General features: G+C 67.3%; 91 protein-coding genes, 1 tRNA gene and 3 pseudogenes (2 of these 95 running past the window's edge). 38 read left to right on the top strand and 57 right to left on the bottom strand.

What is annotated here, in order from left to right; all coding sequences use genetic code 11:
- On the bottom strand, positions 1–779 hold the 5' portion of the coding sequence (locus ABNQ38_RS32745) for a LysR family transcriptional regulator (protein WP_377810450.1). 112 nt of this gene lie to the left of the window's left edge; 779 of the gene's 891 nt are visible here — the first part of the coding sequence; its start codon is at positions 777–779; its stop codon lies off the left edge, out of view.
- Between the two features lie 313 nt (positions 780–1,092).
- Here ABNQ38_RS32745 and ABNQ38_RS32740 point away from each other — a divergent pair, with 313 nt between their 5' ends.
- Genes ABNQ38_RS32740 through ABNQ38_RS32720 form a run of 5 tightly spaced genes read left to right on the top strand, consistent with a single transcriptional unit; the run spans position 1,093 to position 6,613 of the window.
- Positions 1,093–3,591, top strand: a complete 2,499-nt coding sequence (locus ABNQ38_RS32740) for a TonB-dependent siderophore receptor (protein WP_377810449.1) — start codon at positions 1,093–1,095, stop codon at positions 3,589–3,591.
- Positions 3,592–3,620: 29 nt separating this feature from the next.
- Positions 3,621–4,349 (top strand): cobalt ABC transporter substrate-binding protein, encoded by a 729-nt coding sequence (locus ABNQ38_RS32735; protein ID WP_377810448.1) that lies wholly within the window; start codon positions 3,621–3,623, stop codon positions 4,347–4,349.
- Complete coding sequence (locus ABNQ38_RS32730; RefSeq protein ID WP_377810447.1) at positions 4,346–4,627, top strand: DUF3649 domain-containing protein; 282 nt, start codon at positions 4,346–4,348, stop codon at positions 4,625–4,627. Before ABNQ38_RS32735 ends, ABNQ38_RS32730 begins: the two co-directional genes overlap by 4 nt.
- A 13-nt stretch (positions 4,628–4,640) precedes the next feature.
- A complete protein-coding gene (locus tag ABNQ38_RS32725; RefSeq protein ID WP_377810446.1) occupies positions 4,641–6,296 on the top strand; it encodes a PepSY-associated TM helix domain-containing protein in 1,656 nt (551 codons plus the stop codon).
- A complete protein-coding gene (locus ABNQ38_RS32720) occupies positions 6,293–6,613 on the top strand; it encodes a DUF3325 family protein (RefSeq protein ID WP_377810445.1) in 321 nt (106 codons plus the stop codon). The genes ABNQ38_RS32725 and ABNQ38_RS32720 overlap by 4 nt, the downstream gene beginning before the upstream one ends.
- Here ABNQ38_RS32720 and ABNQ38_RS32715 read toward each other — a convergent pair.
- Entirely contained in the window at positions 6,585–7,820 is a 1,236-nt protein-coding gene (locus ABNQ38_RS32715; RefSeq protein WP_377810444.1) for an amidohydrolase family protein, read from the bottom strand. The two genes, ABNQ38_RS32720 and ABNQ38_RS32715, sit on opposite strands and share 29 nt — an antisense overlap.
- An 80-nt stretch (positions 7,821–7,900) precedes the next feature.
- Between ABNQ38_RS32715 and ABNQ38_RS32710 the strand changes: the two genes are divergently transcribed.
- A complete protein-coding gene (locus ABNQ38_RS32710; RefSeq protein WP_377810443.1) occupies positions 7,901–8,299 on the top strand; it encodes a nuclear transport factor 2 family protein in 399 nt (132 codons plus the stop codon).
- 22 nt (positions 8,300–8,321) lie between these two features.
- On the opposite strand, the gene ABNQ38_RS32705 is transcribed toward ABNQ38_RS32710, so the two are convergent.
- A complete protein-coding gene (locus ABNQ38_RS32705) occupies positions 8,322–9,038 on the bottom strand; it encodes a GntR family transcriptional regulator (RefSeq protein WP_377810442.1) in 717 nt (238 codons plus the stop codon).
- A gap of 233 nt (positions 9,039–9,271) precedes the next feature.
- Here ABNQ38_RS32705 and ABNQ38_RS32700 point away from each other — a divergent pair, with 233 nt between their 5' ends.
- The 8 genes and pseudogenes from ABNQ38_RS32700 (at position 9,272) to ABNQ38_RS32665 (ending at position 17,497) form a co-directional block, all read left to right on the top strand.
- Positions 9,272–10,138 (top strand): ABC transporter ATP-binding protein, encoded by an 867-nt coding sequence (locus tag ABNQ38_RS32700; protein WP_377810441.1) that lies wholly within the window; start codon positions 9,272–9,274, stop codon positions 10,136–10,138.
- A 3-nt stretch (positions 10,139–10,141) separates the two neighbouring features.
- Entirely contained in the window at positions 10,142–10,915 is a 774-nt protein-coding gene (locus ABNQ38_RS32695) for an ABC transporter permease (RefSeq protein WP_377810440.1), read from the top strand.
- A 28-nt stretch (positions 10,916–10,943) separates the two neighbouring features.
- Positions 10,944–11,966 carry an ABC transporter substrate-binding protein gene (locus ABNQ38_RS32690; protein ID WP_377810439.1) on the top strand — a complete coding sequence of 341 codons (1,023 nt, stop codon included), beginning with the start codon at positions 10,944–10,946 and terminating at the stop codon, positions 11,964–11,966.
- Between the two features lie 57 nt (positions 11,967–12,023).
- Positions 12,024–13,595 carry a gamma-glutamyltransferase family protein gene (locus ABNQ38_RS32685; RefSeq protein WP_377810438.1) on the top strand — a complete coding sequence of 524 codons (1,572 nt, stop codon included), beginning with the start codon at positions 12,024–12,026 and terminating at the stop codon, positions 13,593–13,595.
- A gap of 187 nt (positions 13,596–13,782) precedes the next feature.
- On the top strand, positions 13,783–15,705 hold the full coding sequence (locus ABNQ38_RS32680) for a tetratricopeptide repeat protein (protein WP_377810437.1): 1,923 nt from the start codon (positions 13,783–13,785) through the stop codon (positions 15,703–15,705).
- Between the two features lie 99 nt (positions 15,706–15,804).
- A pseudogene (locus tag ABNQ38_RS32675) lies at positions 15,805–16,572 on the top strand (IS6 family transposase).
- Between the two features lie 150 nt (positions 16,573–16,722).
- A complete protein-coding gene (locus ABNQ38_RS32670) occupies positions 16,723–16,866 on the top strand; it encodes a hypothetical protein (protein ID WP_377810436.1) in 144 nt (47 codons plus the stop codon).
- A 178-nt stretch (positions 16,867–17,044) separates the two neighbouring features.
- The gene (locus ABNQ38_RS32665; protein WP_377810435.1) at positions 17,045–17,497 is read left to right on the top strand and encodes a RidA family protein; all 453 of its coding nucleotides are present in this window, start codon (positions 17,045–17,047) and stop codon (positions 17,495–17,497) included.
- Between the two features lie 28 nt (positions 17,498–17,525).
- Here the strand turns inward: ABNQ38_RS32665 and ABNQ38_RS32660 are convergent, their stop codons facing one another.
- The 9 genes from ABNQ38_RS32660 to ABNQ38_RS32620 all read right to left on the bottom strand — a co-directional run bounded on the left by ABNQ38_RS32660 (position 17,526) and on the right by ABNQ38_RS32620 (position 26,843).
- On the bottom strand, positions 17,526–18,833 hold the full coding sequence (locus ABNQ38_RS32660) for an amidase (protein ID WP_377810434.1): 1,308 nt from the start codon (positions 18,831–18,833) through the stop codon (positions 17,526–17,528).
- 110 nt (positions 18,834–18,943) lie between these two features.
- The gene (locus ABNQ38_RS32655; protein WP_377810433.1) at positions 18,944–19,642 is read right to left on the bottom strand and encodes an RraA family protein; all 699 of its coding nucleotides are present in this window, start codon (positions 19,640–19,642) and stop codon (positions 18,944–18,946) included.
- Between the two features lie 20 nt (positions 19,643–19,662).
- The gene (locus ABNQ38_RS32650) at positions 19,663–20,463 is read right to left on the bottom strand and encodes an SDR family oxidoreductase (protein WP_377810432.1); all 801 of its coding nucleotides are present in this window, start codon (positions 20,461–20,463) and stop codon (positions 19,663–19,665) included.
- A gap of 44 nt (positions 20,464–20,507) precedes the next feature.
- Entirely contained in the window at positions 20,508–21,365 is an 858-nt protein-coding gene (locus tag ABNQ38_RS32645) for an aspartate dehydrogenase (protein WP_377810431.1), read from the bottom strand.
- Between the two features lie 65 nt (positions 21,366–21,430).
- Complete coding sequence (locus ABNQ38_RS32640; protein WP_377810430.1) at positions 21,431–22,324, bottom strand: polysaccharide deacetylase family protein; 894 nt, start codon at positions 22,322–22,324, stop codon at positions 21,431–21,433.
- Positions 22,325–22,352: 28 nt separating this feature from the next.
- Positions 22,353–23,315, bottom strand: coding sequence for a substrate-binding domain-containing protein (locus tag ABNQ38_RS32635; protein ID WP_377810429.1), 963 nt, complete (start codon positions 23,313–23,315; stop codon positions 22,353–22,355).
- Entirely contained in the window at positions 23,312–24,319 is a 1,008-nt protein-coding gene (locus tag ABNQ38_RS32630) for an ABC transporter permease (RefSeq protein WP_377810428.1), read from the bottom strand. The genes ABNQ38_RS32635 and ABNQ38_RS32630 overlap by 4 nt, the downstream gene beginning before the upstream one ends.
- Positions 24,316–25,320, bottom strand: coding sequence for an ABC transporter permease (locus ABNQ38_RS32625; protein WP_377810427.1), 1,005 nt, complete (start codon positions 25,318–25,320; stop codon positions 24,316–24,318). The genes ABNQ38_RS32630 and ABNQ38_RS32625 overlap by 4 nt, the downstream gene beginning before the upstream one ends.
- The gene (locus ABNQ38_RS32620; protein ID WP_377810426.1) at positions 25,317–26,843 is read right to left on the bottom strand and encodes a sugar ABC transporter ATP-binding protein; all 1,527 of its coding nucleotides are present in this window, start codon (positions 26,841–26,843) and stop codon (positions 25,317–25,319) included. The genes ABNQ38_RS32625 and ABNQ38_RS32620 overlap by 4 nt, the downstream gene beginning before the upstream one ends.
- 154 nt (positions 26,844–26,997) lie before the next feature.
- On the opposite strand from ABNQ38_RS32620, the gene ABNQ38_RS32615 reads away from it, so the two are divergent.
- Entirely contained in the window at positions 26,998–28,011 is a 1,014-nt protein-coding gene (locus tag ABNQ38_RS32615; protein ID WP_377810425.1) for a LysR substrate-binding domain-containing protein, read from the top strand.
- A gap of 604 nt (positions 28,012–28,615) precedes the next feature.
- Here ABNQ38_RS32615 and ABNQ38_RS32610 read toward each other — a convergent pair.
- From ABNQ38_RS32610 to treS, 6 genes are all read right to left on the bottom strand, one after another.
- Positions 28,616–28,689, bottom strand: a tRNA-Gln gene (locus ABNQ38_RS32610).
- Between the two features lie 156 nt (positions 28,690–28,845).
- Positions 28,846–31,035, bottom strand: coding sequence for a 4-alpha-glucanotransferase (gene malQ / locus ABNQ38_RS32605; protein ID WP_377810424.1), 2,190 nt, complete (start codon positions 31,033–31,035; stop codon positions 28,846–28,848).
- A 121-nt stretch (positions 31,036–31,156) separates the two neighbouring features.
- The gene (locus ABNQ38_RS32600; RefSeq protein ID WP_377810423.1) at positions 31,157–32,242 is read right to left on the bottom strand and encodes a two-component system response regulator; all 1,086 of its coding nucleotides are present in this window, start codon (positions 32,240–32,242) and stop codon (positions 31,157–31,159) included.
- Positions 32,243–32,424: 182 nt separating this feature from the next.
- Positions 32,425–34,563 (bottom strand): glycogen debranching protein GlgX, encoded by a 2,139-nt coding sequence (gene glgX, locus ABNQ38_RS32595; protein WP_377810422.1) that lies wholly within the window; start codon positions 34,561–34,563, stop codon positions 32,425–32,427.
- A gap of 637 nt (positions 34,564–35,200) precedes the next feature.
- On the bottom strand, positions 35,201–37,489 hold the full coding sequence (gene glgB, locus ABNQ38_RS32590; RefSeq protein ID WP_377810421.1) for a 1,4-alpha-glucan branching protein GlgB: 2,289 nt from the start codon (positions 37,487–37,489) through the stop codon (positions 35,201–35,203).
- A 182-nt stretch (positions 37,490–37,671) separates the two neighbouring features.
- Entirely contained in the window at positions 37,672–41,007 is a 3,336-nt protein-coding gene (gene treS / locus ABNQ38_RS32585; RefSeq protein ID WP_377810420.1) for a maltose alpha-D-glucosyltransferase, read from the bottom strand.
- A 283-nt stretch (positions 41,008–41,290) separates the two neighbouring features.
- Here treS and ABNQ38_RS32580 point away from each other — a divergent pair, with 283 nt between their 5' ends.
- A complete protein-coding gene (locus ABNQ38_RS32580) occupies positions 41,291–41,431 on the top strand; it encodes a hypothetical protein (RefSeq protein ID WP_377810419.1) in 141 nt (46 codons plus the stop codon).
- Between the two features lie 140 nt (positions 41,432–41,571).
- On the opposite strand, the gene ABNQ38_RS32575 is transcribed toward ABNQ38_RS32580, so the two are convergent.
- Complete coding sequence (locus tag ABNQ38_RS32575; protein WP_377810418.1) at positions 41,572–41,787, bottom strand: hypothetical protein; 216 nt, start codon at positions 41,785–41,787, stop codon at positions 41,572–41,574.
- 75 nt (positions 41,788–41,862) lie between these two features.
- Between ABNQ38_RS32575 and ABNQ38_RS32570 the strand changes: the two genes are divergently transcribed.
- A complete protein-coding gene (locus ABNQ38_RS32570; protein ID WP_377810417.1) occupies positions 41,863–42,216 on the top strand; it encodes a hypothetical protein in 354 nt (117 codons plus the stop codon).
- On the opposite strand, the gene ABNQ38_RS32565 is transcribed toward ABNQ38_RS32570, so the two are convergent.
- On the bottom strand, positions 42,213–43,706 hold the full coding sequence (locus ABNQ38_RS32565) for a PLP-dependent aminotransferase family protein (RefSeq protein ID WP_377810416.1): 1,494 nt from the start codon (positions 43,704–43,706) through the stop codon (positions 42,213–42,215). The genes ABNQ38_RS32570 and ABNQ38_RS32565 overlap by 4 nt on opposite strands.
- Positions 43,707–43,839: 133 nt before the next feature.
- On the opposite strand from ABNQ38_RS32565, the gene ABNQ38_RS32560 reads away from it, so the two are divergent.
- On the top strand, positions 43,840–44,529 hold the full coding sequence (locus ABNQ38_RS32560; protein WP_377810415.1) for a pyridoxamine 5'-phosphate oxidase family protein: 690 nt from the start codon (positions 43,840–43,842) through the stop codon (positions 44,527–44,529).
- A 135-nt stretch (positions 44,530–44,664) separates the two neighbouring features.
- On the opposite strand, the gene ABNQ38_RS32555 is transcribed toward ABNQ38_RS32560, so the two are convergent.
- From ABNQ38_RS32555 to ABNQ38_RS32520, 8 genes are all read right to left on the bottom strand, one after another.
- Positions 44,665–45,276: an OmpA family protein gene (locus ABNQ38_RS32555; protein WP_109048901.1), complete on the bottom strand. Its 612-nt coding sequence runs from the start codon at positions 45,274–45,276 to the stop codon at positions 44,665–44,667.
- A gap of 170 nt (positions 45,277–45,446) precedes the next feature.
- Positions 45,447–45,983 carry a gamma carbonic anhydrase family protein gene (locus ABNQ38_RS32550; RefSeq protein ID WP_377810414.1) on the bottom strand — a complete coding sequence of 179 codons (537 nt, stop codon included), beginning with the start codon at positions 45,981–45,983 and terminating at the stop codon, positions 45,447–45,449.
- Between the two features lie 177 nt (positions 45,984–46,160).
- Positions 46,161–47,237: an N-acetyl-gamma-glutamyl-phosphate reductase gene (gene argC, locus ABNQ38_RS32545; RefSeq protein ID WP_377810413.1), complete on the bottom strand. Its 1,077-nt coding sequence runs from the start codon at positions 47,235–47,237 to the stop codon at positions 46,161–46,163.
- 150 nt (positions 47,238–47,387) lie between these two features.
- The gene (rpsI, locus tag ABNQ38_RS32540) at positions 47,388–47,876 is read right to left on the bottom strand and encodes a 30S ribosomal protein S9 (protein WP_098737139.1); all 489 of its coding nucleotides are present in this window, start codon (positions 47,874–47,876) and stop codon (positions 47,388–47,390) included.
- 2 nt (positions 47,877–47,878) lie between these two features.
- Positions 47,879–48,343 carry a 50S ribosomal protein L13 gene (rplM, locus tag ABNQ38_RS32535; RefSeq protein ID WP_098737140.1) on the bottom strand — a complete coding sequence of 155 codons (465 nt, stop codon included), beginning with the start codon at positions 48,341–48,343 and terminating at the stop codon, positions 47,879–47,881.
- 182 nt (positions 48,344–48,525) lie between these two features.
- A complete protein-coding gene (locus ABNQ38_RS32530) occupies positions 48,526–49,023 on the bottom strand; it encodes a PaaI family thioesterase (protein WP_377810412.1) in 498 nt (165 codons plus the stop codon).
- A 72-nt stretch (positions 49,024–49,095) separates the two neighbouring features.
- Positions 49,096–49,911, bottom strand: coding sequence for a hypothetical protein (locus tag ABNQ38_RS32525; RefSeq protein ID WP_377810411.1), 816 nt, complete (start codon positions 49,909–49,911; stop codon positions 49,096–49,098).
- Between the two features lie 174 nt (positions 49,912–50,085).
- Positions 50,086–50,607, bottom strand: coding sequence for a ferritin-like domain-containing protein (locus tag ABNQ38_RS32520; RefSeq protein ID WP_377810410.1), 522 nt, complete (start codon positions 50,605–50,607; stop codon positions 50,086–50,088).
- 212 nt (positions 50,608–50,819) lie between these two features.
- Between ABNQ38_RS32520 and ABNQ38_RS32515 the strand changes: the two genes are divergently transcribed.
- Positions 50,820–51,815 (top strand): formylglycine-generating enzyme family protein, encoded by a 996-nt coding sequence (locus ABNQ38_RS32515; protein WP_377810409.1) that lies wholly within the window; start codon positions 50,820–50,822, stop codon positions 51,813–51,815.
- A gap of 27 nt (positions 51,816–51,842) precedes the next feature.
- Here ABNQ38_RS32515 and ABNQ38_RS32510 read toward each other — a convergent pair whose 3' ends face one another.
- On the bottom strand, positions 51,843–52,742 hold the full coding sequence (locus tag ABNQ38_RS32510) for a LysR family transcriptional regulator (protein WP_377810408.1): 900 nt from the start codon (positions 52,740–52,742) through the stop codon (positions 51,843–51,845).
- A gap of 109 nt (positions 52,743–52,851) precedes the next feature.
- Between ABNQ38_RS32510 and ABNQ38_RS32505 the strand changes: the two genes are divergently transcribed.
- Positions 52,852–53,484: a glutathione S-transferase family protein gene (locus ABNQ38_RS32505; RefSeq protein WP_377810407.1), complete on the top strand. Its 633-nt coding sequence runs from the start codon at positions 52,852–52,854 to the stop codon at positions 53,482–53,484.
- A gap of 165 nt (positions 53,485–53,649) precedes the next feature.
- Entirely contained in the window at positions 53,650–54,543 is an 894-nt protein-coding gene (locus ABNQ38_RS32500; protein WP_377810406.1) for a 5'-nucleotidase, lipoprotein e(P4) family, read from the top strand.
- Positions 54,544–54,599: 56 nt separating this feature from the next.
- Here the strand turns inward: ABNQ38_RS32500 and ABNQ38_RS32495 are convergent, their stop codons facing one another.
- The 7 genes from ABNQ38_RS32495 to urtA form a co-directional block, all read right to left on the bottom strand.
- Entirely contained in the window at positions 54,600–54,752 is a 153-nt protein-coding gene (locus ABNQ38_RS32495) for a hypothetical protein (RefSeq protein WP_167421718.1), read from the bottom strand.
- Positions 54,753–54,939: 187 nt separating this feature from the next.
- The gene (locus ABNQ38_RS32490; protein WP_109048893.1) at positions 54,940–55,335 is read right to left on the bottom strand and encodes a hypothetical protein; all 396 of its coding nucleotides are present in this window, start codon (positions 55,333–55,335) and stop codon (positions 54,940–54,942) included.
- A 112-nt stretch (positions 55,336–55,447) separates the two neighbouring features.
- Positions 55,448–56,143 carry an urea ABC transporter ATP-binding subunit UrtE gene (gene urtE / locus ABNQ38_RS32485; protein WP_377810405.1) on the bottom strand — a complete coding sequence of 232 codons (696 nt, stop codon included), beginning with the start codon at positions 56,141–56,143 and terminating at the stop codon, positions 55,448–55,450.
- A gap of 14 nt (positions 56,144–56,157) precedes the next feature.
- Complete coding sequence (gene urtD / locus ABNQ38_RS32480; protein WP_377810404.1) at positions 56,158–56,904, bottom strand: urea ABC transporter ATP-binding protein UrtD; 747 nt, start codon at positions 56,902–56,904, stop codon at positions 56,158–56,160.
- A 3-nt stretch (positions 56,905–56,907) separates the two neighbouring features.
- Positions 56,908–58,056 (bottom strand): urea ABC transporter permease subunit UrtC, encoded by a 1,149-nt coding sequence (gene urtC / locus ABNQ38_RS32475; RefSeq protein ID WP_377810403.1) that lies wholly within the window; start codon positions 58,054–58,056, stop codon positions 56,908–56,910.
- A 4-nt stretch (positions 58,057–58,060) separates the two neighbouring features.
- Positions 58,061–59,683: an urea ABC transporter permease subunit UrtB gene (urtB, locus tag ABNQ38_RS32470; protein WP_377810402.1), complete on the bottom strand. Its 1,623-nt coding sequence runs from the start codon at positions 59,681–59,683 to the stop codon at positions 58,061–58,063.
- 162 nt (positions 59,684–59,845) lie between these two features.
- Positions 59,846–61,156 carry an urea ABC transporter substrate-binding protein gene (urtA, locus tag ABNQ38_RS32465; protein ID WP_377810401.1) on the bottom strand — a complete coding sequence of 437 codons (1,311 nt, stop codon included), beginning with the start codon at positions 61,154–61,156 and terminating at the stop codon, positions 59,846–59,848.
- Positions 61,157–61,523: 367 nt separating this feature from the next.
- Here urtA and ABNQ38_RS32460 point away from each other — a divergent pair, with 367 nt between their 5' ends.
- From ABNQ38_RS32460 to ABNQ38_RS32445, 4 genes are all read left to right on the top strand, one after another.
- Positions 61,524–63,029 (top strand): L,D-transpeptidase family protein, encoded by a 1,506-nt coding sequence (locus tag ABNQ38_RS32460; RefSeq protein ID WP_377810400.1) that lies wholly within the window; start codon positions 61,524–61,526, stop codon positions 63,027–63,029.
- A gap of 40 nt (positions 63,030–63,069) precedes the next feature.
- Complete coding sequence (locus tag ABNQ38_RS32455) at positions 63,070–63,831, top strand: class I SAM-dependent methyltransferase (protein WP_377810399.1); 762 nt, start codon at positions 63,070–63,072, stop codon at positions 63,829–63,831.
- 26 nt (positions 63,832–63,857) lie between these two features.
- Positions 63,858–64,754 (top strand): AraC family transcriptional regulator, encoded by an 897-nt coding sequence (locus tag ABNQ38_RS32450; protein ID WP_377810398.1) that lies wholly within the window; start codon positions 63,858–63,860, stop codon positions 64,752–64,754.
- A 123-nt stretch (positions 64,755–64,877) separates the two neighbouring features.
- Positions 64,878–65,627 carry an SDR family oxidoreductase gene (locus ABNQ38_RS32445; protein ID WP_377810397.1) on the top strand — a complete coding sequence of 250 codons (750 nt, stop codon included), beginning with the start codon at positions 64,878–64,880 and terminating at the stop codon, positions 65,625–65,627.
- A gap of 5 nt (positions 65,628–65,632) precedes the next feature.
- On the opposite strand, the gene ABNQ38_RS32440 is transcribed toward ABNQ38_RS32445, so the two are convergent.
- The 10 genes from ABNQ38_RS32440 to ABNQ38_RS32395 all read right to left on the bottom strand — a co-directional run bounded on the left by ABNQ38_RS32440 (position 65,633) and on the right by ABNQ38_RS32395 (position 81,615).
- Positions 65,633–65,860: a formate dehydrogenase subunit delta gene (locus ABNQ38_RS32440; protein ID WP_109446480.1), complete on the bottom strand. Its 228-nt coding sequence runs from the start codon at positions 65,858–65,860 to the stop codon at positions 65,633–65,635.
- Between the two features lie 24 nt (positions 65,861–65,884).
- Positions 65,885–66,727 carry a formate dehydrogenase accessory sulfurtransferase FdhD gene (gene fdhD / locus ABNQ38_RS32435; RefSeq protein WP_377810396.1) on the bottom strand — a complete coding sequence of 281 codons (843 nt, stop codon included), beginning with the start codon at positions 66,725–66,727 and terminating at the stop codon, positions 65,885–65,887.
- Positions 66,728–66,747: 20 nt separating this feature from the next.
- On the bottom strand, positions 66,748–69,603 hold the full coding sequence (fdhF, locus tag ABNQ38_RS32430; protein WP_377810395.1) for a formate dehydrogenase subunit alpha: 2,856 nt from the start codon (positions 69,601–69,603) through the stop codon (positions 66,748–66,750).
- Between the two features lie 24 nt (positions 69,604–69,627).
- A complete protein-coding gene (locus ABNQ38_RS32425) occupies positions 69,628–71,208 on the bottom strand; it encodes a formate dehydrogenase beta subunit (protein WP_377810394.1) in 1,581 nt (526 codons plus the stop codon).
- Positions 71,205–71,753 carry a formate dehydrogenase subunit gamma gene (locus ABNQ38_RS32420; RefSeq protein ID WP_377810393.1) on the bottom strand — a complete coding sequence of 183 codons (549 nt, stop codon included), beginning with the start codon at positions 71,751–71,753 and terminating at the stop codon, positions 71,205–71,207. Before ABNQ38_RS32420 ends, ABNQ38_RS32425 begins: the two co-directional genes overlap by 4 nt.
- A gap of 188 nt (positions 71,754–71,941) precedes the next feature.
- Positions 71,942–72,892, bottom strand: coding sequence for a LysR family transcriptional regulator (locus tag ABNQ38_RS32415; protein ID WP_377810392.1), 951 nt, complete (start codon positions 72,890–72,892; stop codon positions 71,942–71,944).
- Positions 72,893–72,909: 17 nt separating this feature from the next.
- The gene (locus tag ABNQ38_RS32410) at positions 72,910–73,827 is read right to left on the bottom strand and encodes an SMP-30/gluconolactonase/LRE family protein (protein WP_377810391.1); all 918 of its coding nucleotides are present in this window, start codon (positions 73,825–73,827) and stop codon (positions 72,910–72,912) included.
- 172 nt (positions 73,828–73,999) lie between these two features.
- A complete protein-coding gene (locus ABNQ38_RS32405; RefSeq protein WP_377810390.1) occupies positions 74,000–74,734 on the bottom strand; it encodes a hypothetical protein in 735 nt (244 codons plus the stop codon).
- A gap of 214 nt (positions 74,735–74,948) precedes the next feature.
- The gene (locus ABNQ38_RS32400) at positions 74,949–78,239 is read right to left on the bottom strand and encodes a hypothetical protein (RefSeq protein WP_377810389.1); all 3,291 of its coding nucleotides are present in this window, start codon (positions 78,237–78,239) and stop codon (positions 74,949–74,951) included.
- A 205-nt stretch (positions 78,240–78,444) separates the two neighbouring features.
- Positions 78,445–81,615, bottom strand: a complete 3,171-nt coding sequence (locus tag ABNQ38_RS32395; protein WP_377810388.1) for a response regulator — start codon at positions 81,613–81,615, stop codon at positions 78,445–78,447.
- Positions 81,616–81,873: 258 nt separating this feature from the next.
- On the opposite strand from ABNQ38_RS32395, the gene ABNQ38_RS32390 reads away from it, so the two are divergent.
- Both ABNQ38_RS32390 and ABNQ38_RS32385 read left to right on the top strand, forming a co-directional pair.
- Positions 81,874–83,880, top strand: coding sequence for an ATP-binding protein (locus tag ABNQ38_RS32390; RefSeq protein ID WP_377810387.1), 2,007 nt, complete (start codon positions 81,874–81,876; stop codon positions 83,878–83,880).
- Between the two features lie 142 nt (positions 83,881–84,022).
- Positions 84,023–84,799, top strand: a complete 777-nt coding sequence (locus tag ABNQ38_RS32385; protein WP_377810386.1) for a hypothetical protein — start codon at positions 84,023–84,025, stop codon at positions 84,797–84,799.
- A gap of 115 nt (positions 84,800–84,914) precedes the next feature.
- On the opposite strand, the gene ABNQ38_RS32380 is transcribed toward ABNQ38_RS32385, so the two are convergent.
- From ABNQ38_RS32380 to ABNQ38_RS32365, 4 genes are all read right to left on the bottom strand, one after another.
- The gene (locus ABNQ38_RS32380) at positions 84,915–86,438 is read right to left on the bottom strand and encodes an ABC transporter substrate-binding protein (RefSeq protein WP_377810385.1); all 1,524 of its coding nucleotides are present in this window, start codon (positions 86,436–86,438) and stop codon (positions 84,915–84,917) included.
- A 262-nt stretch (positions 86,439–86,700) separates the two neighbouring features.
- Positions 86,701–87,555, bottom strand: a complete 855-nt coding sequence (locus ABNQ38_RS32375; protein WP_377810384.1) for a ParB/RepB/Spo0J family partition protein — start codon at positions 87,553–87,555, stop codon at positions 86,701–86,703.
- On the bottom strand, positions 87,545–88,567 hold the full coding sequence (locus ABNQ38_RS32370) for an AAA family ATPase (protein ID WP_377810383.1): 1,023 nt from the start codon (positions 88,565–88,567) through the stop codon (positions 87,545–87,547). The genes ABNQ38_RS32375 and ABNQ38_RS32370 overlap by 11 nt, the downstream gene beginning before the upstream one ends.
- Before the next feature lie 253 nt (positions 88,568–88,820).
- Positions 88,821–89,768, bottom strand: coding sequence for a replication initiator protein A (locus ABNQ38_RS32365; protein WP_200196726.1), 948 nt, complete (start codon positions 89,766–89,768; stop codon positions 88,821–88,823).
- A gap of 1,118 nt (positions 89,769–90,886) precedes the next feature.
- Here ABNQ38_RS32365 and ABNQ38_RS32360 point away from each other — a divergent pair.
- Positions 90,887–91,723, top strand: coding sequence for a MarR family transcriptional regulator (locus tag ABNQ38_RS32360; protein WP_377810382.1), 837 nt, complete (start codon positions 90,887–90,889; stop codon positions 91,721–91,723).
- Here the strand turns inward: ABNQ38_RS32360 and ABNQ38_RS32355 are convergent.
- Complete coding sequence (locus ABNQ38_RS32355) at positions 91,623–92,246, bottom strand: hypothetical protein (protein WP_377810381.1); 624 nt, start codon at positions 92,244–92,246, stop codon at positions 91,623–91,625. The two genes, ABNQ38_RS32360 and ABNQ38_RS32355, sit on opposite strands and share 101 nt — an antisense overlap.
- A gap of 34 nt (positions 92,247–92,280) precedes the next feature.
- Between ABNQ38_RS32355 and ABNQ38_RS32350 the strand changes: the two genes are divergently transcribed.
- From ABNQ38_RS32350 to ABNQ38_RS32340, 3 genes are read left to right on the top strand one after another with little or no spacing between them, the layout of a single operon-like run.
- Complete coding sequence (locus tag ABNQ38_RS32350; protein ID WP_377810380.1) at positions 92,281–94,959, top strand: tetratricopeptide repeat protein; 2,679 nt, start codon at positions 92,281–92,283, stop codon at positions 94,957–94,959.
- A complete protein-coding gene (locus tag ABNQ38_RS32345) occupies positions 94,959–96,116 on the top strand; it encodes a glycosyltransferase family 9 protein (protein WP_377810379.1) in 1,158 nt (385 codons plus the stop codon). The genes ABNQ38_RS32350 and ABNQ38_RS32345 overlap by 1 nt, the downstream gene beginning before the upstream one ends.
- Positions 96,113–97,138: a hypothetical protein gene (locus ABNQ38_RS32340; protein ID WP_377810378.1), complete on the top strand. Its 1,026-nt coding sequence runs from the start codon at positions 96,113–96,115 to the stop codon at positions 97,136–97,138. Before ABNQ38_RS32345 ends, ABNQ38_RS32340 begins: the two co-directional genes overlap by 4 nt.
- A gap of 368 nt (positions 97,139–97,506) precedes the next feature.
- Here ABNQ38_RS32340 and ABNQ38_RS32335 read toward each other — a convergent pair whose 3' ends face one another.
- Together ABNQ38_RS32335 and ABNQ38_RS32330 are read right to left on the bottom strand one after the other, a co-directional pair.
- On the bottom strand, positions 97,507–102,345 hold the full coding sequence (locus tag ABNQ38_RS32335) for an NAD-glutamate dehydrogenase (RefSeq protein ID WP_377810377.1): 4,839 nt from the start codon (positions 102,343–102,345) through the stop codon (positions 97,507–97,509).
- A gap of 416 nt (positions 102,346–102,761) precedes the next feature.
- A complete protein-coding gene (locus tag ABNQ38_RS32330) occupies positions 102,762–103,661 on the bottom strand; it encodes a LysR family transcriptional regulator (RefSeq protein ID WP_377810376.1) in 900 nt (299 codons plus the stop codon).
- 419 nt (positions 103,662–104,080) lie between these two features.
- On the opposite strand from ABNQ38_RS32330, the gene cas5c reads away from it, so the two are divergent.
- Both cas5c and cas8c read left to right on the top strand, forming a co-directional pair.
- Positions 104,081–104,815, top strand: a complete 735-nt coding sequence (cas5c, locus tag ABNQ38_RS32325; protein ID WP_377810375.1) for a type I-C CRISPR-associated protein Cas5c — start codon at positions 104,081–104,083, stop codon at positions 104,813–104,815.
- Positions 104,812–106,652 (top strand): annotated as a pseudogene (gene cas8c / locus ABNQ38_RS32320) (type I-C CRISPR-associated protein Cas8c/Csd1). Before cas5c ends, cas8c begins: the two are co-directional and overlap by 4 nt.
- A gap of 11 nt (positions 106,653–106,663) precedes the next feature.
- On the opposite strand, the gene ABNQ38_RS32315 reads toward cas8c, so the two are convergent.
- Positions 106,664–107,730, bottom strand: a protein-coding gene (locus ABNQ38_RS32315; RefSeq protein WP_377806224.1) for an IS630 family transposase whose coding sequence is annotated in 2 segments (ribosomal slippage) — positions 106,664–107,242 and positions 107,245–107,730 — 1,065 coding nt in all. Because the reading frame shifts where the segments join, the coding sequence is not laid out codon by codon here.
- A gap of 123 nt (positions 107,731–107,853) precedes the next feature.
- Between ABNQ38_RS32315 and ABNQ38_RS32310 the strand changes: the two genes are divergently transcribed.
- Positions 107,854–108,018 (top strand): hypothetical protein, encoded by a 165-nt coding sequence (locus ABNQ38_RS32310; protein WP_377810374.1) that lies wholly within the window; start codon positions 107,854–107,856, stop codon positions 108,016–108,018.
- Positions 108,019–108,054: 36 nt separating this feature from the next.
- Here ABNQ38_RS32310 and ABNQ38_RS32305 read toward each other — a convergent pair whose 3' ends face one another.
- Complete coding sequence (locus ABNQ38_RS32305) at positions 108,055–108,330, bottom strand: transposase (RefSeq protein WP_377810373.1); 276 nt, start codon at positions 108,328–108,330, stop codon at positions 108,055–108,057.
- Positions 108,331–108,428: 98 nt separating this feature from the next.
- Between ABNQ38_RS32305 and ABNQ38_RS32300 the strand changes: the two are divergent.
- A pseudogene (locus ABNQ38_RS32300) lies at positions 108,429–108,845 on the top strand (transposase); the annotation flags it as partial.
- Positions 108,846–109,027: 182 nt separating this feature from the next.
- Here ABNQ38_RS32300 and ABNQ38_RS32295 read toward each other — a convergent pair.
- Both ABNQ38_RS32295 and ABNQ38_RS32290 read right to left on the bottom strand, forming a co-directional pair.
- Positions 109,028–110,017, bottom strand: coding sequence for a helix-turn-helix domain-containing protein (locus ABNQ38_RS32295; protein ID WP_377810372.1), 990 nt, complete (start codon positions 110,015–110,017; stop codon positions 109,028–109,030).
- 228 nt (positions 110,018–110,245) lie between these two features.
- Positions 110,246–111,640, bottom strand: coding sequence for an amidase family protein (locus tag ABNQ38_RS32290; protein WP_377810371.1), 1,395 nt, complete (start codon positions 111,638–111,640; stop codon positions 110,246–110,248).
- 411 nt (positions 111,641–112,051) lie between these two features.
- On the opposite strand from ABNQ38_RS32290, the gene ABNQ38_RS32285 reads away from it, so the two are divergent.
- The 3 genes from ABNQ38_RS32285 to ABNQ38_RS32275 form a co-directional block, all read left to right on the top strand.
- Positions 112,052–112,966 carry an alpha/beta fold hydrolase gene (locus ABNQ38_RS32285; protein WP_377810370.1) on the top strand — a complete coding sequence of 305 codons (915 nt, stop codon included), beginning with the start codon at positions 112,052–112,054 and terminating at the stop codon, positions 112,964–112,966.
- A gap of 190 nt (positions 112,967–113,156) precedes the next feature.
- Positions 113,157–114,257 (top strand): TMAO reductase system periplasmic protein TorT, encoded by a 1,101-nt coding sequence (gene torT, locus ABNQ38_RS32280; protein ID WP_377810369.1) that lies wholly within the window; start codon positions 113,157–113,159, stop codon positions 114,255–114,257.
- Positions 114,258–114,355: 98 nt separating this feature from the next.
- Positions 114,356–115,343, top strand: the 5' portion of a protein-coding gene (locus ABNQ38_RS32275) for a sugar ABC transporter ATP-binding protein (RefSeq protein ID WP_377810368.1). It continues 488 nt past the right edge of the window; 988 of the gene's 1,476 nt are visible here — the first part of the coding sequence; the start codon lies at positions 114,356–114,358; its stop codon lies beyond the right edge, outside the window.

The raw sequence follows: 115,343 nt of genomic DNA, 5'->3' as shown, positions 1-115,343 counted from the left end.
TCCAGCGGGCGGTAGACGACACCCGGCCGCGCGAACTGCTGAAGATCGGAGGCGATGAGGCCGATGCCGAAATCGGCGGCGGCCAGCGCGATGATCGATTGGGCCGGGGAGGCTTCGAGGATCAGCTCCGGACTGAACCCCGCCTGCTGGCACAGGCTGATGATCTCGTCGTACAGGCGTGGACCGATCACGCGCGGGAAGATGATGAAGCGCTGCCTGGACAGCTCCTCAAGCCGCAGGCGGGGCCGCTCCGCCAGCGGGTTGCGGTCCGACAGCACGACATTGAAGCGGATGCGCGCGATGAGGTGCGACGACAGCGACTGGTCGTCGAGCGGGGGATGGAAGATGCCGACATCGATGGCCCCCGCCCTTAGGGCCTCCTCCTGCTCGGACGTCGTCATGACATGCACGTTCACGCCGAAATTGGGCAAGGCCGTGCGGAACCGGTGCATGATCTCGGGAAAGACGATGTAGAGCGCCGGTGCGGTCATGCCGACCGACAATTGCCCGATCTCGCCGCGGTCGGTCTGGCGCGCGAGCTGCGCCGCCCGATCCATCTGGTTCAGGATCTTCCGGGCCTCGCCCAGGAAGGACTCGCCGGCCCTGGTCAGGGAAACCCGCCGCTTGTTGCGGTGGACCAGTTGGACCTGAAGCTCGTCCTCCAGCTGCCGCAACTGCTGGCTGAGGGCAGGCTGCGTGATGTGGCACCGCGCGGCGGCACGGTGGAAATGCAGCTCCTCGCAGAGCGCGACAAAGAACTGGAGCCTGCGACGATCCATGCTGCGGAGATAAGAACATTGGGCCGGCGCTGTAAAGCCGCGATGGGCGGTGCGGGGCGCCTGTGCCTGCCACCTGTGGCGGCAGGATGGTGCGCGCATTGCGATAGCCCGTTCCGGTATCCCCTAAAAATCCAATGAAGCCAAACACCTGTTGCACCGGCCAAGATTCGATGATTATAGTGCGAACGATTCGCATTATCGATGCGAGTGATACGCATTCTCTTATATGAGTCACACGTTCGACTGGCTTGGGGGGACCGTGCCGGTCGCCGAGCTCGTGCTGCAACCATCGTCAGTCAGGGGAACCGTTACTATGAAACTAGTTCGCGGCACGGCGGACGCCCGTCGCACGACCATTGCGTGTGGCGAGCGCTCGGCCGCGCCTGACATCCGCAGGTCCAGCCTGCGTCCGGCGGCCGTCGCGGCCGGGCTCGCCGCCGCGGTTCTGGCGGGTGGTGCTTTCCCGGCCCCTGCGGCCCAAGCCCAGACGGCGGCGGCCACCGTCAACGCCGACATTCCCGCCGGTCCGCTGGGCGAGGCGCTGAGCCGCTTCGCCGCGCAGGCGGGCGTGACGGTCCAGGCGGATCCGGCGATGGTCCGGGGCAGGACCTCGCCCGGCCTGAAGGGCACCACCACGGTGGAGGACGGCCTGCGCCGCCTGCTGGCCGGCAGCGGCCATGGGATCGCGCGCACGGCGTCGGGTTACGCCGTCGTCGCACAGAGCGCCGCGGCCCCGGCTTCTCCCCCGGCCTCGCCCTCGGACAGCACGACCCTGCCGGCCCTCCAGGTGACGGCCAACGCCGGACTGATGACCGGCGGGCTGGCGCAGCCTTATGCCGGGGGGCAGGTCGCGCGCGGCGGGACGGTCGGCCTGCTCGGCAGCGGCGACGTCATGGACACGCCCTTCAGCACGGTCAACTACACCTCCGACCTGATCGAGAACCAGCAGGCGCGCACCGCGGCGGACACGCTGATCAACGACGCCTCCGTCCGGCTGACCACCGGCAGCAACGGCTTCGACGACACCTTCCAGATCCGCGGCTATGCCGTCGGGTCCGGCGATGTCGGCTTCAACGGCATGTACGGCCTGGTGTCGTCCAACCGCGTGCCGGCGCAGATCGTCGAGCGGATCGAGCTGCTGAAGGGTCCCGGCGCGCTGGTCAACGGCATTTCTCCCGGCGGCAGCATCGGCGGCGGGATCAACATCCTCGGCAAACGCGCCGGGGACGACCCGCTGACCCGCGTCACCACCACCTACATGAGCGACGCCAATCTCGGCGTGCATCTGGATGTCGGCCGACGGTTCGGCGAGACCAAGGAATGGGGCGTCCGCTTCAACGGGCTGATGCGCAACGGCGAGGCGTCGGTCGACGGCGGCAACCTCCGCTCCGGCCTGGGAGCGCTGGCGGTCGATTACCGCGGCGAGCGGCTGCGCTGGTCGATGGACGCCATCAGCCAGCGCGACGACACCGACAATTTCCGGCCACAGATCAGCATCCTGCCCGCCACCACCGCCATCCCCTCCCCGCCCGACGCGCGCAGCAACTGGTATCCCGGCACGGTTCTGGTGCAGAAGGACGTCACCGTCGCCTCCAACATCGAGGTCGACCTGACGGACAGCCTGACCGCCTATGCCGGCATCGGCTACCGCAAGGGCGAGAACGACCAGACCTTCCCCAGCTCGACCACCGCGGTGAACGCGCTCGGCAACTTCACGGTCCGCAACGCCTATTACGATTCCTATTCCCGCACGGTCAGCGGCACCGCAGGTGCACGCTGGCGCTTCGCGACCGGCCCGGTCCATCATCTGCTGAATGTCGGCTACACCGGCTTCAAGCGCGACGAGGGGAACGCCTACATCCAGTCGGCCGGCTCCGCCCTGTCGCACATCTACAACCCGGTGCCGCTGCCGGCCGTCACCGCCGCCCGCACCTCGGCGCGCAAGTCGGCGGAAACCACGCTGACCAGCGTCGCGGTCGCCGACACACTGTCGGTGCTGGACGACCGGGTGATGCTGACGCTGGGCGCCCGCCGCCAGAAGGTCCATGTCGACAGCTTCAACACCGCCACCGGCGCCCAGACCGGCACCTACGATGCCAGCGCGACCTCGCCGCTGGCCGGCTTCGTCGTCAAGCCGCTGTCCAACGTCTCCCTCTACGCCAACTATGCCGAGGGGCTGACGCGCGGCACCGTGGTCGGCGCCGGCTACGCCAACACCGGCGCGGTTCTGGCCCCCTTCAAGTCGAAGCAGTACGAGGCCGGTGTCAAGGTCGACTGGGGATCGATCACCACCACGGCGGCGGTCTTCCAGCTGACCAGGCCGAACTCGATCCGCACCGCGGCCAACGAGCTGGCCTATGACGGCGAGCAGCGCAACCGCGGCCTGGAGCTGTCGGTCTATGGCGAGATTCTGCCCGGCCTGCGCGGCATGGCCAGCGCCTCCTTCATGGATCCGAAGCTGTCGCGCACCGCCGTCGCCGCGGTGCAGGGCAACGACGCCGCGGGTATACCGGACAAGACGCTGTCGGCCGGGCTGGACTGGGAAACCCCGTGGGTCCAGGGCCTCGCCCTCAACGGGCGGGTGATCTACACCTCCGGCTCCTACCTGACCGACGCCAACACCCTGCGCTTCGACGGCTGGACCCGCCTCGATATCGGCGCGCGCTATGCCACCACGGTCGTCGGCACACCGGTCACCTTCCGCGCCAATGTCGAGAACCTGTTCGACAAGAACTACTGGCTGACCACCGGCACCTACGTGACCGTCGGCGCGCCGCGCACGGTGCTGCTGTCCGCCTCCGCCGATTTCTGATCCCCACCCCCGATCCAGCCGGAGTGATCATGACCAGACTGTCCATCGCCATCGTCGCCCTGCTGGGCCTCGCGGCACCCGCCGACGCCCACCAGATCTGGATCGAACAGGCCGACGGCCAGAATGCGGTGATCCGCTTCGGCGAGTTCGGCGACAATCTGCGCGAGGCGTCGCCCGGCCTGCTCGACAAGTTCGTCAAGCCGGCCGCCACCCTGGTCTCGGCCAAGGGCGAACGGACGGCGGAGGCGGCCAAGACCGCCACCGGCTTCGCCCTGCCCTTCAAGGCCAGCGACGGCGAGGCCATCGTCGCCGACGACCCGCTCTATCCCCTCTATCCGGGCAAGGACAACGGGAAGGAGACCGCCAACTGGTACCACCCGTCGGCGCGCCTGATCACCGGCTTCAAGGAGCAGCAGCCGAAGCTGCCCCTGGATCTGGTTCCCGCCGGCGAGCCGGGCCGCTTCAAGCTGTTCTTCAAGGGGCAGCCCAAGGCGAAGACCAAGGTGTCGCTGGTAACGCAGTCCGGCTGGGCCAAGGAGGCCTACACCGACGAGCAGGGCGTTGTCGGCTTCGACCTGCCATGGAAGGGCACCTACGTCGCCGAGGCCAGCTTTACCGACCGCAGCCCCGGCGAGCGTCCGGGCGCCAAGGGTCCGGAACGCTATGACGCCGTGAGCTACGCCACCACGGTCACCTACGTCCATGGCGACGGGCTGGCGCCGCTTCCCGCCGGCCCGGCGGCAGCGCCGCACCAATGATGTCGCTGATCGGCCCTGTCCGCCGCGCCGCCCCGCTCGCCTCGCGCATCGTCGCGGCGCTGTTCGGCGGCTATGCGCCGGCGGCGCTCGGCAGCGTGGCGGCGCTGGCATTGCCGATGAGCAAGCCGCAGGCCGTGCTCACCGGCATGCTGGCGAGCTTCGCGATCTATGCGGCGGCGGTGGTCTGGGTCTTCGCGGCGCGCAGTGCGCTGCGGGCCTGGGCCGGCCTGCTGGCGGCGGCGGCCCCGCTGCTGCTGGCGGCCTGGTCGGTCTGGTGAGGGGGGAGGTGCCGTGAAGACGGACAACGTAAAGCGGGAACGGGAACAGCGTCCCGCCGGCCGCGGCATCCGCCAGAGCATGTCGGGCCTGCACATCTGGGCCGGCCTGCTGATGGGCTGGATCCTGTACGCCATGTTCCTGACCGGAACGGTGTCCTACTTCAAGGACGAGCTGTCGCAATGGATGCGGCCGGAGCTGGCGCATCAGGCGGATCTGCCCGATCCGGCCCTGGTCGCCCAGCGCGTCGCCGACGAGCTGGGCGCCATCGCGCCGGGCAGCCCGCAATGGAGCATGCGCCTGCCGGACGCACGCACCAACAGCGTCTACGCCTTCTGGCGCATGGCACCCGGCGAGGCGGGAGCGGCGTCCGGCCGCCGCTCCTTCGGGGAGGCCGCCTTCGATCCCGCCACCGGCGGCAAGGTCACCGCGCGCGAAACGCTGGGCGGCGATTTCTTCTACCGCTTCCATTTCCAGTTCCACTACATGCCGGTGCTGTGGGGACGGTGGATCGCCGGGGCGGCGGCGATGTTCATGCTGGTCGCCATCGTCAGCGGCGTCATCACGCACAAGAAGATCTTCATCGATTTCTTCACCTTCCGCGGCGGCAAGGGACAGCGGTCGTGGCTCGACGCGCACAACGCGCTGTCGGTGTTCGGCCTGCCCTTCCATGCCATGATCACCTACACCGGGCTGGTCACGCTGATGGCGCTCTATATGCCCTGGGGCGAGCGGACGGCGATCAGGACGCCGGCCGAGCGCCAGCAGCTGACCGCCGAGCTGAACGCCTTCATCCAGCCGGGGAAGCCCAGCGGACAGGCGGCCCCGCTCGCCTCCGTCGCCGACATGGTGCGGCAGGCGCAGGAGCGCTGGGGCCGGGACGCTGTCGGCCGCGTCACCGCCACCAATCCCGGCGACAGCACCGCCCGTGTGGCGGTCGCGCGCGGCGAGGCCGGCCGCGTCTCGATGAGCCCGCAGTACATGCTGTTCGACGGCCCGACCGGACGGCTGCTGGAGACCCGCGAGGGGGTGGGTGCGGCGGCGGAGACGCGCGGCGTGCTGTATGCCCTGCATCTGGGGCGGTTCAGCGACGTGGTGACGCGCTGGCTGTATTTCCTCGTCAGCCTGATGGGCACGGCGATGGTCGGCACCGGTCTGGTGATGTGGACGGTGAAGCGCCGCCAGAAGCTGGCCGATCCCGAGCGGCCCCATATCGGCTTCCGCATCGTCGAGCGGCTGAACATCGCCAGCATCGCCGGGCTGTCGGTCGCCATGACGGCCTTCCTCTGGGGCAACCGCCTGCTGCCGGCGGGAATGGCGGACCGGGGGGCCTGGGAGATCCACCTGTTCTTCGCGGTCTGGGCGCTGACGCTGGCGCATGCCGTGCTGCGCCCGGCCAGGACCGCCTGGATCGAGCAGCTGTGGACGGCGGCGGTGCTGCTGGCGCTTCTGCCGGTGCTGAACGCCGTCACGACGGACCGGCCGCTGTGGCACAGCGTGGCCGAGGCCGACTGGGTGTTCGCCGGCATGGATTCGATGTGCCTGTCACTGGCGGCACTCCACGCCGTGCTGGCGCTGCGCACCGCCCGCCATCGGCCGAAACCACGGGCCGTGTCCGCCAAGGGACGGAGCGGCGTTATCGGCGGCGCGCTGGAGGAGGGGCGGTCATGATGCATCTGCTCTCTTTCGCGCTCTGCCTTGCCGCCTTCGCGGCGCTGGCCCTGGCGACGGAGCGCCAGCAGCACGACCTGTTCGGGCGTCCACTGCCGCCGGCCGCGACGCGCCTTCTGCAGGTCGCGGGAACGGGTGTCATGCTGCTGGCACTGGGCATCCTGCTGGACTGGCAGGGCTGGGGCCTCGGCCTCGTCATGTTCAGCGGCCACACCAGCCTGGCCGCGGGCGTCGTGTTCTGCGCGGCCATCGGCCTCGCAGGCGCCCGCCGCCGCAGGACGTTGGCCGCTATCTCACCAGCATCGCGGCGGGTCTGACGAAGCTCCTGCGGCCGCGCTTGAACCCCATCAGGGGAAAGGCAATTCCGCCGAAGGCGTCGGCTTCGTCGTCGGCGTCGAGCACGATCAGGTCCGCCTGCCCGCCGACCGCAATGCCATAATCGGCAATGCGCATCAGCCGGGCGGCCGTGGTCGAGACCATGTCGAGGCAATCGCCGAATCTTTCAGGGCCCAGATGCATGAGATTCGCATAGAGGTTGCCCATCCGGATCAGCGAACCGTCACCGAAGGGCGTGAACGGGTTCAGGACATTGTTGGTCGCGACCGAGACGGTGACGCCGCCGTCCGCCAGCAGATGGACCGGCGCCACCCCGCGCGACGCCCGATGCTTCAGATCGCGCCCGTTGAGATAGAGGTCCGTCGCCGGCAAGGCCGTCACCGCCACGCCGGCTTCGGCCAGGAGTGCGGTCATCCGCTCCAGCGCGGCATCGTCGATGGCGGCGAGCTTGGTGGCATGGCCGACGGCGACCCGCCCCTGCCAACCCGCCGCCATCGTCCGCCGGCAGATTTCCTCCAGATGCGACCAGCTGGGATCGAGATCGAAATCCAGATGGACATCGAGATCGACATCATGCGCCACCGCCAGGGCGAAGATCCGCTCCATCTGCAAGGACGGATCGGCATCGGTGTAGGGACAGCCGCCCAACAGATCGGCCCCCTCCGCCAGGGCCTGAACCAGCAGCCGTTCGACCGCCGGGTCGTGGGTCATCCCTTCCTGCGGGAAGACGCAGATCGACAGGTCGATGGCGAAGGCATAGTCGCGCTTGAGCCGCGTCATTGCCTCGAAACTGCGCAGACCGACCAGCGGATCGAGTTCCACATGCGCCCGCATGTGCATGGTGCCCTGCATGATCGCCCGTTCCAGGGTGCGGGCGCCGCGCTGGTAGACATCCTCGGCCGTGAACGCCCGCTTCAGCCCGGATACCGCGGCAATCGCCCCCTTCAGTCCGCCGCCGGCATCGCGGCAGCGGCAAAGCAGGCAGGATTTGTCGAGATGGATGTGGGTATCCACCAGTCCCGGCAGGACGAGACGCCCGCCGATGTCCTCTTCCAAAGCGGCGGTCCCGGTCAGGTCGGGGCCGATGGCGGCGATCCGTCCCTGCCTGACCGCGATGTCCTGCACGCCCTGCCCTCCCCTGAGCCGGGCGTTGCGCAGGAGAAGATTGAAACTGTGGGTCTGCGGCATCTCGAAATCCGGCGTGTCGTTTGCATGCGAAAATCGCATGCACTTTTGATACCAATATGCCGACACTTACGGAGGTCCAGATGAGTGAGACGACTGAACGCGATCTGCAGGCGGTGAAGGATTATCTGGAGGCGTCGATGGCCCCCGACCCAGTGCGCGCGGCCACATATGTGGCGCCGGGCTTCATCTGCCGCTTCACCGGGCACCGTATTTTCGACACCCCGAGCGGGCCGACCGGCTTCAACGCCGCGCGCTACAAACGGGTAAAGAAGCGGATCGAGCGTTATGACGTGGTGCCGGGCGAGACGGAAACCATCGTCTACAGCCTGGGCTACCTGTATGGCGCCTGGCCGGACGGCACGCCCTTCGACAACAACCGCTATGTCGACCGCTTCGTGGTGCGGGACGGGCTGATCGTCGAAACCGATGTCTGGAACGACAGCGCCGAATGGATCCTCGACCCCTCCTGCGCCCGCTGAGTTGCCGCCGGTCCTGGCGCCTTTATTCGGTGTAGGGCGCCAGGATGTCCATGAGGTCGCGGCTCCTGGCGCCCGAGCTTTGCAGCAGTGCGCGGGAGGCCACGGCCTCCAGATGTTCGTCCATCAGGGCGCAGGCCTTGTCGGCGGGGCCGGTCCGGATCGCCTCGATCAGTTCCAGATGCTCATTCACTGCGCATTCGGACGAATGGGGCCGGCTGAAGACCGCCAACGACAGGCCGGCGCGGTAACAGATTTCCGTCACATAGCGGATCAGCACGGGCTTGCCGGTCATTTCCGCCAGCCGGACATGGAACTCCGTCGCAAGGCGGATCGAAATCCCCTCGGCGCCATGCCGCGCCTGATGTTCGGCCTCGACAATGGCCGTCAGCTGCTTGACCTGGGCCTCGGTCAGCTTGCCGGCCAGATGGCGGACGACCTGACGCTCCAGATCGACCCGGATGTCGAAGATGTCGCGCGCATCCTCGAAGGACGGCACGGCGACCACGGCGATGCGGTTGCGGCGCAGATCGACAAGCCCCTCCGCTGCCAGCTGCCCAAGCGCGCTGCGGGCGATGGTCCGGCTGACACCGAAGCGTTCGCCCAACGAATCCTCCGGCAGCCGGTCTCCCGGCGACAGCGCCCGCTCGATGATCGCGCGCCGCAAGGCCGTGCAGATCGCCGCGACACGGTCGCCTCCGGATTTCCCTGAACGCTTTTGCTCGCGTTTTTCCTCGGCCATCACCGCCCCCGCCTGCTCCGCCTTCCATAAGCGAGGCCGGTTGGGAATGCAACTCACCAAGTGCCGCATTTGAATGCACGCCGCCGCTCGATTGCATAAAATAAGTGCATGCAAAAACTGTATGCACTTTTCTTCCCTCAATGCCTGACTTCTCGTCCGCGGAGCTTGGCCCTTCAGGGAAACTGGCGCACCCGTTGCATACAGTTTCAGCGATCCGCCACGAGGTACGTCGCATGTCCCGATCCCAAGCCATCCCGCAAGGCCACCCGTCCGTCGCCCCGTCTATCGCCCCGTCCATGGCCGTCGAGCTTTCGCAGGCCGCCGTTTCGTTCGGCAAACCGGGCAAGACAGTCGCAGCCTTGCAGGAGACCAACCTTCGGATCGCCGCGGGTGAATTCGTCGCCCTGGTGGGGCCGTCGGGCTGCGGGAAATCGACGATCCTGCGGCTGACGGCCGGCCTGCTGAACCCGACCCGGGGGGCCGTCATCGTCGGCGGGCGCGAGGTCGGGGCCAAGGCGCTGCGCATCGGCATGGCCTTCCAGAATCCGACCATGCTGCCCTGGCTCACCATCGAGCGGAACGTCATGCTGCCGCTGAAGATCGTGCGGCCGTTCCGTTCCGACTATCGCGCCAAGCGCAGGACGGAGTTCCGCGACCGGGTGCATGCCCTGCTGGCCGATGTCGGGCTCGACAAGTTCGCCAACCATTATCCCTGGCAGCTGTCAGGCGGAATGCTGCAACGCGCGAACCTGTGCCGCGCCCTCATCCATGAACCGAGCCTGCTGCTGCTCGACGAGCCGTTCGGCGCGCTCGACCAGTTCACCCGCGAGGAGCTGTGGGGAACGATGCAGTCGCTGTGGCTGAAGCGCAAACCCACCGTCCTGCTGATCACCCACGATCTGAAGGAAGCCGGTTTCCTCGCCTCGCGCATCTGCGTGATGAGCGCCCGCCCCGGCCGCATCATCGACGACAGCGCCGTCGATTTCCCCCGGCCGCGCACGGTCGACATGACCTTCGACGCCGATTTCGTCGCCCTCAACCAGCGCCTGCGCGACCTCATCATCGATGCGCGCAGCGATGCCGCAATCCAGGGAGCCTGAGCCGTGAGCTACGACCTGCGCCGCCGCCTCTGGGCCGCCCTCCTCATCCTCGGCTTCTTCGCGGCCTGGGAGATCCTCTGCCTCGTCCTCCAGGTCTCCGACCTCGTCCTCCCGCGCCCGACCCAGGTCTTCGCGACGCTGGCCGCGCGCTTCGGCATCCTCCTGCCGCATGTGATGCAGACCCTCTGGACCACGATGATCGGCTTCGTCCTGGGCGTCACCGTCGGGGTGGTCATCGGGGCGGCCATCGGCGTCTCGCGCACCGCCTACGACACGGTCTATCCGCTGCTGATCGGCTTCTCCTCGATCCCCAAGGTCGCCGTGGTGCCGATCTTCGTGCTGTGGTTCGGATCGGGCGCGACGCCGGCCATCCTCACGGCACTCGCCATGTGCTTCTTCCCCATCGTCGTCAACATCGCGACCGGCCTCGCCACCACCGAGCCGGAACTGGAGGACGTGCTGAAGTCGCTGGGGGCCAGCAGGTTCGACATCCTGTGGAATGTCGGCCTGCCCCGCACCATGCCCTTCTTCTTTGCCTCGCTGAAGATCGCCGTCACCTTCGCCTTCGTCGGCAGCGTGCTGTCCGAAACCGTCGCCTCCAACAAGGGCATCGGCAACGTGATGATGACGGCCTCCTCCAACTTCGACGTGCCGCTGGTCTTCGCCGGCCTCTTCCTGCTCGCCGCCCTCGGCATCCTGCTCTACGTCGCCTTCTCGCTGGTCGAGGCGCGCGTCACCGGCTGGGCCACCCGCCGGCAGGGCTTTGCCTCCGCCTGATCCATCATTTCCGAAACGGAGCCTACCCATGTTGAAAAAGCTTCTCGCGACGCTTGCGCTCGGCCTTTGCCTGGGCGGGACGGCGTCGGCCGACACCAACATCAAGTTCACGCTCGGCTGGAAGACCCAGGGCTCCGACGCGCCGTTCCTGCTGGCGTTGCAGAAGGGCTATTTCAAGGCGGAGGGGCTGAACGTCACCATCGACCAGGGCGAAGGGTCGGCGGCCACCGTGACCCGCATCATGTCGGGCGCCTATGACGCCGGCTTCGGCGACATCAACGCGATCATCCAGAATGCGGCGACCCGTCCCGACGACGTGCCGGTCATGGTCTATCAGCTCTGGAACAAGCCGCCCTTCGCCATCGTCTCGAAGAAGGCGACCAACATCGCGACGCCCGCCGATCTCGTCGGCAAGAAGCTGGGCGGCGCACAGGGCACCCCGACCACCCGCCTCGTGACCGTGCTCGGCACGCTCAACAAGGTCGACATGACCAAGGTCGCCATCGAGAACATGGGGCCGAACCTGCAGGAGCCGATGCTGATCAAGGGCGACATCGACGGCGCCCTGGTCTTCAACATCACCAGCTGGTTCAACCTGATCAACAACCGCCAGGATCCGGCCAAGGACTACAACTGGCTGCTGTTCGGCGACTTCGGCCTCGACCTCTATTCCAACGGCATGATGGTTTCCCAGAAGCTGATCCGGGAGAACCCGGCCGCCGTCACCGGCCTCGTCCGTGCCGTCAACAAGGCGGCGGTCGAGATCGGCGGCAATCCTGCCGCCGGGCTGAAGGCGGTCCTGGCCTACGACAATCTGGCCAAGGAGGAGCTCGAGCGCGCCCGCATGATCTTCTCCTACGAGCATCTCATCGTTTCGCCGGAGGTCGACAGGCTCGGCCTCGGCGATGTGGACGATGCCCGCCTCGCCCGCTCCATCGGCATTGTCGTCGAAGGCTATCAGCTGACCGCCACGCCCAAGCCGGAACAGGTCTTCACCCGCCGGTTCCTGCCGCCGCCGGCCGACCGCAAGCTTGCCTACAAGACGAACTGACAGCAGGGAACAGGCCCGGCCGGACCGACGGCCGGGTTCCAGCAGAGGGGAAACGAGATGAACGCCGCCCGGCCCGGAATGGTCACCAGCCCGCATCCCCTGGCCTCCGAAGCCGGTGCCGCCGTTCTGGCCAGCGGCGGCACCGCCATCGAAGCGGCGGTCGCCATCGCCGCCTGCCTGTCCGTCGTCATGCCGCACTTTTGCGGGATCGGCGGTGACGCCGTCTGGCTGGTGGCGGACCGGCAGGGAGGGCAACGCTGCTTCCTCGGCATCGGACAGGCGGCGGAGACCCTGCCCGCCTACGACTCTGCCATCCCTCTGCGCGGACCGGCCTCGACGGTCACCTCGGCCTGCGCGGTCGACAGCTGGGGTCATGCCCTTGCCTACGGTGCGGATCGCTGGGGCGGCACACAGGCCTTCGCCGACCTCCTCGCCCCCGCCATCGCCCTGGCCCGGGACGGCTATGTCCCGAGCCGCTCGCAACAGTTCTGGTTCGATTTCCGCCGTGACGAGATCCCGCAGTGGAAAGGTTTCGCAGAGCGTTTCAGCGCGGTCCCCGGCGCCCTCTTCAAGCAGCCCGGCCTCGCCCGCAGCCTCTCCCTGCTGGCGGAGGACGGTTACCGGTCCTTCTATGATGGGCGGCTGGCCGAGCAGCTGGCAGAGGGGCTGGCCGCCGCCGGTTCCCCTCTCCGTGCCGCGGATCTGGCAGCATCACGGACGCGGGACGAGATTCCTGCAAGCCTGGGCTATCGCGGGCTGACCCTGCTGGCGCCGCCCGCGCCGACGCAGGGGCTTTCTACGCTGGCGATCATGGGCATCCTCTCCCACTTCGATCTGGCGGCCCTGTCTCCCACCAGCCCGCGGCGTTACCATCTGCTGGTCGAGGCGGTGAAACAGGCTTTCCTGGACCGGCGGCTGATCGCCGATCCGGACTGTGCCGAACCGCCTCCCTGGGATTTCCTCGATCCGCATCGTCTGGCCGCCAAGGCCGCCGCCATCGATCCGGCACGCGCCCTGCCCTGGCCCCATCCCTACCAGCATGGCGATACGGTCTATTTCGCCGCGGCCGACGAACAGGGGCGCTGCGCGAGCGTCCTGCAAAGCACCTATTTCGACTGGGGCAGCGGTGTCCCGATCGGCGACACCGGCATCCTCTGGCAGAACCGTGGCGCGGCATTCTCGACCATTCCCGGCGACCGCAACGGGATCGAGCCCGGCAAGCGCCCCTTCTACACACTCAATCCCGGCATCGCCCTCAGGGATGGGAACCCTCACCTTCTCTACGGCACGCAGGGCGCGGACGGCCAGCCGCAGACCCTGTCCGTGCTGCTCAGCGGCCTGATCGATCACGGCATGACGCCCGAGGAGGCGCTCGCCCAGCCCCGCTTCCTTCTGGGAAAGACATTCTCCGACAGCCGCGACAGCCTCAAGATCGAAGCGTCCCTGGGCGGGGCCGCGATGGAGACCCTCGCTGCTCTGGGGCATGAGGTGGCGCCCCTTCCGGCCTTGTCGCCGATCTTCGGCCAGGCGGGAGCGATCAGGCTCACCGATGCCAACAGCTTGAGCGGCGCCCACGATCCGCGTGGAGAAGGCAACGCGATCCGATGCCAGAGGCCTCTGCCGCAGTGACACACCGGCTCGCCGGAACGACCGCCGTTGGGGTCGGTTTCACTTGGTGGCAACAAGAGTCCGTGCAGGCTCATGTCAAGGCGGATTGCCAAGCCGGATTCAGGACCTGAACGATGCTGCCCTTGGCGTCGGAAAGCGCTATGTATTTCAAAAGACTTGCCGACGCTACGAGGATGAGGGCGAGGACATGGGCCAGCTGGCCAAACCTGAGGTCGGGAAAGGCCCAGCGGCCACGCTGCCCGACGTGAGGTCGATGCTCGCCTCCGCGGTTGCCCGGCATAAGGCAGGGGATGCTGCCGCCGGCACTCTGTACCGGGCCATTCTGTCCGCCGATCCGTCGCATGGCGACGTCCTCCATCTGCTTGGCGTGACGGCGTTGCAGGCCGGGGCGGCGGAGGTGGCCCGCCGCTGGCTGCGCCGGGCGCTCGTGGTCGACAGGGCGCAGGCCTACTACCGCAACAGCCTGGGTGAGGCCTTCCGCGCACTCGGCCGGCCGGACAAGGCGCGGGAACAGTACCGCCTGGCGCTCACGCTCAATCCGGCCTACCCGGAATCGCTGGCCAACCTGCACAGGCAGCCCCTGCCGGGCGACAATGCGTCGGTCCTGCTCGAGCGCTTCTGCCGCCTGCGCCCGGCCACGGCGAGCGAACTCCTGGCCGTTGCCGATTCCCGTCTGCTTTCGGGACGGCTGGCCGACGCGCGCACCGCCTATCGGGCGGCAGTGGCGCTGGAACCCGCAACGGTCCAGGCCTACGTCAACCTCGGCGCGACCGCCTCGCGGGAGAAGAACCATGCGCAGGCCGCCGCCGCCTATCGCCGGGCCCTGCGCCTGTCACCCGATCATCCGGGGGCGTGGAACAACCTCGCCAGTGCCGTATGGGAGTTGAACGACGGCCAGGGTGCCGTCCGCTTCCGCCGCCGATCCGTGGCGCTCAAGCCGGACCATCCCGATCCCTACGCCAACCTCGGCGATGTCCAGCGATCCCAGGCCCGGAACGGCGATGATTTCGCCGAGGCGGCGACGCTGTGCCGGCAAGCCCTGCGGATCAACCCGTCGCATGTCTCGGCGCTGAACAATCTCGGCATCGTCAACCTCGACCTCGGCCAACTGGACGAGGCCGAGCGCCTGTTCAACCGGACGCTGGCCGCCGAACCGAAGCACCCCGATGCCCGCTTCAACCTGTCGCTGGCCCTGCTCAAAGCCCGCCGGCTCAAGGAAGGTTGGGACCATTACGAGGCCCGCTGGGAAACCGGCCAGCTCCCGACGGTGAACGGGCAGTTGCGGGCCTGGCAGGGCGAGCCACTGAACGGCGCCACCATCCTGCTGCATGCCGAGCAGGGACACGGCGACACCCTTCATTTCGTCCGCTACGCCCCGCTGGTCGCGGCGCGGGGCGGACGCGTGGTGCTGGCGGTGCAGCCGTCGCTGAAGCGGCTGGTCGCCGGCATGCCCGGCGTGGCTGCGGTCCATGCGCTGACGGACCCCTTCTCGAAGCCGGAGTTCCACTGCCCGCTGATGAGCCTGCCGCGGCTGCTCGGCACCGAGCTGGGCACGATCCCCGGCGCCATCCCCTACCTCTACCCGCCCGCCGAGGCGATCGGCAAATGGTTGGGCCAGCCGCTGCCGGGCGCCGGGCTGCGGGTCGGGTTGGTGTGGTCGGGAGACCCCCGGCCAAGCCTGCTGCGCGCGAACCTGACGGACCGGCGGCGCAGCATGAGCCTGCACGATCTGGCGCCATTGGCCGAGGTGCCGGACCTGCGCTTCGTGAACCTGCAGATGGGCGGGCCGGCGGCGCAGCTCGCCGATCCGCCGGCGGGGATGGACATCCACGATCCGATGGAGGTCATCGCCGATTTCGCGGACACGGCGGCCCTGGTGATGCGCCTCGATCTCGTGATCACGGTCGACACCTCGGTCGCCCATCTCGTAGGCGCGCTGGGCAAGCCCGTCTGGGTCATGTCGCGCTACGACGGATGCTGGCGCTGGCTTCAGGACCGCGACGACACGCCCTGGTACCCGACGATGCGGCTTTTCCGCCAGACCGCGCCGGGCGACTGGACGAGCGTCATCAGGCGCGTCGCGGACGCCCTGCGTCAGTTGGCTGCATGATCACCCCGCCTGCGTGACGCCCCCGCCGGTTTCCAGGGGCTCTGTTGCAAAGTCGGCCGGCACGCGTCGAAATGGCTGGAGGTTGGATGGTGCCAAGCCGTGTCGGACTTCAAGGGACGCCACTTCAAAGGTGAGATCGTGCTGTGGGCGGTGCGCTGGTACTGCCGATACGGTATCAGCTATCGCGACCTCGAGCAGATGATGGCCGAGCGCGGCGTTACGGTCGATCATTCAACGATCTACCGCTGGGTTCAGAAGTACGCGCCGGAGATTGAGAAGCGGCTTCGCTGGCAGTGGCGCTGCCCACGGTCAACCAGCTGGCGGGCCGACGAGATCTCCGTGAAAGTGGGTGGCAAGTGGGCCTAGCTATACCGAGCCGTCGACAAGCATGGCAACACCATCGACTTCTACCTCTCTCCCACGCGAAACACTGCCGCCGCCAAGCGCTTCCTGTCCAAAGCGCTCAATGGTCTGAAGGCGTGGGAGAAGCCGACGGTCATCAACACCGACAAGGCGCCAACCTATGGGGCGGCCCTGGCGGAGCTGAAGGCCGAGGGCAAATGTCCCGAGGAGACCCAGCACCGGCATGTCAAATATCTGAACAACGTGGTGGAGGCCGACCATGGCAAGCTGAAGCAGCTGATTCGTCCGGTGCGGGGCTTCAAGAGCCTGAAGACGGCCTACGCGACGATCAAGGGCTTTGAGGTGATGCGGGCGCTCCGCAAAGGCCAAGCGTCCAGCTTCAATATCACCCGTGACATACCGGGCGAGGCGCGCCTTGTCGAACGCGCCTTCAACCTAGGACCCTGTGTGCTCGCCGAAGCTGTGCAGTTCATCAGCCAGCAGCTCGAACTTCAGGCGGCGTAGCGTCGGCGGTGATGCCTGTGACCATCACCGCCGACGCTACGCCGCCAAACTTTGCAACAGAGCCTCCGTGAGGACAATTGCCTGCCTCTCCGCAACCAGACGCCAGTCGTCGATCCCACCGGCGCACGCCGCGGCTGGGGCGAATCCGCTGTGGACGAGATGATCGAACAGTTGGAAAGCATCTATACCGACAGTGCGGCCGCGCGGGTTCGGGCCGAGGCGGGCCGAATCTTCATGCACTGTGAGCGGACCTGGAGCAACTTTGCCAACTCTTTCATTCAAGCTGCCGGCTGAGCCATCGTGGGGCGTTATCAGGCTTGCGGAAACGCACCATGCCGCAGCGGCCCACCACTGGAATCAGGATGCATGAGTCCTTCTCATGCATGGAGGCCGGATAAATCGTTTGTCGGAAACCGGTCGGATGCGGAGGTTTGGCCCAGGGTTTTCAGCATCGACAGTTGGAGGAATGGCCTTGGAAAACGGAATTGAACGCTACCCGCTGGATGAGTCCTCGCTCTACCGGACCCAGTTCCTGGAATCGGTGCGGGTGCCGGTCGATGGTACCGAATTCCTGATGCTGAGCGGGCTGACGCCGCCGGTCGTCGACGGCTCCGTTCCGGGCGACCGGGTCGAGGCCTATGGCGACACGGAGATGCAGACCCGCAACATCCTGACGCAGTTGAAAGCCACGCTGGAACGGCGCGGCTATGGCCTGAACGACGTGGTTAAGGTCCAGGCCTTCCTGGTCGGCGATGCCCGGATGGGCGGGCGGGCCGATTTCCAGGGCTATTCCCGCGCCTACGCCGAGGTGTTCGGCACCGCCGAAACCCCGAACATTCCGGTGCGCACCCGTGTGCAGGTGGCCGGGCTGGTGGAGCCGGGCTGGCTGGTGGAGATCGAGGCGATGGCCGCCAAGGCGGGGTGACCGCCGTCGCGACGGTCAGGCGGGACGGTCAGGCGGGACGGTCCGAAGCCCCGCCGAACCGCTCGGCGATGGCCAGGACCAGATCGTCCGCGCCCGGCCGCCCGACGATCTGGACCCCCACCGGCATCCCGTTGCGGTCGTGCCCGGCAGGCAGCGCCAGCGCCGGCAGGCCGAGCAGGCTGAAAGGGCGGTTGAAGCGCAGGAAGGCCAGGGTGGTGGCGCCGGCAATGGTCACGTCGTCGTCGTCGACACCGTCCAGACGCGGAGCCGGCACCCCGATCACCGGACAGAGCAGGACGTCCGCCGCAGCGAAAGCACCCTCGATCACCGCCGCCCGATGGGCCTCCCGGTCGCGCAACGCCTGATCGTAGGCGTCGCGCCCCACCTCGGCCGCCGCGACCAGACGCCGCCGCACCGCCGCCGGATACCAGTCCGGACGCTCGGCCAACGCCGTCCGGTGCAAAGCCGACGCCTCGAACGAAGTGATGGTCCCGGCGCAGACGTTCAGCGCGTCGAGCGGCGGCAGGGCGACCTCGGCCGCCACCGCCCCGCCCTCGGTCATCCGGCACAGGACGGACCGGACGACCGCGGCGACCTCCGGCTCGACGCCGGTCCGGAGCCATTCCACCGGTAAACCGACACGCAGAGGGCCGGCACGCAGAGGACAATCGTCGTGTTCCCTGGACGCCGGATCGCGCAGCGCGACGAACACCGCGCGCAGCAGGGCGGGATCGCGGGCGATGAGGCCGATCTCGTCCTGCGACGGCGACAGCGGCGCGATGCCGGGATCGCCGACGGCTCCGGCCGTCGGCTTGAAGCCGAGGACGCCGCACAGGGCGGCCGGGATGCGCACCGACCCGCCGGTGTCGGTGCCGAGCGCGAAGGGCACGATGCCGGCCGCGACCGCCGCCGCCGACCCGCTCGACGACCCGCCGACGGCGAACCGCGCATTTACCGGATTCAGCACCCGCCCGAAATAGGGATTGAGCCCGGTGGCGGCATAGCAGTGCGGGTCGAGGTTCAGCGCCCCGATGGCGATGGCTCCGGCCGCCTCCAGACGGTCGAGCGCCACGCTGGTCCGCGCACCGCCCCAGCGGTAGCCGTGCCCGGCTCCCACGGTCGGCTGCCGCCCGGCGGTGACGAACACGTCCTTGTAGGCGAAGGGCAGCCCCCAGGGCGCCGGACGCGGACCGTCCGCCGAAACCGCCGGCAGGGCCCGCGCCCACTCCTCCGCGTCGGGGAACAGCTCGATGAAGGCGTTGAGCCGGCTGGTGCGGGCCGCAGCCAGGGCGGCCGCGACGGCCTGGGCGGGGTCGCGGGAAGACGCGGCGGTCATGCTGGGGCCCTTTCAACAATGGTGTCGCAGTGCGGGAGATGGCGGCGACCACCGAAATTTCGGAACGGCCCCGTCTCCGGCAGGCGGAAACGGGGCCGCCCGGCGGGGCGTCAGACGTGGCCGTAACGCTCCAGCGCCTGTGCCAGGGTCAGGCCGTTCGACAGCTCCTCGCGGATGCGGATCTCGGTCGCGGTCAGCGCCTCCGATTCCGCCAGCACCTGCGGAACGATGGCCGCCGGGATGGCGAGCGCGCCGTCCTCGTCGGCCAGGATGAAGTCGCCCGGCTCGATCCGCACGCGCTCCACCGTGGCCCCGCGCAGGAAAACCGGGACCTGCCAGGCGTTGACCTTCCAGCGGCTGATCGACTGCACCGGCGTGCGGTAGCGGGCATAGACCGGGAAGCCGTGATGGCCGAGCCAGCGCACGTCGCGGATGCCGCCGTCGACCAGCGCGCCGGTGCTGCCGCGCTCCTTCATGCCGATGGCGATCAGCTCGCCGAAATAGCAGATGCCGTCGCCGTCGCCGCTCCACACCGACACCTCGCCGGGCGACAGCCCCTGGCACGCCGCCATCTTGTCGGCGTCGCCGCCCAGCGGATAGGGCGTCATCTGGCCGCGGATGGTGTAGGCCCAGCCGGCCAGCCGCCCGGCGGTGGCGGGATAGGGCATGAATTCCGCCGCCAGCCCCTGGTCCGGCCAGCCCATCACGTCGAGCACGTCGGCGACGTTGGAGGTGTCGACGGCCAGGAAGCGGGTGCGGATGTCCTCGCGCTGCGCGGCGGTGAGGACCGTGTCGGTGCTGCTGCTCATGCTGGGGATCCTTCGGACTGTCAGATGCTGGGGATGTAGCCGCCGTCCACCCGCAGGGTGGAGCCGGTGACGTAGGCGGCGCGCTCGCTGGACAGGAAGGCGACGGCGTCGGCGTATTCGCGGGGCTCGCCGTAGCGGGCCATCGGGATGGCGGCGGTGCTCTCGGCGACGATTTCGGCGACCGGCCGTTTCTCGCGGGCCGCCTTGCTCTCGTCGAGGAAGCGGATGCGGTCGGTGGCGATGCGGCCGGGCAGGACGACGTTGACGGTCACGCCGTCGGCCGCCACCTCGCGGGCCAGCGACTTGGACCAGCCGACCAGGGACAGGCGCAGCGCGTTGGACAGGGCGAGGTTGGGGATCGGCGCCACGACGCCCGACGAGGCGCTGGTGACGATCCTGCCCCAGCGCCGCTGCCGCATGCCGGGCAGCACCCGGTCGGTGATGCGGATGACCGACAGCACCATCGCCTCGAACTGCGCGGTCCAGACCTTCGGATCGACGCCGCTGGCCGGCGACGGCGGCGGGCCGCCGGTGTTGTTGACCAGGATGTCGATTGCGCCGAACCGCTCCTCGGCCAGGGCGACGTTGCGGTCGGTGGCGGCCGCGTCGCCCAGATCCCAGACGATGGGGAGGCAGAGTGCGGCGGTTTCGGCGCTGCCAATTTCGGTGAGAGCGGCGCTGGTGGCGGCCAGCGACGGCGCGTCGCGGTCGGCGATGACAAGGTTGGCGCCTTCGCGCGCCAGACCCAGGGCGATGGCGCGGCCGAGCCCGCCCCCGGCGCCCAGCACCAGCGCGGTGCGGCCGGAAAGTCCGAGATCCATGACGAATCCCCCTTCTGTTTTTCGTTTCTTGCTGAAAGCGGCGCTCAGGAGCCGACGCGCAGCGGCGCGCGCAGCTTGCGCAGATAGGCCAGCACCGACAGGGCGGTGATGCGGCCGGTCTTCGGGTTGTCGGTCGGGATGTTCTCGATCGCCATGGTGAAGGTCGCCGAATCCGCCTCGACCTCGATGCGGTGGGTGTTGCGCTCCAGCGCCGGGTCGGCCCAGATCTCCAGCGTCGTGCGGTCGGGGCCGATGCCGGCCAGCGACAGCGCCACCGCGACGTTCAGGTTGGCGGGGAAGCCGACCGCCGCCTCGCGCGGGGTGCCGTGGAAGATGCGCAGCGGGCCGGTGATGTCTTCGATGGCGATGCCGTTCTCGACCAGATAGGGGGCGCCGACCAGACCGCGCACCGGCTTGCGCGTCACCATGCGCACGGCGCGGATTTCCCCCTCCGCCGCCGCAGTCACCGCGTCGAGCCCGAGCAGCGCCCCGGTCGGCACGACGATCTGCCCGCCATGGGCACGGGCAGTGGCGACCAGTCCCTCATTGGCCAGCAGGGCGCCGGAGCTGAGCACCACCGCCGTCTTGCCGGCGCGGAGGAAGGGCTCGACGATGGCCGGAAGCAGCGCTGCGGGGGCGCATTCGACGACGAGGTCGGCGAGCGGCTCCAGCTCGGCGATGTCCACCACTGGCACCGGGCGGGTCAGGGCGGACAGGCGGTCCGCCGCCGCCGCCTTGTCGCGGGCCGAGACGGCGGTCAGGACGCAGCCGTCGAGCCCCTCGTCGAGCGCCTCGACGATCTTCAGCCCGACGGCGCCGAGGCCGGCGACGGCGACCCGCAGCGGGGGCAGAGCGCGGGCGTGCGCCGGGGTTTGGGACAGCCCAAGGGGCGTCTCAGTCATGATGGAACCTTTCGGATGGGAGCTGGCCCGAGGGGGCCGGCGTCAGGAACGGGTCAGGGACCGGTTCAGGGGGTAGTGGCGGCCGGCGGCGGCATCAGACCGGCGAAATGGTCGGCGATCTGGCCGGCGGTGGCGAACCAGACCTCCTCGCGGTGGGCGTCGAGATGCTCCAGCACCCGGCGGAACTGCTTGATGCGGAAGGGCTGGCCGACGATGAAGCTGTGAATGGTGATGCCGTAGGCGAGCGGCTGGTCCTTCGACTGGCGCAGCATCTCGTCGAAATTGTCGATGGCCATGTCGGCGAAGGCCGGCGCCGTGCCGTCGTGCAGCACCACCATCGGCACGTCGTTCACCTCGTGCGGATAGGGCACGCTCAGCAACGGCCCGCCGGTGGTCCGCATCCACACCGGCTGGTCGTCCATCGGCCAGTCCAGCGTGTAGCGGTAGCCGGCCTCGGCCAGCAGATCCTCGGTGTTGGCGCTGGGGTGGGCGCCGGGGCTCATCCAGCCGGCGGGGGACTTGCCCTCGTGGCGGCGGATGGCCTCGGTCGCCTCGGCGATCAGGCGGCGCTCCTCCTCCAGGCCCATGCCGTTCTGGTGCTCGCCGTTGGTGCGGCCATGGGCGACGATCTCGTCGCCGCGGCGGCGTAGCGCCGCGACCAGCTCCGGGCAATGCTCGTAGCATTCGGTGTTGAGCAGCACCGTCAGCGGTAGGCGGTGGGCGTCAAACAGGTCGATAAGCCGCCAGCCGCCGACCCGGTTGCCGTATTCCCGCCACGCCCAATTGTAGCTGTTGGGGTGACTCAGTCCCGGCGAATAGGGCAGCCCGAGGCCGCTGCCGTATGGGAAATGCTCGACGCAGAGCGCCACATAGACGGCCAGCCGCTTGCCGCCCGGCCAGGAGAAGTCGGGGCGGTCGGTGATCGCGGAGTAGGGAAAGCGGTTGTGGGAGGGGAGCATCGCTTGTCCTGCCTTCGGTTCGATATGGTCAGGGCCGGTAGTCGGCCGGGGCGACGACCGAGCTTAGATCGACCTCGCCCAGCGTGTCCGAGGTGACGAGCAGCGCCGGCAGCACGACCTTGGCCTCGACCGGCTTTTTGCCGGCGGCGGCCAGCGCCTGGGTGAAGGCGGCGCGGCCCTGCGCCACCACCTGCTGGATGGAGGTGCAGGCCAGCTCGCGGTCCTTCAGCAGCTGCTGCGCCGTCGGGCTGAAGTTGGACGCGGAGACCCGCACCGCCGGCATGCGCCCTGCCGCCTTCATCGCGGCGACCACGCCGGCCGCCATGTCGTCGGTGGCAGCGTAGACGCCCTTCAGCTCGGGGAAGCGCTGGGTCCAGTCCTCCGCCGTGGTCAGGGCGGCGTTGCGGTTGTCGGCCAGCCGGGATTCGGCGACGACCGTCACCTCCGGCGCCTCCTTCGCCAGCGTCTCGCGGAAGCCCTTGGCCCGCAGGTCGGACCAGGCCTGCCCGGTCGGGCCCGCCATCATCGCCACCTCGCCCTTACCGCCGATGGCCTGGGCCAGACAGCGGGCCTGGAGGCGGCCCATGTCGTAATGGTCGGCGCTGACCGTCGCGCTGAGCCGGTCGCTGTTGGGCGGCGAGGAGATGCCGATGACCGGGATGCCGCGGCCGACCGCCTGCTCCACCACCGCCCGCACCGCGTCGCCGTTGGTCGCGCCGACGATGATGGCGGCGACGCCGCGCTGGGCCAGATCCTGGATCTGGGCGATCTGCTGGCTGGTGTTGGCGTCGCCGCCGGCGTTCAGCTTGACCAGCGTGACGCCGGCGGCCTTGGCCTCCTGCTCCGCCCCGTAGACGGCGGAGATCCAGAAGGACGAGGCGAGGTTGGGGATGGCGAAGCCGATGGCCTTGTCCTGCGCCAGGGCCGGCGCGGTGGAGAGCAGCAGCAGGGCGGCGAGGCTTCCGGCGAAGCGGATCGGAGAGCGGGTCATGTCCGTGTCCTTGATTGGGAGTGGAAGGACGGCAGAGAGCGCAGAAGCGTTTCGAGAAGGCCGGAGGCGATGATGACCACCCCGACGGCGATCTGGGCGACGAAGGGCGAGACGCCCTGGAGGTTGAGGCCGGTCAGCAGCACCTGGATGAAGGCGGCCCCGGTCACGACGGCGGCCACGCTGGCGATGCCGCCGCTGAGCGCGGTCCCGCCGATGACCGCGGCGGCGATGGCCTGAAGCTCCATCCCCGCCCCCTCGGTCGGCAGGCCGGAGCCGGCGCGGACCGTCATCAGCACCCCGGCGAGGCCGGCGAACAGGCCGCACAGGCCATAGGCCCAGAGCTGGACGCGCCGGGTGTGGACGCCGACCAGCGCCACCGCCTCGGGGTTCGATCCGGCCATCAGGATGCGCCGGCCGGCGAGGCTGCGGCCGACCAGCAGGGCCGCCCCGACCGCCAGGACCAGCGCCGCCCAGCTGGCGGCGGGCAGGACCGGCATCGGCTCGAAGCCGAGGCGGGTCACCAAGCCCGCCGCGTCGAGCGGCACCACCTGCCCGTCGCCGGTGATCAGCAGCGACAGGCCCCGCACCGCGATCAGGCTGCCCAGCGTGGCGACCACCGGCTGGAGGCCGAGCGTGCCGACCAGCGCGCCGTTGACCAGCCCGCAGAACAGCCCCGCCAGCGCCCCGGCGGCCAGCCCGGGCAGGCCCCAGGCATTGCAGGCCATCGCCGCGCAGACGCTGGACAGGGCGGCGACGGCGCCGACCGAGATGTCGAAGCCCCGGGTCGCCAGCACGAACATCTGGCCGATGGCGAGCAGGGCGAGGACCCAGACCTGCGCCCCGATGTTGGCGGCGTTGCCCAGGCTGAGGAAGCGCGGCGCGGTGGCCGCGAACACCGCCACCGCCAGGATCAGGCAGAGCGGCGCGACCCGGAAGGGGACGGGGAGGACGGAGCCGGCGGTGCGCAGGCCATCGGCGGAATGGCGCAGGAAACGGGCGCTCATGACTGGTCCTCCTCCGGCTGGCGGGCAGGCCGGACCGGCAGCAGCAGGAGCAGCAGGGGCGCCCGCTGGAGGATCACGGCACCGAGGATCACCGCGGCGATCATCAGCTGCTGGTAGGCGACGGGCAGGTTCAGCAGCACCACCGCGTTGTTCAGCATGGCGATGACCAGCACGCCGCACAGGGTCTGCACCGCCCTGCCCTGCCCGCCGGCCAGCGGGATGCCGCCGACGGCGCAGGCCGCGATGGTCTCGAACGACAGGTTGGGAGCGAGGCTGGGCTGGCCGGAAGCGACCCGGCTGGTCAGGATGACGGCGGCAAGGGCGCAGAAGCCGCCGGCCAGCAGATAGCCCGCCAGCACCGACCGCCACACCGTGATGCCGGACAGCCGCGCCGCCGTGCCGTTGGCGCCGACCAGGTACCAGAGCCGGCCGGCGCGGGTGTGAGCGAGCAGGAGGTGCAGCAGGACGAAGCTTGCCGCCGCCGCCAGGATCGGTACAGGGATGCCGGCGACCCGGCCGCGCGCCGGCCAGGAGAAGGCGTCACTCGGCGGCGCGTCGATCGGCAGGCCGCCGGCCAGAACCGCCGCCCCGCCACCGGCCACCATCAGCATGCCGAGCGTGACGAGGAAGGGCGGCAGGGAAAAGCGCGCGACCAGCGTGCCGTTGACGAGACCGACCAGCAGCACCGAAGCTGCGCCGGCCGCGAAGCCGCCCGCCACCCCGGCGGACGGCAGGGCCAGCACCGTCACCACGCTGGCCAGCGCCGCCGACGCGCCGAAGGAGAACTCGATCCCGCCGAGGATCAGCACGATGGTCTGGCCGCAGGCGGCGATGCCAAGGATGGAACCGACCCGCAGCAGATTCTCCAGATTGCCGGCGCTGGCGAAGCGTGGCACCGCCAGGGCGAAGACGCAGAACAGCAGCAGGACGACCCAGACGGCGGCGGGCGGGTTGAGACGGCCGGAGAAACGGCGCGGCCGGGCGCCGGTCAGGGCCATCATGCCGCCCTCCGTCCGGCCAGCCGATCCATCAGGGCGGCGCGGCCGGTGCCGCGCGGCAGCTCGCCGTCGAGGCTGCCGTGCCGCACGACCAGGATGCGGTGCGACAGGGCCATGACCTCGTCGAGGTCGCTGGAGGCGACGACGACGGCGACGCCCCGGCCGGCGGCCTCGACCAGCGCGTCGTGGATGGTTTCCCGCGCGGCGATGTCGACGCCCCGCGTCGGCTCCAGCACCACCAGAACCCGCAGGTCCGGCACCGCCAGATTGCGCGACAGCAGCAGCTTCTGCTGGTTGCCGCCGCTGAATCCGGCGGCCGGCCGCTCCGGCTGGAAGGGGTGCAGGTTCAGCCGGCGCAGCCAGGGCATCAGCGCCGCCGCCTCGCCACCCGGCCGCAGCAGCCCACCGCGCGAAAACAGCGCGACGGTCGAGGAGGAGGCGTTCTGGAGCGCCGCCAGCGGACCGAACAGCCCCTCGGCGTGGCGGTCGGCCGGGACGTAGCCGACCCCGGCGGCGACGGCCCGCGCGCGGTCGCCCGGCGGCAGCGCCTCCCCCCGCACGGCGAGCGTGCCGGCGGCGACCGGCCGGGCCCCCGCCAGCGCCGCCGCCAGCTCCAGGGCGCCCGAACCGACCAGCCCGGCCAGCCCGACGATCTCGCCGGCCCGCACGGTGATGTCGGCCGCAACGTCCGCCGGCCCCAGCCGCAACCCGGTCGCGGTCAGCACCGGGCCGCCCGGCTGCGGCAGCTTGCGGTCGCCGGACTCCACCATGTCGCCCAGCATGGCGCGGACCAGCTCGGCACGGCTGAGCGAGGTCAGCGGCTCGGCATCGATCACCGCGACGCCGTCGCGCAGGACGGTGACGTCGTCGGCCAGTGCTTCGATCTCGTCGAACTTGTGGCTGATGAAAAGGACGGCGGTGCCCTCCGCGCACAGGCGGCGGACCACGCCGAACAGCCGGTCGGTCTCGTCATGGGTCAGGGCGGCGGTCGGCTCGTCCAGCACCAGCAGCGTACAGCGCTGCCCCAGCCCGCGGGCGATCTCCACCAGCTGGCGCTCGCCAACCGACAGCCGCTCGACCGGAAGGTCGAGATCACAGCCGAGGCCGACCGCGTCCAGCCAGGCCCGCGCCGTGGCGCGCGGCACCAGGGCCGGCCGTGCGCGCAGACCCGCCGCGCCTGCGATGGCGAAGGCCGACAGGTTCTCCAGCACCGACAGATGGGGGAACAGGCTGAGATGCTGGTAGATCGGGATCACCCCGGCGGCAATCGCCTGCCTCACCCCGGCGAAACGGGTCGGAACGCCGTTCAGCGCGATCCGCCCACGGTCGGGCTGGATCGCGCCGACGACGATCTTCACCAGCGTGCTCTTGCCGGCACCGTTCTCGCCAAGAAGCGCATGGACCTTTCCCGGCCGCAGCCGCAACGAAGCGTTGCGGAGCGCACAGGTCGCCCCGTAATTCTTGGCAATGCCGCTAACTTCGAGCGTCCAAATCTTACCGGGATCGCCCCTTGTCTGTCGCGTCATGGCTGTTCGTGTCACGGTAACCCTCGCGCTTGCCCTGTTTCTTTTGAACTCTGACGGTTCAGTGACAGGAAGCGTGCCGGAGGACACCGGACCTCACAAACGACTTGTTCGGCCCCTATGCATGACCTAGGCTCATCCATGGGAGGCCATGCCGATGCCGAAACGACCGCTGCCGCCGCTCAACACCCTGCGCGGGTTCGACGCCGCTGCGCGGCACCTCTCCTTCACGCTGGCGGCCGACGAGCTGCACCTGACCCAGGGCGCGATCAGCCGGCAGGTGCGCGACCTCGAACTGGCGTTGGACTGCCAGCTGTTCCGCCGAATGACCCGGCGCATCGAACTGACGCCGGAGGGGGAGGATTTCGCCCGCACCGTCCGCGATTGCCTGGGTGAGCTGGAACGCTCGGCGCAGCGGATCGGCAGGTCGCGGACGATGCGCACGCTGACCATCTCGATCCTGCCGACCATCGCGTCGCTGTGGCTGATGCCGCGCCTGCATCTGTTCACGCAGGCCAACCCCGGCGTCGAGGTGCGGATCATCTCGTCGATCGAGCCGTCGAACCTGCTGGCGCACGAGGCCGACATCGCGATCCGCGTCGGCCGCATCCCGGGCCGCCGCTACGAGCGCGGGCAGCCGCGCATCGACCTGGACATGGTGACGAACTGGGACGGCGTGCAGGCGGACGAGCTGTTCCCCGACATCCTCCGCCCGGCCTGCGCACCCGCACTTGCGGGCGAGGCGGTGCTGGAGGACGGGCGGCCGGTGGTTCGCCTGCCGCTGATCCACACCTCCAGCCGCCGGCACGCTTGGCCGGACTGGCTGAAGGCGACCGGCGGTCAAGCCGTCGCCGGAACCGGAGGCGAGCTGGAGTTCGGCCATTTCTTCATGTCGCTCGACGCCGCCCGCCAGGGCCGCGGGATCGCCATCGTGCCCGACATCCTGCTGGCCCAGTACGACCGCCGCGCCGAACTGGCGATGCCGCTGCCATCCGAGCTGCGCAGTGCCGGCGAATATTACCTGCTGATCCACGAAAGCCGGCTGGACGATCCCCGGACGCAGGCTTTCCGCGGCTGGATCCTGGCGGAAGCCCGCAAGGCGCGCGATTGGTTGACGTCCTCGGTCGATCCGGGCGTCAGCACTATTCCTTCCCAGCTTTCCGATCTTTAGCGCTGCAACCATGCGTCCTGACGGATCGATCTACCACTTCGATGCCAACCGTTGGGACGGGCCCCCTTTTTTGGCGGCTGGCGCACGAGGATTGAGGCCCGAAAGAGCCCTGACAGCATGGTGCATTTCCGGCAAGCATGGCGTTGTTCATCCGCACCATCGGCTTCGCTCGCGCGACGGTGAAGATTGGGATCGCCAACCTCGCCTAAAATTTCCGACGCCTGATCTGGCTCGAGGGGCGAACTGCGCCATATAGCGCCGAAACCACTGCATATTTCTGGTTTTTCGGGCTAAAGTCGGGATTCTGTTCCAAAAATTGCCGGTTTCTCACCGGACGAACCCCGTGCCATGGCTTTAACCGGCCAGAAAGACCGGTTTATCGAGGTGTTCCACTGGCGCTGAAAAGGGATTCAGCGATGGACGAATAGCGAGGCGGTACATAGCGGCGGTAGAAGTGAGGGGCAAGCGGCATTGGCGGCTCCGTCTTGATGAGCGCCGCGCGCGCGTGAAGGCACAGGTTGCTGACACAGCTGGCGGACTCGCCGGGATGGTCCCGGAGCCGCCGGCCTCAGGTGCCTGATGTACAAGAGCTTCTGGGAAAGGTTGGTTGGGGGACTAGGATTCGAACCTAGGCTGGCGGAGTCAGAGTCCGCTGTCCTACCGCTAGACGATCCCCCAGACCGTCACCGGGGCGGCTTGTTCGCCGTGCCCCGTGGTGTGGGCGGGTTTATAGCGACCATGTGCCGGGCTGTGAAGAGCTTTTTTCGCTCCGGATGCATTTTTTTCCAACCGCCGCCGCCGGCCCGGTTTTCTCCAGGCCGGCGGCGGTTGTCATCATCGCGGAGCGATGCCGGTCATCGGAGCGACGATGTGGCGAAGATCTTCGTCAGCCTCCAGCTCCTCCAGCTTGCGGTGCAGGCGGCGACGCCAGTTGGGGTGCTGGTCCACCGTGCCGGGAAGGTTGGGCTGCTCGTCGTCGGCCAGCGCATCTTCGATCTGAACCATCACGATGCGGGATGGCGTGCGCGACAGATAGGCGTGGACGGCGGCAGACAGCTCGACGCGGAACGGCTGGTCGCCGTCCTCCGTGGGATAGCTGTCCGGGCGCAGCCCCTCCCGCGACAGGGCCTGCAACAGGCGCCAGCGGTCGACGCCGCGGTCCCAGCGGTCCTTGTCGCGGCTGGCATCGTCGGGATAAAGGCCCAGCTGTTTGCGCCAGTCGAGATCGCGGCCGGTCCAGAAGCCCTTGAAGGGTGCCAGATCATGGGTGCTGACCGTCGCCATCGAACCGGCCGGATATTCAGCGGGGGACTTGAAGCCGCCGTCGGCGGTGCGCTCGAAATAGAGCACGCGGTAGCTGAGGATGCCGGCCTGCTCCAGGGCCGGGCGGAAGCCGTCCGGCACGGTGCCCAAATCCTCGCCGATGACGACGCACCGGTTGCGCCGGCTCTCCAGCGCCACGATGCGCAGCAGGTCGTGGAAGGGATATGCCACATAGGCGCCGGGGCTGCCGTCCTCCGGAATCCAGAACAGGTGCTGCAATGCCATCACATGGTCGATGCGCAGCGCGGCGGCATGGCGCATGTTGGCGCGCAGAAGCTCGATGAAGGGGCGATAGGCGGACTCGCGCAGGCCCAGCGGCGACAAGGGCGCCAAGCCCCAGTTCTGGCCGTTCATGTTGAACTGGTCGGGCGGGGCTCCGACATTGGCGCCCTGCACCAGCATCGCCGGATCGGCCCAGGCGGAGCCGCCGCCGGGATGGGCGGCAACGGCAAGGTCGCGGTAGAAGCCCATGGCGAGGCCGGCGGACCGCCCGCGTGCCGCAGCCTCGCCCAGCTGGCGGTCGGCTTCGAACTGCGCCCAGGCGAAGAAGTCGACGCGGCTGGCGTGCGCTGCGGCGAAATCCGCCACCTCGGCACTCTGCGGGTCCTGGAAGGCGGCCGGCCAGCTCCGCCACATCCACTGTGCGGAATCCTGGCGGAAGAAATGCTCGTGCAGGGCATCGAACAGGGCATGGCGATCCAGCGCCGCCCCCATGTCCTGCCGGAAGGCGGCATAGGCGACCTTGCGCGGGTGGTCGTCGGAGAGGCTGCGGAAGCGGGCGTGCAGAGCCTCCAGCAGCGGCAGCTTCAGCGCAGCGACGGCGGGGTAGTCGACCAGCTCCGCCTGCCGGGCGGATGCCAGCGCCGCCTGGAAGGCGGGATCCGCGATCCGAACCTGCAGATCGTCGGCGCCGGCGAATTCGGGAACGGCGCCCGGGTCGATGTAAAGGATGTTGAGGAACTGGCGGCTGGACGGCGAATAGGGGCCGATGTGGTTGGGGTCCGCCGGGAACAGGGCGTGCAGCGGGCTTAGCCCGACCAGCCCGGCGCCCAGCCGCCCGGCGACTTCGGCGAAGCCGGCGAGGTCGGCGAAATCGCCGATGCCCCAGTCATGCTCCGACCGCAGCGAATAGACCTGCAAGCCGATGCCCCAGCTGCGGCCGGCAGGCACCATCTCCTCCACCGTCACGCAGCGTTCCGGTGCCACGATCAGGGTGGTAGAGCCAGACGGCCCCGTCCCGCTGGCAGCCTCGACATGCAGGTCCAGCCGGTGATAGCCGATGGGCAGGGACACCGGCAGCAGGGCGCCCAGCGCACGGCGCTCGTAGGCCGTGCCGTCCAGGGCGGCGCGGGCGGTGACGGGCAGGTCGCGGACCGCGACACGGCCGCCCTGCGCGGTTCCCCCCTCCGGCGTCAGCTCCCACACCAGCGCGGCCTCGTCGAGCCCGGCCGGCAGGGCGACCTCCAGACCGATCCCCTGCCCTTCCCCGCCGATCAGGACCGGCGGCAGCGGACGGCTCCAGGACCGGCGTTCGACCGTACGCAGGCTGTCGGCGACCTCCTCATCCGTGGCGGCCTGCAACCCCATGGCGGCGATCAGCGCCCGCTTGGTGGCGGCGGACGTCTCCCGCCGGTTGCCCCAGATGTCGTGATAGTGAGGTTCAAGTCCAAGCAGATCGGCCAGCCGGTCGAGATCACTCATGCAGGGTCCCCGCGGGTTGTACGGAAGGAAGGGTGGGGCTTAGGGATTGGGGCGGCAACGGTCGGCGTCAATGCCGCACGGCGGCCTATGCCATCGGCGTTCCCCAATCAGCCGGCCCCCATCAGCCGGCGGACAGGGCTGTGCCGGCGGCAGCCGGCAACGGGGCGGACAGTGCGATGGGCTCAATCGCGCCCTCGTCGGCCGCGGCGGCGGTGGAGGCCGTCAGCGCCGCAGCAGCGGCGGCCTTGGCCTGGGCGATCTGCTCCAGCCGGCTGCGGTAGCCGGCAACGGCCGACGACACTTCGTGCGTCATCGCCTCCAGCGCGCGGTCGGGATCGACGGCCTGCATCAGGGCGCGGGACAGCGCCTGCAACTGGTCGCGGTCGTCGGCGGCAACCGGACCGGTTTCGGCGGCGGCACGCACCTTGTCGGCCAGCGTCTTGATCGCACGGGCGACCGCCTCGACGGGGGCATGGTCGCCATCGTCGCCCAGCCGGCGCAGCAGATCGTCCAGAAAACCGCCGATGCGGCCGACATGGTCGATGGACATGCGGTCCGGAGCCTGCCGCGCCAGGCCGACCAGGGCGAATTCCACCAGGAAAGCGACCTGGATGCTGGCGCGCAGCCGCTTCTGCGTGGTGACGGTGGCGACCGCCTCGTTCAGCAGCATGCGGGCGCCGGACTGCGTCCATTGGCCGGTCGCCTTCAGCCTCAAAGTGTTGGGTGCGTCCAGAACCGGGACCTGCGCCCCTTCGCGCGGCGATTTGCGGCGGTCGGGCCCGATGTAGTCGGCGGTGACGACGAAGCCCTTGCGCGCCTCGATCAGGCTGACGATGCGGTCGCGCACCTGCTTGGGCGACACCGGCTTCATCAGCAAATCGTCGCCGCCGACATTGGTGACGCGGGTCAGCAGCGCCGGGGTCGGCGCCCAGGTGGTGACGATGACGCAGGCGAACGGGTTGGGCACCGTCGGTTCGTTGCGCAGGGCCCGGATGAAATGGAAGGCCTCGGAATCCTCGCCGTCGGCATCGACCAGCACCAGATCGGGCATGACCGACCCCAGCAGGCCGGCGGCGGCCTTCACCGAATCGAACAGCTCCACCCGCCGGAAGCCCAGCCGGATCAGCACGTCGCGGAACACGCGCGCGGTGTTGAGCTGGCTGTCGATGATCGCGGCGTCGACCTGCGAGAAATCGTAATCCGGCATCGTCCTACCCGAAGCTCCGCTGCGGCTGTGACGGAAACGCGCCGCACAGCGTAACACACGTTGTCTCCGCCCGTCGCGGTAGCATCTCCGCCCGGGAGAGGGACAGTGGGCAAAGGATCGCAGGGCACCGCATGGCCTGTCTCCTGCCCAATATCTTCCGCCCATCTCTCCTGCCCGCCCCGTCACATGCCCGCCTGCTCCACCAGGGTGAAGACAAGGACCGTGCGCCCGTCGACCAGCGCCGACCGTCCGGCCAGATGGATGCGCTCGTCCCCTGCCCCGTCGTCGATGCGGGTGTCGAGCACGCAGCGCCAGCCCCGGCCGCCCGGCACGTCGGGCAGGGTCACGGTCAGGGTGTCGGCATGGGCGTTCAGCACGATCAGCAGGACGCCGTCGGACAGCGACTGCCCGTCCGGACCGACATGGGTGCCGGCGCGGCCGTTCAGCAGCAGGACGATGCAGCGCGCCTGGGTGTTGCGCCAATGCTCGGCGGTCTTCTCGACCCCTTGCGCGTTGTACCAGACGATGTCCTTCAGCCCGTTTTCCGCCACCTCCCGCCCATGCAGGAAGAGCGGCCGGCGCAGCACCGGATGGGCACGCCGGAGCGCGATCAGCCGGCGGACGAAAGACACCAGCGACCCGTCGCGCTTGCTCCAGTCCAGCCAGGTGATGTCGTTGTCCTGGCAATAGGCGTTGTTGTTGCCGTCCTGGCTGTGGTCCAACTCGTCGCCGGCCAGCATCATCGGCGTGCCCTGCGACAGCATCAGCGTCGCCAGCATGTTGCGCTTCTGCCGCGCCCGCAGTCCGGTCACCGCCGGATCGTCGGTCGGCCCCTCCACCCCATGGTTCCAGGAGCAGTTGGAGGAATGGCCGTCGCGGTTCTCTTCGCCGTTCGCCCAGTTGTGCTTGTCGTTGTAGGAGACGAGGTCGTGCAGGGTGAAGCCATCATGGGCAGTGATGAAGTTCACGCTGGCCCAGGGGCGGCGCCCGCGCTTTTCGAACAGGTCGGACGAGCCGGCGATGCGCCCGGCCAGTTCCGGCAGCATGCCGTCGTCGCCGCGCCAGTAGCGCCGCACGGTGTCGCGGTAGCGGTCGTTCCATTCGGCCCAGCCCGGCGGGAAATTGCCGACCTGATAGCCGCCGGGACCGACGTCCCACGGCTCGGCAATCAGCTTGACGTCGGCCAGCACCGGGTCCTGGCGCACCGCGTCGAGGAATCCCGAACCGGGATCGTAGCCGTAGGGCTCCCGCGCCAGCACGGTGGCGAGGTCGAAGCGGAAGCCGTCGACATGCATCTCCGTCACCCAGTAGCGCAAGGAATCCATCACCATCTGGACCACGCGCGGGTGGCTGAAATCCAGTGTGTTCCCGGTGCCGGTGTCGTTGATGTAGTGGCGCGGACTGTCCGGCATCAGCCGGTAATAGCTGAGATTGTCGATGCCCTTGAAGGACAGGGTCGGCCCCAGATGGTTGCCTTCCGCCGTGTGGTTGTAGACAACGTCGAGGATGACCTCGATCCCCGCCTCGTGCAGGCGGGCGACCATCGTCTTGAACTCCGACAGGACGCCGGTGTTCATGTAGCGCGGCTCCGGCGCGAAGAAGCCGATGGTGTTGTAGCCCCAGTAGTTGGTCAGGCCGCGGGTGACGAGGTGCTGCTCGTCGGCGATGGCCTGGACCGGCAGGAACTCCACCGAACTGATGCCGAGCGCCCGCAGATACTCGATGACGTTCTGGGTCGACATCCCGGCGAAGGTGCCGCGCAGATGGGCCGGTACGTCGGGATGACGCATGGTGAAGCCGCGCAGATGGGTCTCGTAGAGAACCGTGTCGGTCCAGGGCACCCGGCGGTGGCGGTCGTGGCCCCAGGTGAAGGCGCCGTCCACCACCCGGCATTTCGGCATGCCGCGGGCATTGTCGCGCCGGTCGAACGATAAGTCCTCCTTGGTCGAGCCGACCCGGTAGCCGTAATGGGCGTCCGACCATTTGAAGCCGCCGAACAGCGCCCGGGCATAGGGGTCGATCAGCAGCTTGTTCGGATTGAAGCGGTGTCCCTCCTCCGGCTCGTAGGCCCCGTGGACGCGGTAGCCGTAGAGCTGGCCGGGCCGGGCGTCGGGGAGGTAGCCGTGCCAGACCTCGTCGGTGTGCTCCGGCAGGGTGACCCGCTCCACCTCGCGCTGGCCGGTCTTGTCGAACAGGCAAAGTTCCACCCGCTCGGCATGGGCGGAGAAGATCGCGAAATTGACGCCGAACCCGTCCCAGGTGGCGCCGAGCGGAGTGGGCTTGCCGGGCCAGACCGGGGTGCGGGCGGGGGTGGAGGGCATCAGCGGGCGGCCTGTGTGGTGGAGGTCGTGGAGGTGATCGGCAGGGCCGCCGGTCCGGCAAATCGCCCGGAGGGAGGCCGGCGGATGGAACGTTTGGAACAGGATGAAACAGTTTTCGGGCGCTGTTCCAGTGTTCCACACCCTCGGCAGCACCGCACCTTGCGGTTTTCCCGCCGGGTCCGCATCGCGTCATCAAGGGAGGGAACGGGGTTCCTGTCGACCATCAGCCAGCGCACGCCTCACCGGTTCCCCGAAAAGACACAAGGGATCCAATAAGAAAGCCTCCCTCCGGCGGCGTCAAGGGAGGTTGGCAAAGGGACCGGGTGGCGAGGTCGGGCTGACGGTCGCGGCGGCTGGCCCTTTCCCCCGCTCTCGCGCAAACGAAGTTTGCGCTGACGCGACAAGCGGACCTTTGGTCCGCCGATAGCGGGGAGAGGGAGGGGACCCATGCCTCGGGCGTGGGGAGGGTGAGGGGGCCGGCGCGCGGATCGCGCGCCACCAAGGGGCATACTGCCCCTTGGCAATCCCCTGGCGCAGGCGTTCCGCCCGCGCCGCCCCCTCATCCTAACCTTCTCCCCAGGCGGGAGAAGGGATGGGTGTCGGGTTGGCGAATGGTGGCGGCTTGGGGTGGGCGACGCTACTCCGCCTTCCGCTCTAGGATCAGCGTGCCCAGCGGCGGAATCGTCAGGTCCAGCGAGTGGGTGCGGCCATGCCAGGGCATCTCCTCGGCATAGACGCCGCCGCCGGGGTTACCGAGGCCGCTGCCGCCGTATTTCGCGTCGTCCGTGTTCATCCGCTCGACATAGCGGCCGGGAAGCGGCACGCCGACGCGGTAGCCCTGGCGCGGCACCGGCGTGAAGTTGCAGACGGCGATGACGATGTGCCCGGACTCGTCGGCCTTGCGCAGGAAGGTGAAGACCGAGTTCTCGTTGTCGTTCGATTCGATCCATTCGAAACCGGACGGGTCGCAGTCGGTCTTGTGCAGCGGCTCCAGCTCGCGGTAGAGGCCGTTCAGGTCGCGCACCAGATCGCGCATGCCGCGGTGCATCAGCTGGTCCAGCAGGTGCCAGTCCAGGCTGCGCGCCTCGCTCCACTCCTGCCACTGGGCGAACTCGCCGCCCATGAACAGCAGCTTCTTGCCGGGATGGGCGAACATGAAGCCGTAATAGGCGCGCAGGTTGGCGAATTTCTGCCAGTCGTCGCCCGGCATCTTGTTGATCAGCGAGCCCTTGCCATGGACCACCTCGTCATGGCTGAGCGGCAACACGAAATTTTCGGAGAACTGGTAGATCAGCCCGAAGGTCATCTCGTGGTGATGGTAGCGGCGGTGGATCGGATCGCTCTGCATGTAGTGCAGCGTGTCGTGCATCCACCCCATGTTCCATTTGTAGCCGAAGCCGAGACCGCCGAGATATGTCGGCTTCGACACCATCGGCCAGGAGGTGGATTCCTCCGCCACCGTCATGGCGCCCGGCTGCTGGCCGTAGACCAGTTCGTTCATCCGCTTGAGGAAGGCGATGGATTCGAGGTTCTCGCGCCCGCCGAACTTGTTGGGGACCCACTCCCCTTCCTTGCGGCTGTAGTCGAGATAGAGCATGGAGGCGACGGCATCGACGCGCAGCCCGTCCAGCTTGTACTGGTCGAGCCAGAACAGCGCGTTGCCCAGCAGGAAGTTCTGCACCTCCGTCCGGCCGAAATTGTAGATCAGGGTGTTCCAGTCCTGGTGGAAGCCCTGGCGCGGGTCGGCATGCTCGTAGAGATGCGTGCCGTCGAAATCGCCCAGCCCGTGCGGGTCGGTCGGGAAATGGCCGGGCACCCAGTCCAGCAGCACGCCGAGGCCGGCGCGGTGGCAGGCGTTGACGAAGTCCTTGAAATCCTCCGGCGAGCCGTGGCGGGCGGTCGGCGCATAGAGGCCGATGGGCTGGTAGCCCCAGGAACCGTCGAACGGATGCTCGGTGATCGGCAGAAGCTCGATGTGGGTGAAGCCCATGTCCTTGGCGTAGGGGATCAGCCGCTCCGCCAGTTCCTGATAGGTCAGGAAGCGGTTGTCCTCCTCCGGCACCCGCGCCCAGGACCCGAGATGGACCTCGTAGATCGAGATCGGTGCGGTGCGGTCGGAAGCGGCCAGCTTGCGGCTCTGCCAGTCCTGATCGCGCCACTCGTAGGACGGCAGGCCGTGGACGACCGAGGCGGTCGCCGGGCGCATCTCCGCCTGGAAGGCGTAGGGATCGGCCTTGGCCGGCAACAGGTTGCCGCCTGGGCCCCGGATCTCGAACTTGTAGCGCTGGCCGGCATGGGCGTGGGGGACGAAGATCTCCCAGACGCCGACCTCGACGCGCCGGCGCATCGGCATCCGGCGGCCATCCCAGTTGTTGAAATCGCCGACGACGCTGACGCTGCGGGCGCTCGGCGCCCAGACGGCGAAGGCCACGCCGGCGACGCCGTCGACCTCGCGCGGGTGGGCGCCCAGCTTCTCGTAATTGCGCAGGTGGGTGCCTTCCGCCAGCAGATGGACGTCCAGCTCGCCCAGCATGTTGCCGAAGCGATAGGCGTCCTCGAACTCCTGGGTCGCCAGCGGGTATTGGACGCGCAGGCGGTAACGGAAACGCTCCGTCCGGTCGGGCAGCACGGCGAGATAGAAGCCGTCCGGGTGGATGCGCTCGGCCTCGCCCGCCGGCTCGCCGGTGGCGCTGTCGATCACCCATAGCCGCTCGGCACCGGGCACGAAGGCGCGGACCTCCACCGGGCGGCCGGGCGCTTCCTGCTGCATGCCCAGCACGGCGAAGGGATCGCCATGGTCGGCCCGCGCGATGGCGTCCGCCGCCGCGCGCAGCGCCTCGGCCCGATGGTCGGCAGCGCGCTGTTCAGGGGTGCGGCTTTCGGAGACGCCGGTTTGCGCCTGGTCCTTGCGGGTGTCCGTCGTCATGTCGCTCGCCATTGGCCAAGTGCCCTTCTTCGTGGAGGCTCTATCGTCTCGTGGACCATACCTGTCCCAACGCCGTCATCCCCGCAAAGGCAGGAATGACGGCCGACGCCGGAACGCCGTCTCCGGACGTGAACATACCCGCGGCGGTTTCGTCACACCATGCCCGCCGCGGATTTGTCCGCTTATTCCTTCGCGCCCGCCTCGTTGGCATCGTCGAGAAGGCCCAGCACGCCCTTCACCGGGATGCCGATCCAGTTCGGCCGGTTCGCCGCCTCGTAGCCGATCTCGTAGAAGGCCTTCTCCAGCAGGAACAGAGTCAGCAGGCCGCGCGCGGTCTCTTCCGCCTCCGGCAAGGCCGGGCAGCCCTCGATGGCCGTGCGGTAGCCGTCGAGGAAGGACCGGGCGCTGCGGCGTTCCCAGTCGCGGGCGGCGGCCAGCGCCGGGCTGTCGCCGCTGTTGGCCCCCTCGCCGGCGCTGTCCAGCCGGAACAGCGCCGCCCAGGCCGCATAGTTGAAGGAGCGCAGCATGCCCGCCACGTCGCGCAGCGGGCTGGACTTGGCGCGGCGTTCCTCCAGCGTCTTGGCCGGCTCCCCTTCGAAGTCGAGGATGTACCAGTCGTTCTGTGCCCGCACCACCTGCCCCAGGTGATAGTCGCCGTGGATGCGAGTCTTGACGCCGCCGGCCGGCATCGACGCCAACACCGAAATGCGCTCCATCGCTTCGGCCCGGCGGGCCAGCAGCTGTTCGGCGTCGGTCCGCATGTCGGCCGACAGGCGGTCGAGCGTCCCCGGCAGGGCGGCGAAGGCGGCCTCCGCCTGGGTGCGGACGGCATCGGCCCAACCTGCCAGATCGCCGGCGGTGATCGGCTCCGGATCGAAGGCCGGCTTGCCGGTGTTCTGCGCCAGCGCCCGGTGCAGTTCGGCGGTGCGCTGCCCCAGCGTGGTCATCATCACCAGATGCATGCCGAAGGGCTCGCCCGATTCGGCGGCGTCCTCGGTGGTGCCGGCGACGCCCAGCCGGATGTCCTCCAGCTGGCGCTCTAGCTCCTCCACCGTGCTGGCCCAGCCGTCGCCCTGGTTGCGGACGAAGACCTGCGCCACCGCCAGCGCGGTCGGCGTGCCGTCGGCGGCGACCTGCTCCACCGTGCCCAGCAGGGCCGGGGTGTTGGCGAAGCCGACTTCGGTCAGGAAGCGCCCCATCTCGACCTCGGGATGCTCGCCCTCCACCAGACGGCGCAGCACCTTCAGCACGATCTGGCTGTCGACCAGGACGGAGGTGTTGCTCTGCTCGACGCCCAGGCGCCGCACCTCGGCCTCCGGCGACAGCTCGATGGCGGTCAGCGCCTCGGTCGCGGTGAAGCGGATGCTGTCCTCGCCGGCAGTGGCCTTCAGCGTGTCGCCGCGCCGCATGGCCCCGATCAGCGCCAGGGCGAAACCGTCGGCCTGCACGGCGTCATAGATGGCGCCGGTCCGCGGCCCACGCCGCACCTTGGCCAGCGTGTAGGGCAGCAGCGGCCAGCCGGTGCCGCCGGCCCCGTCCTCCCAGCTCATCGCCAGCGGCAGGAAATAGCTCTGGTCGGCTGTATTCCCATCCAGCCCGACCTGCGTCCTGACCAGCATGAAGCCCTCGCCCGGCCCGGGAAGCTGGGCGGCGAGCGTGACGTGCGAGCGGGTGATGCGGCGGTCCTTGGCGGAGAACCAGCGCTGCTGCGGCAGGAAGCCCTGGAGGACATCGCGGCCCAGCTCGTCCGCCGCCTTGCCGCTGGTCAGGCTGTGCCAACCGTCGCGGACGACGACCGTCAGCAGGTCGGGCACCGGCTCCGGCGGCGTCTCGTGCCAGGTCGGCAGCTCCGCCTCGGCGGTCAGGGCGAACCAGTAGAAACCGTAGGCCGGCAGGGTCAGCAGATAAGGAAGATCGCCGATGGGCGGGAAGACGGTGCGGCCCAGCAACTCGACCGGGATGCGGCCCTTCCAGGTCTTCAGGTCGAGTTCCACCGCCTGGGCCGAGCGCGACAGGTTGGCGACGCACAGCGCGATCTCCGACCCGTTCTCGGTCTCAAGCGAGCGGATATAGGCCAGGACCTTGCGGTTGCCGGGATAGAGCAGCGAGAAGCTGCCGCGGCCGAAGCTCTGGCGCTGCTTGCGCACCGCCACCAGCCGCTTCATCCAGTTCAGCAGCGAGGAGGGGTTGCGGGACTGCGCCTCGACATTGACGGCCATGAAGCCATAGATCGGGTCGAGCACCGCCGGCAGATAGAGCCGCGCCGGGTCGGCGCGCGAGAAGCCACCGTTGCGGTCGATGGACCATTGCATCGGGGTGCGCACGCCGTCACGGTCGCCGAGATAGATGTTGTCGCCCATGCCGATCTCGTCGCCGTAATAGAGCACCGGCGTGCCGGGCATCGACATCAGCAGGCTGTTCAGCAGCTCGATCTTGCGGCGGTCGTTCTCCAGCAGCGGGGCGAGGCGGCGGCGGATGCCGAGGTTGATCCGCATGCGCCGGTCGGCGGCATAGAAGTTCCAGAGATAGTCGCGCTCGGTGTCGGTGACCATCTCCAGCGTCAGTTCATCGTGGTTGCGCAGGAAGATGGCCCACTGGCAGTCGGCCGGGATGTCGGGCGTCTGGCGCATGATGTCGGCGATGGGATGCCGGTCCTCCATCGCCACCGCCATGTAGATGCGCGGCATCAGCGGGAAATGGAAGGACATGTGGCATTCGTCGCCACCCTTCTCCGGATCGCCGAAATAGGGCAGCACATCCTCCGGCCACTGGTTGGCCTCGGCCAGCAGCATGCGGTCGGGGTATTCGGCGTCGAGCGCGGCGCGGATCGCCTTCAGGACGTCGTGGGTCTCCGGCAGGTTCTCGTTGTTGGTGCCCTCGCGCTCCTTCAGATAGGGGATGGCGTCGAGCCTGAGCCCGTCCACCCCCATGTCCAGCCAGAAGCGCATCACCTTCAGCACCTCCTCCAGAACCTCGGGATTGTCGAAGTTCAGGTCGGGCTGGTGCGAATAGAAGCGGTGCCAGTAATAGGCGTTGGCGACCGGATCCCAGGTCCAGTTGGACTTCTCCGTGTCGCAGAAGATGATCCGCGTGCCCTGGTACTTCTGGTCGCTGTCGGACCAGACATAATAGTCACGGTGGTTGGAGCCCGGAGGCGCCTCCCGCGCGCGCTGGAACCAGGGATGCTGGTCGGAGGTATGGTTGATGACCAGCTCGGTGATCACCCGCAGACCGCGCTTGCGGCACTCCTCCATGAAGCGCCGGAAGTCATCCAGGTTCCCGTAGGTCGGGTTGACCGAGGTGTAGTCGGCGATGTCATAGCCGTCGTCGCGCAGCGGCGATGGATAGAAGGGCAGCAGCCACACGGCCGTCACACCCAATTCCTGGATGTAGTCCAGCTTCTGGGTCAAGCCGGCGAAATCGCCGATGCCATCATTGTCGGCGTCGAAGAACGCCTTGATGTGCAGTTGATAAATGACGGCGTCCTTGTACCAGAGCCGGTCCTGCCGATCGATCATGAGTCCAGCACTTTCGAGAAGCGATTGACGGAACACGTGTCGCGGGAACACGGAACGGAAACAAGCCAACCGGTCGAAGGTTTCACCCGGGCGGCCATCAGACAACCCCTGACTTCCGGATAGGCGGGACGGCGGAAACCAGGGTGTACAACCTTCAGCGAGGGTGCCGGGAGGTTCGTTCGAATGTGCGGCAATCCGGAGTGGACGCAGATTGACGCCGAAGGATTATGTGGGCAGCTTGGCCGTACATACCGCTTTAGGCGTATGTCGTGCGAGGTATGTCATGCTGGGGTCCTTCATCGTCGTGACCGGTGGCGATTCCCGCTACTGCCCGCTGATCCGCGAACTGATCGCTTCCCTGCGGGCATTGAAGCCGGCGGCGGAGTGCCCCATCGGTGTGATCGATGCCGGCCTCACCGCCTAACAGATCACGGAGCTGAAGGCGCAGGACGCCGCGGTGGTGACGCCGCCCTGGCCGGTCGGCATCCCGGCGCACAAGCTGCGCAACCGCATCCATCTGAAGGCCAACCTCGCCAAGCTGCATCTGCCGACCTACTTCCCCGGCTACGACACGGTGATCTGGATCGACGCCGACGCCTGGGTGCAGGATTGGGAGGCGGTGGAGATGCTGCGGCGCGGGGCGGCGCTGAACCGCTTCGCCATCGTCGCCCAGTTCGGCCGCTTTTCGGAAACGGAGCTGCGGCTGAACTGGCTTTTCGGCGGCTTCGCGCGGGTGCGGTCGATCCTGTACCAGAATTCCAGCCGCGCCGGCCTGAACACGGCGGAATGCCAGGCGCTGGCGACCCGACAGACCCTGAATGCCGGCGCCTATGCGCTGAAGTCCGACGCCCCGCATTGGGAGGCGTTCCAGCGCTGGCAGAAGCGGGTGCTGCGCAAGGGCTGTTCACCTCCGACCAGCTGGCGATGGCCGGCGCCATCTATCTGGACGGGCTGTCGGTCGAGCTTCTGCCGGAGTGGTGCAACTACATCGGCCCCTGGCGCTTCGATCCGGAGCGGCGGGAACTGGTGGAGTATTTCCTGCCCAACCGCCGCCTGGGCATCGTCCATATGGCCGGCGAGGACGCCATGCGCGCCGACCCGGCGGTGCTGCGCCTGGTGCCGGACATGCAGGACCGCCCCCACCAGCTGAGCCTGCGCTACCCGGCCTGGGAAGTGCCGGCGGTGGAGCAGGTGGCGGAAGCGGTTTAGCCCGTCGGCCTGTCGGCCGCCAGCCGCGCCAGATCGCGCACGGCGCGGTCGAGTGCCGCCGGGTCGTGGGCGGCGAAGCCCAGCAGCAGGCCGTTGCCGGTGCGCCCGCCATCCGCGCGGTAGTAGGTGGACAGCGGCGGCGTGGTCAGGCCGATGCGGGCCGCCTGCCTGGCCAGGGCATGGTCGGGACAGTCCGGCGGCAGGCGGAGCAGGATGTGCATGCCGGCCTCCCCGGCCTCGGCGGTGGCGAAGCCGGCGAAGGCGTCGGCAACAGACGCCAGGATGCCGGTGCGCTTGACGGCGTAGAGCGAGCGCATGGCCCGCAGGTGCGAGGCGAAATGGCCGTCGGCCAGGAAGCGGTGCAGGGCCGCCTGCGGCACCACGCTGGTCCCGCCGTCGAAATGGCGGCGCGCGGCGCGCACCGGCTCCACCAGATCGGGCGGCACCACGACATAGCCGAGCCGCAGCGCCGGGAACATCACCTTGCTGAAGCTGCCGACATAGATGACACGGCCGGCACCGTCCAGCCCCTGGAGGGCGGCCAGCGGCGGGCCGGCATAGCGGAACTCGCTGTCGTAATCGTCCTCGACGATCCAGGCGTCGCGCGCCGCCGCCCAGTCCAGCAGGCGCAGGCGGCGGGCGAGGCTCATCGTCACGCCCAGGGGGAACTGGTGGGACGGGGTGACCAGCGCCAGCCGGGCATCGGCCCCGCGGGCCATGCCGGCGGCGACGTCGATGCCTTCCCCGTCCACCGGCACCGGCACCAGCCGCGCACCGGCCCCCAGCAGGGCGGCGCGGTTGCCGGGCCAGCCCGGTTCCTCCACCCAGGCCTCGTCACCGGGGTCGAGCAGCAGCTGCGCCATCAGCGCCAATCCCTGCTGTGCGCCGGAGACGATGACGACCTGCTCCGGCTCGCAGCGCACGGCGCGGACCGCCCGCAGATAGGCGGCGATCTCCGCCCGCAAGGGGCCGTAGCCCAGCGGGTCCGGCTCCGTCGCCAGCGCCCGCCCGCCATGGCGCCAGCAGCGGCCGATCAATTGCGCCCACATGGCGAAGGGAAAGACCCCCAAGTCCGGCGTGCCGAGCGCGAAGGGCCGCCCCACCCGGTCGCGGGCGATGGACGGCGCCTCCGCCAGCGCCCGGCCACGGGCGGACAACCCGACACCCCGGCGCGCCTCGTCGCGGCCTGAGATACCGCCGGGCGCCGCATCGGGCAGGGAGGCGGCGACGAAGGTGCCGGCACCGACCCGTCCGGTGACGTACCCCTCCGCCAGCAGCGTGTCGTAGGCGGTGACCACCGTGTTGCGCGACAAAGCCCATTCGGTGGCGAGCGCCCGGCTGGGCGGCAGGCGCTCGCCCGGACGCAGGCGGCCGTCCAGCACCGCCTGACGCAGAGCACGGTAGAGCTGGCGGTGGAGCGGCTCCGCCCCGTCCCGGTCGAGCGCCACCGGCCCCAGGCTTGACAGAACCGGACGTGCCGAACGGGCCATGGCGATCCTCGCGAGGGTCAAGCAAAGCGGCCGGTGAAATTGGTCCCTATGGAATCGACATTCCGGACCTTTTGAAGGAGCCATTCTGCCGGCCATTCTGGATCACCGCAACAGTCCGGCCCTGAGCACGACAATGACCAGCCTTTCTGCCGATTCCGCCCCCACCGATTCCGCCGCCTCCGTTTCCTCCGCTGCCCTGGCACAGACCCCGCGCACCCGTCCGGTGCGGCTGGGCGACCGCGGCAGCCATGACGTCGCCCAGATCCACGCCATCATCGACGAGGCGCCGATCTGCCACGTCGGCTTCGTCGACGATGCGATCAAGGGCCATGGCTCCCCCTCCCCCATGGTGATCCCGACGGTCCCCTGGCGGGTGGACGATGAGCTGATGATCCATGGCGCCTCGTCCAGCAGGATGATCCGCCGGTTGCAGGAGGGGGGTGAGGCCTGCATCACGCTGTCGCTGATCGATGGCTGGGTGCTGGCGCGCTCGGCCTTCCATCACTCCGTCAACTACCGCTCGGTCATGCTGTTCGGCCGGCCGCGACTGGTGTCGGAGGAGACGGAGAAGCGCGCCGCCCTCGATGCGCTGATGGAGAAGATCGAACCCGGCCGCAGCACCAAGGTGCGGGCGCCCAACGTGCAGGAGTTGAAGGCCACATCGGTTCTGGCCTTCCCGATCGCCGAGGCATCGGCCAAGCGGCGCTCCGGCCCGCCCGCCGACGATCCGGAGGATATGGCTCACCCGGTGTGGGCGGGCGTGGTGCCCCTGCGGCTGACCGCCGGCGAGCCGGAACAGGACCCGGCCCAGACCGCGGGGTGAGGCGCGGACGACGCTGACAGCTGGAAAAGAAAAAGGCCGCGACCGGGAAGCCCGGCGCGGCCTTTTTCCTGTGGTTTCTCCCGCAGGCGGGAAGGCCGTTCCGAAACCCCCGGAGCGGCCCCCTGCCAACCGTCCTTAGGACGACGGAGCGTTCAGCAGGCGCGGCAGGATCTGCGCACGACGGTTGGACGGCTCGCGGACGTTCGGACCGGTCTGGACCAGCAGCTGGCTCTCGCCCTTGCCTTCGGTCGTGATGTTGGCGGCCTGGACGCCCTTGGCGACCAGGGCCTTCTTGACCGCGTCGGCGCGACGCAGCGACAGCTTCTGGTTGTAGGCCGGCGAACCCGAGGTGTCGGTGTGGCCGACGACGTGGATCTTGGCGCCACCGTTCTTCAGGATGGCCGACACCGCGTCACCGATCACGCGATCGGCGGCCGGGGTGATGTTCGACTTATCCCAGTCGAAGAACACCAGATATTCGCTCTGGACCGCGGCAACGGCGGCCGGAGCCGGAGCGGCAGCGGCCGGCGGGCACGGATAGCTGCCCTGATGGATGACATAGCCGCCGTCAGCAGTGCGGGCGGCGACGCCTTCCGACACCTGACCGGTCCAGCCGATGACCGGGTTGCACCACTGGGTGCCCTTGCCGACCAGGCTCGCGTCCTGGGCATTGGCGGCCGCCGACAGACCGAAAGCGACGATGGCGGCCGGGATGGCAGCCAGACCCGCGCGAACAATAGTCTTCATTGTCTTCACTCCCTTCCAGAACCCTTCCCCATCAGAGTGCCTGCGGGGGATGAACGTATCAATCGAAGCAACGGCCCACGTGCAAGCGCGGCAGCGACCTTCCCAACATGTGGTGTGCGGCGATGTTCCGACACCTCAGCCGTTCGGCCGAACCGTACCTGTACCTTGACCTATGCTCCACTTCCATAGCAGCTTTTCCGGTATGATTCTGCCAAATCCGTATAACGGTGGCTGAGCACAGGAAAAACCGCGAGATCCTTTTCCGTAAGCTCGCGAACCGGTCTAGCAGGGCTGCCGGCCCACAAAAATCCGGACGTAACCCGCTTTCCGGGCGTCACCAGAGCACCGGCCGCGACCATCGCCCGCGACTCGACATAGGCCCCATCCAGGATGCAGGCCTTCATGCCGATGAAGCAGCCGTCTTCCAGCGTGCAGGCGTGCAGCAACGCCATGTGGCCGACGGTGATGTCGTCGCCGATGTAGGTGCCCTGCCCTTCGGAGGCCACGTGGATCACGGTGCCGTCCTGAATGTTGGTGCGAGCGCCGATTCGGATCTCGTTGACGTCTCCACGCACGGTGCAGCCGTACCAGATGCTGCTGTTCGCCCCGATCACGACATCGCCGATCACCGCCGCCGTTTCCGCGATGAACACGGTCGGGTCGACGGTGGGCAGGATGCCGTTGAAGGCGCGGACAAGGCCAGTCATCAGGTCGTACCGAAGTCGTGCATGACGGGCCGGATTGAAGCACCGTAAGGCTTAAGGCACCACCTGATTTCGCATTGACAGGCCAAAGCAAATCCCGATTGGTGCCTCTGTGCAACAGTGCGGACAGGGGGCCACAACGCTGTCACAGCCCCCCACCTATCCTTTCGCGGTAGCCGATTACGGGAAAAGCGGCGCCTGATCGATGCCGGTCGTCTCGCCCAGCCCCATCATGACGTTCATGTTCTGGATCGCCTGACCCGACGCGCCCTTCACCAGATTGTCGATCACCGACACGATGATGGCACTGCGCGGGGCGCGGTCGGCGACCACGCCGATCAGATTGTGGTTGGAGGCACGGACATGGCGCGTCGCCGGCACCACGCCGGCCGGAGTCACGCCGACGAAGGGCTCGTCGGCATAGCGGGCGGCCAGCGTCGCCCGCAGGTCGTCGGCGGTGACGCCGTCGGCCAGGCGGACATAGATGGTCGCCATCATGCCGCGGTTCATCGGCACCAGATGCGGGGTGAAGGAGACGGTGACCGGACGGCCGGCGGCCAGCCGCAGCTCCTGCTCGATCTCCGGCATATGGCGGTGATAGCCGACGCCATAGGCGTTGAAGCCTTCCGACACCTCGGTGAACAGGTTGGCCTGCTTGGCGTCGCGGCCGGCGCCCGACACGCCGGACTTGGCGTCGATGACGATGCCGCCCGGCTCGATCTGGTTCTCCAGCAGGAGCGGCAGCAGCGGCAGCAGCGAGCAGGTCGGGTAGCAGCCCGGGTTCGCCACCACCCGCGCCTTGCGCACGCCCTGGCGGTTGAACTCGGTCAGGCCGTAGGCGACCTCCTTCTGCAGGTCGACGGCGCGGTGCTCATGCCCGTACCAGGTGGCGTATTCGGCCGGGTCGGTCAGGCGGAAATCGGCGGACAGATCGACCACCTTCAGCCCGCTCGGCAGGCCGGCGACCACCTCCTGCGTGGTGCCGTGCGGCAGGGCGCAGAAGATGAAGTCGAGGTTGTCCCACTTCAGCTCCTCGATCTTCACCAGATCGGGCAGGCCATAGCCGCCGAGATGCGGGAACACCTCCGCCATCGGCTTCCCGGCCTGTCGTTCGGCGGTCAGCGCGGCGATCTCCACATTCGGGTGGCGCAGCAGCATGCGCACCAGTTCGGCGCCGGTGTAACCGGAAGCGCCCAGGATGCCGACGCGGATTTTCGAACCGCCGGGAGTGCTGCCCGGAATGCTGATCGAGGCCATGGAGGCAATGTCCTTCGCTGAAGACGATCTGAAGACGGGTGAAACCTGTATCCGGAATAAGCGAAAGCGCGATGACAGCGCAAAAAGAAAGGGGCGCCCCTTTCGGGGCGCCCCTCGCTTGTACCGTAAAGCAGCAGGCCCGTGTAGGGATTAGCGCTTCGAGAACTGGAAGCTGCGGCGGGCCTTGGCGCGGCCGTACTTCTTACGCTCGACCGTACGGGCGTCGCGGGTCAGGAAGCCGGCGGCCTTCAACGGCGGGCGCAGGGCCGGCTCGAAGTAGGTCAGCGCCTTGGAGATGCCGTGACGGACGGCACCGGCCTGGCCCGACAGACCGCCGCCGGCGACGGTGGCGACGACGTCGAACTGCTCCGAACGCTCGGTCACGCCGAACGGCTGGGCAATCATCATGCGCAGCACCGGACGGGCGAAGTAGACCGACTGGTCGCGGCCGTTCACGGTGACCTTGCCGGAGCCCGGCTTGATCCACACGCGGGCGACGGCGTCCTTGCGCTTGCCGGTGGCATAGGCGCGGCCCTGGGCGTCCAGCTTCGGAGCGGCGAGCTCCTCGGAGACGGTCGCGGTGGCGGCGGCGCCCGTCAGTTCCTTAAGGCCGGAGAGGGTGGTGGTGACCTGGGCCATGCTTACGCGCTCCGCTTATTCTTCGGGTTCAGGGCGCCGATGTCGATGGCGACCGGCTGCTGCGCATCGTGCGGATGCGTGGCACCCTTGTAGACCTTGAGGTGGGTCATCTGCTGGCGGCCGAGCGGACCGCGCGGAACCATGCGCTCCACGGCCTTCTCGATCACACGCTCCGGGTACTTACCGTCCAGGATCTGGCCCTTGGAACGGCCCTTGATCCCGCCCGGATAGCCGGTGTGCCAGTAGAAGATGTCGGCGTCGCGCTTGTTGCCGGTCAGCTTCACCTTCTCAGCATTGATCACGACGATGTGGTCGCCGCAATCCATGTGGGGGGTGTAGGTCGGCTTGTTCTTGCCACGCAGGATGTTCGCCAGGATGCTGGCAAGCCGGCCGAGAACGAGGCCGTCGGCGTCGACGACGTACCACTTCTTCTCGATCTCGGTCGGCTTCAGATTGAAGGTCTTCATCGCCACACTCGTTTCTTCGAATACGGATCGGCTGGCCGCCGATACCGGGGCGCCGAAGCGGACGGTTTTCTACGGGCCGGAGTACACCTCTGTCAACGGAAAAATTATCATTTATTTTCAATGACTTGCGAGAGTGGTAATTAGATACCGCTTCCTCAAACCCATTGATTCAAAAGGAGTTTTTATGGCGCTTCATTCATGCGGTAGTTTGATACCGCAACGGAGACGGGGTCGTGCGGCGGGATCGAGTAGGTTCCCGTCACGTGGGCGACCGGTTCCGGATCGCCTTCGGAGAACAGCAGGATCTCGCCATAGGCCAGCCGCTTGCCCAGCTTCAGGACGCGCGCCTCGGCGACGATGGCGACGGGCGGCGGACGGCGCAGGAAGTTGATGGTCATGCTGGTGGTCACCGCCAGCTCGACCCGGCCGATCAGGCTCAGCACTGCACCGTAGAGCGCCACGTCGGCCAATCCGAACATCGCCGGGCCGGTGACGGTGCCGCCGGGGCGGACGAAATCGTCCTTGTAGGGCAGGCGCAGGCGGATGGTGCCGGCGCCCAGGCTTTCCACGACGATGCCGAAGTTCCCGACCAGCGGAACCCCCTCGCGGATCAGATCCTCCAATTCCTCCTTCGTCATGGCGGGAACGGGAGCGGCGGCGGAACGGTCGGCGGCGGACATGGGGCCTCGGTCGGTGAACTTGATTGGATCACCGAACTGTGCGCCATCCTGTCCATTCGGACAAGTATGGTGCTACTCGGCCGGCTTCGTCTCCGCCGGGGCCGAGGGAGCAGCGGGGGGCGAGGCGGGGGCCGCCGCTGCCGGTTCCGCTCCTGCCGTGGAAGCGGTGGGGGCGGGGCCGGCAGGGGGATTGTCGGTGGGGGCGGTCAGGCGGACCGGCCCACCGCCGTTGGAAGGCTGCGCCGGACCGGTGGCGGACTGCTCGGCCGGAGCGGCCGCTGGAGCCGGTTCGGCAGGCGGGGCGAGCGGCACCGCCTTGATGTCCGATTTCGGCGTTTCGGGCCGGGACATCTCAGATTTGGCCGTCTCCGATTTAGCAGCCTCGGGCTTCGTTGCATCGGCCTTGGCGGGCTCGGGATCGGCGGGGGTGGAATAGTCGGGGACGATGCGGGCCTGGCTGCCGGTGATGACCAGCACCTTCTGGCCGATGGGCAGCGGCTGCGGCTCCTTCTGGGTCAGCGACAGCAATTCGCCGTTCGATTTGCGGACGATGTATTCCCAGCCGTTGGTGTCGCCGGCGATGTGCTCCATTGCCGTGCCCAGCAGACCGCCGATCGCCGTGCCGCCGACGGTGCCGAGCGCGGCGTTCATGCCGCCCGTCCCGACCTGCGCCCCCAGGATGCCGCCGGCCGCACCGCCACTGACGGCACCGACGGTGCCGTTGGCGCTGATCGCCACCTGACGGAAGCCGACGACGATGCCCGGCTCGACCTTGTTGGCCTGCTGGACCGCGCTGGAGGCGTAGGTGTTGGGAGAATAGTCGGAGGTGCAGCCCGCAAGACCGCCGACCGCGGCGATGAACAGGCAGAGAGAGACCGATCGAAGCACGGGCGAACCATCCGTTTTGAAACCCCGCCAAGTTTCTTACGGCAAAGTCCCCCGACTCGTCACCGGGCAAAATCCGGACGCCATGGGAATGCTGCATTGCAACAGAGCGATGGCCGGGAAAGAACTTGTCCTTCCCGGCCACCATGAATGCAGAAGACGGCCCAGCGACCGGCGTCAGCGGCCGGCGGTCTGGTCGCTGGCCTTCAGCGACAGGTACTTCAGCGTCAGCGTCGGCACGTTCTCGATCACCCAGGAGGCCATCGCCTCCTCCTCGCGCAGCGAGGTCTGCAGCAGCGGCGTGGCGAAGGCGAAGTTGCCGGCCTCCGCCACCGTCAGCAGCGACCGGTAGCTCGCCACCTCGAAATTCTCGAAGGCGTAGTTGGCGAAGGAGTTCTTGAGGATCTCGTCCTCGGCGAAGCTGTGGCCAAGTGCGGCCAGATTCCCCATGATCGACAGGGCGGTGTCCTTCAGCCCGGAATGGCTTTCCTGAAGCTGGTCCAGGATCTGCTCGATGCGGGTGATCTGACCCTCGGTCTCGCCACGGTGCATGCGCAGGTGGTCGGAGACCTCGGGATAATTCACCAGACGGTCAAGCTGGCGGTCCATCAGGGCCAGTGCCTGCTGTTCCACCGCATGGGCGTTGCGCAGGCCGGTAACGAACAGCGCGCGCGTGAGGTCCGCGGGATAGGCAGCCATGTGTTTCTCCTGTGGTATCAACGCTCCGTTGAACGTCTGCCCGCACCAACAGCAGGGCGCCGTCTTCGACGCTTACCGCTTGCGCCATAACGCAAAGGGGCAAACCTCCGGCTGTGGTGCCCGAATACCGGTTGGGGTACCGGCTGGAAGTGCCCCGACCGGGACACGGACGCGCGGTTGCCGGACGCGGCGCGCTGCGGGGAAATGGCTCCATGATCCGCACCGGCACCTCCGCAAGAGACATCCCCGCCATGACCGTCACCCTGCCCGGCTCCGTCGGTGCGGTCGTCGCCCTCATCCTGATGCTGACGGCGCTGGCCGGCTGGCGCCGGGTGGAGCCGGACGATCTGACCGGCTGGCGGACCGAACGGCTGGCGACCTTCCATGTCTGGCAGGCGAGCAGCCCGGCACGCGAGGTCTGGGACCATCCCGACGCGCCCGTCCTGGTCACCATCCCCGCCGGCAGCTATCTCCGGGGCTCCCCGGCCACGGAGACGGAACGGTTTCCCGACGAGCCGCCGCAAACCCCGGCGTCGGTCCAACATCCCATCGCCGTCGGCAAATATCCGGTCACCCGCGGCGAATATGCCAGCTTCATCCAGGACAGCGGCTATCGGCCACGGACGGTCTGCCGCGGCTATGCCGGCGAGACGGAGCTGCTGCCGCGCTGGCATTTCTCCTGGCGCCGACCGGGGTTCGTGCAGACGAACAACGACCCGGCGGTCTGTGTGAGCTGGTACGACGCCAAGGCCTATGTGGACTGGCTCAGCCGCCGGACCGGCAAGAGCTATCGCCTGCTGACGGAGACGGAGTGGGAATATACGGCCCGTGCCGGCACCCGGACCGCGCGCTGGTGGGGTGACGATCCGGCCAAGGGATGCGATGCGGCGAACGTCGCCGACCTGTCGGCCAAGGACCGCTTCACCGATTGGGAGGTGGCGAACTGCCGCGACGGCGCCCTGTTCACGTCGCCGGTCGGCAGCTACCGCGCCAACGGCTTCGGCCTTTACGACATGCTGGGCAATGTCTGGCAGTGGGTGGAGGACTGCGCCCCGGACGGACGGTCCGAAGCGACCTGTTCGCAGCGGACGATGCGCGGCGGGTCGTGGCACAGCAACCCGCGCTATGTCCGCTCCGCCGTGCGCCGGGTGGACGCGGCCGAGAGCGGCTATGCCGCCTACGGCATCCGCGTCGCCCGCGATCCCTAACCCCGCGATCCCTGGCGAGGCTGGGGATCAGCTGCGCAGAACCTCCAGCGCCGACAGGCCCTGCACCGCATGGTCGAGGAAGGCACGCACCCGGCCGGGCATCAACCTTGCGGTCGGCACCACGACATGGACCGGCAGCGGCTCCGGCTCGGCGTGCGACATCAGGCGCACCAGCGTACCGGCGGCGAGGTCGTCCGCCGCCTGATAGGACAGCGGGCGGGCGACGCCGTGCCCGTCACGGGCGGCGAGCAGGGCCGGCTCGATGTGGCTGACCGCCAGCTTCGGCGTCACCCGCAGCACCCGCTCCCGCCCGTCGATCAGAAAGCGCCAGTCCGGCGGACCGGGCCGGGCCGTCGTCAGGATGATGTCGTGGCCGGACAGATCCTCCGGCATCGACGGCATGCCGCGCCGCGCCAGATAGCCGGGGCTGGCGACCAGAAAGCGCCCGACCTGCCCCACCCGCCGGGCGACGAGGCCGGAATCGGGCAGCGGGCCGATGCGGATCGCCACGTCCAGCTCCTCCTCGATCAGGTCGAGGTTGCCGTCGGACAGCGTCAGCTCGACACGGATGTCCGGAAACTCCCGCATGAAGTCGAGGACCAGAGGCGTCACATGCTTGCGCCCGAACATCACCGGCGCGGTGACGCGCAGCCGCCCGCGCATTGGCCGGTCGGTTCCGGTGGCGGCCAGCGCCTCGTCGTAATCGGCCAGCAGCCGGCGCGCCTGCTCGGCCAGCCGCCGTCCGGCATCGGTGGGGGCAAGGTTGCGGGTGGTGCGCTCGATCAGCCGCACACCCAGCCGCTCCTCCAGCCCCGACAGCGCGCGGGTGACGGCGGGCGCCGACCGCCGCAGCCGCTTGGCCGCACCGGCAAGGCTGCCGGTCTCCAGGATCGCGACGAAGATCGTCAGTTCATCCAACCGGTCCATAATTCTTCCAATTCCTGAAAGAGTCCCTTTTCATCAAAGCCTATTCCTGCGAAGCGGCGCAAGTGGTCGGGTGTGGGCATCCGCGACCCACAGAGAAGGGAGCCTTGTCATGGGCACCAGCACCGATCCCGCCATCACACTGTACGGCACGCCGCTGTCGGGGCATGCCCACCGGGTCGAAGCCTTCCTGAACATCCTCGGCCTGCCCTATCGCTATGTCGATGCGAATGCCGAGCTTCGCCGGTCGGATGCCTTCCTCGCCCTGAACCCGTTCGGACAGATCCCGGTGCTGGTCGACGGCGATCTCGTCCTGCCGGACTCGGTCGCCATTCTCGTCTATCTCGCCGACCGCTACGACGCTTCCGGCCTGTGGAACCCGAAGGCGCCGGACGAGACGGCGCAGGTGCAGCGCTGGCTGTCGGTCGCCGCCGGCGACCTGCGCTTCGGGCCGGCGCTGGCGCGCATCCTGACGCTGTGGGGCGGGGCCGGGACGCTGGCCGACGCGCAGAGGGTCGCGGAACGCCTGCTGCGCTTCATGGACAGCCATCTGGCGACCCGCGACTGGCTGGCCGCGGAGCGGCCGACCATCGCCGACATCGCCTGCTACGCCTATGTCGCCCGCGCCCCGGAAGGCCACATCCCGCTCGATCCCTATCCGGCGGTCCGTCGCTGGCTGGAGCGGGTGGAGGCAATCCCGGCGCTGACTCCAATGCCGGAAAGCGCCATCCCCCAGCCGGCCTGAGACCCGCCGCCGGATACCCTGACGCGAGCGTATCTGGTTACCGTGACGCAAGCGTATCTGATTACCGTGACGCAAGCGTATCTGATTACCGTGACGCAAGCGTCACGGGACCGTCGCCAAGCACCTGAATCTGTGCTTCGATGACAGTTCCATGACACTTGATGGATGGATGAGTCGATGCGCAATTCCGCCTGTTCCGGGCGCTGGTCGCTGCTGTCCGGTGCGGTTGCCCTTTCCCTTCTGGCCGGCCCCTCCCTGGCGGCGGATCCGGCTCCCCAAGGCCCGGTGCCGCAAAGCGATCTGCTGAACGCCGAGCTGTGGATGCAGCGGTCGGTCGAATACAAGGCGAACTCGCTGGCGGTCTATGCGCTGGGCAGGATCCAGCTGGACAAGGCACTGGCCGAAAAGAACTGGACCGCGGCGACCGAGCAGACCGGCAGCTACCAGGACCTGCCGCCGGCCGTGGTGCTGGACCTGGACGAGACGGCGATGGACAACTCCGCCTATCAGACCGGGCTGGTCACCACCAACGGCGAATTCTCGCCCAAGACCTGGGATGCCTGGGTGAAGGCGGAGAAGGCGACGGCGGTGCCGGGGGCGGTCGAGTTCACCCAGTACGCCGAATCGAAGGGCGTGAAGGTGTTCTACGTCACCAACCGCAACGCCGACCAGGAGGAGCCGACCCGCCGCAACGCGCAGGCGCTGGGCTTCCCGATGGGCGGCAACGTCGATACCTTCCTGATGTCGAAGGAAAAGCCGGACTGGGGTTCGGCGAAAGGGACGCGGCGCGCCTACATCGCCAAGGATTACCGGATCGTTCTGCTGTTCGGCGACAATTTCGGCGACTTCAGCGATGCCTACAACGGCAGCGAAGCCGACCGCCTGAAGGCGTTCGAAGCGGCGAAGGAGCATTTCGGGCGCGACTGGCTGATGCTGGCCAATCCCGGTTACGGCTCGTTCGAGAGCGCGCCCTTCGGGCATAATTTCAAACTGTCGGCGGACGAGAAGCGGGCCAGGAAGATCGGCGCGCTGGAGCCCTGGGTGGCACCGGCCCAATAACGGCCTGCCCAATAACAGCTTGAGAGGACGGTGCGCCGGGCCTGGAGTGTTGACCTTCAGAAGATCAGGCGCACCGCTTCCACGATCAGCAGCCACGGCGTGCCGATCATGACGGTCCAGACCGCCAGACGCGGCAGGCCGCTCATCTTGCGGACCTTCGGTTCAGCGGAGGGGGCGGCTTCGAACGAGGCGGCGTTATAGATCGACATGACCTGCGGCTCCGTGAGCAAGATGGCGTTGAGGTCATCATGCGGTTCGGATCCTTAACGACCTTTAAAGAGCGCAGCCTGCGAAGTCGGCGTTTGCGCATTACCTCGACTGGATAAGTATACTCCCGGCGAAGGCAGGGCCGTGGCGCCGGATGACAGTAACCACGACCCCGCCATACCCCGAACGTTATGGCTTCGCCACGTGCCAGACGTTGTTCACGCCGTCGCCGGTGGTGTCGCCCGGCTTCGCGTCCTTGGCCCAGCTATAGAGCGGCTTGCCGTTGTAAGCCCATTGCCGGCTTCCGTCGTCGCGGGTGACGACGCTGTATTTGCCCATCGGCTTGGCGGAGGCGGGAGCCATCAGCGGCGGCCAGTTGGTCGCGCAAGGCCCGTTGCAGGCCGACTTGCCGGCACCGTCCTTGTCGAAGACATAGAGCGTCATGCCTTTCGCGTCGGTCAGGACGGGACCCATCGCGGTCTTGCCCGTCATGGCCGGTTCCTTGTCCTGAGCAAAAGCGGGGGCGCCGGACAGGACGGCCCCCAGGCCGATGGCGGCAGCGGCGATACGGAGTGCGGATTTCATTGCGCAGTTCCTCCCGAAACAGGCCCGCCGGACGGCAGGCCCGATGGATCAAGGACGCAACGGGACCGCAGATATTCCGCCTTTCACCGGCCGGAACGCCATGCCATCGGGGTTATACCGTCAGGTATTTGCGCACCTCCCGCTCGTCCAGGCCGCTGCGCGGACCGGACAGCATCACCTCGCCGCGCTCCATCACCACCCAGTCGTCGGCAAGGTCGCGGGCGAAGTCGAAATACTGCTCGACCAGCAGGATCGCCATGGTGCCCTTGTCGCGCAGGTAGGCGATGGCGCGGCCGATGTCCTTGATGATCGACGGCTGGATGCCCTCGGTCGGCTCGTCCAGCACCAGCAGGCGCGGGCGCGTCACCAGGGCGCGGCCGATGGCGAGCTGCTGCTGCTGGCCGCCCGACAGGTCGCCACCGCGGCGCTCCAGCATGGATTTCAGCACCGGGAACAGCTCGAACACCTCGTCGGGGATCGAACGCTGGGCGCGCGGCAGCGGGGCGTAGCCGGTCAGCAAATTTTCCCGCACCGTCAGCAGCGGGAAGATCTCGCGCCCCTGCGGCACATAGGCGATGCCGCGGCGTGCCCGGTCGGCCGGCGCCATCTTCGTCACGTCGGCGCCGTCCCAGCCGATGGAGCCGCCGGACACCGGCTTCAACCCGACGATGGCGCGCAGCAGGCTGGACTTGCCGACGCCGTTGCGGCCGACCAGACAGGTGACCTTGCCGATTTCGGCCTTCATGGAAACGCTGCGCAAGGCCTGGGCGGCGCCGTAATGCAGATCGAGGGAACGAACGTCCAACATGCTGGGGTCTCCCGTCAGCGGCCGAGATAGGTGTCGATGACCTGTTGATTGGCGCTGACCGCGTCCAGCGAGCCTTCGGCCAGGACCGAGCCCTCTGCCAGCACCGTCACCTTGACGCCCAGCGCACGGACGAAGCTCATGTCATGCTCCACCACGATCACCGAATGCTTGCCGGCGATGCTGCACAGCAGTTCGGCGGTCTGTTCGGTCTCGGCGTCGGTCATGCCGGCCACCGGCTCGTCGACCAGCAGAAGCTTGGGATCCTGGGCCAGCAGCATGCCGATCTCCAGCCACTGCTTCTGCCCGTGCGACAGGCTGCCGGCCTGCCGGCTGCGCAGGGCGGACAGGCGGGTGATGTCGAGGATCTCCTCGATCCGCGAGCGGTCGTCGCGGCTGATGGCATAGGTCAGCGTCTTCAGCGGCCGGCGCGGCGCCTTCAGCGCCAGTTCCAGATTGTCCCACACCGTGTGCGGCTCGAAGACGGTCGGGCGCTGGAACTTGCGGCCGATGCCGAGGTTGGCGATGGCCGCCTCGCGCAGGCGGGTCAGGTCGGTGTCGCCCTCGAACAGGATGGTGCCGGTGTCGGGACGGGTCTTGCCGGTGATGACGTCCATCATCGTCGTCTTGCCGGCGCCGTTGGGGCCGATGATCGCCCGCATCTCGCCGGGCATCATCACCAGGGACAGGCCGTTCAGCGCCTTGAAGCCGTCGAAGCTGACCGACACGCCGTCGAGATAGAGAAGGGTCGATTCCGCGCTCATTGGTCAGGCTCCCTTCTGGTCGGCAGGCTGGGCGTTGGGAAGGGTGGAGGCCTTGCGGCCGGGCAGCTTCGCCTTCAGCTGCGCGCCCAGCCCGAGCAGGCCCTTGGGCAGGAACAGGGTCACCGCCACGAACAGGCCGCCAAGGGCGAACAGCCACAGCTCCGGCAGGGCGCCGGTGAAATAGCTCTTGCCCATGTTGACCAGCACCGCGCCGAGGATGGCGCCGGCCAGCGTGCCGCGCCCGCCGACGGCGACCCAGATCACCGCCTCGATCGAGCTGGCCGGGGCGAATTCCGACGGGTTGATGATGCCGACCTGCGGGACGTAGAGGGCACCGGCCACACCGGCCATGCAGGCCGACAGCGTCCAGGCGAACAGCTTGTAGCTTTCGGTGTCGTAGCCCATGAAGCGGACGCGGCTCTCGGCGTCGCGCAGCGCCACCAGCACCTTGCCCAACTTCGAGCCGATGACGCCGGACGCGATCATGTAGGAGAGCGCCAGGGCGGCGACCGTCGCCACGAACAGGGCGACGCGGGTGGTGTCGGCCTGGATGTCGTAGCCGAGGATGTCCTTGAAGTCGGTCAGGCCGTTGTTGCCGCCGAAGCCCATGTCGTTGCGGAAGAAGGCCAGCAGCAGGGCGAAGGTCAGCGCCTGGGTGATGATCGACAGGTAGACGCCGGTGACCCGGCTGCGGAAGGCGAACCAGCCGAAGGCGAAGGCCAGCGCGCCCGGCACCACCAGCACCATGATGGCGGCGAACCAGAAATGGTCGAAGCCCAGCCAGTACCAGGGCAGCTCCTTCCAGTTCAGGAAGACCATGAAGTCGGGCAGGACCGGGTTGCCGTAGACGCCGCGCGGGCCGATCTGCCGCATCAGGTACATGCCCATGGCGTAGCCGCCGAGCGCGAAGAAGGCGGCGTGGCCGAGCGACAGGATGCCGCAATAGCCCCACACCAGATCGAGCGCCAGCGCCAGCAAAGCGAAGCACAGGTATTTGCCGAGCAGCGAGACGGTGAAGATCGACAGGTGGAAGGGCGAATCCGCCGGCACCCACAGCGTCATCGCCGGGACGGCGACCGCCAGGATGGCGAGGATCGTCAGGACGATCCCGGCCTTGCGGTCCAGCCCCATCAGGAAAAAGCGCAGCAGCATCGGATCAGGCCTCCACCGCGCGGCCCTTCAGCGCGAACAGGCCGCGCGGACGCCGTTGGATGAACAGGATGATGAAGATCAGCACCAGGATCTTGCCCAGCACCGCCCCGGCATAGGGTTCGAGGAACTTGTTCATGGTCCCCAGCGTCAGCGCGCCGACCAGCGTGCCCCACAGGTTGCCCACCCCGCCGAACACCACGACCATGAAGCTGTCGAGGATGTAGCCCTGGCCGAGGTTCGGGCTGACATTGTCGATCTGGCTCAGCGCCACCCCGGCAAGCCCGGCGATACCGGAGCCGAGCCCGAAGGTCAGCGCATCGACCCGCGCGGTGCGGATGCCCATGGCGTTGGCCATCGGCCGGTTCTGCGTCACCGCCCGGATCGACAGGCCGAACCAGGTGCGCTTCAGCGCCACCAGCAGGGCCGCGAAGACGCTGAAGGCGAAGACGACGATCCACAGCCGGCCGTAGGTGATGGTCAGGCCGCCCAGCTCGAAGGCGCCGGACATCCAGCTCGGCGCGCCGACCTCGCGGTTGGTCGGGCCGAAGATGGAGCGGACCGCCTGCTGGAGCGCCAGCGACAGGCCCCAGGTCGCGAGCAGCGTTTCCAGCGGACGGCCGTAGAGCCAGCGGATCACGCTGCGCTCGATGACGATGCCGACGCCGCCCGACACGAGGAAGGCGGCGGGCAGCGCCACCAGGATCGACAGGTCGAACAGGCCGGGGGCATGGGCGCGGAAGAACTCCTGCACCAGGAAGGTGGTGTAGGCGCCGATCATCACCATCTCGCCATGGGCCATGTTGATGACGCCCATCACGCCGAAGGTGACGGCCAGCCCGATGGCGGCCAGCAGCAGCACCGAGCCCAGCGACAGCCCGTACCAGAGATTTTGCAGCGCCGCCCAGAAGGCCAGCTTCTGTTCCAGGGTGGAGACGGCGGCGGCGGCCGACTTCTTGGTGACATCGGACGCGCCGGAGCCGGCGACCATGTTCAGCAGCACCAGCGCGTCGCGGTCGCCGCGGGCGGTCAGCGTGTCGGTCGCCGACTGGATTTCGGCGTCGGTCATCTTCGACGCGGCCTCGCCGGTCAGCAGGATGGCGGCGCGAGCCTGCTCCATGGCGGCGCGCACACCCTTGTCCTGCTCCTTGGCGATGGCGGCGCTCAGCGTCTCCAGCGCGGAGGCGTCGCGGCTCTTGAACACCGCGTCGGCGGCGGAGCGGCGGACACCGGCATCGGGGCTCATCAGGGTGAGAGCGCCGAGCGAGGCGCTGATGGCGCGGCGGAGCGAATTGTTGATGCGGATCTTCTCGACCGCGGCGGACGGCGCATCGCCGAGCGCGGCACGGGTCAGCGGGTCGGTCAGGGTGAAGGCGTCACCGGCCTTGCGGGCGACAACGACGGTGCCGTCGGCCTTGCGCACATAGAGGTCGCCGGCCTGGAGCGCCTCGATCACCGGCACGGCGGCCGGGTCGCCGGCCTCCGACAGTTGCGCCAGGGCCTTTTCGGTTCCGGAATAGCCGCCGCTGCCCAAGGCCTGGACGAGAGGACGGAGGTCGGCGGCATAGGCGGCGGTCGATGTGGCGACCACCACACAGACGGCCATCAGCCAGCGGAGAGCGCGTCGCATCGGGAGTCCTTCGGTGCAGGGGCGGTGCGGGAGGAGCGGTGCGGGGGGCTGGAAACGCGAAACGCTTGCCCTCTCCCCTCCCCCGCCCGGCGGGAAAGGGGAAAGGGCAAGCGTCGCAACCACTCAGGTCAGAAGGGACAGCTCAGAGAGGGAACGCGGCCTTCACGACCCCTTGCCGCCGCACTTGCCGGTCTTCACGTTGAAGTTGCCGCAGGACATCGGCTTGCGCCAATCGGCGATCAGGTCCTTGCTGTCCGGCAGGAAGTCCGACCACTCGTCGCCGGGGACCAGACCCGAGGTCTTGGAGACGACGTCGAACTGGCCGTTCTCCTGCACTTCGCCGATCAGGACCGGCTTGGTAATGTGGTGGTTCGGCAGCATCGCCGAATAGCCGCCGGTCAGGTTGGGCACGGCGACGCCGACCATCGCGTCGATGACCTTGTCCGGCTCGGTGGTGCCGGCCGCCTCGACCGCCTTCACCCACATGTTGAAGCCGATGTAGTGGGCTTCCATCGGGTCGTTGGTGACGCGCTTGTCGTTCTTGGTGTAGGCCTTCCACGACTTGATGAAGTCGGTGTTGGCCGGGGTCTCGACCGACTGGAAGTAGTTCCACGCGGCCAGATGGCCGAGCAGCGGCTTGGTGTCGATGCCGGCCAGCTCTTCCTCGCCGACGGAGAAGGCGACGACCGGGATGTCCTGCGCCTTGACGCCCTGGTTGCCCAGTTCCTTGTAGAAGGGAACGTTGGCGTCGCCGTTGATGGTGGAGACCACCGCGGTCTTCTTGCCGGCCGAGCCGAACTTCTTGATGTCCGCCACGATCGACTGCCAGTCGGAATGACCGAACGGCGTGTAGTTGATCATGATGTCCTCGGGCTTGACGCCCTTGCCCTTCAGGTAGGCTTCGAGGATCTTGTTGGTCGTGCGCGGATAGACGTAGTCGGTGCCGGCCAGCACCCAGCGCTGGACCTTTTCCTTCGACATCAGGTAGTCGACGGCCGGGATCGCCTGCTGGTTCGGGGCGGCGCCGGTGTAGAAGACGTTGCGGGAGGACTCCTCGCCCTCATACTGGACCGGGTAGAAGAGGATGTTGTTCAGTTCCTCGAACACCGGCAGCACCGACTTGCGGCTGACCGAGGTCCAGCAGCCGAACACGGCCGACACCTTGTCCTTGCTGATCAGCTCGCGCGCCTTTTCGGCGAACAGCGGCCAGTTGGAGGCGGGATCGACCACCACCGGCTCCAGCTTCTTGCCCAGCAGGCCGCCCTTCTTGTTCTGCTCGTCGATCAGCATCAGCATGACGTCCTTGAGCGTCGTCTCACTGATCGCCATCGTGCCGGACAGGGAGTGCAGGATGCCCACCTTGATGGTGTCGTCCGCCGCCTGGGCGGGCATCGCGAAGGATGCCATCGCACCCATGGCCAGACCGGCCAGCGCGCCGATCCCGAAGCTCGACGTCAGTTGCTTGGTCCGCATGAAGTTGCCCCCTTCCTTTGGCGCCCCGGTTGCTCCGGGGCTTCGCCACATCGTCGAAGGAAAAGCTACCGCGCATGCGAAAGGCGGTATCTACGTCAAATGACACATACGGCCACGACCCCGGCTCCATAGCCGGCTTCGCGGCGTTACCTCCGGCGAAGGTTCGGAATAAATCCGCCGCCACGGCGTCCAACCAGTGGATGAGCGCGTGTAACGGCAACAGCCCTACACGGGTGAGATGGCGATGCAAGGGAGCAACAGTGTGAACAGCAGAGCTGCCGACACCAAATGTCGCTTGCGGATCTGGAATGCCTCGTCGAAGGATACACCGCACGATCCTTTCCGTTCACGTTCCGGTCCCGTCGCCATGCATGATATCCGCCGCCCGATCTCCCGACGCTCCGCCGCCCTCTGCATGGTCGGCGGACTGGTCGGCATCGTCCTGAGCGGTCCGGCGCTTGCCGCAGCGGCGAAGGAGGCCGTGCACGCCGCCAAGCCGCCGCTGGTTGCCGGCTGGGCCGCGGCGCTGGAACAGCGTGCGCTGGAGGTGCAGAACGCGCCCAAGGCGACGGCCACCCGCATCGGCTACGGCGCCGTCGTCAAGAAGGGCGACGGCGGCATGGTCGAGAGCGTCGCCCCGGCGATGGACGTGCCCCCTGCCGACGTGCAGCAGGCGCAGGCCCCCACCCTGCCCGGCCTGGAACCGGTGGAGCCGGCGCCGCCGGTGGTCATCTCCGTGCGCTCGCCGCTGGCCGACCGCGTCGGCAAGGTGTCGCGCCGCCTGATCGAGATGGGCTTCCTGTCCGCCGACAAGTGGACCGACAGCTTCAACGACGATGTCGAGACCGCCGTGCGCGCCTTCCAGCTCGCCGAGGGGCTGCAGCCCGACGGCAAAGTCGGCGAGGTAACCCGTCAGGCGATGGACCGCACGCCTGCCCAGACCGTGGCGCTCCTGCGCCGCGCCGCCGCCGCGATGCGGGCGCAGCAGGCCTCCATCCCCGACACCACCATCCTGGTCAACCTGCCCGGCCAGTCCGTCACCCTGATCGAGCATGGCCGCCCGGCCTTCACCATGCGGGCGGTGGTCGGCCGGCCGTCGCGCAAGACGCCGCTGCTCCAGGACAAGGTGACCAGCGTCACCATCAACCCGACCTGGACCGTGCCGCCGACGGTGCTGAGCGAGGACAAGCTGCCTGCCCTGCGCAAGAAGGGCACCACCGGCATCAAGAACGCCGCCGTCTATCTGGACGGGTCGGAGGTCGCCAACACCCAGTCGGTCAACTGGTGGTCGGTCGATCCCGGCCGCGTGCGCATCGTCCAGAGGCCGGGCGACGACAACGCGCTGGGCCGCTTCCGCTTCAACCTGACCAACGGCGACGGCATCTTCCTGCACGGCACCAACGATCCGCGCCTGTTCAGCCGCGACCTGCGCGCCGCCAGCTCCGGCTGCGTGCGGCTGGAGGATGCCCGGATGATGGCGGAGACGCTGCTGGGTGCCGCGAAGGTTACGCCGGCCGGCATCGGCCAGCAGCTCGACACCGGGGAGACCAAGACGATCCGGCTGCCGAACGCCATCCCCGTGCGCTTCGTCTACTGGAACGCCTCGGTCGACACCGCCGGCGTGGTGCGCGTCCATCCCGACATCTACGAGGATCCACCCACGCTGGCGACGCCGTCGGGCCAGTCGGGATCTGCGGCACCGGCAATGTCGGGCAACCCGCCGTCGGCCAGCCCGGTGACGCCGGTGTCGACGCCGCGCCCGCTGTCCAAGCCGGCGCCGCTGCCGGTCCCGACCGCCCACGCGCCGACGCCGCTGTCATCGGCGTCGATCCCGGCGCCGGCAAAGCCGCTGCCGTCATCGACCGGGATGTAAGGACCGGTTTTCGGGTCACGCTGGAGGAATGGAGGTCGATATGCCGGTTCATCATTCTTCCAGCGGCTACGAGACCGGTGCCAAGGCCTATGTCAAAGGCCGCCCCAGCTACCCGGCCGAAGCCGTCTTCTGGCTTCGCGACGTTCTGGGCGTCGGTCCCGGCCGTAAAGTCCTGGAGGTCGGCGCCGGCACCGGCAAGTTCATCGCGGTGCTGAAGCAGTGCGGCGGCGAGATCACCGCCGTCGAACCGGTCGCCGGCATGCGCGAGCAGCTCGTTCCGGCCTTTCCCGACATCACGGTCCTGGCAGGGAACGCCGAGTCCATTCCCCTGCCCGACGGTTCCGTCGACGCCGTGGTCTGCGCGCAGGCCTTCCACTGGTTCGCCACCGCTGCCGCCTTGCAGGAGATGCGGAGGGTGCTGAAGCCGGACGGCAGGTTGGGGCTGATCTGGAACGTCCGGGACGAAAGCACGTCCTGGGTGGCGGCACTGACCGCCATCACCGACCCCCGGGAGGGCGACACCCCGCGCTATCGCACCGGCGACTGGCGCCGCGTCTTCCCCGCGCCGGGCTTCGAGGCCATCGACGAGCGCCATGTCCCGCATGCCCATGTCGGCAGCCCGGACGACGTCATCGTCAAGCGGACGATGTCGGTCAGCTTCATCGCGGCGCTGCCGCCCGAACGGCAGGCGGAGGTCGAGCGCGATACCCGCGCGCTGATCGCATGCACGCCCGAACTGGCGGACCGCGCCGAGATCGCCTTTCCCTACGAAACGGTCATGTTTGCCTTTCGCAAAGTCTGACGAAGCCCGCTTGCAGATCGTCCGGGATGGATCCGCTTTCCGACATCATCGCCCTGCTCAGGCCGACCGCGGCGGTGTCCAAGCCCATCACCGGACGGGGACGCTGGGGCATCAGCTATCCCGCCCTTCGCAAGCCCGGCTTCACGCTAATCCTGAAGGGCGAATGCTGGGTGTCCTTCGAAGGCGGAGCGCCGCTGAGGATCGCGAAGGGTGATTTCCTTCTTCTGCCTTCCACCCCAGCCTTCACGCTGAGCAGCCATCCGGGCATCGCCTGCGCGCCGCGTGAGCCGACGGACAGGCCGGTCCGGCATGGCGACCAGGAGGGCGAGGCGGAGTTCGAATCGCTGGGTGGCGCGTTCCAGATCGAACAGGTGAACGCGCCCCTCCTGCTGACGCTGCTCCCCCAAATGATCCATATTCAGGCCTGCGAAGGCAGGACCGACCGGTTCGGCCGGGTGATCGACCTCATCGCAGAGGAATGCGGGCACCAGGAGCCCGGCAGGGAGCTGATCCTCCAGCGCATGCTCGAGGTTCTGCTCGTCGAAGCGTTGCGAGGGCGCGGCCTCGCGGCGGACGGGGTGCAAAGCGGCCTGCTCAACGGCCTGCGCGACCCGGCCCTTGCCCGCGTTCTTCGCGCCCTGCACGGGGACGTGCGGGCGAACTGGACGGTCGCCGGCCTCGCCAAGATCGCCGGGCAATCCCGGTCGGCGTTCGCCGCCCGTTTCGGCGAGGTGCTCGGCTGCGGCCCGATCGAGTATCTCGCCCGCTGGCGGATGGCGCTGGCGAAGGACGCCCTGGTCCGGGGCGCGAAGTCCCTCGAGCGGATCGCCGAGGAGATCGGCTACGAATCCGCCAGTGCCTTCAGCACGGCGTTTCGTAAACGGCAGGGCTGCCCCCCCGGCCAGTTCGCCCGCAGCCCATAGCGGAATCGGGCCGGCAAGCTCGCAGGATATGGATAGTTGGTAAAGAATCCCGGACGCCCGCTTATGGAGTGTCCAGTCCGCAGCGCCTATTCAAGGGACCGTTCGAAACGACGGGAGGTCCCCATGCAAACGATCCTGATCACCGGCACGTCCTCCGGCTTCGGCCTGGAGATGGCGCGGCATTTCCTGGCGAAGAACTGGCGGGTGGTCGCCACCATGCGCAGGCCGGACCCGGAGCTTTTGCCGGATACCGGCGCCCTGCGCATCCTGCCGCTCGACGTCACCAGCGGGGAGAGCATCGCCGCCGCCGTCGAGGCCGCCGGTCCCATCGACGTGCTGGTTAACAATGCCGGGGTCGGCGTGGTCGGCGCCTTCGAGGCCACGCCGATGGCCCACATCCGCAAGGTGTTCGAGACCAACACCTTCGGCGTAATGTCGATGTGCCAGGCGGTGATCCCGCAGATGCGCGAACGCCGCTCCGGCGTCATCGTGAACGTGACCTCGTCGGTCACGCTGGCGGCCCTGCCGCTGGCGGCGGCCTACACCGCCAGCAAGCAGGCGATCGAGGGATTTACCGGTTCGCTCGCCCACGAACTCGGCCATTTCGGCGTCCGGGCGAAACTAGTCGAGCCGGGGTACGGCCCGACGACCGCCTTCAGCCGGAATGCCGGCATCGTCATCCAGGATCTGATCCCGCCGGCCTATCGGGACTTCGCAACGCCGATCTTTGATGCCTATGCCAGCCCGGCGGCGACGACGGCGGAAACCGATGTCGCCGAAGCGGTATCGGCCGCCATCGACGACACCACCGGCCGGCTCCACTTCCCGGCGGGAGCCGACGCGGTCGCCCTGTACAACGCCCGCTTCGGCTGACGGCCTCAACGGGCCTGAAGCACCCCGACCGCACCGCGCGCCACCTCGTGCAGGTCGGCTTCGCCGCCGGACTGGACATGGGCGAACAGGCCGGCGCGCATGCGCGGATCCCAGAACTTGCGGATGTGGGTCGCGGTTTCCGTCACCGCCTCCTCATGGGGATAGGTGGCGAAATGGACGGCGATCTGGTTCGCCATCCGGACCAGATCCTTGGCGTGGTTCGTGTGGCTCATCGGTGTCTCCGGACTGGGTTTGAATCAACGGAACAGGATGACGGTGTCGCGGCGCGACAGCGCACCCAGGGTCAGGTTGGCGTTGCGCGCCAGTTCCAGCGCCAGCGCCGTCGGGGCCGAGATGGTCGCCAGCAGTGGGATGCCCACCGCGGCGGTCTTCTGCACCAGTTCGAAGCTGCAACGGCTGGTCATCACCACGAAGCCGGTGGCCGGGTCGGCACCCGAGCGCACGACGGCGCCGATCAGCTTGTCCAGCGCGTTGTGGCGGCCGACATCCTCACGGGCCATGCGGACGGCGCCGTCGGGCGCGCACCAAGCGGCGGCATGGACCGAGCGGTTGGCCCGGTTCATCGGCTGATGGTCCGGCAGGGCGCGGAAGGCGGCGGCCACGGCGGCCGGGTCCACCTCCAGCGAGGTCTCGATCTTGCGGGGCTCCCGAACGGCGTGGACAAGACTGTCCACGCCGCACAGGCCACAGCCGCTCCGCCCCTCCATGGAGCGGCTGCGCAGACTTCCGCGCAGGAGCCGCAGGGGATCGACCGTCAGGTTGACGACGAAGCCCAGCGGGGTTTCCCGCACGGCGATGTTCTCGATATCGGCGGCGGTCCCGACGATCTCCTCGGCCAGGCTGAAGCCCAGCGCGAAGTCTTCCAGATCGGCGGGGGTCGCCATCATCACGGCATGGGAGCGGCCGTTGTATTCGAAAGCAACCGCGGTTTCCTCCGGCACCTGCCATTCGACGTCCGCGCCCTCCTCCATCCCGACACCGGCGGAAAAGCCGGTGCCGGTGACGGCGATGGAGCACATCGCCGTGGAGAGAGGCGAGCTGTCGTCCGGACGGATCGACCCAGAAGGCATCGCGGTCATGCTTCCCACTCCTCAGGCCGTCACTCGGCGGCGATCACGTTGGCGGCGGCGATGCGCTTGCGCTCGACGTCGTTCTTCGCATAGTCAACCTGCCAGTCCGACGGTTGGTTGCTGCGGGCGACCTGCACCGCCGTCACTTTGTATTCGGGGCAGTTGGTCGCCCAGTCCGAATTCTCGGTGGTGATGACGTTGGCCCCGGTCACCGGATGGTGGAAGGTGGTGTAGACGACGCCGGCCGGCATGCGGTCGGAGATGACGGCGCGCAGCGTCGTCGCCCCCATGCGGCTGGCGAGCGACACCATGTCGCCGTCCTTGACGCCCCGGATCTCGGCGTCCACCGGGTTGATCTCCAGCACATCCTCCGGATGCCAGGCCACGTTGGCGGTGCGGCGGGTCTGGGCACCGACATTGTAGTGGGCGAGGATGCGGCCGGTGGTCAGCACCAGGGGGTACATCCGCGTGGTCCGCTCGTCGGTCGGCACATATTCGGTGATCACGAAGCGGCCGAGACCGCGGGCGAAGCTCTCCTCGTGCATGATCGCCATGCCGGTGTCGTCGTCCTCGAAGCCGGTGCAGGGCCACTGGACGCTGCCGACGCGGTCGAGCTTCTCGAAGCTGACGCCGCGGAAGGTCGGGGTCAGACGGGCGATCTCGTCCATGATCTCGGACGTGGTCTCGTAGTGCATCGGGTAACCCATCGCCGTCGCCAGCGCACAGGCGACCCAATGCTCGTCCTTGCCCACTTTCGACGGCATCGCCTTGCGGACGCGGTTGATGCGGCGCTCGGCGTTGGTGAAGGTGCCGTCCTTCTCCAGGAAGGAGGTGCCGGGGAAGAAGACATGGGCGAAGGCCGCCGTCTCGTTCAGGAACAGGTCCTGGACGATGACGATGTCCAGCGATTCCAGGGCCGAGGTGACGTGGTTGGTGTTGGGATCGGACTGGACGATGTCCTCGCCCTGGACGAACAGACCGCGGAAGCTGCCGTCATGCGCGCTGTCGAACATGTTGGGAATGCGTAGGCCGGGTTCCGGATCCAGCGTGACGCCCCAGGCGGTCTCGAACTCCTGGCGGACGGCATCGTCCGAGACGTGGCGGTAGCCCGGCAGCTCGTGCGGGAAGGAGCCCATGTCGCAGGAGCCCTGCACGTTGTTCTGGCCGCGCAGCGGGTTCACGCCGACGCCCTCGCGGCCGATGTTGCCGGTCGCCATCGCGAGGTTGGCGATCGCCATCACCGTGCTGGAGCCCTGGCTGTGCTCGGTCACACCCAGGCCGTAGTAGATCGCGGCATTGCCGCCGGTGGCATAGAGGCGGGCGGCGGCGCGGACCTGATCGGCCGGGACGCCGGTGCGCGATTCCAGATATTCCGGCGAGTTGCGGTGTTCGGCGATGAACGCCTCCCACTTCGCGAACTCCTTGGGATCGCAGCGCCCCTCGACGAAAGCGCGGTCGACCAGCCCTTCGGTGACGATGACGTGGGCGATGGCGTTGACCACGGCGACATTGGTGCCGGGCTGGAGCTGGAGATGGTATTCGGCCTGGACGTGCGGGCTGCGCACCAGATCGATGCGGCGCGGATCGACGACGATCAGCTTGGCCCCGGCGCGCAGGCGCTTCTTCATGCGCGAGCCGAACACCGGGTGACCGTCGGTCGGGTTGGCGCCGATGACCAGGATGACGTCCGACTTGTCGACGCTGCGGAAATCCTGGGTGCCGGCCGAGGTGCCGAAGGTCTGCGACAGGCCGTAGCCGGTCGGCGAATGGCAGACGCGGGCGCAGGTGTCGATGTTGTTGGTGCCGAAGGCGGCCCGGATCATCTTCTGGACGACATAGACCTCCTCGTTGGTGCAGCGCGACGAGGTGATGCCGCCGATGGAGCCGCGACCGTACTTGGCCTGCACCGCCTTCAGCCGCTCGGCGGCGTAGGCGACCGCCTCTTCCCACGACACTTCACGCCACGGGTCGGTGATCTTCTCGCGCACCATGGGCTTCATGATGCGGTCCTTATGGGTGGCGTAGCCCCAGGCGAAGCGGCCCTTGACGCAGCTATGGCCCTCGTTGGCGCCGCCGTCCTTCCACGGCGTCATGCGCACCACCGTGGTGCCTTGCAGCTCGGCCTTGAAGGAGCAGCCGACGCCGCAATAGGCGCAGGTGGTGATGACGCTGTGCTCGGGCTGGCCGTGCTCGATGATCGACTTCTCGGTCAGGGTCGCGGTCGGGCAGGCCTGGACGCAGGCGCCGCAGGACACGCACTCGCTGTCCATGAAGCTCTCGTTGGCGCCCGGCGACACCGAGGAGGCGAAGCCGCGTCCGTCGATGGTCAGCGCGAAGGTGCCCTGGGTCTCCTGGCAGGCGCGGACGCAGCGCGAGCAGACGATGCACTTGGAGGCGTCGAAGGTGAAGTACGGGTTGCTCTCGTCCTTGGCGGCGGCGCGGTGGTTTTCGCCTTCGAAACCGTACCGCACGTTGCGCAGGCCGACGGCGCCCGCCATGTCCTGCAACTCGCAGTCACCGTTGGCCGCGCAGGTCAGGCAGTCGAGCGGATGATCGGAGATGTACAGCTCCATCACGCCGCGGCGCAGCTTGGCCAGCTTGTCGGTCTGGGTGTGGACCTTCATGCCGGGGGCGACCGGGGTGGTGCAGGACGCCGGGGTGCCGCGGCGCCCCTCGATCTCCACCGCGCAGAGGCGGCAGGAGCCGAAGGGCTCCAGGCTGTCGGTGGCGCACAGCTTCGGCACGGTGATGCCGGCGTCCATCGCGGCGCGCATCACGGAGGTGCCTTCGGGAACGGTGATCGCGCGGCCGTCGATCTCCAGCGTCACCAGGGTCTCGGAGACGCGGGCCGGGGTGCCGTAGTCGGTCTCGTGGATGAGGGTCATCTCGGGTGCTCCTGGGGTCGCTCGTTATTCGGCGGCGATGTGGGTGACGCGGACGGCGTGCTGCTTCTTGCGGAAGTCTTCCGGGAAGTGCTTCACCGCGCTGCGCACCGGGTAGGGCGTCATGCCGCCCATGGCGCAGAGCGAGCCGTCGACCATCACGTCGCAGAGGTCGGCGAGCAGTTCGAGGTTCGCGTCGACATTCTTGCCGGCGATGATCTTGTCCAGCGTCTCCATCCCGCGGGTCGAGCCGATGCGGCAGGGGGTGCACTTGCCGCAGGACTCGGCGACGCAGAACTCCATGGCGAAGCGGGCCTGCTGGGCCATGTCGACGCTGTCGTCGAAGACGACGATGCCGCCATGGCCGACCATCGCCTCCTGCGCCGCGAAGGCCTCGTAGTCCTTGGGCAGGTCGAACTGCGAGGGCGGCAGGTAGGCGCCGAGCGGACCGCCGACCTGCACGGCACGGATCGGCCGGCCGGTGATGGTGCCGCCGCCATACTCGTACAGCAGCTCGTGCAGGGTGATGCCGAAGGCCTTCTCGACGATGCCGCCATTCTTGATGTTGCCGGCAAGCTGGAAGGGCAGCGTGCCGCGCGACCGGCCGACGCCGAAGTCGCGGTAATAGTCGCCGCCCTTGTCGAGGATGATCGGCACTGAGCAGAGCGACAGCACGTTGTTGACCACGGTCGGCTTGCCGAACAGGCCTTCCAGCGCCGGCAGCGGCGGCTTGGCGCGCACCATGCCGCGCTTGCCCTCCAGGCTTTCCAGCATCGCGGTCTCTTCGCCGCAGATGTAGGCGCCGGCGCCGACACGGACGTCGAGGTGGAAGGTGCGGTCGGTGCCGTGGATGTTGTCGCCGAGCCAGCCCTCGTCATAGGCGAGCTTGATGGCGTGGCGCAGGGTCGCGGTGGCGTGCGGGTATTCCGAGCGCATGTAGACGTAGCCGGAGGTCGCCCCCACCGCGATGGCGGCGATGGTCATGCCCTCGATCAGGCAGAAGGGGTCGCCTTCGATGATCATGCGGTCGGCGAAGGTGCCGCTGTCGCCCTCGTCGGCATTGCAGCAGACGAACTTCTCATCCGCCGGGGCCTGCATCACCGTGTTCCACTTGATGCCGGTGGGGAAGCCGGCGCCGCCGCGGCCGCGCAGGCCGCTGTCGGTCACCGCCTTGACGATCTCCGCCTGGGACATCGCCAGCGCGTTCTCCAGCCCGCGGAAGCCGCCATGGGCGCGGTAGTCCTCGACCGACAGCGGATCGATGATGCCGCAGCGGGCGAAGGTCAGCCGCTCCTGCTTCTTGAAGTAGGGGATTTCCTCGGTCAGGCCGTGGCCCAGCGCATGTTCCCCGCCGGTCAGGAAGCCGGCGTCGAACAGGCCGGGCACGTCGGCCGGGGTGACCGGGCCGTAGGCGACGCGTCCGTCAGCGGTTTCGACCTCGACCAGCGGCTCCAGGTAGAGCATGCCGCGCGAGCCGTTGCGGACGATGCGCAGCGGCAGATCGCGCCTGGTGGCTTCCGCCCGGATGGCAGCGGCGACCGCATCGGCGCCGACGGACAGGGCGGCGGAGTCGCGCGGGACGAAGACGGTGATCAGATGGCCGCTCATTGCGCGTGACCCTTGTGGCTGTCCTTATGGGAGTGGCTGAGAGCGCGGGGGATCTGGTTGTGGGCCTGCGGGTTGGCCCGCGTCTCGGCCGCCAGCTCGTCGAAGCGGTCGGGCGAGACCCGGCCGTGCAGGTTCTCGTCGATCATGACGGCGGGCGACAGGGCGCAGTTGCCCAGGCAGAAGACCGGTTCCAGCGTGAAGGCGCCGTCGGCGGTGGTGCCGTGGAAATCGACCTGCAACCGCGTCTTGATGTGGTCGACCAGGGCGTTGGCACCCATCGACTGGCAAGCCTCGGCCCGGCAGACCTTGATGGTGTGACGGCCGGGCTTTTCGCGGCGGAATTCGTGATAGAAGGACACCACGCCATGTACATCGGCGCGCGAGAGGTTCAGCGCCGTCGCCAGCAGGGGGATGGCTTCCTCGTCGATGTAGCCGAACTCTTCCTGCAGGGCGTGGAGGATCGGCAGCAGGGCGCCGCGCAGATGCCGATTGTCTTCGACAATCGTCATGGCGCGCTCAGCGCTCCACGGATGGCAAGCGTTCACGGGTGTCCCTCCTTGCGATCGTCCGCGCCGCACTTGGGGTCGGCGTCGTTCTGGCTTGGCTCTGTTGGCTTTTTCCGGACGTCTCTCGTCGCCCGGCACCGTCAGAGTGGCGGAGGATACGGTATACCAGCAAATTGTATTTTCTGATTGGGTGATAGCTTTTGGCTATCAAGCCCGCGAGGACGCGCTCAGCGGATCGCCAGCCGCCAGGGGATCATGGCGTCGGCGACGCCGATGGCGACGCGCTGGGCAATGTCGGCATCGGCGGCTGCCACCGCCAGCGCCTTGGCGAGCGGCGGCGGCGGGTCGCGGTCGGCATAGGCGAGGCCGACGACGTGGCTCAGCTCCGGATCGACCAGCGGCAGGGCGACGATGTCGGGATGCGGCGGCACGAAGGTCAGCAGCTGCCCCGGCACGATGCTGGCGCAGCTGCCGGCGCGGACGATGGTGTAGAGGGTGACGATGGAGTTGGTCTCCATCGCCGGCTCCACCGTCCGCCCGGTCATGCGGAAGGCGGTGTCGGCGATGCGGCGGTTCTGCATGTCCGGGGTGAGCAGGCAGAGCCGCAAGCTCGCCGCCGTCTCCCACGGCACCGCCCCTTGGGCGATCAGCTCCTCCGCCAGATCGGCGCGGCGGGCCAGTAGATGGTAGCGCTCGGTGTAGAGCGGCAGGGTGCGGACGTTGTTCAGCGGCTCGTTGTCGAGATAGGTGATGGCGGCGTCCAGTTCGAACTCGTCGAGCCCGCGCTGGATCTCGCGCGAACTGAGCGACACGACGCTGGAGCGGATGTGCGGAAAGCGGGTGGTGAAGGGCGTCAGCACATGCGGCACCACCGGCAGGGCGGTGGGGATGGCGCCCAGCCGCAGATGACCGGTGACGCCCTGGGCCAGCGCCAGCAGCTCGTGGCGCAGGCTGTCGCGCTCGCCGACGATGCGGCGGGCATATTCCAGCACCTTCAGCCCCTCCGGCGTGAAGCCTTCGAACTTCTGGCCGCGCTCGACGATGGGGACCTGAAGCTCCTCCTCCAGCTGGCGGATGGCGTTGGAGAGGGTCGGCTGCGAGACGTGGCAGCTTTCCGCCGCACGGCCGAAATGCTTCTCGCGTGCCAGAGCCAGCAGATAGATGAACTTGCGGAACATGCCCCCCTCCCCGCCCGTCAGGCTTCCGGATCGAAGGGCGGGACCGGCAGGCCCGGCACATCGACCGTCATGGCGAACAGCCCGCCCGACTGCGGCAGCCGCTCCAGCTCGTCGGCCGGGCGGCCGGCGCTGGCGGTGGTGACGTAGAGCGTGCGCAGGTCGGGACCGCCGAAGGCCACCATGGTCGGGCAGCGCGCCGGCAGCGGATGTTCCGACAGCAGCGCTCCGTCCGGCGAGAAGCGCGCGACCCGCCCGCCCTCGTAGAGCGCCGACCAGTAGCAGCCCTCGGCATCCACCGCCGCCCCGTCCGGCCGGCCGCGGTCGCCGTCCTTCGGCTCCAGCCGGACAAAGACCTCGCCGTCGGAGATCCCGCCGGTCGCCGGATCGTAGCGGTAGCGGCGGACGGTGAAGGTCGGCGTGTCGGCGTGGTAGAGCGTCCGCCCGTCCGGGCTGAAGGCCAGCCCGTTGGAGGTCAGCAGCCCGCCGGCCAGCACCGCCAGCCCGCGGCGGTCGTAGCGGTAGAGATGCGCCTTGCCGCCGGCCTTCGGCTCGTCCAGCGTGCCGGCCAGATAGCGGCCGGCGGGATCGGTCTTGCCGTCGTTGAAGCGGCTGGCGCCCTGGTCCTCCGGATTGGCGGCGAGGCAGGTGACCGGCCGCCCCTCCCCGTCCAGCTGCCACAGGCCGGAGCGCAGGCCGGCGATGAAGCCGCCGCCCTTGCGCGGGGCGACGCAGCCAATCTCCTCCGGCAGGGCCATCGCACGGGCGGCACCGGTCGCCGGATCGAAGCGGTTCAGCACCTTGCCCTTGATGTCGACCCAATAGAGCGCCTGCTCGTCCACCGACCAGACCGGCCCCTCCCCCAGCCTGGCACGGGCATCGAGCACGCAGGTGAAGGCGGGGGTGGCGGCTGGAGTGAGGGCGGGGCCGGCGGTCATCGCGTGATCCTCAGGAGTCGAACGGACCCGCAGGGTCGGACAGTTCGGCCGTCGGATCAAGCGCCCCGGCAAGCACCCCGGCAGTCCCCCCGGCGGGAGCGGTCCCGCGTCCGGCGGAGGATGGAACGGCGTGGAACGCTTTCCGGCGGATGTTCCATCGTCCGGCCGCCCCCTACCGGCGCCAGGAGAAGGCGCCGGCCGCGCGGCGGCCGACCGGGCCGGGGTTGAGGTTGGGATACTCCTCATACTGGTTGAGCGTGTAGGGGAAGACGCCCTTCGGCCCAGCCGCCTCCGGCTGGGCGACGACGGCGGCGATCATCGCCGGGCTGGGCGGATGGCGCTCGCGGAGGGCGCCGGGGATGTCGTCGTCGTCGAGTTCGGGGACGGTGACGGCGGGCGGGTCCTCGGGTTTCGGGGCCGGCCTGGGGGCGGGGTGCGCGGCGGGCGGAGGAGCGGAGTGCCCGGCGGCGCGCCGGTCGGGCTGCGCGCCCTGCCGCTTGGCCGCGGGCAGGTCGAGGCCGGCGAACAGGCCGAGCCGCTCGGCCAGCCAGCGCACGGTGGCGGGATCGCCCGACGTGACCAGCCGCTCGATCTGCTCGGCCACCAGCACCCGCAGCGAGGACAGGCGCAGCTCGGCCTCGCGGTTCAGCGCCTGCCGCTCCCACCACACCCTGTGACGGAAATCCTTGGAGCCGTAATAGGCCCGCCACAGCGTGGTCCGGCTGCACGCCATGGCGCGCGAGACCTGGAGGAAGCTGTTGCCGCGCGCCAACATGCCGGCGGCCATGATCCACTGCTCCTCATGGAACTGCGATCCCGGGACCAGCGAGCCGTCCGACGGGGTCGGCGGCTCTTCGGCCCAGCGGGGGAACTGGTCGTTGGTGAAGCTGCGGCTGTCGAGGGGCATGGCGTGGCTCCGCGAATGAGTGGGCATTGCGGAGAAGATATAGGAATTTGGTCCTGCGCAGGGAGGTTTTGGGAAAAGTGGGTGGGCGGTCGATCTTCAACCCGAGACAATCAACTAGATTCGACCGCCGCGAAACAGTATTGCGACTTTTCCCATGCGAAGACGCCAGCCCCACCCTACCCTCGTAAACTATATCGACTCAAAATACAAAATCTTAACTGCGCATGGATTTCAGCCATTGGAGTGTTTTGAGAACGGGAGGATCCGGTTGGTCCGCTGGTATAAAGGGTAGCTCATCTAAATCCAAAACCGCAGCGGCCATGTCATTAGGGCCAATTTCCCAAGCATTAATTACAGTCAGATTGTGCTTGCCGATAGACAAATCGAAGATAGGTTTAGGCTGCGCCATCTTGCTAGGGAGGTGAGCAGGGAACAGCGCGTATCGGCCGTGACGCGCATAATCCTTGAGGAACATTTCAAGATTTTGCGTGTTGCTTGGATACATGCGATTAATGCGCGAGACGAAGCCGATAAAGTCTCCCCCCGAGAGCAGAACATTATCAGGATTTTGACTCACCATTACAGCATAGGCAGCGGGATTGACACCCGAAATGCCACGAACGATCGTAATTTTGAGATCGTCTTTGGTATCGTCATGCCCGTACCGCTTACGCCATGATTTAAATATGTCTTTAGCAGCCGACGGCACTTCATAAGCGAGTCCTAGCATGGGAGGCGGGGTGTCCAGGCTGGGCGGGGACCACATGAAGATGGTCCCATTCCATTTCGCCTCGTCCCATTTCTGGATGTCGATGGGAGAAACCCAGCGCGTTTTTGAATGCTTTCCTCTCGCTGCATCACGTATTTCTTTGGGTGCGAGGCCTTCGCCCCGCTTTAGGTTACCAAATGACTTAATGGGCTCTGAAGGCGTCGCGGGGGGCCAGACTTCTGTACGCTTGATCACATATGTGCGGTCGGCCGAGTCGATCCAATCAGAAATTGAAAGTAGAACGCGATCACCATGCAAGCTACTAAGCATAATAGGAACGTCCGAGAACGTTAGTGCGCGGTCTAAGGCGCGCTCATCCTCAAATAGTGCCTTACCCCATTTCTCGACATCTTGAGGAGCAGCAAACCGTAAAAAGATTTTGAGGATGGTATCTTTCATCCAATGCGGAAACGACAGCGCATCCTCTTTGGTTTTATACTCTATGACGGGGCGATGCGTTATCGTACCGACAGGCTCGCCATCAACGTCAGCGAACTGCAGAACAGGTACTAAACCGATGACATCAGAGGGCTCGACACGAAGTAGTAAATGGTCCACTTGAGGCAAGATGCGATGTCCAAGACTCGTCGCAAGAAGAGCTTCGAGCGATCCCAGTACAGCTTCTCCGATTCCGATAGAAGCAAGATTATTGGCACACACCACATCGATGCGGCATCCGAGCACATTAGATGACAGCGTCATGGCTTCACCAAATGCAAAATCTGGAACGAGATACTCTTCTTTAACGCCGTAATCATATAAGTTACGCATGAATTTTTCTGTACCTTCGGACGTCTCCTGTTCTGAAATCCAGCCTTCCGCCCTCAAGATATCTTCATTACCCATCAGGTAAAGCAGAGCCATGCGCGACATCGGCAATGCAAGCCGTTCGAGCGCGTCGGGAAGTTGAGCAACTTCGCTCAACTTATCAAAAGGCGTTTGCAGAAGCAGCGCTGCGATTTTCATCATGTGCGCCTCCTGCACTTTATTGAGATGGCGGCACTGCCCTTCTGTGCGCGCTTGAGCATTGCGCACAATCATTTCAAGTTCATGTGCGCTTAGGATCTGGGGAACACGGCCAAGTTTGAATTCGGTGTCAAAGTACCTGGACAATACCGAGGCACGCAACGAGCCAATACTACTGCATCTTTTGAAAGCTGAGAATTCTTGCGTGACAGCAGCGAGAGTGTAATTCCTTGCTGCCCACGGCAGTCCAACCTCCTCAAAGGCGAAGCCTGCGCCTACCAAAGCGTTGATAAGGTCTTCCTCGTACTCCTCCTTGATGAGCAGCGCGACAGCACGGCCGAACCATCGGATTGCGTCATAGTGCAATCCTTTCGCAAGTTTTTGGTACGCCCGTTGAACATTTTTCGTTGCGGCTTCGCCTTCGCTTCTGCGAGCCGCGAGAGCATCAGTGATGGTCTCGAAAAGGGTGTCAAACTCATCACTGTCAGCAATGAACTCACCGATTTGAGTTAGGGCATCTGCGATGGTTGCAAACGGGAATGTCCCTAGCCCCTCGGCTCTTTTGATGACGTTGGCGAACGAGATCCAAATATCCTTAAGCGGGTCATCGCGGTGCTCGACACCTTTTTCAGAGACACGAGTCAACAACAACAAGGCTTCTGCATGCAGAGCATTGTTCGGACGATTAGTCTGACCCATCAGAGTCTCAAGTGCAGCCTTAAGGGCTGTTGTGCGACTTTTAAGCTTTCCTTTCGATGTATCCATCGAGCCTGTGTGCACGCTCACACGTATCAGGGACAGGAGATTACTCAGACGCTCCAAGTCATTTGCATCATCTGAATCGAGAGCGAGACGTTCCACATCGTCATAGAGTTCTGAAGTCCGGATGTGGTCTTCATGCCAAAAATGGCTGGTCCATGCCCAATCATAGGTAATCGCAAGCTCTAGGCTTCTAATATTGTTGATTTTCGCGAGACGAAGCGCACGGTCGAATCTTCCGTTTACGTCAGCGGGCGCATGCTCCAGTCCTCGAGCCAAAATTGCAGCACGGCGCGCATCTTCTACTAAAATTAAGGGTTGCTCACGATACTGCGAACCATCAGAAATTTTTGCCTCAAGGGTGTCGAGTTCTGCCGAACGTGCAACATCACTTGGACCAAGTTTCTTCGCTTGCTTCTCGGTTCCCTTGCCAATCCCAAGTTCCTCGACGGCAATGGCCATGCTGTCATGCTTGAAGACACGATCAAGGAGCCAAGTACGATCCAAAATAGTTACTGGAATGCCATGCTCTCTAAAAAGCTCGTCCTGGAGTTCAGCCGACTTTTTTGCCGGAACAAACTGATTCGTTACACAGATGATCCCATCATAGCCACGCTTAGTACCCGCAATGGCGGCAACGTCTGACTTGATTTTTGGGCGCCACGTTTTCTTGGCGCTAAAGGCAAACGCCTTACGCTCGCCAGCCTTATCGTTGTCCGGCACGAACCAGCGCGTGGAGATTTCACTCGACACAGGAAAGGTTTCTGCGTCGGTCTTGCCATCGCCCCCGCCAACCGGACCTGTCTGAGGGCGGATATTCGGCGCGATGAATTTCTCGCACAGGCGTTGCGCGAAATTCTCGAACGCAGTTTCATCCTTCTGATTGGTCAGTGTCTCAAGATGATAAGATAGGATCTCGCGCCCAACTTGATATTCGACATCCGAAACGGAGTCTGAAAATAATTCAGGGTGGCGCTCACGCATGTAGAGCGACGGTGCATACAATGGCATTTCTGTTGCAATCTTTTTTGTTCGGTCATACCTCCAAAATATACAACACTCGAACTCTGTTATCATCCGGATTTTGTGGGTCCATTCATCAAACGCAGCTGCCGCTTTCCTCTTGTCGATGATGACTAATGCGAACGGGTAATGTCCATTTCTGGCGCAAAGCAGGCTTTAATCACATTTCGCCGACTGGCAGGTTTCCGGTCAATCACCAAGCTCCCTCACCCTTCACCCATTGCCCCACCACCCGACGCGACGCCACACAACGCGCAACCTCGCTCAGCAGTTGGGCGCGGTCGATGGGCTTCGGCACGTGGCAGTCCATGCCGGTCTCGTAGCAGCGGGCGATGTCGTCGGGGAAGGTGTTGGCGGTCAGGGCCACGATGGCGACGCGGGACTCCGGACCCGGCATGGCGCGGATCAGGCGCGTCGCCTCCAGCCCGTCCATTACCGGCATGTTGATGTCCATCAGGATGGCGTCGAAGGGCTCGCCCCCATCCACCCCCTTGGCCGCCTGCGCCACCGCCTCCACCGCCTGGGCGCCGTTCTCCACCGCCACCACCCGGTGGCCGGCCTGTTTCAGCAGCGTGACGACCAGCAGGCGGTTCATCTCCACATCCTCCACCACCAGGATGCGCAATGCCCCGCCCGCGGGCGGGGCCGGGGCGGGGGCGGGACCGAGGGACGGCGGCTCGGCCGCGGGCGGCGGCGGGAGCAGCGGGGGCGGAGACGGCAATCGAGACGGCTCGGGGGCGGGATCCGGCTTCGGCTCAAGCCGGGGCTCCGGGCGCGAAACCGGAGCGGGCGGCGGCGGGACAGCCGCAGAGGGGACGGGCCGCGGGCGCAGGCGGTCGAGATGCTCGCGCAGCTCCGACGGGTCATAGGGCTTGGCGATCAGGTCGTACCCGCCCATCGCCACGTCGTCGGCCACCACCGCATGGGCGGCGAAGCCCGACGCCAGCAGAACCGGCAGGTCGGGGCGCAGGCGCCGCGCCTCGCGCGCCAGCTCCGCCCCGTTCATCCCCGGCGGCATCACGATGTCGCTGAACAGCAGGTCCAGCGGCTCAGGACCGCGCAGCACCACCAGGGCCTCGCCGGCACCGGACGCGGCGGTCACCCGGTGGCCCCAGCTGCGCAGCAGAGCGCTGCCGTTCTCGCGGATGTTGTGGTCGTCGTCCACCATCAGGATCGACAGGCCGGGCCGGCCGTCCGCCCTCCCGCCGGCCGTGACGCCATCGGTTTCGGCGCCCGGTTCGCCGGCAACGCGCTCGGGCGGGAAATGGATGGTGACGGTGGTGCCCTGCCCTACCCGGCTCGCCAGGGTCAGCGTGCCGCCATGCAGTTCCACCAGCCGGCGGGTCAGCGGCAGGCCGAGGCCGGCGCCCTCGGTCTGGCGGTTCTCCGGGGTGGCGACGCGGGCATAGGCCAGCAGGACGCGGTCCAGATCCTGTTCGGGGATGCCGACGCCGTTGTCCCGCACCTCCAGCAGCAGGCTGCCGTCGGGCGCAGGGCCGGCGGTCAGCGACACCGAACCGCCGGAATGGGTGTATTTCACCGCGTTGGACAGCAGGTTCAGCAGGATCTGGCGGATGCGCCGCTCGTCGCCGCGCAAATGGCGGGCGGCGGGCTCCACCTGCGCCGACAGGGCGATGCCGGCGCGGGCGGCGCGCGGGGTCAGCAGGCGGACGGCGAAAACGGCGGCGGCGTCAAGATCGACCGGCTCGTCGTCGAGGATCAGCTGGCCGGATTCGGCGCGGACATGGTCGAGGATCTCGTTGATCAGCTCCAGGAGATGCTGGCCGCTGTCGCGGATGTTGACGGCGAAGTCGCGGTAATGGGCGTTGCCGACCGGCCCCTCCGACTCCCGCGCGATCAGGTCGGCGAAGCCGATGACGGCGTTCATCGGCGTGCGCAGCTCGTGGCTCAGGCTCGCCAGGAATTCGGACTTGCTGCGGCTGGCCGCCTCCGCCGCGTGGCGGGCGTCCTGAAGCTCCGCCTCCATGATCTTGCGCGAGGTGACGTCGCGCTCGACGCTGACGTAATCCTGCGGCGCGCCCCAGTCGTCGGTGACCAGCCGCACCGCCGCCTCGATCCACACCCAGCGGCCGTCGGCATGGCGCAGCCGGTAGGTGGTCTTCAGGGTCGGGCGGTCCGGCGTCAGGCGGGCCAGGCCGGCGGACAGGGCATCGCGGTCGTCGGGGTGCACCCGCTCCACCAGCGGCCGGCCGACCAGATCGGCGGGGGGGCAGCCCAGGCTGTCGCGCGTCGCCTCCGAACAGAAGCGGCGCACCCCGTCCAGCCCGATGCGGCCGATGATGTCGGTGACGCTGCGCGCCAGCTGGCGGTAACGCGCCTCGCTGGCGCGGATCGCCCGCTCCGCCTCGTGCCGGCGGGTGATGTCGCGGGCGCCGACCGACAGCAGGACGATGGCGCCGCTCCCGTCGCGGATCGGCACCTGCGACACCTCCCACCAGCGGGTGACGCCGTCATGGGTGTGCTGCTCCTCGAAGCGGGTGGGGGCGGCGGCGTCGATGCAGGATTGCAGGTCGGCCATCACCTTGGCGGCGAGATCGGGCGGCAGCAGGGCGTCGAGCGGCTTGCCCCTCGCCTGCGCCACCCGGTCGCCCATGGTGCCGGCGGCAGCCTCGTTGGCGCAATGCAGGGTGAAGCCGCCGTCGGGGTTGACGCGCAGCACGACATGGATGTCGGCGGAGCTGTCGAAGACGGCGCGGAACAGGGCGGCGTTCTCGGCCAGCGCTCCCTCATCGGCGAAGCGCCGGTGCTCGCGCGCCAGCATGGTGCCGAGCAGGCCGATGCCCAGCGTGGTGAAGGCGATCAGCGGCAGCGCCGCCGCCTCCATCACCCGCATGGCGAGGTCGAAATCGGGCAGCAGCAGGAAGGCCAGCAGGGTCAGCGGCGCAATCGCCAGACCGAACAGCGCCAGCAGGCCGAAGCCGAAGGCGCCCTTTGCGTCGCCGGTCCCGGTTTCGCCGGCCGCGCGCCGCTCCATCGGGCGGGCCAGCAGCGGGGCGACCAGGGCGGTCAGCAGAAGGCCGGCAAGCCCGGTCGTCGCCCCCACCCCGCCCAGCCACAGCCGCACCGCCCCGGCGATGGCGGCCGACAGCAGCGCCGCCGGCCATCCGCCGAACAGGCCGGCCAGCCCGATCATCGCGTTGCGCAAATCGACCAACACCCCGTCGGCGACCGGGTAGGCGTCCAGCATGGAGAGGACGGCGGCCACGCCGAACAGCAGGCCGGAGAGCACCGCGAAGGCGCCGCGCCGGGCGCCGAACCGCCGCAGGACATGGCGATAGGCAAGCAGGACCAGCGCCAGCAGTCCGACGCCGTGCGCAAGGGCGATGATGATGCCCGTTCCCATTGCTGCGCTCCCCGGCGGCTACGCCAACGGCTACCCCGCTCTCAACAGACTGCGTCGAAACCCGGCGGGAATTTTTACACACGCAACTTAACAAGAAGAAGAAACGATTCGAAACAGTCATACCGCCTTTTTTCCTACTCCTATGGATGCCAGCCGCATGAACCGCTCGCATTTACGTCGCTGTCGTGTTTGGCGTCCGAGTCGGCTAGAATGCCGCCGCGCATCGTTCGTGGTCGTCGTGTTTTCGTAGGCTTCGGCATGTTCTTGAAGATCTTCTCACGGAGCCTGGTTGCCCGGTCCACCGCATCGGCGGTGGTGCTGGTGTCGGTGCTGGTCGCCGTGCCGATGGTCGTGCTGATCCAGTCCGACGTGCGCAACACAAGGGCCGAGCTGGCGATCCGGGCGGAGATGGCGACCCGCATCGTGCTCGACGACGTGACGAATGCGCTGTGGGACCTCGACCCGGAAGAGGCGCTGACGGCGCTGAGCCCGCTGCGCTCGATCGACAGCTTCGCCGAGGCGGTGATCCTCGGCACCCATGGCGAGCGCTTCGCCATCTACCGCAAGCCGGGCTCCGCCGTCGTTGCCGATGCGGCCGTCAATACAGGGGGCAACCCGGCGACCACCGCCGCCGCCGTGCCGCTGACCCGGCAGGACCGCACCGGCGGCTCGCGCACCATCGGCACGCTGCTGGTCAGGCTCGACACCGGGCCGACCGACGCGGCCATCCGCCACCATGTGCTGGTGCTGGGCGGCATCGGCGCCGTCACGCTGCTGCTGGTGGTGCTGGGCGTGATCTGGGCGACGCGCGGGGTGACGCTGCCGATTGCCGGCATGACCCGCGCCATGGCCGATCTGGCCGCCGGCGACGTGACGGTGACGGTGCCGGTGCGCCACCGCGACGACGAAATCGGCCGCATGGCCAAGGCGCTCGACACCTTCCGCCAGAACGCCATCGACCTGCACATCGCCAAGGAGCGGGCGGAGCAGGCGGTGGCGTCGAAGGCGAAGTTCATGGCCGCCGCCAGCCACGACCTGCGCCAGCCGGCCCAGTCGCTGCTGATGCTGACCGCCATGCTGCGCGCCACCGCCCCCAACCCCAAGGTGGCGGAATCGGCGCGCAAGATCGAACAGGTGGTGATGACGCTGAAGCAGCTGCTGGACGAGCTGCTGGAGGTGTCGCGGCTCGATGCCGGCGGCGTCACCGCCAACATTGCGGTGCATGAGGTCGCCGACCTGTTCGACGCGCTGGACTCGCAGTACGGACCGGTCGCCCGCAACAAGGGGCTGGCCTTCTCCGTGCCGCAGTACCGCGCCCCGGTGCTGACCGACCGGGTGCTGCTGCTGCGCCTGCTGGGCAACCTGATCGACAACGCGATCCGCTACACACCCAGCGGACAGGTGCAGGTCGCCTGCCTGGAGTCCGGCGGCTGCCTGATCGTCGAGGTGCGCGACACCGGCATCGGCATTCCCGAAGACCGGCTGGACGCCATCTGGGAGGAGTTCCACCAGATCGGCAACCCGGAGCGCAACCGCGACAACGGCATCGGCCTCGGCCTGTCGATCGTCCGGCGGCTGGCCGGCGTGCTGGATCATCCGGTCAAGGTGCGCTCCACGCCGGGCAAGGGCTCGGTCTTCTCGGTCACCCTGCCGCTGGCGCCGGTGGAGCCGGCCATGGAGCCTGCCCTGGAGCCGATGCGGCGGGCCGAAATTCCGCCTGTCCCCGCCCCTGCCCCTGCTGCCATTGCTCCCATGGCCCCTGCCCCGGTTGCCGCCCCGGCGGCGGTCGCCGGGCTGGCGACGCTGGCGGATGCGCCGGCGAAGAGCGGCGAGATCGCCATCCTGGTGATCGACGACGACCAGTTCGTGCTGTCCGCCATTTCGATGTTCCTCAACACCGCCGGCCATCGCGTCGTCGGCGCCTCCAGCGTGACCCAGGGGCTGCGCGCGGTGGAGGGCGGCGATATCCGGCCCGATGCGGTGATCGCCGACTATCACCTGTCCGCCACCGAGAACGGCCTGGATTTCATCGACACCGTCTGGCGCCGGCTCGGGCTGCGCATCCCGGCGGTGCTGATCTCTGGCCGGCTCGACGGCGCGGTGACCGCCCGCGCGGCAGAGATGGGCGTCACCGTCGCTGCCAAGCCGATCATGCCGGACCGCCTGTCGGCGCTGGTGGAACAGATGACGGCGGCCCGGCCGGCAGGGGTAGCGGCGGGGGCTGCGCCCGGCATCGCCGCTCCGCATAGGACTCCGACGATTTGAGCTTCCTACCCCCATCCTGGGGCTTAAGACAAAAAAAGATCTCACATATCGGATTATGCTGTGTCACAACATCCGAGCGGTGCTCTCGGGTTAGCTCTGCCCCCATCCGAGGGCGAACCGAAAAGCAGCTTCGGAGGATCCCATGCGCGGCGCGACCATGACCGACACCACCCGTGCCCATGACATCATCGCCGGCTTCGACTTCGGCTATGTCGTCGACCGTGCGATCGCCGCGGGGATGTCCCGCCGCACGTCCGAGATCGCGCTGGCCCAGCTGAAAGCATTCCTGCTGGCCTGCGCCGAGCATCCGGACCGCGACATCGTTCCGCAATCCGCCGCCTGCGACGACCTGTGGCACGAGTTCATCGTCGCCGACACCCGCGCCTATTTCCGGTTCTGCGACGCGGTGTATGGCGAGTATCTCCATCACAACGGCGTGACCGCCCCGGCCGAACGCATGGACGCCGCCCGCAGCGACAGTGCCCGCCTGCTCGCCGGCGCCGACTGCCTGCGCGAAGCCGCCAAGGCCGACTGTCTCCGTGAGGCCAAGAGCGCCGATTGCCTGCGCGAAGCGGCGCAGTCCGACTGCTTGCGAGAAGCGAAGGCCGCGGATTGCCTGCGCGAAGCCGCTCAGGCCGACTGTCTGCGGGAAGCGAAGCCCGCGGATTGCCTGCGCGAAGCCGCCAAGGCCGATTGCCTGCGCGAGGCGAAGCCCGCGGATTGCCTGCGCGAAGCCGCCAAGGCCGACTGCCTGCGCGAGGCGAAGCCCGCGGATTGCCTGCGCGAAGCCGCCAAGGCCGACTGCCTGCGCGAGGCGAAGCCCGCGGATTGCCTGCGCGAAGCCGCCAAGGCCGACTGCCTGCGCGAGGCGAAGCCCGCGGATTGCCTGCGTGAAGCACGGCCGCAGGGCGCCGCCTGACTTTCCTGCCCCTGTAGCGACCGAAAAGCCCCTGTCCGGCTGCGGACAGGGGCTTTTTTCATGCGGGCGCCCTGCCCTCCGCCCTGGCTTTGCGGTCCCCTGCCCTTCGCCAGCGTCAGCCGAAGTTCAGGCCGCCGAACGGCGTGATGAAATTGTCGCTCAGCACATTGCCGCGCAGCGCCACATAGTCCGGCACCACCAGCGGGATCACCGGCAAATCCTGCATCACCAGGCATTCGGCGTCCTTGTAGACCTCCGCCCGAAGGGTGGGATCGGGAATCGCCATCGCGCGTTCGATCAGGCCGTCGAACTGGGCACTGGTCCAGCCGACGGGATTGAAGCGGCTGCTGCTGCTGAACAGCTCGTCGAGGAAGTTCATCGGGTCGGGATAGGTGGCGGTCCAGCCGAACAGGAAGGCGTCGTAATCGCGCCGGCGCGAGCGGGCGATGAACTCCTGCCGCGGCGCCATCACCAGCTTTGCCGGAATGCCGGCATTGTTCCACTGCGAGACGTAATAGACGAACTCCCGCCGGTATTCCGGCACGACGGTAACCTGGAAGGGCTCGATGCCGCGCCCCTCCGGATAGCCGGCCTCCTCCAGCAGGCGCTTGGCCAGCAGCGGGTCGTAGGCCAGCGGCTCCAGCCTCTCGTTGGACAGCAGGGCCGGCGGAACGATGCCGTTGTGGACGCTCGCCACCCCGCGGAAGAAGCGCTCCACCATGGCGTTGCGGTCGATCAGCAGCGACATCGCCCGGCGCACCCGCAGATCGCCGAACGCCTTGACCCGCCTGGGGTCGAGCGCCACCACCCGCATCTGCATGCGCGGCACATTCGACAGCGAGCGCTTGAAGCCGGGATCGTCCATCACCCCGCGCAGCGCATCGGTGTCGACGAAGGTGAAGTCGATCTGGCTGTCGTTGAACAGCGTGATGCCGTCGTTGCCGATGCCGGTGGCGAGGAAGGACACCCGCTCGAACGGCACCGAGCCGCCACGCCAGCCGGGATTGGCCTCCACATCCATGCGGATGCCGTCGCTCGACCGCACCAGCCGGTAGGGTCCGGTTCCCGCCGACAAGGTGCGGAACCAGTCGGGACCGGCCTGCCCGGTCGCCTCGACATCGACGATGTTCAGGCGGGCGAAGGGGAAGACGGCGCAGGGCTCGTCGCAGACCACCTCCAGCGTCCGGTCGTCGATCACGGCGATGCCGGACAGTCCGTCGGCGGTCTTCGCCCGCAGCTCGCGGAAGCCCCGCACCTTCGACAGCGCCAGCACGGCGAAATTGGTGCCGTCGCCGCCCAGCGCCGCCTCGAAGCTGCGCTTGACGTCGAGCGCGGTCAGCGGCCGGCCGGTGTGGAAGGTGACGCCGTCGCGGATGGTCAGCCGCCAGCGGCGGGCATCCTCGGACGCCTCCCAGGCGGTGGCGAGGCCGGGCAGGATGCGGCCTTTGGTATCGACCGTGGTCAGACTCTCATACATCGAGCCGAGGACCTGACGCGCGACCAGATCGCTGACGGTCAGCGGGTTGAGTCCGCCGGGCAGGGACTTGAAGCCGATCCGCAGGGTACCGGCGGCCATCGCCGGCCGGGGCAGGGCCGCGGCCAGACCGGCGCCCCCGATCAGGCCGCCGAGCAGGCTCAAGAAATGTCGTCTCCGCACCGCCTGCATCGCTGCCCCGTACCCCCCATACCCTCGATCACCTGACAGATAATCCTTAACACGGGGCAGGGCAGGCGGTCACCCTGGCCGAGCGCCAGATGCTTTCGCAATCGAAAGCAACCTTAACGCGCTTTTCGAGAAAAGAACAACCGGCGCGGGCTTTCGCAGTCGAAAGCCGCGGTCTTCATAATGGCGATGGCGTTGCGATGCCCTCTCCCGGGACGGGAGAGGGAGATACGAACCTTCACGCATTCAGCAGGGCGTCGATGCGGTCGCGCAGTGCCTGCAGCCGCTCCCGATGCTCGCGCTGCAGGGCCTGGGCGACGGTGTCGATGGCGGCCAGATCCTTGTCCATCCGGTTGATCGCCTTGCCCAGCACCCGCATCGGCTCCGCCGTGCTGGAGGCCGCCGGGCGGGCAGCCCGCACCGCCCCCACCGTCAGCCCGCCGGTGCGCGCCGTCTGCCACAGCCGGCGCATCTCCGCCTCGTCCTCGACGAAGGCCAGCTCGACCAGGGCGGAGCGCGACACCGCGTCGGGGTTGGCGCGGTAATCGGCCAGGATGTCGTCGGGCAGGCGCAGCACCTTCAGGCGTTTCGACACCTCGGCCTCCGAACAGCCGACCGCCGCCGCCACCTCCGATTGGGTGTAGCCGTGCGCCTCGATCAGCTGCGACAGGCCGCGGGCGAGGTCGATGGCGTCGAGATCGACGCGCTGGACATTCTCGATCAGCGCGATCTCTTCGGGCCGGCCCTTGGTGATGATGGCGGCGATGGTGCCGCGGCCGAGCAGCCGGTGGGCGCGCAGCCGCCGCTCGCCGGCCACCAGCCGGTAGCGGCCCTTCTGTTCCCCTTCCTGGACGAGGACAGGTTGCTGCAACCCGTGGCGGGCGATGGAGTCGGCCAACGAGCGCAGGGACTCGTCGTCGAACACCGTGCGGGGCTGGCCGGGATTGGTCTCGACGGCGTCCAGATCGACCTCGACCAGCCGGGGCAGCATGCCGCTCAGCCCGAACATGCGGTCGGTCTCGGCGGCGAAGCCGGCCTCCTTGGCCTGAAGCACGGTGGCGGCGGTCTGTCGGGTCAGCTTCTTAGGCGGCATCGACGGTCTCCTGCAGGCGGCCTGTGGCGGTCAGCAGCGCAGAGGCAATGGCGGCATAGCTCTCCACCCCCGGCGCGCCGATGTCGGCATCCAGCGTGATGACATTGGCGCCCGCGGCCTGGGCGTAGATGGTGGCGCGCGGCACCGGCGGGAACACCCGGCGGCTTTCGCCCCACAGGCGCTGGATGTCGTCAAGCGACGAGCGGTCCTGGGTCTGGCGCGGGTTGACCATGGTCGGCAGGATGCCCAGCACCTCCAGCCGCGGGTTCAGCCGGCGCTGGATCTTGGCGACGGTGTCGAGGAAGGCGCTGACGCCGAGGATGGCGTGCGGCTCCGCCTGGCAGGGCACCAGCACATAGTCGGCGGCGGTCAGCGCGTTGATCGTGACGGCACCCAGGTTGGGGGCGCAGTCGATGACGATCACGTCATAGCGGTCCCGCACCCCGTCCAGCATCTCGGCCAGCGCGGTCTGGGCGTTGGTCAGGTTACCCGGCAGCTCGGTGTCGGCGCTCGCCAGCGCGATGCTGGAGGGGACGACGTCCAGCCCCTCGACGCTCGTGGGGCGGATCACCGCGTCGAGCGGCGTCTTGCCCATCAGCGCGTGGTAGAGGACCCTGCCCGCCTCCGTCAGCGCGACGATGTCGGTCTGCGGCACGCCGACATGGACGGTGGCGTTGCCCTGCGGATCGGCATCGACCAGCAGCACGCGATTGCCGGCACGGGCCAGGATGAAGGCCAGATTGATCGAGGTCGCCGTTTTGGCGGTGCCGCCCTTCTGCAAACCGACGGCGACGGTGGTGCCGCGGCGGGGCAGGGCGCTTTCCGGCCGTTCGAGATCGAGCAGAAGCAGCCGGCCCAGCACGTCGCGGGGCAGGGCTTCCTTGCCGGTTTCCCATTTGCTGAGCCGCTGCTTGTCGTATTTGCGGCCCGTCAGTTCATTGACGAACGCCGCCATCTGCGTCTGGGTCAGGCCGCGCCGTTCCCGCAACGCCTTCAACTGTTCCCCTGTCACGCTCCGTCCTCCTGCCCCGGCACCGGTCGGCAGCGACCCTATCAAGTCGTCGCGACTCCGGCAACGGGTGTCTACCGAAGGGGGAAGGGGGTTGCGATTAGCCCCTCTCCCGGCCCGGGAGAGGGAAGGGGCCCGCCGCGAAGCGGTGGGAAAGGTGAGGGGTATTGCAAGGAACCATGCGGTTCGGGATTCTCGCCTACCCCCTCACCACTTCGTGGGTCCCCTCCCTCTCCCGGGCCGGGAGAGGGCAATTTCACACCGTCTCGTCGTATTCCACCTTGGGAGCGTCGATCCAGTTTTCCGGCTGGCCCTGGCTCTTCTTCCAGAACAGCACCGGCAGGTCGGCGTTCAGCACGCGGCCGAGAACGGCGCCGCGCGCCTTCATCGTTTCCTTGTATTCCGCCGTCTCGACGATGCGGACGCCATAGCCGGGGATGCGGTCGGCGGCCAGGACGGGATTCAGCGCGTTCTTGAACTTGCGCAGGTCGTTGTCGGAACCGACGCGCTTGCGCAGCGGCTCCAGCGCCATCCAGAAGGCGTGGCCGCGGGCAAGGTGGGCGCGCGCGATCTCGTACAGGCGCTTCTCCACCGGCTTCAGCGCGAAATACTGGTCGTCGTAGCTCAGCAGATTGTGGCCCAGCGCCGCGCGGGTGACCCAGCCCGACAGCGTCAGCTTCAGCCCGCGCACCGCCCGCTCGCCGTCCTTCTTGCGCTGGTAGAGCAGCTTGTAGTCGGAAATCCACGAGAAGGCGCCGCTCTCGCCCTCGCCGCCGGTTTCCAGGTTGGTCTTGATCTGCGTGCCCTGGAGCCGTTCCAGCGCGCCTTCGATCTTGTCGTAGGCGCTGCCGCCGGCGGTCTTGCCGACGATGCGCTGGAGGTCGCTGGTGGTGAAGTGCAGCTCGCCCAGCTTGGACGGGCCCTTGCCCGATTCCATCTTCTCGCGCAGCAGCGAGATGGCGTAGAGCAGCACCGCCTTGTCCCAGATCGTCGCAACGCCGACGTTCTTCGGCGCCCGCACCTCGATCCGCACCTTGCCGTCATCGTAGGTCGGCAGCGATTCCGCCTTGTCCTTCGACAGGCCGAACAGGCTGTAGACCATCATGTGGCGGTCGTTCTGCACGTCGCCGGTCAGCGGTGAATCGAGCCGCAGAGCCAATTGCAGCGGCCGGTCGAGCAGCTCGGCGTTGATGGTCTGGGTCATGCGATCTCTCCCGCGGGTCCCGTGCGGCCTCAAGTGGGTTGAACCCATAATCCACAAGCCTGCCGCCCGGTTCCACACTGCCGGGCCAAACGTCGCCGTTCTGCCGAAAGATTCCCGCGGCAGGCGCCGAATGCCCGGTCGAATGTCGCCGTTATGCCAGTTTTTGCGGCCGAGGACGGTCGGACCGGTGCCGGACGCGGATTCGACGGGGAGGGAGCCGCTCCGGCCGGCCGGCGGTGGCGGCAACGTCTGCGTTCTGCCGTGCCGGTGGGGGACGGGGCAGAGGACTCTCAAGCCAACATGTTGATTTTCCTCGGTTATTGTATGGCTTGCGACCCCAGGATCGGGCGGGAAGGCCCCTGGGGAGGGCATCGACTGGCAGAACGGCGACGTTCGGACGATCCGCCGCAGGGCCGATTCCCGCCCGATTCTCCGCCGATTCCATGCCGGGGAGGGGAGGGGCGGGGTGGAATCCGCTCCATCATTCGGCAGAACGGCGACGTTCGACGGGACCATCCCGTCCGCCCAAGCCGCCGACGACCAAGAATCTTTCGGCACAACGGCGACGTTTGGAGCCGAATCTTTCGGCACAACGGCGACACTTCGACCCGGACGGCCGGAGGAGCGGCGCGGCAAGTGCTTGATTCCTCCGCAAGAATCCAGCCCGGTGTCCGCGAAATGCCGTCCGCGGGCGATTCTTCCAAGACCGTGGACAGACGCGCAACGCCACGTACACATTTCAAAAAACGGGCGAAAACCGCCCTCATGCCGTCGTCGTGCGCCCATGCCAGCTCCTGGCCGGCGCCACGCGCCGGTGTGACGGGCGGTGTAAATCCAGGCAACGTGGCTCCAGGCAACGCGACGAGGGCATCTTGACGGAGAGCATCATGACGTAACGGAGGACCGACCTCCGAAAACACAAAAGGCCCGGATTGCTCCGGGCCCTTCGTGTCGGACGGAGGAGACCGAGGGAAACCCCGGGCACCCCACATCTGGCGGTTTGGCGACTCCATGATGGCAGGGCAGGCCCGCAAAGCCAAGCGGATTCAGTGCGAATCCGTTGACGCTCCCCCTTTGTCTTCACCCGTCCGCCGATCGACCGACAGACGGGTAAAGCAATGAAGCCATACATCGACATGTACAGGCGCTGGATTGCCGTGCCCGGCATCCAGGCCGCCGACATCGCGGTGTTGTCCGCGCTCTACGCCCATGCCGACCGCGACGGTGTCTGCACCGCCACGCAAGGGGAGCTGGCCGAGGAGCTTGGGCAAAGCCGCGCCTGGTTTAACGCCGTGCTGAAGGGCCTGCAGGAGAAAGCCGCCCAGGAATCGGCGGCTACGCTGGTCTGTGCCAAGCCGCGGCGGGGCCTGCGCGGATTCGCCTATCAGCTGGCGGGACTGGAGGGTGTCACCGCCGGCATGTCCTGTCAGCCGGCTGACAGCAGCGGTTCGCCGGCCGGCATCTCCTTTGAATCCCAGAATCCTGAATCCTCCTCCTCCCTCCAGGGCGGGGGGATGGGTCGGCAGGACGAGGCGCTGCCGGCCGACTGGCAGCCCGATGCCGCCGATCTGGCCTGGGCGGCGCTGGAGCGTCCGGAGGTCGATGCCGGCCGGGTGACGGCGAAGTTCGTCTCCTGGTGCCGCAAGGCCCACCGCCGCAACGGCTACCGCCCGCCGGATCCGGGGGCCGCATGGCGCCGCTGGATCGCCCGGGAGCTGGTGGCGCCGGCCGAGCAGCCAGCCGGACAGCCGGGAAGCCCGGTTCCGCCATCCGCCCAGCCTTTCGTCCAGTCCTCCGCCCCTCAACTCCGCCGGGAGCCCCGCAATGACCGCCGCACCGAACTCCGTGCCGATCTCAGAGGCAATGCCCTGCGTGCCGGCCCTGCGTCCGATGCCGCCGGCCGCAACCGCGAAACCCTCGCAGCCTTGCGGCTTCGTCTCGCTGGCCAGGCTTGATGCCGCGGATCTGCGGTTCGAAACCCAGGATCTGGCGCCCGACGAGATCGGGGCGCTCGCCGACCGGGTCGAGCAGGCCATCGGCACGCTGACCCCGCCGATCGGCATCGAGAATGTGCTGATCGGGCTGGAGAAGCTGGCCGACCGCTTCGCGCTGGAACTGCCCGACGCCGATCTGCTGGAGGCCGACGTGCGGGCGATGGCGGAGTGGCCGGCCGACCGCTGGATGGCGGCCTTCGACGCGGTGTGGGCGGCTTTCCGCAGCGGCTGGAGCCGCTTTCCGACGCTGGGCGACTTCCGCGAAGCGCTGGGCGCCCTGCCGCCGGCGGTGGAAAGCCGCGCCGCCGACGATCTGCGGCGGCTGGCGGCCCGGCTGCGCCAGGAACAGCAGCTGCGCGCCCGCACCGAAGAGCAGCGCCGCCGCACCCGCGCCCGTGAAGCCGCCCTGGCGGACCGGCAGCGCGAACTGGCGCTTCAGCGCGCAACCGAACTCCTGCTTGTCCGGGGGCCGGTCGACCAGCATTATCCGCCGGACCACCAGAGAGTGCAGCCAGCGGATGAAACCGAACCAACGCCCGCCGCATCGCCCAGCCGGGACCGCCGACGCACAGGCGCTGCTGACCCGTGCCGTCACCCATCATCAGACCGGGCAGCTGGCCGAGGCGGCGACACTCTACGAACAGGTGCTGAAGCGGCTGCCGAAGCAGGCGGACGCGCTGCACCTGTCGGGGCTGATCAAGGCGCAGACCGGCGCGGTGACGGAGGGGATCGAGCGGATCCGGCAGGCGGTGAAGGCCGACCCGCGCCAGCCGCTCTTCCATGCCAATCTGGGCCGGCTGCTGGAGGCGGCGGAGCAGTGGGAGGATGCGGCGACGGCCTTCCGCTCGGCGGGCCGTCTGGCGCCGCTCGACCCGTCGCTGCCGCGGATGGAGGCGGCGGCCTGGACAAAGCTGGGCCGGCAGGACACGGCGGCGCAGCCGCTGCTGCGGGCGATGGCGCTGGAGCCGGCGGATGCCGGGACCGCGGCGGATCTGGGCGACGCTCTCTACGACTGCGGGCGCTTCCTGCCGGCCGCGGACTGGTACGGGCGGGCGGCGGCGCTGGAGCCGCACCGGGTCCTGGCGGCCTTCAACCGGGGAGCGGCCCTGCGCGACGGCGGCCGGATCGCCGAGGCGGCGGCGGCCTTCCGGGCGCTGGCGGGGCGGGCGCCGGAGATGGTGGAGCCGCTGGAGCACTCCATGCAGCTCTCCCAGCAGCTGGGCGACGGCGGCGGCGCCAGGACGGCGGCCCGCCGGCTGCTGGCGCTGGTGCCGGCCCAGGCGGCGGCGGTCCGCAGCCTGGGCAGTGCCGAGACCGGGCCGGCGCAGGAGCCGGTCTGGCTGGCACGGCTGGCACGGCTGGAGCCGCTGGCCGACGATGTGGTGCTGGCGCTGGCCGGCCGGCTCTATGGCCGGCGGCGGATTGCGGCGGCGGAGCGGGCATACCGCCACGCGCTGGTGCTGAGGCCGGGCTCCGGCCTTGCGCTGTCGGGGCTGGGACTGGCGCGGGCGACACTGGGGATGGCGGGTGCCGTGCCGGCGGTGCTGCGTGCGGTGCGGGTGGCGCCCGTCGACGCGGCGCTCGCCGCCAATGCCGGATCCGCCTTCCAGCTGGCCTTGCAGCCGGAGGCGGCGCTGTCCTGGCACCGGCGGGCGCTGGTGCTGACGCCCGACGCTGTGGCGGCCTGGGTCAACATCGGCACCCTGCTGCTGGAGGCCAACGCGGCGGAGGAGGCGATCCCGCCGCTCGACCGCGCCGGACGGCTCGGCGACATCACACGGGACATGGATCAGCTGGCGCTCGCCAACTCCAATCTCGGGGTCGCCCGGATGGCGCTGGGGCTGCATGGGGAGGCGGTGGCGGCCTTCCGCGCGGCGCTCGACCGGACGCCGGACGACGCGTCGATCCGCTCCAACATGCTGTTCTGCCTGTGCTTCGACGACCGGGCCGATCCGGTCGAGGTCTTCCGCGAGCATCGCGCCTTCGAACGCCATCTGCCGGCGGTCCCGGCCGCCCCCCATGCGGTGGAGAGCCGCGATCCGGAGCGGCGTTTGCGCGTCGGCTACCTGTCGCCGGATTTCCAGCGCTATCCGGGGCCGGGCTATCACTTCCTGCTGCCGCTGATCGAGGGGCACGACCGCGGGAGGGTCGAGGTCACCTGCTACCACAACGACCGCAGCCGCGATGCCACCACCGACCGGTTCCAGGCGGCGGCCGACCGCTGGCGCGACGTGGCGGTGCTGACCGACGAGGAACTCGACCGGCGGATCCGGGAGGACCGCATCGACATCCTGGTCGATGCCGGCGGCCACATGTCGCGCAACCGCATGGCCCTGGTGGCGCGCCGTCCGGCGCCTGTGCAGGTCAGCCTGCCGCTCTATCCCAACACCACCGGGCTTAGCGCCGTCGATTACCAGATCGCCGACCCCCGCGTCGCTCCGCCGGGGGCGGATGCGCTGCATGCGGAGAAGCTGATCCGGCTGCCGGGCTGCGTGCTGTGCTACCGCCCGGCGGACTCCGCCTTCGCGCCGCCGGTCCTGCCGCCGGTGGAGCGCACCGGCCACATCACCTTCGGGTCCTTCAACAACATCACCAAGGTGAACGCCGCCACCATCGCGCTGTGGGCGCGGCTGCTGGCGCTGGTGCCGACGGCGAAGCTGGTGCTGAAATGGCGGGGCTTGGGCAGCGGCGGCGGTGCCGACCGGCGCCTGCTGGCGGCCTTCGCCGGGCATGGCATCGGGGCGGAACGGCTTGAGCTGCGCGGCATCACCCCGGATCCCTATCAGGACTACGTCACCATCGACGTGGCGCTGGACCCAGTCTTCGCCAATGGCGGAACGACGATCTGCGACGCGCTGTGGATGGGCGTGCCGGTGCTGAACCGGACCGGGCCGACCAAGATCGGCCATTGGGGGGCGACCCTGCTCGACGCCGTCGGGATGGCGGAGCTGGTGACGCGCGACGACGAGGCGTATCTGGCGCAGGGTGTCCGGCTGGCGACCGACCGCGCCTTCCTCGATGGGCAGCGGGAGAGTTTGCGCGAGCGGATGCGGCGGTCGGCCCTGATGGACGAGCCCGGCTATGCCCGCGCGGTGGAGGCCGGTTACCGCACCGCGTGGCGCCGCTGGTGCGCCGGGCTGCCGGCGGTCGCCTTCGATGTGGCGGCCTTCGACGTTGTGGACGGGGAGGGGCGGTGATGAGCGTCTGCGATCTGGCGGCCGTCCGCAGCATCCTGGTCGTCAAGCTGGACGAGGCCGGCGACTTCGTGATGGCGACCCCCTTCCTGCGGGCCCTGCGCGCCGCCGCCCCGCAGGCGCGCATCCTGCTGGCGGTGCGCGAGGCGGTGGCGGATCTGGCCCTGACCTGCCGCTGGGTCGACGGGGTGGTGGCGCCGCGGCCGAAGGAGGGCGGCGGCATCGACTTCCGCGGCATCACCCCCGGCGGGCTGACGCTGTTCGCCGAGTGCTACCGCGCCGGCTTCGATCTGGCGCTGGTGCCGCGCTACGACTTCGACCGCCATGGCGCGACGACGCTGGTCGCCAACAGCCGGGCAAAGCTGGTCGCCGGCTTTTCCGAGCGGGTCACGCCGTGGAAGGCCGACGGCAACCAGGGCTTCGACCGCGCCTATGGGCTGGCGCTGACCCCGCCACCGGGGCGGCACGAGGTCGAGCAGAACGCCGCGCTGCTCGAAGCGCTCGGCGCGGGTGCGGATCCGGGGCCGCTGGAACTGGCGCTGACGGCGGAGGACAGGGCGGAGGCGCGCCGGCTTCTGGGAGCCCGAGATGGTGCCGGAGATGGCCTTGGCGATGGTCGCCCGCTGATCGCGGTGGCGCCGGGGGCGGCCAGCCCGCGCCGTGCCTATCCGGCCGACCGGCTGGCCGCAGTGGTCTCCGCCGTCGCCGCTGCGCTCGGTGCGCGGGTCGCCGTGCTGGGGACGGCGGCGGAGCATCCGGCAGCGGCGGTGCTCACGGCGGCTCTGCCCGGACAGACCATCGACCTGACCGGGGCCACGCCGCTGCGGGTTGCCGCCGCGGTGATGGCGGAGGCGGCGCTGGCGATCACCATGGATTCCGCGCCGGCCCATCTGGCCGCGGCGGCCGGGGTGCCGGTGGCGGTGTTCTCCTGCCATCCCATCGGCGGCGATCCCAACCACTACCATGCGCCGGAGCGCTTCCGGCCCTGGACCGGCGGACGGGAGGAGCGGGCGCTGGTGCTGCGGCCTGAGGCAGCGGTGCCGCCCTGTACCGTGTCCTGTCTGGCGGCCGAGGCGCATTGCATCGCCGCCATCGATCCGGCCGACGCCGCCCGGCGCATTTTGGCCTTGGCGGCCGCCACCATCGGAGAGCGGGGATGAGCGATCCCATCATCCATGTCAGTTTCCCGCAGCCGCCGGACGCCTATCCGAAGACGCTGCACTGGCATGCCCAGCTCAGCCGCCATGTGTTCGAGGCGTTGCAGCAGCGGTTCGGCACCCGCGTGCGCTTCTCGCCCTGGAGCGCGCCGCTGGAGCCGGCCGGGCGCGACGTTCTGGTATCCTTCCTGCCCCATCCGGCGCTGAAGGACTGGAAACGCTCGGTCCTGATCGAGAATTCCAACTTCGACACCGACAAATGGCGCTTCACCGCCTTCCGCCGCTTCGGCCTGAACGCGCCGGTGGATTCCGTGCGCGAGACGGAGGCGTGGATGCGGCACCAGTTCGCCGCGCTGGTGCTGAGCAACGATGTCGCCATCCGCCGCGTGGCTGCCCGCGACCCGCAGGTGGCCGACTGCCATGACCATATGGCCGCGCTGGTGCGGCACCTGTCGGTCCATCCGCACCCCATCGACAAGGTGGAATTCTCCCGCCTCGCCGACGGCTTCCCGCTGCCGCCGAAGGTGCGGATGCTGGTCTATCATGCCGGCCCGCGCAAGAACTCGGCGGAGCTGATCCAGACCCTGCGCGACATCGGTTTGCAGGAGAACAGCGACTTCAGCGTCGCCGCCCATGTGCCGAAGGACCGTGCCGACCTGATGGCCTTCCTGCGGCAGAATTTCCTGATCGTCGGCAACACCTCCTACTCGGAGACCGGGCCGATCAACATGATCGAGTATCTGCTGTCGGGCTTCGCCATCTACGGCCATGACGACTGGTGGGACGGGGCGGGAAACCCGCGCTTCGGCTGGTCCTACGACCCGGCGGCGCAGCAGTCGAACCGGGAGAACCTGCGGCACATTTTCCACGAGCTGGGACCGGCCGGTCTGGCCGCCGAACGCGACCGCGTGCGCACCGCGTTTCTGGAGCGCACCGACAACGACTGGCCGGCGCTGCTCGGCCCGCTCTGCCGGCATGTGGAGGCGCTGCTGGACAGCGACCATCCGGGGCGGATCAACGGTTGAGTCATTTGTGACCCGATAGATCGCAGAAGTTGCTTTCTAATTCGAAAGCCGGCGACGGTTCAGAGAGCCATCGCATATGCCTCCCTCTCCCGCCTCTCGCACAAACGTAGTTTGTGCTGACGACGTCAGGCGGATCGAAGATCCGCTGAGAGCGCCGGGAGAGGGCATTTTCTTGCCGCAGGTGGGAGATACGCCCCCGGAAAAGAAAATGGGCGGATCCACGGGTGAGGTGGATCCGCCCGAGGCGAGGAGACTGAAAGCCGGTACCCGAACGTGCCTGTAAAGGCACCGGCACCCCGGAGGCCCGGCTGCGCAGGACAGTGCAGCCGAGCCATCCGGACCGAGAGTCTCCTATTCCTGTGACAGGGTTACCCGGCGATCAGGCCGCGCAGCTGCCGATTTGCGACAGCCAGCATGGCGAGATCGACTGCCGGCTGGGCGCGCAGTTCGGCCAGAAGCTGTTCGACCCGCTCGACCACCAGGCTGCGGCTGGCGATCCAGCCATCGACCGCCGCAGCCTCGTCGCCCTCGCTTTCCAGCACGCGCACGGTCAGCGCGCTCTGGTGGGCGAACAGGTCGTCGACGATGGCGGCGACCGCCTGACGCTGCCAGTGGTTGTCGACCTTGGCGCCGGCAGCGCGGTCGCGCAGCCATTCCAGGCCGAAGCGGCGGCCGAGGCCGAAATAGACCGAGGCGACGCCCTCCACCGCGCGGCCGGTGCGCTCGGCGATCCGCACCAGATCGGGGGCGGCGGCCAGAACCGGCAAGGCGGCGATGCGGCGGGCCAGATCCTCCGGCACGCCCTGGGCCATCGCATCGGCGATGCGGGTGGCGAGGCGCGAGGACTCCTCGGCGTCGAGGAAGCGGTCCAGCCCGGCGGCCAGAGCCTCCACCCCCGGACGGAAGGCGGCGGACTCGCGGCCGAGATCCAGCGGGTGCGGGCTGTGGGCCAGGAACCATGCCACCGAGCGGTCCAGCAACTGGATGGTCTCCAGCATCAGCGCCGTCTGCAAGGCCGCCGGCACGACGTTGTCGAGCGCGTCGATGGCGTCCCACAGCGGACGAAGCTGGAACACGTCCCGCGCAATGGCATAGGCGCGGGCGACGTCCGCCGGGCCGAGGCCGGTCTTCTCCACCATGTCGCGGACGAAGGTGGGGCCGACGCGGTTGACCAGGCTGTTGGTGACGGCGGTGGCGATGATCTCGCGGCGCAGGCGGTGGCGCGAGATCGCCTCGCCCTGGCCGTCCCGCAGCGGCTGCGGGAAGTAGCGCAGCAGATCCTCGACCGTCGCCGGATCGTCCGGCAGCTCGGACGCCAGCAGATCGTCGTACAGCGTGATCTTGGCGTAGGCCAGCAGCACCGCCAGCTCCGGCCGGGTCAGGCCGCGGCGTTCGGCCATCCGCTGGGCCAGCTCCTCGTCGGTCGGCAGATACTCGATGGCGCGGTTCAGCCGGCCGTTGCGCTCCAGATTGCGGATGAAGCGCAGCTGGGCTTCCAGCAGGCCGGCCCCTTGGGCCTCGGCGATGGTCAGGGCTTGGCTCTGGCGGTAATTGTCGGCCAGCACCAGCCCCGCCACCTCGTCGGTCATGGCGGCTAGCAGCGTGTCGCGCTGCTTCAGCGTCATGTCGCCGCGCGCCATGACGTCGCCCAGCAGGATCTTGATGTTCACCTCATGGTCGGAGGTGTCGACGCCGGCCGAATTGTCGATGGCGTCGGTGTTCAGGCGGACGCCCTTGCCGTCGCGGCCCTTCTGCGCCGCCTCGATGCGGCCGCGCTGGGTGACGCCCAGGTTGGCGCCTTCGCCGATCACCTTGGCGCGGATCTGGCCGCCGTCGATGCGCAGCGCGTCGTTGGCCTTGTCGCCGGCCTCGGCGTTGGTCTCGGTCGAGGCCTTGATGTAGGTGCCGATGCCGCCGAACCACAGCAGGTCGACCTCGGCCGTCAGCAGGCGGCGCATCAGCTCGACCGGCGACAAATGGGCCTGCTCGATGCCGAAGCAGGCGCGGACCTCCGCCGTCAGCTCCACCGTCTTGGCGCTGCGCTCGACGATCATCGCGCCCTTGGACAGCTTGGAGCGGTCGTAGTCGGCCCAGGAGGAGCGGGGCAGGGCGAACAGCCGGTTGCGCTCCTCCCAGCTGGTCGCCGCGTCGGGATCGGGGTCGAGGAAGATGTGGCGGTGGTCGAAGGCGGCCAGCAGCCGGATATGCTTCGACAGCAGCATGCCGTTGCCGAACACGTCGCCCGACATGTCACCGACGCCGACCACGGTGAAGTCGGTGGTCTGGATGTCGGTGCCCATCTCGCGGAAATGGCGCTTCACCGATTCCCAGGCGCCCCGCGCGGTGATGCCCATCACCTTGTGGTCGTAGCCGGCCGAGCCGCCCGAGGCGAAGGCGTCGCCCAGCCAGAAGCCGTGGTCGATGGAAACGCCGTTGGCGATGTCGGAGAAGGTGGCCGTGCCCTTGTCGGCGGCGACCACCAGATAGGGGTCGTCGGCGTCATGGCGCACCACGTCCTTCGCCGGCACGACGGACCCGTTGGCGGCGAAATTGTCGGTGATGTCGAGCAGGCCGCGCATCAGCGTCTTGTAGCACTCGATGCCTTCGGCCAGTGCCGCCTCGCGGCCGGCGCTCAGGGGCGGGGGACGCTTGACGACGAAGCCGCCCTTCGAGCCGACCGGGACGATGACGGTGTTCTTCACCATCTGCGCCTTCATCAGGCCCAGGATCTCGGTGCGGAAATCCTCGCGGCGGTCGGACCAGCGGATACCGCCGCGGGCGACCTTGCCGCCACGCAGGTGGACGCCTTCCATGCGCGGGCTGTAGACGAAGACCTCCACCCACGGGCGCGGCAGCGGCAGTTCCTCGATGGAGCCGCTGTCCAGCTTGAAGGACAAATGCGGCTTCGGCGCGCCGTCCGGCCCGGTCTGGTAGGCGTTGGTGCGGAGCGTGGCGCGGATCAGGTTGACGAAGCGGCGCAGGATGCGGTCGTCGTCCAGATTGGTGACGGCGTCCAGCGAGGTCTCGATCTGCTCGAGGATCGGCGCCTCATCGCTCAGGGTCTTCGGGTCGAAGCGGGCGGCGAACAGCCGGGCCAGCAGGCGGGCGGTCTGCGGGTGGGCGGCCAGCGTCGTCTCGATGGTATCCTGGGCGTAGGCGAAGCGGGCCTGCTTCAGGTACTTGGCGTAGGCGCGCAGGATCGTGACCTCGCGGCCGGCCAGACCGGCGCGCAGGACCAGACGGTTGAAGCCGTCATCCTCCATCCGGCCATCCCAGATGTCGGCGAAGGCCTCCTGGAAGGTCTGCTTGACCTTGACGCAGTCGACCGGCATCCCGTTCTGGGTGCGGGCGGCGAAGTCGTGGATCCAGACCGATTGAGCCGGAGTGGAGCCGCCGGCGGGGCGGACCTCGTAGGGCTGCTCGGTGATCACCTTGAGGTCCATGTGCTCCAGCATCGGCAGCACGTCGGACAGCGGCACCGGCCGGCCCTGGTGGTAGATCTTGACGTGCAGCTCGTCGCCGTCGGCCTCCAGCGGGTGGAACAGCACGATGCCGAGCCGCTGTTCGGTCAGCGCCCGTTCGATGCGGTCGATGTCGTGGACAGCGGTTTCCGCCGAGAAGGTCTCGCGGTAACCGGCCGGGAAAGCGTCGGCGTAGCGGCGCAGCCGGGCGTTGCCGGTCTCCTCGCCATGGGCCTCGACCAGCGCGTCGCGCAGGCGGTCGGCCCAGCTGCGGGAGACCTGGACCAGCCGCGCTTCGATCTCGCTGATGTCGACGGGGGGAAGCTTGCCCGGCTCCGTCTTCACCATCAGGTGCAGGCGGGCGAGCGCGCTGTCCGACAGCTGGGTGAAGTAGGAGGTGCAGGTGCCGTGGAAGGCGGATTCCAGAACCGACTGGATCTTGCGGCGCAGCGCCGTGTCGTAACGGTCGCGCGGCACGAAGACCAGAGCGGAAACGAAGCGTTCGAACGGGTCGCGGCGGACGAACAGGGCGAGGCGCTGGCGTTCCTGCAGGTAGAGGATGCCGACCGCCGTCTCGAACAGCTCGTCGGACGGGGTCTGGAACAGCTCGTCGCGCGGGTAGGTCTCCAGGATGTTCAGCAGCGCCTTGCCGTCATGACCCGACGGGTCGAAGCCGGCGCGGCCCATGACGCGGGCGACCTTGCGGCGCAGGAACGGGATCTCGCGCGGGCTGCGGTTGTAGGCGACCGAGGTGAACAGCCCGACCGCCAGCGTGACGCCGACCACCTTGCCCTCGCTGTCGAAGCGCTTGACCAGAATGGCGTCGAGCGGGACCGAGCGGTGGACGGTGGCCTGCCGGGTGCCCTTGGTCACCAGCAGCGCGCGCGGCTGGTGCAGGAAGGCGCGGATTTCCTCCGGCAGCACGGCGGCGTGGCCGTGCTCGTCGAACACGGTGATCTCCGGCGCGCGCAGCACGCCGAGCCCGCTGCCCTCGACCAGCTCCAGCCAGGGCTCCTGGCCGGCGCCGCCGATGGTTGCGGTGTAGAGGCGGCTGCCCAGCAGGGTCATGTTGCCGTCGTCGATCCAGCTCAGGAAGTCGGCGGCCTCCTGCGATTCCTCGGCGTCGGGGGCGTGGGCGATGTCGTCGCGGGCGGCACGCACGCGCTCGCGCATCGGTATCCAGTCCTCGACCGCGGCGCGGACGTCGGCCAGCACCCGCTCGATCCCCTCGCGCAGCCGGGCCTGGGCGGCCGGGTCCGACAGCGGGTCGATGGAGCAGTGCATGAAGGATTCGTCATGCGCGCCGTCCGCCTCTTCGCCGGGCTCCAGCAGCTCTACGATGCGGCCGTCGGCATCGCGGACGACGCGGGTGACGGGATGGATGATGAGGTGGACGGTGACGCCCTGCCGGTTCAGCTCCGCCGTGACGGAATCGACCAGGAAAGGCATGTCGTCGTTGACGATCTCCACCACCGAGCGTTCGGCCTGCCAGCCATGCTCGTCCAGACGCGGCGCGTAGACGCGCACCTTGGCGGTGCCTGCGTTGCGCTGCTGCCCCCACTGCCACATGGCAAGGGCGGCGCCATAAAGCTGTTCCGGGGTACCGCGCAGCAGGTCGTCGGGGGGCACGTTGGCATAGAAGCGCTTCACGAAGCGCTCCGCCCGCGCGTTCGGAACCCGGCTGCGCACCAGTTCGGCCAGTTGCTGCCGCAAGTCGCCTGCCAGATCCTTCGTCGCCGTACGCATGATGGTGGTTGTCTCCTCTCGGGTTTTTCGGGCGTGTTTGCTTTGGGCGTGTTTTTCTTTTGATTGGTAGTACCACCCCCCCAACGACTTTTCGACGGCAAATAAACGGCAGGATTTCTGACCAAGCGGTGATTCGCACCCCTTTGGGGGTATTTGTCCAAAGATTCGGACAACCCAGTCACATGTTCGCCGAATTTATCCATAGCGCATTCACATCCCCGCCATGGCCCTTCTCTCGCCGATGCCGCGGCAAAGGCGCACAGCGCCCATCCGCCGCATCCGGCGGTGGCCGGATCGGTGCGCCGGAAGGGGGGAGGGCGACTCGATTCGGCGGGAGGGGAGCGGAACCGGCAAACCGGCGGAAATTCAGGAAAACCGCCGGGAAAACAGGTAAGCCATATTGTCCTAACGGCGTTTCAGATCGGCGCTGGGGCGTTTTCGGACAAGCTATCGACAAGCCGGCGGGCGTGGGCGGAAAGATCGGCAAAATTCCGGGCGCACAGCACCAGCAGGCGGGGCGCCCACGGGTCGGTCAGCGGCATGACCCGCAGGCCTCCGCTGTCGAGCGCCCGCAGCGCCGCCGTTTCCGGCACGATGCCGACCCCGACCCCGCGTTCGACCAGCCGGCACAGCGCCACCGGTCCGCGCACCCGCACGCGGTAGGACAGGCTGCGGCCGGCGCGGGTGGCGTGGCCGTTCAGATAGTCCTGCAGGGCGCTGCCGGCGCTGAGGCCGACGAAGGGTTCGTCCAGCAGGTCGGCGAAGGAAATCCGGTCGTGCCCGGCCAGCCGGTGCGACAGCGGCAGCACGGCGACCAGCCGGTCGCTGCGGAAGGGGCGGGTTTCCAGCCCGCCGAGATCGACCATGTCGGCGACCACGCCGAGGTCGGCCAGCCCGGCGGCCACCGCCTCGACGATGGCGTGGCTCGGCCGCTCCTCCAGATCGATGTCGATGCTGGGATTGTCGGCGAGGAAGCCGGCGAGCGCATCGGGCAGGAATTCGTTGATCGCCGCGGTGTTGGACAGCAGCCGGACATGGCCCTTCAGTCCCTTGGCGTATTCCGCCAGCTCGCCGCGCATCCGTTCCAGCTGGTGCAGAACGAGGCGGGCATGGTGGACCACCGCGCGGCCGGCCGGGGTGGGGCGGACGCCGCGGCGGAAGCGCTCCAGCAGCGGGATGCCGAGCGCCTCCTCCATCCCGCGCACCCGTGCGCTGGCCGAGGCCAACGCCATGGCGCTGCGCTCCGCCCCGGCGGTGATGCTGCCGGTCTCCACGATATACAGGAACAGCCGCAGGTCGGTCAGGTCGAAGCGCATGGCGTCTTCTGGATGGAACCATAAAACCTTACGAGAGCACCCATATAACGCACTCGCTGGAACCATAAAATAGTTCGCTACAACCGTGTTCGGAATGGACTGGCAAAGTGTTTTTGGTTCTGTGGAAATTCGCAGAAAGACAATTCCATTTTGTAAAAATACCGCCTGCGATCGGCATGCTGTTCCTGAATTTCAGTCGTCCAGTTTTGGCTCACCTATTTTTCAAAGTCCGTGGAAGAAATTGAGATGAATTTTAATGTTAGAATAATAAATTTGAGTTGACAAAAGTTTTTCTGAGAGAAAGTTAACCAAAATTCCGTGATCCTAATTACTATATTCCCGTCACAAAATCTGTAAGTTAGAATATTCTGGGCCCAGTATGCCAAATTCTGGTGATAATTCCCATAAGTCTATCACTGGTGACCAGTTTGTTGCGGGAGAAAATCAACTATCCTTCCGATAAATGCTTTTTGCAGGAGGCTGCTATGGGATGTGACGCCACATTGCGTGTCTCTGGTACTCGCGCCTGCTTTTCATGCGCCGAGTTCAAGACTGAGCGTTCCTCCTATCCGGTCATCACGCCATCTGCCGCCCGCGGAATTTTTGAAGCTGTTTATTGGCGTCCCAGACTGCGTTGGGTCATCGACCAAATTCATGTGCTCAAACCGATTCGCTTTCAATCGCTGACGCGCAACGAGATCGGTGACCGCGTCTCGGCTATTTCCGTACGCCATGCAAAGCAGAGCGGTGACATTCAAAGTCTGTCGCGGAACGCCGCGGACATCCGGCAGCGTCGAGCCACGACCTTCTTGGTTGACGTCGACTATTTGATTTCCGCTCGCCTTCGTCTGACGGATGATGCGCCAAGCAGTGACAGGCTGGATGAACCCCTCACCATTTTCCGTCGCCGGGCCCGGCGCGGCCAGTATTTCCGCTCGCCCTATCTTGGCAACCGCGAGTTTCCAGCCGATGTCGCGCTGTGGGAGGGGCCATTGCCTAAGCACCAATTGCCCGATGACCAGCGCGACCGTGACCTCGGCCAGGTGCTGCTCGACATCGACTACGCCAACAATCACGCCGCCCGGTTTTTCCACGCTATTCTGCGCGACGGCGTCATCAGCGTTCCACCCTTTGTTACGGCGGTGCGGCCATGACGGTCCTCGCCTCTCTCACCTCCCATTATGGTCGGCTGGAACGTCGCTGCGATGTCCCGTCCTTCGGTTTCACGCGTGAGTGCATTGCCTTCGGGCTGGTGCTATCGGCAGACGGCGAGCCCGTCGCCTGTGACGACCTCCGCATTTCCACTAACGGACGGAACCGCGGCGGCGGGCAGTCGATGGCGGTCCCACGCTCCTTCACGCGATCCGGCATAAAGCCCCGGCCCTTCTTCCTCTGGGACAACAGTCACTTCGTTCTCGGACTCGGCAGCCCGCCGGAGGGCACGGAACCATCCGCTCACCCTGCGCGTGCCGAGGCCTTCCGTGATTGGCACGAGCGGCTGCTGGATGGCACGGAGGATCCTGGCCTCCTGGCGGTCTTGCGCTTTCTGCGCAGCTGGACGCCAAGTCGCTTCCGGCGAGCGCCGTTCTCGCCGGCGCTGCTCGATCGCACACTTGTTTTTCGCCTGCTCGACGATGTCGATGCCGCCGGTCGGCCGCGCTTTCTGCATGATCGGCCGGCTGCCAAGGCCGCGTGGGAGCTCCATGCCATTGAGGGTGACCGACCCAAGGCAATGTGCTTGGTTACTGGCCATGTTGCCCCGGTTGCTCGCCTGCACCCTGCGATCAAGGGCGTGTGGGGAACTCCGACGACCGGCGCATCACTGGTGTCTTTCCACCAGCCTGCTTTCAGATCCCACGGCAAGATCCAGGGTGACAACGCTCCCGTCTCGGAAGCTGCTGCCTTCCAGTACGGCGCGGCGCTCAACGCGCTGCTGGCACCGGGCAGCCGATCCAAACTCCGGATCGGGGACATCACCATGGTGTTCTGGGCTGACGCCGCCGTCCATGGTGAGGCGGCGGCCCGTCGGATCGAGGCACTGGTGGGCAGCCTGTTGGCGCCGACCGGACCACCCGATCCTGTCATCAATGAAGAGGGACGTCCGGCTTTTCGCCGTAGCTGGGAATGGCTGGACAAGCCTACCGCTGCACAGGCCGTCGCTCTTGGCATAGAGCCCAGTGTCCGCGTGTCAATCCTCGGCATCACGCCGAACGGCCCACGCCTGTCGGTGCGGTTCTGGCAGGAGGTGACGGCGGGGGCGCTGATCGGTCGGCTGACCGCTCACTGGCACGATCTGCGGATCGAGCCGCTGACTTGGAAAGTACCTCCATCACCGGCGGCGCTGCTCTACGCCATGGCACGGCAGGGACGCTCCGGGTCGGTTCCGCAGCAACTCGCCGGCGACCTGATGAGGGCGATCCTGACTGGAGAGCGTTATCCGTTGACCTTGTTGGCGGCGGTCCTCCAGCGTTTGCGTGCCGGCGAACCTGTCGATGGCCCGCGTGCTGCCCTGTGCAAAGCGATCGTTCAGCGTGCTGCCCACCGGCACCGGCGTGGCAGCGCCAATCCACACATCGATCCGGCCATGGAGGTGCCAGTGAGCCTCGATCGTACGGAGTTCGACCAGGCCTACCGGCTCGGCTGTTCGCTGTTCTCGAGAACGTCCAGCGTGCCGCCTTGGGGCGGCTCAACGCCAGTGTCCGCGATCGCTATTACGGTGCGGCCTCGGCCACGCCGGCCAGTGTCTTTCATCTGCTGCTGCGCACCGCCCCCCACCATTTGAAGGTACTGCACAGGGAGCGCACAACCCGCGGTCTGGCTATCTGGTTCGAGCGCGAAATTGACGAGATCATGCGCGATCTGGACATGAATCTTCCGCGTCAGTTGCAGCCGATGGCACAGGGCCGCTTCGCTGTCGGCTATTACCATCAACGCCATGCTCGCAAACCCAATTCAGAGGTTGCCGATACGGTTGCCCAACCGGAGGACTGATACCGGCGAGCCTAAGCATTGACACATGTTAACCATGGGTAATTGGTTAGGGAGCGTAGGCGCCCTGGCGTGGCGGTGAGGGCGTTCCAGGCGTCGCAGCAGGCTTGGACGACGGCGTCGTAGTCGTGCAGTAGCCGGTGGGATAGGAAGCGCTCGCGCAGGTACAGCCAGACGCGCTCCACGGGGTTCAACTCGGGACTGTATGGCGGCAGGGGTACCAGCGTGACGTTGTCCGGCACGACCAGCGCCCGTGATCCGTGCCAGCCGGCTTGATCGAGCACGAGCACCGCCTGTACGTCCGGTTCCAGGCTTCGGGAGAAGCCGTCCAGGAACAGGCTCATGGCGATGATGGAGACGGTCGGCATCACCAGCGCGAAGTCGGCGCCGCTGGCCGGGCAGACGGCGGCGTAGAGGTAGACCGAGGTGAAGCGCTTGTCGCACAGCCCGGCGGGACGCTGCCCGCGCTCCCACCAGCGATGCGCGGTGCGGCCCTTCTGGCCGATGCGGGCTTCATCCTGGAACCAGAGTTGGAGGCGTCGCCCAGGGTGCGCGGCCGCAGCAGCCTTCAGCGCTTCGCGCAGCCCCTTTTTTGGAACGCGGCTTGTGCCTTGGCGTCGGACTGCGGGTGGCGAGGGCGCGTCTTCTGCTTCGATAGACCCAGCCGGCGCACGATGCGCGACAGGCTGGCCGGATGCAGTGTCTTGGCGAAGCGCTCGGCGATCACCTCGCACAGGATCGGCAGGGTCCACTCCACGCACCCGTGCCGCTTGGGATCGGGGCCGGCGAGGATGATGGCCTTGAGCGTCGCCTGCTCGCCGTCGCTCAGCCATTCTGGCCGGCCAGGGAGCGGGCGGTCGTAAAGCCCGGCCACCCCCTCAGCGTTGTAGCGCACCACCGCATCGCGCAGGGCTTGGCGATCCATACCCGCCAGCCGTGCCGCCTCCGCCCGGCTCACCCCATCGAGGGCATGAGCGATGGCGAACATCCGCGCCGCCACCCGCCCCTTGCCCTCCCGACGCGCCAGGGTGCGCAATTCACCGGCACTCAGGTCTTCCCGGATCGGCAACGCCGCTGGCATGCGATTCTCCCCCTCATGGACGGGGAATCGAATCATGGTTCATTCGCCTTGGGAAGCCCCGCAGTGAGTCAGCCCCTCCGCTCGCCGGTATCACACCAGCCGGTGCGGCGACGAGAACGCAAGATGCAGCGGTTCAAAACATCGGGTTCCGTCCAGCGCTTCGTCTCTCTTCATGCCGCCGTCTACAACACTTTCAACCTCCAGCGCCACTTGGTCTCCCGCCTCACCCTGCGCACCTTTCGGGCGCAGGCAATGGCCGAGTGGCTGGCCGCGACCGCGACGCCGTGACGCAGTCGGCGGATGCCAGGTTCTTTGCAGGCCGGTTCAGTTCGCGTGACAATGCCCGCGGGCGAGTTCGCGTTTCAGACGGGCGATTTCCGATGCTTGATCAGCGCCAGCGGTCAGGGGGGGCCGCCGCTTGCTGGACGGGGGGCATCGACGGCCCCCTGACCCGGTTAGACGGCGCTGCCATTTCGGTAACACCGAGGGCTGCAAGCCTAATTCCCGGGCGATCTGCGCAAGGGAGCGACCGCTGCTGGTCGACAGCGCCACCGCCTCGTGCTTGAACTCGTCCGTAAAGATGCGCCGTGTCGTCGTCATTCTTGACCTCTCCACTCCATCTGGAGCTTAGCAGAGGTGTCCACTGATTCGGAGGAGGGTCATGATTCAGCTTCCCCGCTCGGTCACAAGGTGGCCCTCGGCGGAGGGTTACGGTGAATGTCCGGCTCACCGCGGCCACCGGCTTGGCTGAACGCGAAGCGGCGGTTTCCATGGTCGAGGCCATCCCCGGCCGCCACCGCATCACGGTAGGCGCCGACAAGGCTTACGACACCAAGGATCTCGTGGCGAACATGCGCGAGTTGGGCGCCGCTCCGCATGTCGCGCAGAACACGAGCAATCGCCGTTCGGCGATCGACGGCCGGACCACCCGCCACCCTGGCTATGCCGTGTCCTTGCGCATCCGCAAACGGATTGAGGAGCTGTTCGGCTGGATCAAGGGAGCTGGCTTACGCAAAACGCGTCATCGCGGTACGGCTCGCGTCGGTTGGATGTTCACCCTGACCGCCACCGCCTACAACCTGATCCGCCTGCTCAAGCTGCTGGCGGCGCCATAATAACGCTCGGAGTCCGCCTGAACGGCGGCTCCGAGCGTCTCGGAGCGCAAAAAAGCGCTCCATTCTGACAAAACGGGCGGCGGAAACGCCATTTCCAAGCCTCAGCGGAGGCAAAAAGCCAAAATAAGTTCGTTTTTCCGCAGCCTGCTAACGTGCCGATGCCAGCATCCGGAATTTCATCCTCAGCATTTTGATCTATATTGAGTAGGAGAGACGCCGACAGTTTTTTTGAATGCCCGCGCAAGGTTTGCGCCAGAGGAGAAACCGGTCGACAGCGCTATATCGTCAATAGTCATATATGGATCTTTTAGAAGCGTTTTCGCTTTAGCGATCCGAAACTCGGAGATGTATCGGAATGGCGACGCACCGGTCGCTGTTTTAAAGGCCCGGCAAAAATGAAATACACTGAGACAGGCGATTTTGGCCAAATCGTCTAGGGAAATGTCAGTTTCCAAATTTTCTTGGATAAACTCCACCACCCGGCTGAGGCGGCAACGATCCAATCCCCTGCCTGAATAAGCATCGAAATAAGATTCTGACAAACCACGCTGATCATTGCGCGTGTAACGCTGCATAAGGCGGGCCGCCAAGCCGACCCCGAACGACTCCAAAAGCATTTGAGTTACTCTTTCGCTTCTCTCCTCCTGCATCAACTCTTCCGCGACCGCAAAGCCGATGCTCTGAATTAGAGGATCGTTGATCCCGCCTTTGTACAGCAGGCACGCGATATGCGTCCCATCGCCGACGGGTTGCAAGGCACCGAACAGATCCGTCGGCAGATAAAAATGAAGCAACTTGAGGGGACCGGCCTCGATGTGGAGATACCGTACCTCCACACCGGCGGGGCAAATGCTGGCTGAGCCGACCTGAGAAAGATATTTCTGTTCGGCACCGTCGGCGCGCCTGCGAAAGTTCGCGCTCCCGGAAACGTTAATGACAATCTCCGTAACAGGTTGCACAAAAGAAGTGCAGTTAAGGTGATTGTGTTGATAAATCTCGGCACATACGGAATTGACATCCCCAGTCTTGGATGACGCCCTGATAAGCTCGCTGCCTCCCTTGGTATATTTACTGCCAACGGCCGAGCCGATAATCTGGTCGTCTTGTGGCATCATGCCAAATTTCAGCGGATAACTTGGACGTGAGGCTGCCACTGAAGATGCTGCGGACATTCATTCCTCCTGACGTTACCACGCTGGAAACCGGTGCGACCCTGCTGTCCACTCACAAAAAGGATCCAAGCGATTTCATATTCCCCGGCAGCAGTTCGGATGTGCCCACGGTCTCCGCTCTCCCCGACAGATGGCCTTGCCGCGCCAACCGATCATCGGCCTGAGCAGCTTGACATGCTATGGAAAATTCTTGGGAAGATCGTGCAATATTTTTCTACCAGCGTCCACTCAGCTGTGATTGTGGCGAATGAAGTCGAAGGATTGCCCTCCTCGAATTACCGCCTCAATTCGGTTGGCCAGAGCCAGCAGCGCATGATCACTTCCAGGTCCGCCGGACAAAAGAAAACCGGTTGGTATACCGTTATCGTCAAATCCATTTGGGATGGAAATACCGCACCAGTCGAGAAAACTGCCGATGAGGGTATTTCTTAGAACAAGCATATTGGTGGTGGCGAATAGGTGATCGTCGAGTTCCAAGGGTCCAAGAAGAGGTGCTGCGATTGCAACGGTCGGGTATGCGACGAATGTCGCGCCGTCGAACAGGTCCGCCATTGCATCAATCAAGTCCAGCCGGGCTTGCCTGACGATTGCCTCCGATGCTGTGCTCATATGGCTGCCGAGGAGCATCCGCGTCCGCACCCGAGGGTCCATGCGCTCGGCGTCGGGGGAAGCGAGCCGGCTTCTATGCAGCTCAAAGGCTTCCTTGACCACGAGCGCACCATGCCGTGACGCGACCGAAAGCACCTCGTCGAGGACCGGCAAGCGGCGGTGCTCAATTCCGACGCCGAAATCTTCCAATCTGCGAACAGCTTCCTCAAAGTTTCTGGCCACATCGGCGTCGACGCTTTCCCAGACCGCATTGGTCGGCACGACCAAACGAATTCGACCGTCGGTGTGGGGCAAGACCTCGGACGGGGGAAGCCCACATGCGGCCGCATCGACGACCACCGCGTCAGCGACCGTGCGTGTCAAAACACCCGCGGTATCCAGCGTGCGGGACAATGGAAATGCCCCTTCCAACGGCCATCGCCCCCCTGACGGCTTGAAGCCGACGACGCCATTGAACGCGGCGGGAATTCTGACGGAACCGCTCGTGTCCGTCCCAATCGCGATGGGAACCAGCCCAAGCGCGACCGCGACCGCCGAGCCGGACGACGATCCGCCGGGAATGCGGTCCTCGCCACGACTCCATGGGTTCCTGGGTGTCCCGAAATGCGGGTTCAATCCCAGTCCTGAAAATGCGAATTCCGTCATGTTCAGTTTTCCGGTCGTGACCGCACCACAGGCCGCGATGCGACGCACCAATTCCGCATCACGAAGGGCAGGGCCATCGTCCAACACCGAAGAGCCTGCGCGAGTAACCTCTCCCTGAACATCGAAGAGGTCCTTCCAGGCCACGGGAACGCCGTCTAGCATGCTGAGCGGCCGGCCCTCCAAGTAGCGCCTCGACGCTGCGGCAGCTTCCATTTCTGCTCTCGCAACAGTCCGTTGAGTGAATACAGCCGGGTCACTCGATGCAATGCGGCGCAGCGTTGCATGCAGCAGATGGGACGGTGTCACCGCTCCCGTGGTCAGCAATTTTCCCAGCTCCAGGGCTGACTTTCCAAAAAGGAAATCGCGCACCCTCACTCCTCCCTCTTTCAGCGAAACCGGCGAGAGTATCGACCTCCAGGCGACCCAATCACGGCCGTAACTGAAATGTCAACCGCAGCCGAAAAGCTCTACAAGATTGCATAAGTTCATATGTAATTCTTCCTAAGGATGTTCATGTTCGGTGATATGGACGGAAAATCGTGTGGCTGAATTCTGCTAATTTATTGAACTGATGTGATAAAGGCGATCCCGTGCCTGGGCATCGCCGCTTGAGGCCAAATCCTCGGCCACTTTGCGGGCCGTCATTGATCCCGCACAAGAGACGCAACGAACCGCAATTTGTGCTGCCACACTCCGCAATCCTCGAAAGGGCCGGCGGCGCGATCGGTGTTATTTAATCTCGGAGTTCATCTAAACCAGACCGAAGAACCCGAGGCATCAATGACAAAATTCCAGACTATCGACGTCCCACACTTGGGCGGTTCGAAAATCGGCTGCAGAACCGCCACAGACTACGATCCCCGGCTTCCGACCCTGGTAATGATCAATTCATTCACGACGTCATCGGAGCTGTACCGGCGTCAATTCGCCGATGCGAATCTGACCGGCAAGGTCAATCTCCTCGCACTCGAGCCGTACGGGCATGGAGCGACGCGAACGGCAAGCGAGCAATTCACCTATTGGGACAGTGCGATCGCAAACATCCAGGTTCTCGATCGCCTTGGAATCAAGTCTGCCTTCGTCCTGGGCACGTCGCAGGGCGGTTGGATCGCCATGCGGATGGCGCTTCTTGCCCCTTCGAAAATCGATGGCGTCATCCCCCTGGGCACGTCGATGGACTGCGAAAGTGCCGCGAGCCGGGACCTCGGATGCTGGGACGCCCCCGCGTTCTGCGATCCTTGGATCGCCGACCTGGCGACGGAGGTGGATTCGGCATGGGCGCCATCGGATCAATATTGCAACGACCTCATCGATCCGGCCTTCGGTATCAACATCGACCAGGAGACGCGTGCCTTCTGGACGTCTCGACTGAAGGAAAACTACAAAGGCGACGACGGCCGCAGCCGTCTTCGCATGTGTACCATAAACCTTCGCGACCGGGACGGTCTGCGCGGGCGGCTTGACGGTGTCGTGAGCCCGGTGCTGTGGCTGCATGGAACCGAAGACGTCGTGTATTCCGTCTCGCATGCGCAGAGAGAAGCGAAGCTGTTCCCCCGTGCGAAAAGCGTGTCGTTCAAGGCCATCGAGGGCGGATATCACTTCCTGAGCGCGACGAATCCCGAAGAAGTCAACCAGGAAGCCCTGACGTTCATCCAGAAATGCTGGAGCGGCGAAGCCAGGCAGGCTGCGGAGTGATGCGCGGGCCCCGCCGGAAGCCCTGATCGGCGGCATGCTCAATCCTTGCCTCTGGTTGATGCATGAGCAGCGGGCCGCCTGGCCCGCAAGAGGCAAAGGGACTTCGCTCGTCCAGGCCGATACGGCCGGAAAGGAGCGTCACAATAAGAAAATGCTGGAAAACAGGACTTCAACGACTGGAGAGGGAGCAATGACCTCAAACATTCTGCATGCGGCGATTTTTCTCGGAACAACGGCGATATGCCATCAAGGTGTCTCAGCCGGTGTCGCCTTCGCGGAAGAACCATCCGCCATCTTCTCGAAGCCGATCAAAATATTCATCCCCGACAAGAGCGACGTCAAAACGGTGTCGGAGTCGGTCTGGCACCCCCCGGCGAAAGCCGAAAAGAAAAGCTATGTTTGCGTCAGCTTCCCGACGATGCAAGACCCTTACTGGATTGCGGCCAATTACGGGATCGTCACTGAAGCAAAACGTCTCGGCGTGCAGGTGGACATCCTGAACGCCGGCTCGTTCAGCAATCTGAGCGCCCAGGTCAACCAGCTGAACGACTGCGCAGCCAAAGGAGCCGATGCCGTGCTGGTGGCCCCGATCAGCGCAGAGGGCGTGTCTTCGGCGGTGTCCTCTCTTAAGAAGAGCGGTATTCCCGTCATCAACATCATTCCTCGGATCGCCGCCGCCGACAATCTCATGGGCCGTTCGACTTTGGACTATTATCAGGTCGGAATCGCGAGTGCGAAATATCTCAGGGAAAGCATTGTGGACGCAACTGTCAAAGTGGCGCTCCTTCCCGGCCCCGCCGGCGCAGACTGGGCAGCGCGCACCCTCGAAGGATTCAAAGTCGGGATTGCCGATTCAAAGATTGAGATCGTCGCGGTCAAGTACGGCGACACCGACAAGAACACGCAATACAATCTCGTTGCAGATACCCTTAACGCCTTCCCGGACCTGAACTGGGTCATCGGCAATGCCGTCGCCGCGGACGCCGCAAGCGGTGCTGTGAAAGCGGCCGGCCTCTCGGGCAAGGTCAAGATCGGATCGACCTATCAGACGGGACCCGTCAGAGACGGCATCGAGAAAGGCGACATCGAGTGGGCGCTCAGCGACAATGTCGCATTGATGGCGTCGATCGGGCTTGATATGGCGGTCAAGGCGGTCGACGGCACTTTGGAGCCGGGTACCGAGGTGTGGCCTGTTCCGCAGAAGCTGACGAAAGACAACGCCGCTTCCGACGCAGCAATGGCCGGTTTCGCTCCAAACGGCTTTAAGCCGGTGTTTTCGGTGCGGCCATGATGGCGGGCGGATTTCAACGATCGGCCCCCGTCCCTGACCCTTGTCCCGGTGCTCTCCTCGAAGCGTGCGACATAGAGAAGAGCTTTCCCGGCGTACGCGTGCTCGACGGCGTTTCATTGGATGTGCGAGCGGGCGAGGTCCATGTCCTGTTCGGCGAAAACGGCGCCGGAAAATCTACTCTGGTGAACATCATCCTCGGAAACTACGCGCCCGAGGGTGGCACGGTCCGTTTCGATGGAAAAGTCCTGCTGGCGGGATCGCCACGCGCGGCGCGTGATTCCGGAATCAGCGTGGTTTTTCAGGAATTGAGTCTGATTCCGACCCTTTCCGCTTGCGCCAATATCTTTCTTGGACGGGAAAAGCGACAGTCGGCATTGCTCGATGAAGGCGCCATGTCGAGGGAAGCCGCGGCGATTTTTGCTCGGCTCGGCATTGCAATCGATCCGCAGGCTCCGGTTGCCGACCTCTCGCGCGCCGAACAGCAGATGGTCGAGATCGCCAAGGCGCTGCAGAACGATCCCCGGCTTCTGATCCTCGATGAACCGACCACCGCCTTCACCGATGTCGAAACCCAAAGACTGTTCGCGATCGTAGCGGAACTCAAGCGTCTCGGTGTCGGCATCATCTACATCACCCACCGCATGGCGGAGATCCAGGCAATCGGAGACCGCATCAGCATATTGCGTGACGGTCGCCGCATCGCCACCAAGCTCGTGTCGGAAACGGATGAAGATGAACTCATCCAGCTCATGACCGGCCGTGAGACGCTGAATGTCTACCCGACAATCGCTTTCAAACCGGCGGATGAAGCCATCGCACTGGAAGGGGCAAGCGCCGCGTCGGGGCGTTTCCAGAATGTGTCGATCAGCGTCCGCGCCGGTGAGATTGTCGGCATAGCCGGGTTGGTCGGTTGCGGCAAGTCGGCGGTCGGTCGCAGCCTGTTCGGCGAAGAGCGGCTGGCGGCCGGCCAGGTGAAGCTTTTTGGCAAGTCTCTGCGATCCCCATCGCCTCAATCGATGCTCGATGCTGGGGTCGTCTACCTGCCGCCCGACAGACGCAGGCAAGGACTCGTTCTCAACAGATCGG

It is taken from the genome of Azospirillum sp. A29 (genome assembly GCF_042604625.1).
Classification (GTDB): Bacteria; Pseudomonadota; Alphaproteobacteria; order Azospirillales; family Azospirillaceae; genus Azospirillum; species Azospirillum palustre.
This window is presented reverse-complemented; position numbering and strand designations above follow the sequence as displayed.

Coding starts and splice junctions, on each gene's coding strand:
- ABNQ38_RS32740 (WP_377810449.1), top strand. CDS start 1,093: ATGAAACTAGTTCGCGGCACGGCGGACGCCCGTCGCACGACCATTGCG.
- ABNQ38_RS32735 (WP_377810448.1), top strand. CDS start 3,621: ATGACCAGACTGTCCATCGCCATCGTCGCCCTGCTGGGCCTCGCGGCA.
- ABNQ38_RS32730 (WP_377810447.1), top strand. CDS start 4,346: ATGATGTCGCTGATCGGCCCTGTCCGCCGCGCCGCCCCGCTCGCCTCG.
- ABNQ38_RS32720 (WP_377810445.1), top strand. CDS start 6,293: ATGATGCATCTGCTCTCTTTCGCGCTCTGCCTTGCCGCCTTCGCGGCG.
- ABNQ38_RS32715 (WP_377810444.1), bottom strand. CDS start 7,820: ATGCCGCAGACCCACAGTTTCAATCTTCTCCTGCGCAACGCCCGGCTC.
- ABNQ38_RS32710 (WP_377810443.1), top strand. CDS start 7,901: ATGAGTGAGACGACTGAACGCGATCTGCAGGCGGTGAAGGATTATCTG.
- ABNQ38_RS32705 (WP_377810442.1), bottom strand. CDS start 9,038: ATGGCCGAGGAAAAACGCGAGCAAAAGCGTTCAGGGAAATCCGGAGGC.
- ABNQ38_RS32700 (WP_377810441.1), top strand. CDS start 9,272: ATGTCCCGATCCCAAGCCATCCCGCAAGGCCACCCGTCCGTCGCCCCG.
- ABNQ38_RS32690 (WP_377810439.1), top strand. CDS start 10,944: ATGTTGAAAAAGCTTCTCGCGACGCTTGCGCTCGGCCTTTGCCTGGGC.
- ABNQ38_RS32685 (WP_377810438.1), top strand. CDS start 12,024: ATGAACGCCGCCCGGCCCGGAATGGTCACCAGCCCGCATCCCCTGGCC.
- ABNQ38_RS32680 (WP_377810437.1), top strand. CDS start 13,783: ATGGGCCAGCTGGCCAAACCTGAGGTCGGGAAAGGCCCAGCGGCCACG.
- ABNQ38_RS32660 (WP_377810434.1), bottom strand. CDS start 18,833: ATGACCGCCGCGTCTTCCCGCGACCCCGCCCAGGCCGTCGCGGCCGCC.
- ABNQ38_RS32655 (WP_377810433.1), bottom strand. CDS start 19,642: ATGAGCAGCAGCACCGACACGGTCCTCACCGCCGCGCAGCGCGAGGAC.
- ABNQ38_RS32650 (WP_377810432.1), bottom strand. CDS start 20,463: ATGGATCTCGGACTTTCCGGCCGCACCGCGCTGGTGCTGGGCGCCGGG.
- ABNQ38_RS32645 (WP_377810431.1), bottom strand. CDS start 21,365: ATGACTGAGACGCCCCTTGGGCTGTCCCAAACCCCGGCGCACGCCCGC.
- ABNQ38_RS32640 (WP_377810430.1), bottom strand. CDS start 22,324: ATGCTCCCCTCCCACAACCGCTTTCCCTACTCCGCGATCACCGACCGC.
- ABNQ38_RS32635 (WP_377810429.1), bottom strand. CDS start 23,315: ATGACCCGCTCTCCGATCCGCTTCGCCGGAAGCCTCGCCGCCCTGCTG.
- ABNQ38_RS32630 (WP_377810428.1), bottom strand. CDS start 24,319: ATGAGCGCCCGTTTCCTGCGCCATTCCGCCGATGGCCTGCGCACCGCC.
- ABNQ38_RS32625 (WP_377810427.1), bottom strand. CDS start 25,320: ATGATGGCCCTGACCGGCGCCCGGCCGCGCCGTTTCTCCGGCCGTCTC.
- ABNQ38_RS32620 (WP_377810426.1), bottom strand. CDS start 26,843: ATGACGCGACAGACAAGGGGCGATCCCGGTAAGATTTGGACGCTCGAA.
- ABNQ38_RS32615 (WP_377810425.1), top strand. CDS start 26,998: ATGCCGAAACGACCGCTGCCGCCGCTCAACACCCTGCGCGGGTTCGAC.
- malQ (WP_377810424.1), bottom strand. CDS start 31,035: ATGAGTGATCTCGACCGGCTGGCCGATCTGCTTGGACTTGAACCTCAC.
- ABNQ38_RS32600 (WP_377810423.1), bottom strand. CDS start 32,242: ATGCCGGATTACGATTTCTCGCAGGTCGACGCCGCGATCATCGACAGC.
- glgX (WP_377810422.1), bottom strand. CDS start 34,563: ATGCCCTCCACCCCCGCCCGCACCCCGGTCTGGCCCGGCAAGCCCACT.
- glgB (WP_377810421.1), bottom strand. CDS start 37,489: ATGACGACGGACACCCGCAAGGACCAGGCGCAAACCGGCGTCTCCGAA.
- treS (WP_377810420.1), bottom strand. CDS start 41,007: ATGATCGATCGGCAGGACCGGCTCTGGTACAAGGACGCCGTCATTTAT.
- ABNQ38_RS32580 (WP_377810419.1), top strand. CDS start 41,291: ATGCTGGGGTCCTTCATCGTCGTGACCGGTGGCGATTCCCGCTACTGC.
- ABNQ38_RS32565 (WP_377810416.1), bottom strand. CDS start 43,706: ATGGCCCGTTCGGCACGTCCGGTTCTGTCAAGCCTGGGGCCGGTGGCG.
- ABNQ38_RS32560 (WP_377810415.1), top strand. CDS start 43,840: ATGACCAGCCTTTCTGCCGATTCCGCCCCCACCGATTCCGCCGCCTCC.
- ABNQ38_RS32555 (WP_109048901.1), bottom strand. CDS start 45,276: ATGAAGACTATTGTTCGCGCGGGTCTGGCTGCCATCCCGGCCGCCATC.
- ABNQ38_RS32550 (WP_377810414.1), bottom strand. CDS start 45,983: ATGACTGGCCTTGTCCGCGCCTTCAACGGCATCCTGCCCACCGTCGAC.
- argC (WP_377810413.1), bottom strand. CDS start 47,237: ATGGCCTCGATCAGCATTCCGGGCAGCACTCCCGGCGGTTCGAAAATC.
- rpsI (WP_098737139.1), bottom strand. CDS start 47,876: ATGGCCCAGGTCACCACCACCCTCTCCGGCCTTAAGGAACTGACGGGC.
- rplM (WP_098737140.1), bottom strand. CDS start 48,343: ATGAAGACCTTCAATCTGAAGCCGACCGAGATCGAGAAGAAGTGGTAC.
- ABNQ38_RS32530 (WP_377810412.1), bottom strand. CDS start 49,023: ATGTCCGCCGCCGACCGTTCCGCCGCCGCTCCCGTTCCCGCCATGACG.
- ABNQ38_RS32520 (WP_377810410.1), bottom strand. CDS start 50,607: ATGGCTGCCTATCCCGCGGACCTCACGCGCGCGCTGTTCGTTACCGGC.
- ABNQ38_RS32515 (WP_377810409.1), top strand. CDS start 50,820: ATGATCCGCACCGGCACCTCCGCAAGAGACATCCCCGCCATGACCGTC.
- ABNQ38_RS32510 (WP_377810408.1), bottom strand. CDS start 52,742: ATGGACCGGTTGGATGAACTGACGATCTTCGTCGCGATCCTGGAGACC.
- ABNQ38_RS32505 (WP_377810407.1), top strand. CDS start 52,852: ATGGGCACCAGCACCGATCCCGCCATCACACTGTACGGCACGCCGCTG.
- ABNQ38_RS32500 (WP_377810406.1), top strand. CDS start 53,650: ATGGATGAGTCGATGCGCAATTCCGCCTGTTCCGGGCGCTGGTCGCTG.
- ABNQ38_RS32495 (WP_167421718.1), bottom strand. CDS start 54,752: ATGTCGATCTATAACGCCGCCTCGTTCGAAGCCGCCCCCTCCGCTGAA.
- ABNQ38_RS32490 (WP_109048893.1), bottom strand. CDS start 55,335: ATGAAATCCGCACTCCGTATCGCCGCTGCCGCCATCGGCCTGGGGGCC.
- urtE (WP_377810405.1), bottom strand. CDS start 56,143: ATGTTGGACGTTCGTTCCCTCGATCTGCATTACGGCGCCGCCCAGGCC.
- urtD (WP_377810404.1), bottom strand. CDS start 56,904: ATGAGCGCGGAATCGACCCTTCTCTATCTCGACGGCGTGTCGGTCAGC.
- urtC (WP_377810403.1), bottom strand. CDS start 58,056: ATGCTGCTGCGCTTTTTCCTGATGGGGCTGGACCGCAAGGCCGGGATC.
- urtB (WP_377810402.1), bottom strand. CDS start 59,683: ATGCGACGCGCTCTCCGCTGGCTGATGGCCGTCTGTGTGGTGGTCGCC.
- urtA (WP_377810401.1), bottom strand. CDS start 61,156: ATGCGGACCAAGCAACTGACGTCGAGCTTCGGGATCGGCGCGCTGGCC.
- ABNQ38_RS32460 (WP_377810400.1), top strand. CDS start 61,524: ATGCATGATATCCGCCGCCCGATCTCCCGACGCTCCGCCGCCCTCTGC.
- ABNQ38_RS32455 (WP_377810399.1), top strand. CDS start 63,070: ATGCCGGTTCATCATTCTTCCAGCGGCTACGAGACCGGTGCCAAGGCC.
- ABNQ38_RS32450 (WP_377810398.1), top strand. CDS start 63,858: ATGGATCCGCTTTCCGACATCATCGCCCTGCTCAGGCCGACCGCGGCG.
- ABNQ38_RS32445 (WP_377810397.1), top strand. CDS start 64,878: ATGCAAACGATCCTGATCACCGGCACGTCCTCCGGCTTCGGCCTGGAG.
- ABNQ38_RS32440 (WP_109446480.1), bottom strand. CDS start 65,860: ATGAGCCACACGAACCACGCCAAGGATCTGGTCCGGATGGCGAACCAG.
- fdhD (WP_377810396.1), bottom strand. CDS start 66,727: ATGACCGCGATGCCTTCTGGGTCGATCCGTCCGGACGACAGCTCGCCT.
- fdhF (WP_377810395.1), bottom strand. CDS start 69,603: ATGACCCTCATCCACGAGACCGACTACGGCACCCCGGCCCGCGTCTCC.
- ABNQ38_RS32425 (WP_377810394.1), bottom strand. CDS start 71,208: ATGAGCGGCCATCTGATCACCGTCTTCGTCCCGCGCGACTCCGCCGCC.
- ABNQ38_RS32415 (WP_377810392.1), bottom strand. CDS start 72,892: ATGTTCCGCAAGTTCATCTATCTGCTGGCTCTGGCACGCGAGAAGCAT.
- ABNQ38_RS32410 (WP_377810391.1), bottom strand. CDS start 73,827: ATGACCGCCGGCCCCGCCCTCACTCCAGCCGCCACCCCCGCCTTCACC.
- ABNQ38_RS32405 (WP_377810390.1), bottom strand. CDS start 74,734: ATGCCCCTCGACAGCCGCAGCTTCACCAACGACCAGTTCCCCCGCTGG.
- ABNQ38_RS32400 (WP_377810389.1), bottom strand. CDS start 78,239: ATGCCATTGTATGCACCGTCGCTCTACATGCGTGAGCGCCACCCTGAA.
- ABNQ38_RS32395 (WP_377810388.1), bottom strand. CDS start 81,615: ATGGGAACGGGCATCATCATCGCCCTTGCGCACGGCGTCGGACTGCTG.
- ABNQ38_RS32390 (WP_377810387.1), top strand. CDS start 81,874: ATGTTCTTGAAGATCTTCTCACGGAGCCTGGTTGCCCGGTCCACCGCA.
- ABNQ38_RS32385 (WP_377810386.1), top strand. CDS start 84,023: ATGCGCGGCGCGACCATGACCGACACCACCCGTGCCCATGACATCATC.
- ABNQ38_RS32375 (WP_377810384.1), bottom strand. CDS start 87,555: ATGCCGCCTAAGAAGCTGACCCGACAGACCGCCGCCACCGTGCTTCAG.
- ABNQ38_RS32365 (WP_200196726.1), bottom strand. CDS start 89,768: ATGACCCAGACCATCAACGCCGAGCTGCTCGACCGGCCGCTGCAATTG.
- ABNQ38_RS32360 (WP_377810382.1), top strand. CDS start 90,887: ATGAAGCCATACATCGACATGTACAGGCGCTGGATTGCCGTGCCCGGC.
- ABNQ38_RS32355 (WP_377810381.1), bottom strand. CDS start 92,246: ATGCTGGTCGACCGGCCCCCGGACAAGCAGGAGTTCGGTTGCGCGCTG.
- ABNQ38_RS32350 (WP_377810380.1), top strand. CDS start 92,281: ATGAAACCGAACCAACGCCCGCCGCATCGCCCAGCCGGGACCGCCGAC.
- ABNQ38_RS32345 (WP_377810379.1), top strand. CDS start 94,959: ATGAGCGTCTGCGATCTGGCGGCCGTCCGCAGCATCCTGGTCGTCAAG.
- ABNQ38_RS32340 (WP_377810378.1), top strand. CDS start 96,113: ATGAGCGATCCCATCATCCATGTCAGTTTCCCGCAGCCGCCGGACGCC.
- ABNQ38_RS32335 (WP_377810377.1), bottom strand. CDS start 102,345: ATGCGTACGGCGACGAAGGATCTGGCAGGCGACTTGCGGCAGCAACTG.
- ABNQ38_RS32330 (WP_377810376.1), bottom strand. CDS start 103,661: ATGCGCTTCGACCTGACCGACCTGCGGCTGTTCCTGTATATCGTGGAG.
- ABNQ38_RS32310 (WP_377810374.1), top strand. CDS start 107,854: ATGCAGCGGTTCAAAACATCGGGTTCCGTCCAGCGCTTCGTCTCTCTT.
- ABNQ38_RS32305 (WP_377810373.1), bottom strand. CDS start 108,330: ATGACGACGACACGGCGCATCTTTACGGACGAGTTCAAGCACGAGGCG.
- ABNQ38_RS32295 (WP_377810372.1), bottom strand. CDS start 110,017: ATGTCCGCAGCATCTTCAGTGGCAGCCTCACGTCCAAGTTATCCGCTG.
- ABNQ38_RS32285 (WP_377810370.1), top strand. CDS start 112,052: ATGACAAAATTCCAGACTATCGACGTCCCACACTTGGGCGGTTCGAAA.
- torT (WP_377810369.1), top strand. CDS start 113,157: ATGACCTCAAACATTCTGCATGCGGCGATTTTTCTCGGAACAACGGCG.